This window comes from Polynucleobacter sp. MWH-UH25E (genome assembly GCF_018687095.1).
Lineage (GTDB): Bacteria > Pseudomonadota > Gammaproteobacteria > Burkholderiales > Burkholderiaceae > Polynucleobacter.
The window spans coordinates 1,545,450-1,660,792 of sequence record NZ_CP061286.1 but is presented as its reverse complement, the minus strand read 5'-3'; the positions used below and the strand labels follow the sequence as shown (position 1 = coordinate 1,660,792).

At 45.3% G+C, this 115,343-nt stretch carries 106 protein-coding genes and 5 tRNA genes (2 of these 111 cut by a window edge); 86 read left to right on the top strand and 25 right to left on the bottom strand.

Features of this window, described 5'->3' with window-relative positions; translation table 11 throughout:
- Positions 1 to 551: the 5' portion of a response regulator transcription factor gene (locus ICV39_RS08640; RefSeq protein ID WP_215389685.1), read on the bottom strand. 151 nt of this gene lie to the left of the window's left edge; the window shows 551 of its 702 coding nt (coding positions 1-551); the start codon lies at positions 549 to 551; its stop codon lies off the left edge, out of view.
- A gap of 229 nt (positions 552 to 780) precedes the next feature.
- On the opposite strand from ICV39_RS08640, the gene ICV39_RS08635 reads away from it, so the two are divergent.
- The 18 genes from ICV39_RS08635 (at position 781) to ICV39_RS08550 (ending at position 20,053) form a co-directional block, all read left to right on the top strand.
- Entirely contained in the window at positions 781 to 1,086 is a 306-nt protein-coding gene (locus tag ICV39_RS08635) for a PilZ domain-containing protein (RefSeq protein ID WP_215389684.1), read from the top strand.
- A 4-nt stretch (positions 1,087 to 1,090) separates the two neighbouring features.
- Positions 1,091 to 1,585, top strand: a complete 495-nt coding sequence (locus tag ICV39_RS08630) for a hypothetical protein (RefSeq protein WP_215389683.1) — start codon at positions 1,091 to 1,093, stop codon at positions 1,583 to 1,585.
- A 165-nt stretch (positions 1,586 to 1,750) separates the two neighbouring features.
- The gene (locus ICV39_RS10105; protein ID WP_215389682.1) at positions 1,751 to 2,260 is read left to right on the top strand and encodes a prepilin-type N-terminal cleavage/methylation domain-containing protein; all 510 of its coding nucleotides are present in this window, start codon (positions 1,751 to 1,753) and stop codon (positions 2,258 to 2,260) included.
- A gap of 93 nt (positions 2,261 to 2,353) precedes the next feature.
- Positions 2,354 to 2,818 carry a type II secretion system protein gene (locus tag ICV39_RS08620; RefSeq protein ID WP_215389681.1) on the top strand — a complete coding sequence of 155 codons (465 nt, stop codon included), beginning with the start codon at positions 2,354 to 2,356 and terminating at the stop codon, positions 2,816 to 2,818.
- A gap of 12 nt (positions 2,819 to 2,830) precedes the next feature.
- On the top strand, positions 2,831 to 3,682 hold the full coding sequence (locus ICV39_RS08615; protein WP_215389680.1) for an A24 family peptidase: 852 nt from the start codon (positions 2,831 to 2,833) through the stop codon (positions 3,680 to 3,682).
- A gap of 14 nt (positions 3,683 to 3,696) precedes the next feature.
- Positions 3,697 to 4,698: a type IV pilus twitching motility protein PilT gene (locus ICV39_RS08610; protein WP_251372669.1), complete on the top strand. Its 1,002-nt coding sequence runs from the start codon at positions 3,697 to 3,699 to the stop codon at positions 4,696 to 4,698.
- On the top strand, positions 4,695 to 5,252 hold the full coding sequence (locus ICV39_RS08605) for a Tfp pilus assembly protein FimT/FimU (protein ID WP_215389679.1): 558 nt from the start codon (positions 4,695 to 4,697) through the stop codon (positions 5,250 to 5,252). Before ICV39_RS08610 ends, ICV39_RS08605 begins: the two co-directional genes overlap by 4 nt.
- Positions 5,252 to 5,728 (top strand): type II secretion system protein, encoded by a 477-nt coding sequence (locus ICV39_RS08600; protein ID WP_215389678.1) that lies wholly within the window; start codon positions 5,252 to 5,254, stop codon positions 5,726 to 5,728. The genes ICV39_RS08605 and ICV39_RS08600 overlap by 1 nt, the downstream gene beginning before the upstream one ends.
- Complete coding sequence (locus ICV39_RS08595) at positions 5,725 to 6,414, top strand: PilW family protein (RefSeq protein ID WP_215389677.1); 690 nt, start codon at positions 5,725 to 5,727, stop codon at positions 6,412 to 6,414. Before ICV39_RS08600 ends, ICV39_RS08595 begins: the two co-directional genes overlap by 4 nt.
- Positions 6,395 to 7,027: a hypothetical protein gene (locus ICV39_RS08590; RefSeq protein ID WP_215389676.1), complete on the top strand. Its 633-nt coding sequence runs from the start codon at positions 6,395 to 6,397 to the stop codon at positions 7,025 to 7,027. The genes ICV39_RS08595 and ICV39_RS08590 overlap by 20 nt, the downstream gene beginning before the upstream one ends.
- A gap of 4 nt (positions 7,028 to 7,031) precedes the next feature.
- Positions 7,032 to 10,346: a pilus assembly protein gene (locus ICV39_RS08585; RefSeq protein ID WP_215389675.1), complete on the top strand. Its 3,315-nt coding sequence runs from the start codon at positions 7,032 to 7,034 to the stop codon at positions 10,344 to 10,346.
- A gap of 79 nt (positions 10,347 to 10,425) precedes the next feature.
- The gene (pilM, locus tag ICV39_RS08580; protein ID WP_215389674.1) at positions 10,426 to 12,087 is read left to right on the top strand and encodes a pilus assembly protein PilM; all 1,662 of its coding nucleotides are present in this window, start codon (positions 10,426 to 10,428) and stop codon (positions 12,085 to 12,087) included.
- Positions 12,088 to 12,094: 7 nt separating this feature from the next.
- A complete protein-coding gene (locus tag ICV39_RS08575) occupies positions 12,095 to 13,378 on the top strand; it encodes a type II secretion system protein M (protein WP_215389673.1) in 1,284 nt (427 codons plus the stop codon).
- Positions 13,375 to 14,934 carry a type IV pilus secretin PilQ gene (gene pilQ, locus ICV39_RS08570; protein ID WP_215389672.1) on the top strand — a complete coding sequence of 520 codons (1,560 nt, stop codon included), beginning with the start codon at positions 13,375 to 13,377 and terminating at the stop codon, positions 14,932 to 14,934. The genes ICV39_RS08575 and pilQ overlap by 4 nt, the downstream gene beginning before the upstream one ends.
- A gap of 2 nt (positions 14,935 to 14,936) precedes the next feature.
- Positions 14,937 to 16,757, top strand: coding sequence for a GspE/PulE family protein (locus ICV39_RS08565; RefSeq protein ID WP_215389671.1), 1,821 nt, complete (start codon positions 14,937 to 14,939; stop codon positions 16,755 to 16,757).
- Between the two features lie 10 nt (positions 16,758 to 16,767).
- Positions 16,768 to 18,012: a type II secretion system F family protein gene (locus ICV39_RS08560; protein WP_215389670.1), complete on the top strand. Its 1,245-nt coding sequence runs from the start codon at positions 16,768 to 16,770 to the stop codon at positions 18,010 to 18,012.
- Positions 18,012 to 18,611, top strand: a complete 600-nt coding sequence (locus ICV39_RS08555; RefSeq protein ID WP_215389669.1) for a lytic transglycosylase domain-containing protein — start codon at positions 18,012 to 18,014, stop codon at positions 18,609 to 18,611. Before ICV39_RS08560 ends, ICV39_RS08555 begins: the two co-directional genes overlap by 1 nt.
- Entirely contained in the window at positions 18,608 to 20,053 is a 1,446-nt protein-coding gene (locus ICV39_RS08550; protein WP_215389668.1) for a cyclic nucleotide-binding domain-containing protein, read from the top strand. Before ICV39_RS08555 ends, ICV39_RS08550 begins: the two co-directional genes overlap by 4 nt.
- Here ICV39_RS08550 and ICV39_RS08545 read toward each other — a convergent pair.
- From ICV39_RS08545 to pgi, 3 genes are read right to left on the bottom strand one after another with little or no spacing between them, the layout of a single operon-like run.
- The gene (locus ICV39_RS08545) at positions 20,050 to 21,783 is read right to left on the bottom strand and encodes a TRIC cation channel family protein (RefSeq protein WP_215389667.1); all 1,734 of its coding nucleotides are present in this window, start codon (positions 21,781 to 21,783) and stop codon (positions 20,050 to 20,052) included. The genes ICV39_RS08550 and ICV39_RS08545 overlap by 4 nt on opposite strands.
- 6 nt (positions 21,784 to 21,789) lie before the next feature.
- Positions 21,790 to 23,175: a phosphomannomutase/phosphoglucomutase gene (locus tag ICV39_RS08540; RefSeq protein WP_215389666.1), complete on the bottom strand. Its 1,386-nt coding sequence runs from the start codon at positions 23,173 to 23,175 to the stop codon at positions 21,790 to 21,792.
- A gap of 45 nt (positions 23,176 to 23,220) precedes the next feature.
- Positions 23,221 to 24,714: a glucose-6-phosphate isomerase gene (gene pgi / locus ICV39_RS08535; RefSeq protein WP_215389665.1), complete on the bottom strand. Its 1,494-nt coding sequence runs from the start codon at positions 24,712 to 24,714 to the stop codon at positions 23,221 to 23,223.
- A 95-nt stretch (positions 24,715 to 24,809) separates the two neighbouring features.
- On the opposite strand from pgi, the gene ICV39_RS08530 reads away from it, so the two are divergent.
- Complete coding sequence (locus ICV39_RS08530; protein WP_215389664.1) at positions 24,810 to 25,946, top strand: NAD(P)/FAD-dependent oxidoreductase; 1,137 nt, start codon at positions 24,810 to 24,812, stop codon at positions 25,944 to 25,946.
- A gap of 18 nt (positions 25,947 to 25,964) precedes the next feature.
- Positions 25,965 to 26,052 (top strand) — tRNA-Ser (locus ICV39_RS08525).
- 395 nt (positions 26,053 to 26,447) lie between these two features.
- Here the strand turns inward: ICV39_RS08525 and ICV39_RS08520 are convergent.
- Complete coding sequence (locus ICV39_RS08520) at positions 26,448 to 27,947, bottom strand: Fic family protein (protein ID WP_215389663.1); 1,500 nt, start codon at positions 27,945 to 27,947, stop codon at positions 26,448 to 26,450.
- Between the two features lie 491 nt (positions 27,948 to 28,438).
- Between ICV39_RS08520 and ICV39_RS08515 the strand changes: the two genes are divergently transcribed.
- A complete protein-coding gene (locus tag ICV39_RS08515; RefSeq protein WP_215389662.1) occupies positions 28,439 to 29,227 on the top strand; it encodes a GAF domain-containing protein in 789 nt (262 codons plus the stop codon).
- A 20-nt stretch (positions 29,228 to 29,247) separates the two neighbouring features.
- On the opposite strand, the gene ICV39_RS08510 is transcribed toward ICV39_RS08515, so the two are convergent.
- Positions 29,248 to 30,201 (bottom strand): hypothetical protein, encoded by a 954-nt coding sequence (locus tag ICV39_RS08510; RefSeq protein WP_251372668.1) that lies wholly within the window; start codon positions 30,199 to 30,201, stop codon positions 29,248 to 29,250.
- A 179-nt stretch (positions 30,202 to 30,380) separates the two neighbouring features.
- Between ICV39_RS08510 and ICV39_RS10065 the strand changes: the two genes are divergently transcribed.
- The 3 genes from ICV39_RS10065 to ICV39_RS10055 are packed head-to-tail and all read left to right on the top strand — an operon-like array spanning position 30,381 to position 32,422.
- Entirely contained in the window at positions 30,381 to 30,788 is a 408-nt protein-coding gene (locus tag ICV39_RS10065) for a hypothetical protein (RefSeq protein WP_251372667.1), read from the top strand.
- 51 nt (positions 30,789 to 30,839) lie between these two features.
- A complete protein-coding gene (locus ICV39_RS10060; protein ID WP_251372666.1) occupies positions 30,840 to 31,805 on the top strand; it encodes an alkyl/aryl-sulfatase in 966 nt (321 codons plus the stop codon).
- Entirely contained in the window at positions 31,793 to 32,422 is a 630-nt protein-coding gene (locus tag ICV39_RS10055) for an alkyl sulfatase C-terminal domain-containing protein (RefSeq protein WP_371816535.1), read from the top strand. Before ICV39_RS10060 ends, ICV39_RS10055 begins: the two co-directional genes overlap by 13 nt.
- Positions 32,423 to 32,490: 68 nt before the next feature.
- On the opposite strand, the gene ICV39_RS08500 is transcribed toward ICV39_RS10055, so the two are convergent.
- A complete protein-coding gene (locus ICV39_RS08500; RefSeq protein ID WP_215389661.1) occupies positions 32,491 to 33,741 on the bottom strand; it encodes a CaiB/BaiF CoA-transferase family protein in 1,251 nt (416 codons plus the stop codon).
- A gap of 76 nt (positions 33,742 to 33,817) precedes the next feature.
- On the opposite strand from ICV39_RS08500, the gene ICV39_RS08495 reads away from it, so the two are divergent.
- Both ICV39_RS08495 and ICV39_RS08490 read left to right on the top strand, forming a co-directional pair.
- Complete coding sequence (locus tag ICV39_RS08495; RefSeq protein WP_215389660.1) at positions 33,818 to 34,807, top strand: tripartite tricarboxylate transporter substrate binding protein; 990 nt, start codon at positions 33,818 to 33,820, stop codon at positions 34,805 to 34,807.
- 5 nt (positions 34,808 to 34,812) lie between these two features.
- Entirely contained in the window at positions 34,813 to 35,610 is a 798-nt protein-coding gene (locus tag ICV39_RS08490) for an enoyl-CoA hydratase/isomerase family protein (RefSeq protein WP_215389659.1), read from the top strand.
- 18 nt (positions 35,611 to 35,628) lie between these two features.
- On the opposite strand, the gene hemW is transcribed toward ICV39_RS08490, so the two are convergent.
- The 3 genes from hemW to rph are packed head-to-tail and all read right to left on the bottom strand — an operon-like array spanning position 35,629 to position 38,167.
- Positions 35,629 to 36,810: a radical SAM family heme chaperone HemW gene (gene hemW / locus ICV39_RS08485; RefSeq protein ID WP_215389658.1), complete on the bottom strand. Its 1,182-nt coding sequence runs from the start codon at positions 36,808 to 36,810 to the stop codon at positions 35,629 to 35,631.
- 6 nt (positions 36,811 to 36,816) lie between these two features.
- The gene (rdgB, locus tag ICV39_RS08480; RefSeq protein ID WP_215389657.1) at positions 36,817 to 37,407 is read right to left on the bottom strand and encodes an RdgB/HAM1 family non-canonical purine NTP pyrophosphatase; all 591 of its coding nucleotides are present in this window, start codon (positions 37,405 to 37,407) and stop codon (positions 36,817 to 36,819) included.
- A gap of 19 nt (positions 37,408 to 37,426) precedes the next feature.
- Positions 37,427 to 38,167, bottom strand: coding sequence for a ribonuclease PH (gene rph / locus ICV39_RS08475; protein WP_215389656.1), 741 nt, complete (start codon positions 38,165 to 38,167; stop codon positions 37,427 to 37,429).
- A gap of 35 nt (positions 38,168 to 38,202) precedes the next feature.
- On the opposite strand from rph, the gene ICV39_RS08470 reads away from it, so the two are divergent.
- The 4 genes from ICV39_RS08470 to ICV39_RS08455 are packed head-to-tail and all read left to right on the top strand — an operon-like array spanning position 38,203 to position 42,442.
- The gene (locus ICV39_RS08470; RefSeq protein WP_215389655.1) at positions 38,203 to 39,147 is read left to right on the top strand and encodes a YicC/YloC family endoribonuclease; all 945 of its coding nucleotides are present in this window, start codon (positions 38,203 to 38,205) and stop codon (positions 39,145 to 39,147) included.
- An 11-nt stretch (positions 39,148 to 39,158) separates the two neighbouring features.
- Positions 39,159 to 39,797 (top strand): guanylate kinase, encoded by a 639-nt coding sequence (gene gmk, locus ICV39_RS08465; protein WP_215389654.1) that lies wholly within the window; start codon positions 39,159 to 39,161, stop codon positions 39,795 to 39,797.
- A 44-nt stretch (positions 39,798 to 39,841) separates the two neighbouring features.
- On the top strand, positions 39,842 to 40,045 hold the full coding sequence (rpoZ, locus tag ICV39_RS08460) for a DNA-directed RNA polymerase subunit omega (protein WP_173955625.1): 204 nt from the start codon (positions 39,842 to 39,844) through the stop codon (positions 40,043 to 40,045).
- Positions 40,046 to 40,060: 15 nt separating this feature from the next.
- Positions 40,061 to 42,442 (top strand): bifunctional (p)ppGpp synthetase/guanosine-3',5'-bis(diphosphate) 3'-pyrophosphohydrolase, encoded by a 2,382-nt coding sequence (locus ICV39_RS08455; protein ID WP_371816534.1) that lies wholly within the window; start codon positions 40,061 to 40,063, stop codon positions 42,440 to 42,442.
- 18 nt (positions 42,443 to 42,460) lie between these two features.
- Here ICV39_RS08455 and greB read toward each other — a convergent pair whose 3' ends face one another.
- Entirely contained in the window at positions 42,461 to 42,961 is a 501-nt protein-coding gene (gene greB / locus ICV39_RS08450; protein ID WP_215389653.1) for a transcription elongation factor GreB, read from the bottom strand.
- A gap of 18 nt (positions 42,962 to 42,979) precedes the next feature.
- Between greB and ICV39_RS08445 the strand changes: the two genes are divergently transcribed.
- The 8 genes from ICV39_RS08445 (at position 42,980) to ICV39_RS08410 (ending at position 51,040) form a co-directional block, all read left to right on the top strand.
- Positions 42,980 to 43,056: transfer RNA gene (locus tag ICV39_RS08445), tRNA-Arg, on the top strand.
- An 89-nt stretch (positions 43,057 to 43,145) separates the two neighbouring features.
- Positions 43,146 to 44,336, top strand: a complete 1,191-nt coding sequence (locus ICV39_RS08440) for an ABC transporter permease (RefSeq protein ID WP_215389652.1) — start codon at positions 43,146 to 43,148, stop codon at positions 44,334 to 44,336.
- Positions 44,336 to 45,130, top strand: coding sequence for an ABC transporter ATP-binding protein (locus ICV39_RS08435; protein WP_215389651.1), 795 nt, complete (start codon positions 44,336 to 44,338; stop codon positions 45,128 to 45,130). The genes ICV39_RS08440 and ICV39_RS08435 overlap by 1 nt, the downstream gene beginning before the upstream one ends.
- Entirely contained in the window at positions 45,127 to 46,062 is a 936-nt protein-coding gene (locus ICV39_RS08430) for an MlaD family protein (RefSeq protein WP_215389650.1), read from the top strand. The genes ICV39_RS08435 and ICV39_RS08430 overlap by 4 nt, the downstream gene beginning before the upstream one ends.
- A complete protein-coding gene (locus ICV39_RS08425) occupies positions 46,059 to 46,685 on the top strand; it encodes a membrane integrity-associated transporter subunit PqiC (protein WP_215389649.1) in 627 nt (208 codons plus the stop codon). The genes ICV39_RS08430 and ICV39_RS08425 overlap by 4 nt, the downstream gene beginning before the upstream one ends.
- A 12-nt stretch (positions 46,686 to 46,697) precedes the next feature.
- Positions 46,698 to 47,693 (top strand): tripartite tricarboxylate transporter substrate binding protein BugE, encoded by a 996-nt coding sequence (locus ICV39_RS08420; RefSeq protein WP_215390964.1) that lies wholly within the window; start codon positions 46,698 to 46,700, stop codon positions 47,691 to 47,693.
- 66 nt (positions 47,694 to 47,759) lie between these two features.
- On the top strand, positions 47,760 to 48,545 hold the full coding sequence (locus tag ICV39_RS08415) for an SDR family oxidoreductase (RefSeq protein WP_215389648.1): 786 nt from the start codon (positions 47,760 to 47,762) through the stop codon (positions 48,543 to 48,545).
- Positions 48,542 to 51,040: an ABC transporter permease gene (locus ICV39_RS08410; protein ID WP_215389647.1), complete on the top strand. Its 2,499-nt coding sequence runs from the start codon at positions 48,542 to 48,544 to the stop codon at positions 51,038 to 51,040. The genes ICV39_RS08415 and ICV39_RS08410 overlap by 4 nt, the downstream gene beginning before the upstream one ends.
- 8 nt (positions 51,041 to 51,048) lie before the next feature.
- Here ICV39_RS08410 and ICV39_RS08405 read toward each other — a convergent pair whose 3' ends face one another.
- From ICV39_RS08405 to ICV39_RS08390, 4 genes are read right to left on the bottom strand one after another with little or no spacing between them, the layout of a single operon-like run.
- Positions 51,049 to 51,585, bottom strand: a complete 537-nt coding sequence (locus ICV39_RS08405; protein WP_215389646.1) for an RDD family protein — start codon at positions 51,583 to 51,585, stop codon at positions 51,049 to 51,051.
- Positions 51,586 to 51,596: 11 nt separating this feature from the next.
- Positions 51,597 to 52,217 carry a DUF3106 domain-containing protein gene (locus ICV39_RS08400; protein WP_215389645.1) on the bottom strand — a complete coding sequence of 207 codons (621 nt, stop codon included), beginning with the start codon at positions 52,215 to 52,217 and terminating at the stop codon, positions 51,597 to 51,599.
- Between the two features lie 32 nt (positions 52,218 to 52,249).
- Positions 52,250 to 52,720 carry a DUF3619 family protein gene (locus ICV39_RS08395; RefSeq protein ID WP_215389644.1) on the bottom strand — a complete coding sequence of 157 codons (471 nt, stop codon included), beginning with the start codon at positions 52,718 to 52,720 and terminating at the stop codon, positions 52,250 to 52,252.
- On the bottom strand, positions 52,717 to 53,286 hold the full coding sequence (locus ICV39_RS08390) for an RNA polymerase sigma factor (RefSeq protein ID WP_215389643.1): 570 nt from the start codon (positions 53,284 to 53,286) through the stop codon (positions 52,717 to 52,719). The genes ICV39_RS08395 and ICV39_RS08390 overlap by 4 nt, the downstream gene beginning before the upstream one ends.
- A gap of 192 nt (positions 53,287 to 53,478) precedes the next feature.
- Between ICV39_RS08390 and ICV39_RS08385 the strand changes: the two genes are divergently transcribed.
- From ICV39_RS08385 to ICV39_RS08250, 28 genes are all read left to right on the top strand, one after another.
- Positions 53,479 to 55,266 (top strand): acetolactate synthase 3 catalytic subunit, encoded by a 1,788-nt coding sequence (locus tag ICV39_RS08385; RefSeq protein WP_215389642.1) that lies wholly within the window; start codon positions 53,479 to 53,481, stop codon positions 55,264 to 55,266.
- The gene (ilvN, locus tag ICV39_RS08380; RefSeq protein ID WP_011902903.1) at positions 55,266 to 55,757 is read left to right on the top strand and encodes an acetolactate synthase small subunit; all 492 of its coding nucleotides are present in this window, start codon (positions 55,266 to 55,268) and stop codon (positions 55,755 to 55,757) included. The genes ICV39_RS08385 and ilvN overlap by 1 nt, the downstream gene beginning before the upstream one ends.
- A gap of 55 nt (positions 55,758 to 55,812) precedes the next feature.
- Complete coding sequence (gene ilvC, locus ICV39_RS08375) at positions 55,813 to 56,829, top strand: ketol-acid reductoisomerase (protein WP_215389641.1); 1,017 nt, start codon at positions 55,813 to 55,815, stop codon at positions 56,827 to 56,829.
- A 41-nt stretch (positions 56,830 to 56,870) separates the two neighbouring features.
- Positions 56,871 to 57,518 (top strand): phosphatidylserine decarboxylase, encoded by a 648-nt coding sequence (locus tag ICV39_RS08370; protein WP_215389640.1) that lies wholly within the window; start codon positions 56,871 to 56,873, stop codon positions 57,516 to 57,518.
- 25 nt (positions 57,519 to 57,543) lie between these two features.
- Positions 57,544 to 58,407 (top strand): CDP-diacylglycerol--serine O-phosphatidyltransferase, encoded by an 864-nt coding sequence (gene pssA, locus ICV39_RS08365; RefSeq protein WP_215389639.1) that lies wholly within the window; start codon positions 57,544 to 57,546, stop codon positions 58,405 to 58,407.
- A gap of 219 nt (positions 58,408 to 58,626) precedes the next feature.
- Positions 58,627 to 60,174 (top strand): 2-isopropylmalate synthase, encoded by a 1,548-nt coding sequence (locus tag ICV39_RS08360; protein ID WP_215389638.1) that lies wholly within the window; start codon positions 58,627 to 58,629, stop codon positions 60,172 to 60,174.
- Between the two features lie 200 nt (positions 60,175 to 60,374).
- A complete protein-coding gene (gene rpsO / locus ICV39_RS08355; RefSeq protein ID WP_068323724.1) occupies positions 60,375 to 60,644 on the top strand; it encodes a 30S ribosomal protein S15 in 270 nt (89 codons plus the stop codon).
- A 272-nt stretch (positions 60,645 to 60,916) separates the two neighbouring features.
- Positions 60,917 to 63,076, top strand: coding sequence for a polyribonucleotide nucleotidyltransferase (gene pnp, locus ICV39_RS08350; RefSeq protein ID WP_215389637.1), 2,160 nt, complete (start codon positions 60,917 to 60,919; stop codon positions 63,074 to 63,076).
- Positions 63,077 to 63,106: 30 nt separating this feature from the next.
- Positions 63,107 to 64,105, top strand: coding sequence for an NAD(P)H-quinone oxidoreductase (locus ICV39_RS08345; RefSeq protein WP_215389636.1), 999 nt, complete (start codon positions 63,107 to 63,109; stop codon positions 64,103 to 64,105).
- A 17-nt stretch (positions 64,106 to 64,122) separates the two neighbouring features.
- Complete coding sequence (gene tpiA, locus ICV39_RS08340; protein ID WP_215389635.1) at positions 64,123 to 64,881, top strand: triose-phosphate isomerase; 759 nt, start codon at positions 64,123 to 64,125, stop codon at positions 64,879 to 64,881.
- A 20-nt stretch (positions 64,882 to 64,901) separates the two neighbouring features.
- On the top strand, positions 64,902 to 65,246 hold the full coding sequence (secG, locus tag ICV39_RS08335) for a preprotein translocase subunit SecG (RefSeq protein ID WP_215389634.1): 345 nt from the start codon (positions 64,902 to 64,904) through the stop codon (positions 65,244 to 65,246).
- An 84-nt stretch (positions 65,247 to 65,330) separates the two neighbouring features.
- Positions 65,331 to 65,415: transfer RNA gene (locus ICV39_RS08330), tRNA-Leu, on the top strand.
- Between the two features lie 107 nt (positions 65,416 to 65,522).
- Positions 65,523 to 65,882, top strand: a complete 360-nt coding sequence (locus ICV39_RS08325; RefSeq protein WP_215389633.1) for an NADH-quinone oxidoreductase subunit A — start codon at positions 65,523 to 65,525, stop codon at positions 65,880 to 65,882.
- 5 nt (positions 65,883 to 65,887) lie between these two features.
- Complete coding sequence (locus tag ICV39_RS08320) at positions 65,888 to 66,370, top strand: NADH-quinone oxidoreductase subunit B family protein (RefSeq protein WP_114638664.1); 483 nt, start codon at positions 65,888 to 65,890, stop codon at positions 66,368 to 66,370.
- Between the two features lie 3 nt (positions 66,371 to 66,373).
- Positions 66,374 to 66,973 carry an NADH-quinone oxidoreductase subunit C gene (locus ICV39_RS08315; protein ID WP_215389632.1) on the top strand — a complete coding sequence of 200 codons (600 nt, stop codon included), beginning with the start codon at positions 66,374 to 66,376 and terminating at the stop codon, positions 66,971 to 66,973.
- A gap of 3 nt (positions 66,974 to 66,976) precedes the next feature.
- Positions 66,977 to 68,230: an NADH-quinone oxidoreductase subunit D gene (locus tag ICV39_RS08310; RefSeq protein WP_215389631.1), complete on the top strand. Its 1,254-nt coding sequence runs from the start codon at positions 66,977 to 66,979 to the stop codon at positions 68,228 to 68,230.
- A gap of 22 nt (positions 68,231 to 68,252) precedes the next feature.
- Positions 68,253 to 68,759, top strand: a complete 507-nt coding sequence (nuoE, locus tag ICV39_RS08305; protein ID WP_173955649.1) for an NADH-quinone oxidoreductase subunit NuoE — start codon at positions 68,253 to 68,255, stop codon at positions 68,757 to 68,759.
- A complete protein-coding gene (gene nuoF / locus ICV39_RS08300; protein ID WP_215389630.1) occupies positions 68,756 to 70,054 on the top strand; it encodes an NADH-quinone oxidoreductase subunit NuoF in 1,299 nt (432 codons plus the stop codon). The genes nuoE and nuoF overlap by 4 nt, the downstream gene beginning before the upstream one ends.
- 31 nt (positions 70,055 to 70,085) lie before the next feature.
- Positions 70,086 to 72,395 (top strand): NADH-quinone oxidoreductase subunit NuoG, encoded by a 2,310-nt coding sequence (gene nuoG / locus ICV39_RS08295; protein WP_215389629.1) that lies wholly within the window; start codon positions 70,086 to 70,088, stop codon positions 72,393 to 72,395.
- A gap of 8 nt (positions 72,396 to 72,403) precedes the next feature.
- Positions 72,404 to 73,477, top strand: a complete 1,074-nt coding sequence (nuoH, locus tag ICV39_RS08290; protein ID WP_215389628.1) for an NADH-quinone oxidoreductase subunit NuoH — start codon at positions 72,404 to 72,406, stop codon at positions 73,475 to 73,477.
- Positions 73,478 to 73,488: 11 nt separating this feature from the next.
- Positions 73,489 to 73,980, top strand: a complete 492-nt coding sequence (gene nuoI / locus ICV39_RS08285; protein ID WP_215317688.1) for an NADH-quinone oxidoreductase subunit NuoI — start codon at positions 73,489 to 73,491, stop codon at positions 73,978 to 73,980.
- 21 nt (positions 73,981 to 74,001) lie between these two features.
- Complete coding sequence (locus ICV39_RS08280; protein WP_215389627.1) at positions 74,002 to 74,649, top strand: NADH-quinone oxidoreductase subunit J; 648 nt, start codon at positions 74,002 to 74,004, stop codon at positions 74,647 to 74,649.
- Entirely contained in the window at positions 74,646 to 74,954 is a 309-nt protein-coding gene (nuoK, locus tag ICV39_RS08275) for an NADH-quinone oxidoreductase subunit NuoK (protein ID WP_215389626.1), read from the top strand. The genes ICV39_RS08280 and nuoK overlap by 4 nt, the downstream gene beginning before the upstream one ends.
- A gap of 2 nt (positions 74,955 to 74,956) precedes the next feature.
- Complete coding sequence (nuoL, locus tag ICV39_RS08270) at positions 74,957 to 77,011, top strand: NADH-quinone oxidoreductase subunit L (protein WP_215389625.1); 2,055 nt, start codon at positions 74,957 to 74,959, stop codon at positions 77,009 to 77,011.
- 24 nt (positions 77,012 to 77,035) lie between these two features.
- Positions 77,036 to 78,502 (top strand): NADH-quinone oxidoreductase subunit M, encoded by a 1,467-nt coding sequence (locus ICV39_RS08265; protein WP_215389624.1) that lies wholly within the window; start codon positions 77,036 to 77,038, stop codon positions 78,500 to 78,502.
- Between the two features lie 10 nt (positions 78,503 to 78,512).
- On the top strand, positions 78,513 to 80,012 hold the full coding sequence (nuoN, locus tag ICV39_RS08260) for an NADH-quinone oxidoreductase subunit NuoN (protein ID WP_215389623.1): 1,500 nt from the start codon (positions 78,513 to 78,515) through the stop codon (positions 80,010 to 80,012).
- 147 nt (positions 80,013 to 80,159) lie between these two features.
- On the top strand, positions 80,160 to 80,759 hold the full coding sequence (locus ICV39_RS08255) for an NUDIX domain-containing protein (RefSeq protein WP_215389622.1): 600 nt from the start codon (positions 80,160 to 80,162) through the stop codon (positions 80,757 to 80,759).
- Positions 80,760 to 80,835: 76 nt separating this feature from the next.
- Positions 80,836 to 81,324 (top strand): DUF1178 family protein, encoded by a 489-nt coding sequence (locus ICV39_RS08250; protein WP_215389621.1) that lies wholly within the window; start codon positions 80,836 to 80,838, stop codon positions 81,322 to 81,324.
- Between the two features lie 86 nt (positions 81,325 to 81,410).
- On the opposite strand, the gene ICV39_RS08245 is transcribed toward ICV39_RS08250, so the two are convergent.
- Positions 81,411 to 82,931 (bottom strand): CoA-acylating methylmalonate-semialdehyde dehydrogenase, encoded by a 1,521-nt coding sequence (locus ICV39_RS08245; protein WP_215389620.1) that lies wholly within the window; start codon positions 82,929 to 82,931, stop codon positions 81,411 to 81,413.
- A 155-nt stretch (positions 82,932 to 83,086) separates the two neighbouring features.
- Here ICV39_RS08245 and ICV39_RS08240 point away from each other — a divergent pair, with 155 nt between their 5' ends.
- A complete protein-coding gene (locus ICV39_RS08240; RefSeq protein WP_215389619.1) occupies positions 83,087 to 84,208 on the top strand; it encodes an NADH:flavin oxidoreductase/NADH oxidase in 1,122 nt (373 codons plus the stop codon).
- Positions 84,209 to 84,294: 86 nt separating this feature from the next.
- The gene (locus ICV39_RS08235) at positions 84,295 to 85,224 is read left to right on the top strand and encodes a tripartite tricarboxylate transporter substrate binding protein (RefSeq protein WP_251372773.1); all 930 of its coding nucleotides are present in this window, start codon (positions 84,295 to 84,297) and stop codon (positions 85,222 to 85,224) included.
- An 8-nt stretch (positions 85,225 to 85,232) separates the two neighbouring features.
- Here ICV39_RS08235 and ICV39_RS08230 read toward each other — a convergent pair whose 3' ends face one another.
- Positions 85,233 to 86,543: an amidase gene (locus ICV39_RS08230; RefSeq protein WP_215389617.1), complete on the bottom strand. Its 1,311-nt coding sequence runs from the start codon at positions 86,541 to 86,543 to the stop codon at positions 85,233 to 85,235.
- Between the two features lie 83 nt (positions 86,544 to 86,626).
- On the opposite strand from ICV39_RS08230, the gene ICV39_RS08225 reads away from it, so the two are divergent.
- Together ICV39_RS08225 and ICV39_RS08220 are read left to right on the top strand one after the other, a co-directional pair.
- The gene (locus tag ICV39_RS08225; RefSeq protein ID WP_215389616.1) at positions 86,627 to 87,289 is read left to right on the top strand and encodes a SprT family zinc-dependent metalloprotease; all 663 of its coding nucleotides are present in this window, start codon (positions 86,627 to 86,629) and stop codon (positions 87,287 to 87,289) included.
- A 61-nt stretch (positions 87,290 to 87,350) separates the two neighbouring features.
- Complete coding sequence (locus tag ICV39_RS08220) at positions 87,351 to 88,442, top strand: tartrate dehydrogenase (protein WP_305848926.1); 1,092 nt, start codon at positions 87,351 to 87,353, stop codon at positions 88,440 to 88,442.
- A 6-nt stretch (positions 88,443 to 88,448) separates the two neighbouring features.
- Here ICV39_RS08220 and dnaQ read toward each other — a convergent pair whose 3' ends face one another.
- From dnaQ to ICV39_RS08195, 5 genes are all read right to left on the bottom strand, one after another.
- Positions 88,449 to 89,165 (bottom strand): DNA polymerase III subunit epsilon, encoded by a 717-nt coding sequence (dnaQ, locus tag ICV39_RS08215; RefSeq protein ID WP_215389615.1) that lies wholly within the window; start codon positions 89,163 to 89,165, stop codon positions 88,449 to 88,451.
- Positions 89,165 to 92,263 carry an efflux RND transporter permease subunit gene (locus ICV39_RS08210; RefSeq protein WP_215389614.1) on the bottom strand — a complete coding sequence of 1,033 codons (3,099 nt, stop codon included), beginning with the start codon at positions 92,261 to 92,263 and terminating at the stop codon, positions 89,165 to 89,167. Before ICV39_RS08210 ends, dnaQ begins: the two co-directional genes overlap by 1 nt.
- Positions 92,260 to 93,567: an efflux RND transporter periplasmic adaptor subunit gene (locus ICV39_RS08205; RefSeq protein WP_215389613.1), complete on the bottom strand. Its 1,308-nt coding sequence runs from the start codon at positions 93,565 to 93,567 to the stop codon at positions 92,260 to 92,262. The genes ICV39_RS08210 and ICV39_RS08205 overlap by 4 nt, the downstream gene beginning before the upstream one ends.
- Before the next feature lie 110 nt (positions 93,568 to 93,677).
- Positions 93,678 to 94,124, bottom strand: coding sequence for a ribonuclease HI (gene rnhA, locus ICV39_RS08200; protein ID WP_215389612.1), 447 nt, complete (start codon positions 94,122 to 94,124; stop codon positions 93,678 to 93,680).
- Positions 94,114 to 94,944 (bottom strand): class I SAM-dependent methyltransferase, encoded by an 831-nt coding sequence (locus ICV39_RS08195; protein ID WP_215389611.1) that lies wholly within the window; start codon positions 94,942 to 94,944, stop codon positions 94,114 to 94,116. The genes rnhA and ICV39_RS08195 overlap by 11 nt, the downstream gene beginning before the upstream one ends.
- Positions 94,945 to 94,951: 7 nt before the next feature.
- On the opposite strand from ICV39_RS08195, the gene gloB reads away from it, so the two are divergent.
- The 7 genes from gloB to ICV39_RS08160 all read left to right on the top strand — a co-directional run bounded on the left by gloB (position 94,952) and on the right by ICV39_RS08160 (position 104,761).
- A complete protein-coding gene (gloB, locus tag ICV39_RS08190; RefSeq protein ID WP_215389610.1) occupies positions 94,952 to 95,755 on the top strand; it encodes a hydroxyacylglutathione hydrolase in 804 nt (267 codons plus the stop codon).
- The gene (locus ICV39_RS08185) at positions 95,755 to 97,161 is read left to right on the top strand and encodes a transglycosylase SLT domain-containing protein (protein ID WP_215389609.1); all 1,407 of its coding nucleotides are present in this window, start codon (positions 95,755 to 95,757) and stop codon (positions 97,159 to 97,161) included. The genes gloB and ICV39_RS08185 overlap by 1 nt, the downstream gene beginning before the upstream one ends.
- A gap of 28 nt (positions 97,162 to 97,189) precedes the next feature.
- On the top strand, positions 97,190 to 99,073 hold the full coding sequence (locus ICV39_RS08180) for a propionate--CoA ligase (RefSeq protein ID WP_215389608.1): 1,884 nt from the start codon (positions 97,190 to 97,192) through the stop codon (positions 99,071 to 99,073).
- Positions 99,074 to 99,305: 232 nt separating this feature from the next.
- Complete coding sequence (gene carA, locus ICV39_RS08175) at positions 99,306 to 100,493, top strand: glutamine-hydrolyzing carbamoyl-phosphate synthase small subunit (RefSeq protein WP_215390962.1); 1,188 nt, start codon at positions 99,306 to 99,308, stop codon at positions 100,491 to 100,493.
- Positions 100,493 to 103,756 (top strand): carbamoyl-phosphate synthase large subunit, encoded by a 3,264-nt coding sequence (carB, locus tag ICV39_RS08170; protein ID WP_215389607.1) that lies wholly within the window; start codon positions 100,493 to 100,495, stop codon positions 103,754 to 103,756. Before carA ends, carB begins: the two co-directional genes overlap by 1 nt.
- Positions 103,757 to 103,811: 55 nt before the next feature.
- Entirely contained in the window at positions 103,812 to 104,288 is a 477-nt protein-coding gene (gene greA, locus ICV39_RS08165) for a transcription elongation factor GreA (protein ID WP_215389606.1), read from the top strand.
- Complete coding sequence (locus ICV39_RS08160; RefSeq protein ID WP_215389605.1) at positions 104,288 to 104,761, top strand: DUF4149 domain-containing protein; 474 nt, start codon at positions 104,288 to 104,290, stop codon at positions 104,759 to 104,761. Before greA ends, ICV39_RS08160 begins: the two co-directional genes overlap by 1 nt.
- Before the next feature lie 26 nt (positions 104,762 to 104,787).
- On the opposite strand, the gene ICV39_RS08155 is transcribed toward ICV39_RS08160, so the two are convergent.
- On the bottom strand, positions 104,788 to 105,414 hold the full coding sequence (locus tag ICV39_RS08155; RefSeq protein WP_215389604.1) for a YhbY family RNA-binding protein: 627 nt from the start codon (positions 105,412 to 105,414) through the stop codon (positions 104,788 to 104,790).
- 127 nt (positions 105,415 to 105,541) lie between these two features.
- On the opposite strand from ICV39_RS08155, the gene ICV39_RS08150 reads away from it, so the two are divergent.
- The 4 genes from ICV39_RS08150 to glmM all read left to right on the top strand — a co-directional run bounded on the left by ICV39_RS08150 (position 105,542) and on the right by glmM (position 110,514).
- A complete protein-coding gene (locus ICV39_RS08150; RefSeq protein WP_215389603.1) occupies positions 105,542 to 106,216 on the top strand; it encodes an RlmE family RNA methyltransferase in 675 nt (224 codons plus the stop codon).
- A gap of 147 nt (positions 106,217 to 106,363) precedes the next feature.
- Positions 106,364 to 108,241, top strand: a complete 1,878-nt coding sequence (gene ftsH / locus ICV39_RS08145) for an ATP-dependent zinc metalloprotease FtsH (protein ID WP_215389602.1) — start codon at positions 106,364 to 106,366, stop codon at positions 108,239 to 108,241.
- Between the two features lie 42 nt (positions 108,242 to 108,283).
- On the top strand, positions 108,284 to 109,123 hold the full coding sequence (gene folP, locus ICV39_RS08140; RefSeq protein WP_215390961.1) for a dihydropteroate synthase: 840 nt from the start codon (positions 108,284 to 108,286) through the stop codon (positions 109,121 to 109,123).
- Between the two features lie 47 nt (positions 109,124 to 109,170).
- The gene (glmM, locus tag ICV39_RS08135; protein WP_215389601.1) at positions 109,171 to 110,514 is read left to right on the top strand and encodes a phosphoglucosamine mutase; all 1,344 of its coding nucleotides are present in this window, start codon (positions 109,171 to 109,173) and stop codon (positions 110,512 to 110,514) included.
- A gap of 18 nt (positions 110,515 to 110,532) precedes the next feature.
- On the opposite strand, the gene ICV39_RS08130 is transcribed toward glmM, so the two are convergent.
- Both ICV39_RS08130 and ICV39_RS08125 read right to left on the bottom strand, forming a co-directional pair.
- On the bottom strand, positions 110,533 to 112,563 hold the full coding sequence (locus tag ICV39_RS08130; protein WP_251372662.1) for a TonB-dependent receptor: 2,031 nt from the start codon (positions 112,561 to 112,563) through the stop codon (positions 110,533 to 110,535).
- A gap of 140 nt (positions 112,564 to 112,703) precedes the next feature.
- On the bottom strand, positions 112,704 to 113,072 hold the full coding sequence (locus ICV39_RS08125) for a hypothetical protein (RefSeq protein WP_215389599.1): 369 nt from the start codon (positions 113,070 to 113,072) through the stop codon (positions 112,704 to 112,706).
- A gap of 60 nt (positions 113,073 to 113,132) precedes the next feature.
- Between ICV39_RS08125 and ICV39_RS08120 the strand changes: the two genes are divergently transcribed.
- From ICV39_RS08120 to ICV39_RS08100, 5 genes are all read left to right on the top strand, one after another.
- Positions 113,133 to 113,209 (top strand) — tRNA-Pro (locus ICV39_RS08120).
- Between the two features lie 38 nt (positions 113,210 to 113,247).
- Positions 113,248 to 113,324 (top strand) — tRNA-Arg (locus ICV39_RS08115).
- Between the two features lie 149 nt (positions 113,325 to 113,473).
- Positions 113,474 to 114,388 (top strand): amino acid ABC transporter substrate-binding protein, encoded by a 915-nt coding sequence (locus ICV39_RS08110; protein WP_215389598.1) that lies wholly within the window; start codon positions 113,474 to 113,476, stop codon positions 114,386 to 114,388.
- A 49-nt stretch (positions 114,389 to 114,437) separates the two neighbouring features.
- Entirely contained in the window at positions 114,438 to 115,220 is a 783-nt protein-coding gene (locus tag ICV39_RS08105; RefSeq protein WP_215389597.1) for an amino acid ABC transporter permease, read from the top strand.
- Between the two features lie 31 nt (positions 115,221 to 115,251).
- On the top strand, positions 115,252 to 115,343 hold the beginning of the coding sequence (locus tag ICV39_RS08100; protein ID WP_215389596.1) for an amino acid ABC transporter permease. It continues 577 nt past the right edge of the window; only the first 92 of its 669 coding nucleotides appear in the window; the start codon lies at positions 115,252 to 115,254; its stop codon lies off the right edge, out of view.

Here is a 115,343-nt window from a genome sequence, read left to right as displayed (position 1 = left end):
AGCAAGGTGCGGGCAATTTTTTCTTCTTTGGGAGTTAAGACAGCTAATTTTTTCTCTTCTGGAGTTTTCTCTTTAGGGGCATTTGCTTGCGCAATTTGCATCAAGATGCGCGATGTGGCATCGCGATTAACCCATAACTCACCTTGATGAATCTTTTCAATGGCTTTCAAAAGATTCTCATGTGAATCAGATTTTTTGAGAACGCCACGCGCGCCTTTAACAATGGCAAGGTCATGCGAATCTGAATCTCTTAGTCCCGTCAGAACAATCACTCTGGCATGGCTTTTTTGTAATAGGGTGGGGATGAGCTCAATGCCATTTTCACCATCAAGATCTGGTTCTAGGATGACGATATCGGGCTTGCACTGATCAATGTATTGAAGCGCTTCTTTTTGATTAGTAGCTAAAGCGCAAACAGAAAAGTTGCCAGAGCTTTCAATCAGATGCTTTAGACCCCACAAGGTGATTCGGTGACTATCAATCAATAAAACATTCACAGTATTTTGAGCGGTCCTACCCAAACGATTTCCCTTGTGTGTTGGCATTAACATGCGTGGATTCTACTAGATCTCTAGTACATATGTAGCAATAATTGTGAAATCTAATAGTATATTTTCACCAAATTGGTGCAATTTTGATTAATTTCATACGCTTCTTTTAAGAAATCTGCTGAGGTGTCTGGAGCCATTTGTGAAAAATGAAGCGATCTTTTCAAGTCAATTCATAATAAGCATTGAAAATGCAATTTTTTAAAATCTAGCAACACTGCATGACTAAATAATGACGAAAAAAACCCATCAAACTCGGACGTCCGATCGTGTTAAAACAGAATTGCCTGTCAGTATTAATGGTGTGCAGGGTATCACTAGAGATGTGAGTGCTAGCGGTATTTTTCTGGAGGTCAACAGTCCTCAAGAACCCGGTAGCACAATTGAATTTTTAGTGAAGCTTGATTCCCCAACGGGGCAGCTTACCTTTTCTTGTGAGGGCGAAGTAGTTCGCACAGAAGAGTTAGAGGAAAAGTATGGGATTGCTACCAAAATTTTATCGATGTATTTGGTTCCCCTGTTAGATGAGCAGAAGTAAGGCTATGAATGTAGTTCTGCAAATGCTTGTAGGGCCTGCAACCCTATTCAGGCTGGGTGTTGTGATCATGTCGAGTGTAGTGGTGTCTAACGCTTATGCCGATATTTATCGCTGCGACGATACGCCAGGCGTGATTACGCTCTCCAATATACAAAAAGAAAAGAATTGCAAAAAAATGGTCTTGCCGCCGATCGAAAAGCGCACAAAAGCCGATGCCTCATCTACGGTTGCCGCAAAGCCCGGTGATGCGAAAGCAAGCAAAGCAAATAAAAATAAATCAAATTATGAAAACGCCCAAGGTGAGCGCAAGCGCATTATTGAGGAAGAGTTGGATATGGAGCGGGACCGTCTCGATGCAATCAATACAAAGATTGCTAATCTCAATACCCCATCCAACAAGTCCCAGAATAAGGCTAAAGAGCTAGCTTCTTTACAAAAGAAACAAACTTTGCATCAGGCAAATATTGAACTTTTGCAGAAGGAATTGAAGAAACAGTAATATCTCTTTGAAATATGTATAAAATCCATTCAAAGCGTTGTTAAATAAACAATTTATGTTAAAAATGGTACTTAAGTACCATACTAAATCTAAATTGTTGATTTATAAATACTATAAATGTTAATTTAATGCAGCATCATTACCAAACACCCATGGAGGCTTTAAGTGAATACTCAAACTAAACAAAAAGGTTTTACGCTGGTAGAACTATTGGTGGTGATTGCCATCATCGGTATTTTGACTGCCATTGGCGTACCAATGTACAACGGCTACCAAGCTTCTGCGAAGGTCAGCGCTACCAAGCAAAACTTCGATGGTATGAAAACATTCATTGCAGGTGAGGTGACGAAGTGTTCCGCTGGCTTAACACCATCTTTGGCAGATCCTAAGGCAGGCGGCACAACTATTACATGTCCTAGCGGTTTAACTGCAACTACGGCTGCTACGTATTTCACAGCCTATGGTTTAGCAACCATGAAGAACCCGTACGACAGCACTTCTACGACTGCTGTGAATGGCACTATTCCTCCCGCAAACAATGGTGAGATTGGTATCAGCGGAGCAGCTACTACGTCATGCCCATCTGGTGTTTCTATTCAGGCGAAGATTATTGATCCAGCCACCAACACCTCTACTGCATATCCAGCTGCTGCGGAGTGCATTAGCGTCCAGTAATTTTTTACTAAAGCAACTTTGAGTTTGCTCTGAGTTTGTTTTGAGTGTGATAAATGACCCGTTAATACGGGTCATTTTTTTGGGAGCGTAGCGGTGCAAACCAGTTCGGCAAAAAGAAGAGGGCAGTTAGGCATCACCCTGATGGAATTGTTGGTCACTATCGCCATCATTGCGATATTGGCTGCCATTGGTGTGCCCATCTACACCAACAATATTCGTATTGCCAAGAATGCTGAAGCGCAAAATACCCTTAAGACAATTTACTTGATGCAGAAAAATTATTTTGCTGAAAACTATTGCTACTACATTACGCCTGGATCTGGCGACCAATCTACGAGTGTGAATCAATATTTATTGGGCTCCACTACACCAACAACTGGACCCATTGTGGTTGGAACAAGCAATGACTTTTATTTCTATATTTCGCCTGGAACAGTCGGCTCCTCAGGCAATTGCACGGGCGTGAATTCCAATGACTATGTGGCCTACGCCCAATCGAGAAGTGATTCGAGTTTGACGTATTCGATTAATCAACAAAATGTCAAAACAGGATTCTAGTGATCCATTTTCATGATTGAACACTTCAACCTTTTCTTTGGCACCAATACAGTAGGTTCGCTGTATTTTCTGTTGCTCGGTTTGATTGTGGGTAGTTTTTTAAATGTGGTGATTTGGCGCATGCCAAAGGCGCTCTTCAGTAATGCTGAATCTGCTGTAGATACCGGAGTGAGTGTTTCGCCATGGAGTTGCCTATTTAATCCACCATCTACCACGCCATGCTGTGGTCAAAAGATTGCTTGGCGCGACAATATCCCAGTATTTTCTTGGTTGCGTTTGCGCGGCAAGTGTCGCAGTTGCGGTAAGCACATCTCTTCTCGCTACTTGTTAGTGGAATTTGCTACCGGGCTAGCCTTTATGTGGAGTTATGTACAGTTTGGGCTTAGCTTTCAGATGCTTCTGCATTGTGCTTTGTTCGCCCTGTTGATCATCCTGTTTTGGATTGATATAGAAACTTACTATCTGCCAGATTGCTTCACTTATAGTGTTCTCTGGCTTGGTCTTTTAGGCAGTGCTTTTAATTTTTTGCCACTTGCACCTGTTGCTGCCATTCTAGGGGCCGCAGTAGGGTACTTATTGCCATGGTCTATTAATTTTCTCTATTGGCTCTGGCGGGGTCGTGATGGCTTTGGTGGTGGAGACTTCAAGCTTCTAGGTGCACTTGGTGCATGGCTGGGCGTGACTACCATCATGCCGATTTTGGGTCTAGCAACAATATTGGCCTTATTGGGCGTTGGCTTGCAAATGCTCTTGAACAAAGAGCAATGGAACCCTGAGCGCATGCTGCCCTTTGGCCCATTCTTAATATTGGCGGGAGCAATTTTTCTATTTGCTCCCAACTTCATTCGATACATCATTATTTAAAAGGTGAATGCACTATGGGTTTGATGGATAAAGCATTGCGCTATGTAGGTTCACATAAATTATCCGATCTGCATTTTCATGCGAATGAGCCCGTATCCATTCGGGTCGATGGTGTGATTCAAACCTTTCCTGAGGATATTCTGACTCAAGCTGAGATGGAAGAATTCATTACTCAGCAACTCACCAAAGAACAACAAGCTATTTTTAACGAACAGTTTGATGCGGATTTGGCGGTAGAAGCGGGGGATATTCGTTTCCGGGTCAATCTATTTAGAACCTCACGTGGCTTAGCGGCCGTAATGAGAAAAATCGAGACGCAAATACCGGCATTTGATGTGTTAGGGTTGCCGCCAGTTGCTCGAGATGTGATTGAGCTGGAGAACGGTTTGATTTTGGTGACTGGTCCAACAGGCTCAGGTAAGTCGACCACCTTGGCAGCCATGATTGATCGCATCAACCGGACACGTCATGAACACATCATCACCATTGAAGATCCGATCGAATTTATTCATCAGAACCAAAATAGCGTGGTTTCACAACGAGAAGTTAAACGCGATACGGTGTCATTTTCATCGGCCTTACGCGCTTCATTACGTGAAGACCCAGATGTCATTTTGGTGGGCGAGTTGCGCGACCTAGAGACTATCCAACTGGCACTGACTGCAGCTGAAACTGGCCACTTGGTGTTTGGTACCTTGCATACCAGTGGCGCGCCCAATACGATTAACCGTATCATCGACGTATTCCCATCTCAGCAGCAAGACCAAGTGCGCGCACAGCTCTCACAGTCATTACGTCTAGTGATGACCCAGCGCTTATTTAAGAAAAAGGATGCTCCTGGTCGAGTAGGTGCATTTGAAGTCATGACGTGCAATCCAGCAGTGCGCAACTTGATTCGAGAAAATAAAGTCTTCCAAATACCGAGTGTGATGCAAATGGCGCGAGGCGAGGGCATGATGACCATGGAAGCCTCTATTCAGCAATTAGTACAAGCGGGGCAAATCGAGGCGACATGAAGCAAAAAGGAGTGAGCTTTCTGGAGGTCATTGTCGTAGTCGGCATTTTGCTGATTGTGAGCTCCTTTATCACCCCCAGCATTATGAATTGGCGTGCAAAACGCGCTCTAGAATCTGATTATATGGCTCTACTGTCAACGGTTGATTTTATTAAGACGCGCGTGCGCACCATCAATGGCACAGGTGTATTGATCTGTAGTTCTCCTACAAAATTAACATATCAAATCTCATCAAATCCGCAATCGCTTGCCTCGAGCGTAGCCAGTGGCTTTTCAAATAACCTCTTAGAGGACCCAAGCGCTACTGATATCAATTTCAATGTGTTGTCAGGTGAGTCCACTATCGTGAGCACTCTATGTAGCACTGGTCGAGGTGTATTTGCATCGAGTGGTCTAACCTCCACGGAAGGTGGTGGCGCTATTGATATTGAGCTCAATCGTGGTGGCGATCGAACCAAGGTGGGTGCATTTCGGGTCCTGGTTAATCAAACCACCGGATTTGTGCAGAAATATCGCTGGAAAGAAAACGGTAGCGCTTGGGTGGAGCAAGATTAATGGGGTCAGCCACGCTGCTCGATCGTGAAAGGGGCTTTACATTAGTTGAAGCTCTGGTGGCTATGGCCATTTTTACGATTGGGTTTAGTGGCCTGTATTTTTTCTTTGGCATTTCTCAGCAAGTGATCGCCGATTCGGAAAAAAGAATGTATATCAACTTAATGGGGGATCGCATTGTGGAGACGATCAGTGCACAAGCGATGCGTGCCAGCACTGACCCACTCAACCCCTTTGTTAATGCCAGTCAATATGCTGGATCTCTAGCGAATTGCGCTAGTTATAACGCAGGTGATGAGAGACGTGCATGGTGCGATGATCTTAATGCCAATATCGGCGCATTTAATGCTGCATCAGGCCAAGAGATTCGTCAGGTTGATCTAGTGAATGATGGTACGGGTTTAATCGTAAATGTTAGCTTAGTGACTGGTGATGGTGGTGTTAGTGCGTATTTCACAAGGAAGTTGAGAAAACCATGAAGCACCTTCACGTTTCTCCCATTAAACTTTTATCTGAGCATGGCTATACATTGGTTGAGTTGCTAGTAGCTCTGGCCGTCTCATCGATTGTGATCGCTGGAACGTATGCTGGCTATACCTTCTTTGCCCAACAACATCAAGTCTTGACGGCGCAAACGGAAGTCAATCGCAATGCACTGCGCGCGATTGATTTATTAAAGGCGGATATTCGGATGGCGGGCTATCTGGATTACAGCGATGTGAATCCGATGCCAAGCAATCAACCTATCACTATCAGTAATGCAAATGATTTAACGCTCGTGTACGACGACTATGATGATTCAGGCGTTCTTTACAGGGCATTAATTCGCTACTACCTCAATAGCTATACGCCAACTTCAGGCAATCAGCGCCAACGTTTGATGCGCGAATGGCGTAAATGCAATAACCCGAGCGCTTTGTGTACCTTAGCAAGTTCAACCCCAATGTATGGGCAGAGCAGTGGTGAACCAATTCTGGATTGGGTTACTGCCTTTTCAGTAGAGGCAGCTAATCTCAAATCCTCTGGCACATTTTCTGGTCAACCCCAAACAGTAAAAGCTATTTTGACGATTCAATCCCCACAAAAGATTGATGGATCAGCAAGAGTAGTAAGTAAAACCTTTAATGTGATTACGAGGGCCAAGAATGTCTCACTGGTTCCCTAGTCATACTCGTATCGTTCAGGCTCGATTGAGTGGGGTCAACTCGGCTCAATCAGGGTTGGCATTGGTGGTGACACTGATCCTCTTGTTGGTGCTGATGGTAATGGGAGCAGGCATTGCTTATATTGCTTCAACTCAATCGGATTTGGTAGCGGCAGTGGCCAATAAACCGGTTTCTATTGAAGCGGGTGAAACCTGTTTTGATAATGCCATTGAGTGGTTGGATACGAGCGCTGGAAAATCTTGGGTAAACGGGGTAGGTGCTGCCTATGATTTAGCTAGTACTGGCAATCCGTTGAGTGGCAAGACGGTATTAGCTGACACTGTGCCCATTGGGCAAACAGATAGTCGTAGTGCGAAGTTTAAAGACCGGGCGGGGCGGGCAAGTTATTCATCGTGCATCGTTGAAAAGCTAGCCAGTACGGCATCACTGGGTATTGGTAATGAAGTCGGAACGACTAACGGCTATGGGCTATCTACCTTCACATACACTATTCGTATTACCGCTGTAGGTAACTTTAATGTGCCGCTTACTGGTAACAAGATCAATAAAACCTTTTGGCAATCTAACTCTAGTCGCTCAATCTTGGAGGTAGTGGTGTCTTACACCCCATAAAACCATGAAACACGCAGACAAAATTCACCCTTCAATGTATTTAGAAAAATCACTGTTTATTCGCACTCTGATGCTGCTGTGCTTTTGCTTTTCTGGAGTGGCGTTTGCGCAGAATTTTCCATTGTGGGGAATCATTCATAACAGCACGACTGTAGCAAATCAAACTATTGCTTTGGGTGTCAATCCCGCGGGAAACTTGAACACACCTGGTGGTTCGGGAACTGTAGCAAATAATGCGAATACCCTGAATACAACACCCGTAGGGTCTGTTGGGACTGCTTATAAATGGGGTGGGGGTAGACCAATTTCAGGTAATGGCACCAATTATCCCGCTGGTTGGTACGATGGTACCGCCCCTGGTCGCAAATGGGAGGGGTGGGGTGCTAGTGGGGTGTTGCCAGTATCTGGAACGCCTATTGCTGGTTATGCCTCGGTGGATGCCGGCGGTGTATCGGCCAACATCACTGTTAAAAGTTTTGTGGTTGACTCCACCAGTATTAAATCGACCGTGTGGATTAGTGATCCAGCAGACACCTCAAAAGCACCCTTGCTGGAGGTCACGCATGTGTATGGACCCACCAGCGGGACCACCAACCCCAATCTATTTCAGGCCTTAGTCACTATCACCAATATCTCGGGCGGCACTCTGACGGATGTGCGCTATCGCCGCATCATGGACTGGGATATGTTGAATAATTTGACTACTGTATTGACTGATCAGGTTGGGGTAGCTGCTTCATATGCGAGTGCTTATACCCCGAAGATTTATGACTCTTGCGATAACGGCGGATCTTGGTACTCCATTACGCCCAACCCTACCATCAACTGCCAACCAGCACCATTGCCAGTAACGACATCAACCCATGTGGATTTCACGGGCATAGGGGGTCGCATTAATAATCAAGACACTAATTTGGGTGCGTCATTTACCTTTCAGTTCGGTGACTTACTTTGTAATGAGTCTGCCATTTTCTACATTTATTACGGAGCAGGCGCCTCTCGAACAGAGGTGATTAATGCTTTAACTACTGTAGGTGCCGGTATTTACTCTTTAGGATATGACCCACTTTATCCAACGATTGCTTTCGGTTTTGGTTTTAAAGGCGTGAGTGGTTCAGCGGTGGCCCCATCCTTGCCAACCAAAACCGCATCTTTGCCAGCAGGTAGCAGCACTCGATCCGATGTTTGGCAAACGTATGCTCCGCCTGTGATCGGCGATGGCACGATTTATCAAGCACTCTTTGAATACCAAAAGGATAAACAGTGGATTGGAGAAATCAAGCGCTATCAATTGGATGCCAGTGGTGCCATTACTGCAGACCCGCCTGTTACGGCTCAAAGTAAATTATTTGCTCGTGCAAGTGGCACTGGTTCCTATTCATCTGGTGGCAGATCTATTTGGACTGTAGGTTACGACCCTTTATGTATGTCTAGCGCACTGCCTTTGGACAGCAACTACAACAATATGACTACAGGCAATACTGCCAAACTAGAGAGTCTGCTTTACAACTGCCCAGCCACTAGCAGTACAGCTACCACTCAAAACCTGATCAACTTTGTACGTGGTTTTAATTCTTCATGGGAGGAGAGTTCGGCACAAACAGCAGTGCGTACCTCTGTCTTGGGTGACACCTATCATTCGGAGATGGTGTTAGTAGGCATTCCGAATGCACCCTGGAGTTCGGACGTGGCTACCTTTGGTAAGTCGGAAGCTTACTTTAGATATCAATACAACTACAGCTCTTTCATAGATAGTAATGCCAGTCGCCGCTCCCAACTCTACGTTGGCGCAAATGATGGCATGCTACATGCCTTTGATTTGGATTTGAATGAGCGTTGGGCGTTTATTCCGCCATCAGTAACGCCTATGCTTAGAAATATGACAGGTACTACAGGACTGAATGCGGGCTCGGGAACCAGTAATAGTATTTTTAGTGTTGACGGACCGATTACCGTGAAGGATGTGTACTTTTACGGTGAGGCTAAATGGAAGACGGTCTTGATGGGTGGTCTAGGGTGGGGTGGGAATAGTTATTACGCTCTAGACATTACCAACCCAGACGCACCGGCACATTTATTTACCGTCAACAATGACACAGCCAATAAAGTGATTAACTATTGGGATGCCAGTGGTAAAAAGTCGACCTTTGCCTACAGCACGAGCTGCAGCAATTTTGATTATTCCAAGCTTGGCGGCGCTTGGTCTCGCCCGGTGATTATGTTGTTGCCATACACAAAGGGCTCAACGAGCCAACGCTGGGTTGCTGTCTTTGGCGGTGGCTTTGCTGGCGGCGCTTCATCATCTGGCACTACTGCTGCTAGTTCATACGGTTCTTATGCTTACGTGCTAGAACTTGAGCCGGATGCCTCCTTAACCACTGCATCTTGTGGTGCAACAGGTTCGAGTGTGGTGGCCTCTACAGGCGGTCACGTATTGGCGGCAACGCCGGTGGCGAACGACACGACATCAAACATTCCGAATGGTGTCACTGCAGACTTGACCGTCATCACCGGAGATGGCACATCATTGGCAAATTATTACGGGGGAATTGCTTATTTCACAGACTTGCAGGGTAAGCTTTGGAAATACAACCTCAGTAAAGCCAGTCTGTCGGATGCGAACGCTGGCCTCTTTACCCTCTACGAGTCATTCTTAGATCAGGCCACTTTAGCCAATGATCGAATGGCTTATAACCAATTGGGATCGACCATTGTGTCCGGAACCGCCACTGGCGGTGGATCGGTTAATCGCCTTTTTAATTTCTTTGGCTCTGGTGACCAGACTCGTCTACAAAGAAGGGTCTCAACCATTAATAATCGAGTTTTTGGTGTTATGGACACGGATTTTCCAGCAACCATCCTAAGCAAGACTAATCAAACCGTTAGTACTTTCACTAATGTCAATACCCAGCAATGCGATGTGAATAACTCTTGGTATGCCGATGTGTATGCAAAAACGGGTGTTAGTGCAGCAGCTGATTTTCAGAAAGTCGTCGGTAGGGCGGCCGTCTATAACAAGTATGTCTATTTCTCGGCCTATCAGCCTGAGGCGGCGTCATGCCCTTTGTATGGCACCAGTCGCCTTATTGAGATGACTGATAGTTGTGCTACGGGTAGCGGTGGTTCGGTGATAGGCCAAGGCTTGGCAACCCAGCCCGTGGTCGACTCTAAAGGCAATATTTATGTTGGTATGAGTAATCTGGCGCCTGGTAGTTCTCTACCATCTGGCCGGGATAATTTAGCCAAGCTCAGTTCAAGTAATGCATCGTCTACAGGGCGCGTGAAATACAAGTCTTGGCGTGAAAAAAGGGTATATTGAGCATTGCTTACTATATAGTTATCGATAAATATGTTTTTGTTTTTGACTGCTTTAGATGAATAACCCTTTTCAGCCGCTAATGCGGTTCTTTATCGATTTATTAAGCAAATACTCCGTCAAGCAAGAAGACGTAGTGGGGGTAGATATCACCCCTAATTTCATACGAGTAGCGCAGCTTACAGAAAATCGTGGCCATTGGCTACTCGAAAAGGTTGGCTCTAAATACGTCAGCGACAAAGCTAGTCTTGCTGATGTTCATGCGAATCATGATTTGTATGTCAATAAGTTACGGGAGCTGATTGATGGTGCCAAGTTAGAAACTCCTAATGTAGCAATCTCCATACCGATTACGAGTGCGATTGTGCGCACCGTCACGCTACCTTTGATGAGTGATGAAGAAATTCAGAGTGCGATTGAATACGACAGTTTGTGGAGCAACATCATTCAACTGGCGGAGAAATTAGAAGAGTACTCTATCTTTTGGCAAGTGATTCGTCGCAATGCTTCAGACAATACGATGGAATTGTTGTTTGTAGCATCTAAGTTGACTGAAATTAATCAGTATGTGCAAATTGCTACTAAGGCAGGCCTTAACCCAGTAGTGGTTGATGTTCGCTGCTTTGCGATCCGTAACGCCCTTAAAACTCAAAAGCAACGCTCTATCAACACAACGGCTCTGATTGAATTTGGGCCGAATGAAAACTACGTATTGATTGTGACGGAGGATGCGCCCTTTATCTACGATATATATGTATCGGAAGCAGACCGCTTGCTGATTGAGAATGGCGTGCCAGTGGGTGAGGCTGGTGATCGTTTGTATGACCGCTTATCTGGTCAAATTCGTCAGGCATTTAGGGCCTACGAGACTAAGGTTGGATCGAATCTCATCGAGAAAGTATTGCTAGTTTCGCCAATTTCCGATGTTGGCGAGTTATTAGTGCAAATGAAAAAATGTCTAGATGGGTATCGAGTGGAATTATTCGATCCTTTAGACGATTTAATGGTTCCCGAAAATCTGCAAAAGACCATTCATGCGGAAAAGAATCTTTCCGTGTTTAGCTCGGCCATTGGCTTAGCAACACGAAAAGTTGATATCTTTGGCTACTACAAATATGTTACTGGCGTTAATAACGTCAACTTGTTGCCCAACCGCGATACCGTTCGCAATGCCGAAAAGCGAAAGGTTTTGTCCAAATTAGGTATGAGGGCTGTTGGTGCGCTGATCGCCATATTTGTATTGCTAACCTTGGTGAATCAATTTTTCTCCTCTGGCACCTCTGATCCGCAATACCAAAAAGCGGTGCGCCTAGAGGAGGATGTCAAGATTAAAGAAAATATCTTGACCAAACTGACGGCGCAACGGGCGCGCTATACCCAAATGCTGCAAGCAAGCAATGAATTTAAATCGAATCAGGCCAGCACCTACAAAATGCTAAACGCTATAAATGGGGTTGTGCCTGGTGGTGTTTGGTTTACTGAGCTCAATTTTGACGATCCTTCAACTTTGGTGATTAAGGGTGATGCCGTCAATGATCAGTCGATTGTCAATTTAGTAGATCGCTTACAGGGATTGCCCGTAATAGCGCATGCCTCACTAAGCACGATGAGTATGGCCGCTACCACACAGTCGCCTGCACGTAGGGCTAGTGCGAGTTCATATAAGCGTTTTGAAGTGCGATGTGTGCTGAAATTAGATCAGCCCGCTGCTAACCAATCACCAGTATTACCAAAACGCAATTGAGATCCATATGAATCTTTCTGAATTAAAAAATCTCGATGTGGGGCTATTCTTCAAGAAATTATTGAACAATAATGCGTCTCTCAAGGGACCGCAGGCAAAAATTATTTTGTGGTCAGCGCTCGGCATTCTGATCTTCATTGCCTACATTGTTTTCGTATTTATGCCTTACCTAGCAGAGCGTGACGCGATTGAACATAAAATCGCCGCTATTCCAGAAATGGAAGCCAAAATTAAATATCTTGAGATTGCCAATCGAAAGGCTCACGAAGATTTGGTGCAAACCGAAATGAATTACATTGAGCTCAATCGCTTATTTAGTGTTGAGTCTGAACTGGAAGAGCTCTATCAGCGCTTGAGCCAAATGGCGACTTCGCAAGGTTTGACTATTACCTCTTTAGCAACTGATGGCGAAGAGGCTATTTATCCGGGTGGCAAGCCATTACCGGCTGGACAGGCTCCTAAAGCGCCTGGGGCACCTCCTGCACCAAGCAATGCTAATACAGCAAATAATTCTCAGGCTGCGCCTACAGCGCCACCCCTCTTTTATAGAATTAAATTAAAAGTAGAGATGTCAGGGAACTACAGCCGGTATATGCGCTATCGCAAGCTTTTGGCGGGCTTTGAAAAGAGTGTCAACATTGATAAAGAGCAAATTACCTTAGTTAGTGGTGATACTCATGGCTTAGTGCAAATTAAGGCACAGCTATCAACCTATCGTTTGCCTGAAAAACTACAAACTAAAGTGGCTATTGCTCCTCAGTCAGAAGTGTTTGCTAAAAGTGCGTTAGCCCTGGCACAAGAATTGATGATTCGTTTCAGTGATTACGTAATTCCCAATGTGAGAGCTGCTTCACCTAAGGCCAAAAACACTAAGAGTGACGCAGATGGAATTACTCAAAACGAAGAGGTAATTATTAATGGAAGTCCGGCGGATGCCGGTGGACGCGCTAATGAGCGTGACCCCTTTTCTAAGGCCTCCAGTGGCATGATCGAAGGTGGCCGCGACCCCAGATATTCACCCTTGGTTATGGCTGATCCACAGTCTTACATCATTATGGGTGTGGTGGTTTCCAATAGCGTGAAGGCGGCAATGATTCGGACGGATTTTCGGGAGAGTTTTGTGGTGAAGGTGGGCGATCGATTGGGTAACCAAGGCGGCATCATCTCCGATATTGATTTGGATGGTGTTATTTTGCGTCAACCTAACGGTAAGGTGAGATTGTTTTTGCAATCGCAGCCAGGACAATTTCCTGTCGCAGATCCAAATAAAGCTATTGGAGGTGCACGATGAATTTAGCGCGTCACTTTCTATGGGTTTTAATGACACTTTCGCTAGGGCTCTTGGTCGCATGTCAATCTGCTCCCCCTGAATCCAATTCGCAAATGCGTGAAAAGATGGGTTTAGATCCAGAGCAAATCATGGCTGATTTAGCTCCTAAAACACAAAAGACCTTGGAAATTGGTCCAAAAATCGATCGCAAACCAAATGAACAGTTAGATTCACAAAGACGTAATTTTATTAATGAGTCACAGCGGACTGAAGATGGTAAGTGGAAGTCATTTAATGTGACCTTGAATTTCGTTGATGTGGATATTCGAGAGCTGGCTCAAGCAATGACACAGGTATCGGGTGTCAATATATTGGTTGGCGATGAAGTTGAAGGCACTGTTACTGTAAAAATTACGAATGTGCCATGGGATAAGGCATTAGACAATATTTTACGTGTCAAAGGTTTATCCAAGAGTGTCGATAGCGAAGCGGGTATCATTCGCATCCAAAAACCAGAGACATTATTGGCGCGCGATGAATTTGAGCGCAAACGTTTAGAAGAAGTCAGCAAACAGCTGGCGGCCAAGCGAATTATCAGCACCCAGTACACAGAGATATTTCGCCTTTACTACACCAGACCAGCTAGAGTAAAACAGCAACTAGAAGCAATCTTTGGTGGAACTACACCTGCGGGTGCTGCTGCAGTACGTCCACCTGGTGGAATTATTGAAATTACCACTGATGAGCGAATTAATTCAGTCATCATCAAGGGCACTAAGAGTGAGATGGAGTTGGCGGCAAAGCTGATCTCCAAGTTAGATATTCGTACGCAGGAAGTACTCATCGAGGCTTTTGTTGTAGAGGCAACGGATGACTGGCAGCGCGAGCTTGGGGTTCGTCTGGGAGCTTATACCAATAGCTCAACAGGGAATTCTGGTCGTAGTTCTGTTGGTGGTGTAAATGGCTTGAATGTTGCACCAGGAGCAATTCAGTTGGGTACTGATACTGGTTCTGTTTTTAACCAGCCTGTTACGGGTTTGGCTAATCCCTTTGGTTTGGGCTATTTATATGAAACAACATCTAATGCGCTCAAGGTTGAATTAACGGCTTTGGAGCAACTCGATCTGTTAAAGATTATTTCTAACCCACACGTCTTTACGATGGATAACGAAGAGGCCGTGGTGATTGATGGTGTACAGATTCCGTACCCCGTTCCTGGTGTTGGTACTAATCAGATCACTTATGAGTTTAAAGATGCTGCTCTAAAATTGACGGTTACCCCAAGCGTAGTGGGTGATGGTAACCTTTACCTAAATATGGTGGTGAATAAAGATTCTCCAAACTACTCAACTTCTCCGCCTTCAATTAATAAGCGTGAAGTGCGCAGTAAATTATTAATTAAAGATGGCACAATTGCGGTAATTGGCGGTATCTATGACAATACGCAAGAAAATAAAACGATTAAAGTGCCATTATTAGGTGATATTCCGTATTTGGGAGCTTTGTTCCGTTACAACAAAAAAGTTGATAACAAAACGCAATTACTGGTCTTTATTGCCCCTAAGGTTCTTAATTAGTAATGGCTTCATTGTCAGACGTTTCTCAAGAAATGGCTCGATTCACTTTGGATCGCGGCTTAGTAAATTCTGCAAATTACAATATCGCTGAGCAACAAAGCCGCCAAAGCGGCAAGTTTCTGTATGACGTTCTAGTGCACTCTGGCTATGTGAGTGACGAGAAGGTAAAGGAGAGCCTTTCGCATTACTTGGATTTACCGCCTGCGCCAATGGCAATCTTGGAGGATTTCTCAAGCCATTATGCCGATGTGATTCCCAGAAACTATGTGATTGATAATCGGATTGTCCCTTTTGCTGCAAATGACAAAGAAATTTCTGTAGCAATTTCTGAGCCAAGTGCACTGCGCGGTATTAGTAGCGCCAAATTAATTACCGGCAAAAAAATTGTGGCAAATGTCATCTCTCCTATTGAGATGCAGCGTCTACTTGATCTAATCGCTTCGCAGAAATCCACAGACAGTAAGAGTGAAGCACATGGTTCTCCTTTGAGTGGGAGTGCCAATTCCACCGCAATTCAAATCAAAGATGCTTTGAAGACTAAAAAGAAGAGTAGCAATCTTTTTGGAGAAAAGGCTGCTAAGGAAGGCGCATTAGCTAGTGCCAAGACCACTTCAGGTCTAGCTGGTGCAAATCAAGACGACCAAGGTGGGCAAATTATTCTGTTTGTGAATGCCTTAATTTTTGATGCAGTTCAAAAAGGTGCCAGTGATATTCATATTGAGTTATATAAAGATGTGGCAACTCTGCGTTATAGAATCGATGGCGTTTTACAAGAAAGAAAAGAGCTAAAAGAATTCTTATTCAGCAATTATTCTGCCGTGACAACTCGCATCAAGATTATGGCAGCGCTTGATATCTCTGAAAAGCGATTGCCGCAAGATGGCGCCATTGTGACAGCACTCCCCAATAACCGCGACATTGACTTACGTGTCTCCGTATTGCCGACTGTTTATGGCGAGCGGATCGTGATGCGTATTCTAGATCGTGAAGGTGTCTCTTTTGACTTGGACCACCTTGGCTTTCCTGAGAAAGAATATAAGCAGCTGACCGATGCGATTGATGCCTCTCAGGGCATGGTTTTGGTGACGGGTCCAACAGGTTCCGGAAAATCTACCACTCTTTATGGTGCTTTGCGCAGGCTAAACAAGCCGGACATCAATATCTTGACTGCTGAAGATCCTGTGGAATTCACTGTGGATGGTATTGGGCAGGTGCAAATTCGGGATGATATTGGCCTGACTTTCTCACAAGCATTACGTTCATTTTTGCGTCAAGATCCTGAAGTAATTTTGGTGGGTGAGATTCGCGACAAAGATACGGCGGATATTTCGATTAAAGCTGCGCTCACAGGCCACTTGGTTTTATCCACCTTGCACGCGAATGATGCGATTAGTACCATTGTGCGTCTAGTCAATATGGGCATTCCTGGTTATTTGATTGGAGCGGCCCTGACATTAGTCGTTGCGCAGCGCTTAGCCAGAAAAATTTGCCCCCATTGCAAACAAGAACATACTGGTAATCATGAGGCCATATTGCTTGATTTAGGCTTTAGCCCTGAAGAGGCAAAGACAACTAAACCGTTTATTGGGGCGGGGTGTGACAAGTGCAACAACACGGGTTACAAAGGCCGCATGGGTATATATGAAGTTTTGCATATTAATGACAAGTTGCGTGCGGCCATTATTAATAATGAGCCAGCTACTACTTTACGTGAGATAGCGCTTCACGATGGATTTAGGCCAATTCAAGAAATTGGCAGAACAATGATTAAAGATGGCGTGTTAACTATCCATGAATTCCAACGCAATCTCATTTTTAATTAATTAAAAGCCTATGCCAGATTTCAATTGGAAAGGCATTAAAAATACCCAATACATCAGCGGGACGATCAGTGCCTTAACGCGTGATGAGGCTGCTTATAAGTTAAAAGAGGACGGGGTGATTATTACCCATCTCGTTAAGGGGGTGCGCGTAGAAGAGGAGGCTGAAAAAAAGGCCTTTAAGCTCAATTTTAAATTGAGCCTGCAGCGCAAAGTAAAGCTAGTCAGCATCATGATTGCCACCAAGAAAATGGCGACAATGTTGCGTTCAGGTTTGGCAATTTTGCCATCACTGGAAATGGTGCGAGATCAGGTAGAAGATCCTTTGCTGAAAAAAACGTTCGGGGAGATTTATCAAGATGTTGAGGCTGGCTCAAGCCTTTCAAAAGCGTTTGGAAAACACCCTGATATTTTTGATTCCATTTATATCAACTTAGTACGCGCTGGCGAATCAAGCGGTAGCTTAGATATCTTTTTGGATAAGTTGGTATTGAGTATTCGCAAGACAATTAAGATTCGTAAAAGTATTCAGTCCGCATTGCTTTATCCCACAATCTTGCTCATCGTAGCAACGATTGTGCTGGCCATCATGATGATCTTTGTTGTGCCAGTGTTTGCCCAAATGTTCGGTAGTATTGGCTCGCAGTTGCCAGCACCAACCTTAATGATTGTTAATTTAAGTAACTTTATTCGCGACCCCATGGGTGGTGGTGTATTAGCGGTACTTTTGATCGGTGGCATTGTTGCATTTCGGATGATCATTAAGAGAAATATCACCATTAGAAGAAAGTGGCATCAGTTGATATTGCGCATGCCCTTGATTGGCAATATGGCATTGCACTCCAATGTGGCTCAGGTGGCAATGGTATATGGAAACCTCACCAATGCTGGTGTGCCCGTGATTGAGGCCTTGGATATCACTGCTGAATCGAGTAAAAATGAAGTGATACGGGACGGTGTTCAGGAGGCTAAGCGGGGAGTTTTTTCTGGCGAACCACTTTCGGCTTTGTTGGGAAAAATTAAAGTGTTTCCCAGTGCGTTTTCTCAGTTAGTTTCTGTTGGTGAGCAAACAGGCAATATGGGTGAAATGTTAGAAACCATCAGCACTTATTATGAGGAAGAATTTGATTCCTCTGTAGAGAAGATGTCGCAAATGATGGAGCCCATCATGATTTGCTTTTTAGGTGGTGTGATTGGTTTTATTCTGGTGGCAATGTATTTACCTATTTTCAAAATGGGCCAGGTCGTTACGGGATAATGAGCCGTTTTATTATTTACCCAATAATCTTATTGCTCTTCGTGGGCAATATTGCTTTTGCTAGCCCGAATTATCAAGAAATCTCTTTGGCCAATCGTTACGAGTTAAGGCAGTCTTTAACATCAGAACCATTGCCATTCAGCTCTTTTGAGTCGGCCACTAAGGCTGTTGAGTGGATATCCTATCAGTCTCGTAATCTGCGCAACAAAATTCCAAATGAGTCTTTGCGACGTGAATGGTTACGGATGGTTCATTATGAATCGACCCGATTTAACTTAGACCCAGATTTGGTCCTGGCTCTAATTGAGGTGGAGAGTGGTTTTAATCGCTTTGCGATTTCTGGGGTCGGTGCGAGTGGCTTAATGCAAGTGATGCCATTTTGGAAGGACCTGATTGGTGATGCACGAGACTCTCTCTTTGATGTCCGTACTAATTTACGCTATGGCTGCATCATCTTGAAACACTATTTAGAAGTAGAGGGTCAAGATGTTGCTCGAGGTCTTGCGCGTTATAACGGTAGCCTTGGTCAAGATACCTATCCCAATATGGTGCTGGCAGTTTGGCGGTCTAAATATCGTTTTCCAGGGGGCTCATTGTGAAATTCTTCTTGAAAAGACCGAGACTATTTCTTTGTATATTAGCCCTACTTAATTTTGGAGTAGCCCACTTCATCAACAAGCTTTTAGGCACTCCCTGGGGCTGGCAAGAAACTCATTTAAATCTGGATAAGATGCCGGTGCTCAGTGATATTCTTGCGGCGCTTCAGTTTGCTTTATTTGCATTTACTTTGGATTGTGTATTCCGAATTTTAGTGATCCGTATTAATGCCAGAAAGCAGAAGAGACAAATCCCGGCAGTCTTAGTACAAGCGGGCACTATTCTAATTTATGCTTTGATGGGTCTATTGGGATTCATCCTTCTGTACGACCAATCCATCAGCACTCTTTTAGCTACCTCGGGAGCCATGGGTTTGGCTATTGGTTACGCGTTCCGTGACCTCATCGCTGATGTGGCCGCGAGCATTACGTTGCAGGCCGATCATTTGATTGCCATTGGTGATTGGGTCGAATATAACGAAAACGGTAACCTTGTTTCTGCGCGGATCAAAGAAATGGATCGACGCTACGTCACCTTGGAAACGAATGGTGATTTGAGGATGTATCGGATACCGAACAATCGTTTTTTAGCCCTGCAATTTACAAATATTAGTCAGCAAACTCAGCAAACCATACGTGAGGCAATTCTGCAGTTAGACATTCAATACAATGAAGACCGTATTCTAGAGGTTCTGGATGCTGCCCTAGAATACGTTTGTCGCAATACCCCGGAATTTACTGGCTGGTTTCGCAACTATGTTACGCAAGTGCAAACCGGCAGTGTGACCTATAAGATTCGTTATGAATGCGCTTCCGATTATTCCAATAATCAATCACGGCATTTAGTGCTGAAAAGTGTTTTGCGCTTTCTAAAATCCTCTGGCATTAATCTGGAATCCTCTATTCTGGTGCAATCGGTCCCATCATTGCATTCAAGTCATTTTCCTCCGCTTCAAAATGTTTATCCATTTGGCATTCTGAAGGTATTGAGCGAGGAAGAGGTAGCGCAACTTTCTGAAAATGCCACTTCTTTGCACTTTAACTCCGGACAGCAAATTATTCGTCGAGGAGAAATGGCTGACAGCATGTATATCATTGCTGAGGGCATCCTTGAGGTCGTCACTTACAAAGAGAATGGCGATAAAGTCATCTTAGCCACTTTATGGCCTGGCGACTGCGTGGGGGAGATGTCCTTATTAACTGGAGAGCCGCGTTCTGCGGATGTATTTGCTCGAGATAATGCGCACTTGATTGAAATTCATAAGCAAGACTTGGCACCAATTTTGCAAGCCAATTCTATTTTGGTTGAGCGTATTTCCAATCTATTGGCAATGCGTTTGGCTCAAAATGAAAAAACATTGAGCCTTGCAAATCAACAGGAAGTTGTGAATGAAAGACGCGAATCCCTCGCCAAGAAAATTATGAGCTTCTTTAGCAAGCTTTAATGAGCATCCTTACCTGAGCCGCCTAGGAATTTAGGGTAGTGCCAGTGGTATTTGTAGATTGCCAGACGCAGACAGATGATCAAGATAATGCTAAAGATAATGCTGAGGTAAACAGGTATGGCGCTGTACTCAAAATGGTTGGCGATCATTAATCCGCCAACTAAAAATAAGGCTCCAACTACTGCCACCTCTTCATAGATGACCCCCTTAAATGTGCTGGGCTCTTGATTAATCACAATATCTCTGAGCATACCGCCGCCAGCACAAGTAAGCGCTGCACAAATTGGCGCCCAGAACCATTGCAGATTTGAGGAAATCGATATCGCCGCACCTGTAATGGCTAATGCGGTGAATCCCAAGATGTCAGCATACTTTTTTGTTTTCTTAAATAGATCGCTTTTGTGCGCATCTTGATATACCGCAACAATCGACGATGTGAAGAGTACGACCAATAAAATTCCAAGCGGGTATGTTAGGTCTTTGACGTAATAAAAGGGCAAACGATCGCCGCCAATTAACAGATCTCTGAGGGTGCCACCTCCCACTCCCGACAAGAATGCGAGGATTAGGCGACCCCAGAGGTCGTAGCCCCGGTTGATCGCCTCTAGAACCCCAGATAGGGCATAAGTAAAGACACCGAAATACACCAAAATCTTAAATGCCAGCAGGCTGGTAGTGTTTGAAACATAAAACTTCGTAGCTTGGGTTAAAGGAGTGATATTTTTATCCTCTTTTTTAAGCGCATTCCAGATTTCATAAGTCCAAATACGCTCTGGTGTCGGGTTAATTCTCCCTGGGGATAGCAGGCGATTTACTTCAGCTTGATAACGCCCCAAATCGAAGAGGCCGAACTCATCGGGGTTTGCTGGTATCACGCCTAATACCGTTTCCAGCATGTGCTTTTGATGCTCTTTATTTAGTGTTGGCGCTTTGCGTTGGACAATTTCAACGGCAAGAGTAGGCGCTATGCGAGCCTCTTTCCAACCAGTACGAAGTGCTTTGGTTAACTTTACCAACTGCTCTCGAAAAACTGGAGAGTTCAGGCGATCAGTCATGACATATAGGCCATCCTCTATATGCGGAATGCCAAAAACTTCCGGATTAATGACAATCAGATCGGTTGAGGGAATTCCTTTTTCTAAAACTTGCCAATACTCGTTATACGTCATAGCTGTTGCACAAGCCACTTTTCCATCTATTAAATCTTGTCCATTGGGGGCTTGCTTCACAAGCTCTACTGAGCTTTTGGGGATGTCTAAGAGGTGTAGCATCTCGTTTACAACAGTTTCATCACCTAAATTCCAAACACCAATCTTTTTCCCGGTAATATCTTTAGGGGTAAACACTCCAGCGCTAATTCGGCATACTACCGATAGAGATGAGCCAGAAAATATCTGCGCGATATTGGTAACATGCTTGCCATCGGATGATAGGTTCCAGGCATTACCAAGCCAGGATACGGCGACATCGGCTCTACCTTCTTGTAGTTCGATAATGGGGTTGATATTGGGGCCACCCTCAATTAGGGTGACATGCAATCCCTGGTTTTCAAAATGCTTGCGCACTTGGGCAACATAAAATCCAGCAAACTGACTTTGATGCATCCATGCTAATTGCACCCGAATTGGATCGGAGATAGATTCTTTAGCATGACTAATTGAGAGTGGGGCAAGCAGCACAAGCCATAGCACTAAACACCGCAAGTAACGACTGAAAAATGTTGAGCGCATTAGTAATTAAAAAGGGAGTTTAGCGTCTGGTTTCGCATTTAAGAGGGCGATTTTAAATTCTGCCTGAATGCGTTTAATGGCTGCTTCATTGTCCGCTTCAAAACGCATCACCACCACAGGTGTAGTATTGGACGGCCTTGCCAAGCCAAAGCCATCGGCGTATTCGACACGCACGCCATCGATTGTGTTGATGGCTTCCGAAGTGGGAAACTTGGCATTTGCTTTGATGGTTTCTAATAAAGCAAAAGGCTCGCCTTCAGAGCAGGCTAGTTGCAGTTCTGGAGTGCAAATCGCATTGGGTAGGTCATTGAGTGTTTGCTTGGGGTCTTTTTCATTGGAGAGGATCTCTAGTAGACGAGCTCCGGTGTAAAGGCCATCATCAAATCCAAACCAGCGGTCTTTAAAGAAAATATGACCACTCATTTCACCGGCTAAAGGTGCGCCTGTTTCTTTGAGCTTGGCTTTAACGAGAGAGTGACCTGTTTTCCACATCACAGGCTCTCCGCCATGTTGCTTCACCCAAGTGGCTAGATTGCGAGTACATTTCACATCGTAAATAATTTGACTTCCAGGATTGCGTGAGAGCACGTCCTTCGCGAACAACATCATTTGACGGTCAGGGAAAATAACTTGACCATCCTTGGTAACGACGCCCAAGCGATCGGCATCACCATCAAATGCTAGACCTAATTCATTATCAGTGGTTTGTAGGTTTTTGATCAGATCTTGTAAGTTCTCAAGATGGGCTGGGTCAGGATGATGGTTTGGAAAATGACCATCCACCTCGCAAAAAAGTTCTTGCACTTCACAACCAAGCGCTCTGAAGAGTTTGCCTGCAAAGGCGCCACCAACGCCATTGCCACAATCCACCGCGATTTTAATTGGACGGGCCAGTTTGATATCGCCAACAATGTATTGGAGGTACATTGGGAAAATGTCAAAGGTGGAGCGAGTGCCTTGGCCGGTAATAAATTTCTGCGCTTCTATACGTTTACGTAAAGCTTGGATTTGGTCGCCATAGATCGCAGCACCACCCAATACCATCTTAAAGCCGTTGTAGTTTGGTGGGTTGTGGCTACCGGTAATCATGATTCCTGACTTGGGTTTCTTGCCGTCAATCACTTGATTGGCGGCAAAGTACACCATTGGAGTAGCTACCATGCCAAGATCAATCACATTAATGCCGGTAGATAGCAATCCTTCAGTTAATGCTTCAATCAGGCTCGGGCCCGATAAACGTCCATCGCGACCAATCACAATCTCAGTTTCGCCCAGCTCGCGCATCTCTGTGCCAAAAGCTTGACCTATCAATTTTGCAATCGAGGGATCAAGGGTCTCATCAATAATGCCGCGGATATCGTAAGCTTTAAAAATCGTTGGCGATAATTGCATTGAATTTCCTTTGGATAACTTACGCAACAGTGTTGGTTTAATTATTTAAGATTGATTAAAAAGATTGATACGGGCAGCCGTAATAGCATCGATGTTGTCACCCGCTTGCACGGTGCCGCCATCTTTTAATGCAGCCTCAATCGGCTTGGCCAATATCTTGCCAAGTTCAACGCCGGGCTGATCGAAGCTGTTGATATTCCATAGTGCACCCAATGCAGCGGTGCGATTTTCATATAGTGCTAGAAGGGCGCCCAGATAAAATGCATTGAGTTTGGGAAGAATCAACAAATTGCTTGGTCGTTTGCCAGGATAGGTGTTGTTCGGGTTTTCTGTTTTTTTGCCGTTGGCTAGTGCCTGCGCTTGAGCTAAACAGTTAGATAACAGAATGCGGTGATGTGCTTTTGCTTCCGCAAGGTGGCTCATCGGTTCGCATATTGCGATGAAGTCAATCGGAATCACATCTAAACCCTGATGCAACAGCTGGAAGTATGAATGTTGCGCATTGCTGCCAGAGCTACCAAATACTACAGGGCAGGAAAACTTCACTGGCATACCGTTTTTATCAACGCTTTTGCCATTGCTCTCCATATCCAATTGTTGTAACCACTTTGGAAACCAATCTAACGCATCAGCGTAGGGAATTACTGCATAGGATTTGATGTGGTGTTTCTTTTGTTGGTAGATCAAGGCTAGCGCCATGATCACGGGAAGATTTTCTTCAAGAGGTGCTGACTTAAAGTGCTGATCCATGAGTTGCGCACCGGCTAGAAACTCTTTAAAAGTATCAAAGCCATATTGCAGTGCGATGGGTAAACCAACTGCAGACCATACGGAGTAACGTCCTCCCACCCAATCCCAAAATGGATAGACATTATCTTTGGCAACCCCAAATTCTAGGGCTGCCGGAACGTTTGCCGTGACCGCAAACAAGGCTTGGGCAATCTGAACATCATTACGGCCGCTGTCCTTGAGCCATTTGACTACTGCTCTGGCGTTCATGGTGGTCTCTAAGGTTGTGAATGACTTAGAGACAATAATGATGCGGGTGCTGTTAGGGTGCGCACGTTGCAGAATACGATTTAATTCAGCGGTATCAATGTTTGCCAGAAAATGCATGCGCATGCCGCGACTATTGATATCGGGAACGTGAGCTAATGCTTCAATTGCGAGTCGAGGGCCAAAGTCAGATCCTCCAATGCCAATATGAATGACGTCGGTCACGCCTATCCATTTATTGCACAAGCCCTCAATGCGACGCCAAACTTCTGCAACCTCAGGCATGACATCCTGCCCATTTACCAATACAGGCTTTTTATCGAGATTTCTGAGGGCAGAATGAAGAGCAGGACGATTTTCTGAGGTATTAACCGCCTTGCCAGCAAATAAGTCCTCGATATATTGCTCTAGTTTGGCCTCCCGCGCTTGCCGAAAGAGAGATTTCCAACCCTTGCTATCGATACCCTGATAAGCGGTATCCAATACGATATCCTGAGCGCAAAATAAAGGGCTGGGATTGATTGTGGTTGGTTTTGAAGGCATTGCTAAATTTTATCAAGATTCACCTTGAATCCCTCTAAAACGTTGAAAATGTTACGATTTCAGGATATTCAAAGATCAAGCCCTAGGACGGATAAATGGAGCGGGTGGACTGTGTAGTCATTGGTGCAGGGGTAATTGGCCTGGCTATCGCTAGAGAAATGGCGTTGCAGGGTCGTGAAACCATTTTGCTAGAGCGAGAGAATGCCTTCGGCACAGTCAGCAGTGCACGTAATAGCGAAGTGATTCATGCTGGGATTTACTATCCAAAGGACTCGCTGAAAGCCAAACTTTGTGTTGCAGGCAATCATCTCTTGTATGAATACTGTCGTACTCATCAGGTTGCTACTAGGCCCTATGGCAAGCTAATTGTTGCTAATGATGAAACTCAGATACACGATTTGCAGGCGATTCTGTTTAAGGCGCAAAATAATGAGGTGCCTGGGATTAAAATGATTTCGGGAGAAGAGGCAAACATTCTGGAGCCCAATCTCCAATGCGTAGCCGCAATCTTATCCACCACCACGGGCATCGTCGATAGTCACGGCTACATGCTTTCACTATTGGGTGGCTTTGAGGATGCCGGTGGCATGATTGCTTACCAATCCCCTTTGTTGAAAGCAATCCCAATAGGCGTCAATGCAGAAGGTGGCTTTGAGCTGGAGATTGGAGGTGTGGATGGTATGAGCTTGCAGACTAAACTCCTCATCAATTGTGCCGGTATGAGTGCGCCTGCAGTGGCTCGCAAAATAGAGGGGTTGAATACAGAGAATGTTCCTAAAGCATATTTTGCTAAAGGCAATTATTTTTCTCTTTCAGGCAAATCACCCTTTACCCATTTGATTTACCCAATACCCGAGCCTGGTGGTCTGGGCGTTCACTTTACTTTAGATATGGGTGGACAGGCTAAGTTTGGTCCCGATGTGGAATGGCTAGATATCCAAGCAGAAGAGGAAGTGGACTACACAGTTGATCCTAGAAGAGGTGAGGGTTTCTATGAGGCCGTGCGTCATTATTGGCCACAACTTAAAGATGGTGCCTTACAGCCCGACTACTCTGGTATTAGAGCAAAAATCGTGCCTCCAAATGCTCCCGCAGGAGACTTTTGTTTTAACGGCCCACACGACCATGGATTGCAAGGACTCTATAATTTATATGGCTTTGAGTCACCTGGGCTGACGGCAAGCCTAGCAATTGCCATGCATTTAGAGGGGCAAATCAAAAGTTCTTTATAATCATTGTTTAGTTCAAAAGGAAGAGTGGGTGAGCGGTTTAAACCAGCAGTCTTGAAAACTGCCGACTGTCAAAGGTCCGTGAGTTCGAATCTCACCTCTTCCGCCATATACAACAGCAGAGTCCCTATTCATAAGACTCTTTGTTTTTGTGGCCCATCTACCCACCTTTCTACCCACTACGAAAACATTGCTCAAATTTATTGAGTCGGTTGAGATCGTACTAAATCCCATTTTCTAGATCAAAAACAATAGGTTAAGCACTACCAAAAAGGTACGAATTTCAAAAGTTACCCCCAAATTTCATTTGTGCAATCTCATTGAATGGTCTGCTGATTCTCGAGAGGTTTATGTGGGGCTCGTGCGCTCTATGCATTAGAAGTTAATTGCCGTCCACCGTGGCACGGGCTGATGAGAATTCGCGTCAATAAAATGGTCTATTTCCCGGTTAAATATCCAATTATGTCAATAAAAATGCATATTTAAAGTATTTAGGTCAATAAATTAGCTTATATCGTGCGGATCAAGCAATTGGTATTGGGAGGGGTTGTCCGTAAAGGCATTACAAGCCTTCATTTTTTCCCAGAGTTTGGCAAAGTCAGAATAGTCAAATCCAGCAGTCCAGTTCCATGCTCGAGTCATCGAGCGTACGAATGGGGTTGGATCATTGTTTTGCGACAGCGCCTTGAGCGGCAAAAGGTAATCTTCACGATACCCGGTAGGAATGATGATGCGACAAGCGGAGGCTTGGGTTAAGTAGGCATTCATAGTTAAGCGCGCAGTTCTGCCATTGCCATCCATAAATGGATGAACCTCGGTAACAACAAACATAGCCATTAATGCGCGCGCAAAAGGATCCTCAAGTAAGGTGACTCGTTTAAAGCCTTCGCGCAATGTTCCCTTTACCAGCTCAGGGTGCACGAAGATGGTATTGCCTGCTTGATTAGATTGTTCTTTCCACTGGCCTGGATTTTTATCTGGTCGGCTAGAAAGTATTTGGTGGTTGCATTGTTGTAGCCATGCTAAGAAATCATCTTCATTCTTAGGGAGCTTAGAGCGGAAGGGTTGCTCTATGATGGCTTTAAAGGTACCTAGCACATCATGTGAATCTTCATTGCGCTTAGGAATAATCTTGCCGTCAAAAATAATTTCTGTGGCTTCTTCAACGGTAAATGTAGTGCCCTCAATGTAGTTTGAGAAATAGGATTCAAAGAAGGCAAAGTTAAATGTGCTTATCCCAGCCTTGGTTGGGTCTGCAAAGAGGGGAAGCGGTTGTCTTAAGGCGGTAAATAGAGTTTCAAAAATCTCAATGCGATCTGGATCGTACGGCTTGCCAGTGGCTCGGGCGAGGGCATCCGCAGCGCGCAATGAGCGAGTCTTGCCAGTTTGCATTAAGGCGGAAACAATGTTCGTCAGGGCTTTAAATTGAGCATCTAAACCAAGTTCGCTAGCAATGGATTTGGCATCATCACGTAAGGCATTGAGTTTGTATTCCCCATGAATTGTGCAAAGCTTGCTTAGGTGTGACTCTACCCATGGGCGTCCCATCGTGCGAATCTCGGAACCTTTGCCGGTGTAGAGATTTTCTAAAAGTCTTCTTGCTTCTGATGAAAAAAAGAGTTTTCCATAAGGTATATCATTTACCGAAGGGCTGTGATTCTGAATGGCAGGCGCACCCGGCAAAATATGTAACTTAAGACCGGGAAGCTCAATCGTGCGTACCCGCTTGCCATGAACTAGAAAGATATTGCCTTGATCATCAGGCTTTCCTAGTTGCGCGGAGCGGTAGGCTACAACTGAATTTGGATAGAGATGTTCGGCAATTTTTTGCCAATGAGGCCTGATGATTTGCTCGAGAGGGCTTTCAAGATCGCTCGTATAAACACCGCTATGAATCTTACGCAAACGCCCAGCCCTTGCTAAGCGAGAGACTCGCTGAGCATTAGCTTTGTCCTCTGCTGAGCTAAAGAGAAGGAGGGGGAGGTTGTCAATAGAAGTGCTCATAAGGCCTTTATTTACCGAGAAATGTCAATAATAACGCTAATATTATAAATTATTGTCAATAAAAATGCATATTTATGTTAAATAACCACATTTTCTGTATGCTGATTGTTCTATTGGGGGAATATTTTTTACCCACACTTACACCCAATTACACCCAATTACTATTCCGTCAAGGGCGCCCCAAAAGGGTGGCTTACGAACCCTTGATGGCTACAGATAAAGAAATGCTTCTCTTCATTTCAAAGGCTCATGCTCAATAAAGCGCTTGCACCTTGGAATTATTTTTGTCATAAAATAGTAGATATCAACTACTAAATATTATTCTTTTCATTAAGAAAATCAGGGGGCGAAAGCGAATAATGTCAGCATCAAATTCAGTGCTGCGATATGCTAAGTTAAGGCAATTTTTTGATCTATTTGTTGGTCGAAAGCGTTTGGATTGCGTGGCAGAACGTTTACTTGAAAAAATCATGCTCAATTGGGATGAGGGTTTGATTGTTTCTATGGATGACTTGATTTTCTCTAGCAGTGAAATTGGTTCGCGTGCCATCTTAAGTAAGCATTTAAAAGACCTAGTAACACTAGGCTTTATAGAACTTCATCAGAGTGAAGATGACTCAAGTATTGAGATTCCGTCCCCAACGGCTGAGACAATTAAGTACTACCAAGATTTAGCTCAATATTTAGAGAAATGTTTTGAGACAAATCCCTCATCAAATGACCCCGCCGCTCTTTTGGTGGGTTCAGACATTCTTAGCCATGATTATCTTAAAGCTCAATCTCATGCTTTATCTGCTTATACGCTGGCGGTAGAGCAAATTGATAGCAAAAAAAGTATTCCTATTCTGGCAAGAGATATTTGTAGTGCAATAACAAACCAAGAGCGATATGTTTGTGCATGTGTAGGTTTTGCAAAAATCGACTCTCATGCCATGATAGAAATTGTGGCTAGCGAGGGTAAGGCTAAGGAGTATGGCAAAAACTTGCTTTTGAGTTGGGATCCTAAGAGCGATTATGGCACTGGACCTACTGGGGTTGCAATTCGGAGTGGGAAAACAGTTGCTATCTCAGATATTGATATGGCTATTAATTTTGGGCCTTGGATAGAGAAGGCTAAAGAATTTGGTATTCGCAGCACGGTTTCTGTGCCTCTATTTATAGATAAGAAGCCGATTGGTATATTAATTCTTTATTCAGATCAGCCCAACTCTTTTGGCCCAGTTAAGATTCATTTATTTGAAAAACTAGGTGCTCAGTTGGTTGCTGCTATTCATCGCTAAAGAGATTTGATAGTAACTATTTAGAAACTAGCGGCCAATCCTATTGAAGTGCCGTGGACATTTTGACCAAACTGATAGCGAAAGACCAGCCTTATTCTGCTAAAGATAGGATCGGACGCGCTTCTATCAAGCTCAATCCCGGTGCCAATCGAAGAGAGCGAATCAAACCCTAGGGCGCCGCGCAAATCACCCAGAAACTCGGTATGAGCTAATTCAAAGACGGCACGTAAAGGCCTATCTAAAAGTGTAATGGGGGTGGGAACTCTACTGCGAGCCCAGATTGCGACACTTTGTGAGTCTGCGGAACCTTGTACTGCGGTGGAGGAATCAAAAGCTCTTACTGGGATATTGGTATATCGCAGTTCAACATCAATTTCTTGGTCAGGCTGATAGGTTTCATAATCGAGCATGACAGAACCACCAAGTCCATAAGAGTTCATGCGGCCACCATTTAAAAATTGCATATCAACGCCAGTTCGATTTTGTAAAACGCGAGATGCAATGGATATGTCACTCTCTAAGTGCCCCAACATCACATTTGCAATCGGCCTAATGCGGAGTTCATTCGTGATTGGAAAGTCCCAGCCAATACCGCCAGTGCCTGTCACGCTATTCCAATGAACGGGAACCGTTACCGAACTATTGCCGATGCCATCTGTAAATGTTGGGTTATAACGATTTACCGCCATTGTTCCCTCTAGATAGAGCGGAAAGCTTGCGCTTATACGATCACCCCCACCCAATGAAATCATCTGTAAGTCCGAGTAGTCGCTGCCATTGTTGCGGATGGATAAAGATCCCGTGGTGACATCAGGTGTCAGTGAGTACCCAGTAATTGTCATAAAGGCATCTGCCCGCTTCTTGAGATAATTATTCGCGGCATTGTAAAAAGCGGATTGTGCTTGAGCGTCACCCCAATTGGCGAGCATCAACACAAGTAACAAGAATAGGGTGGAGATCCGATATGAAAACATGCAAGTTAATTTTAATGAATGAAACTAATTTATCAGTTTTAGGTTCGTTGCCCTTTATTCATAGATGCCATATGATGGGTTGCATTCAATTAATGTTGCCTTCATAGGGTCTCGAAGATGAGTCGAAATTTCAGTCTGCTGAGCGCGGTTATCTCTCTTTAATAGGAGGTGGCTGTGTTATGGCTGCAGGAGGTGGTGGGGTTGTTACTGATTCTGGCGCCATGCAAGGTAAGCACTTTGACTCCAAAGGCAAAATGCCATCGAGTTACACGGTTGAACTACAAAATGGTTTACGTAAAACACTGCCATTTGAAGATCAACGTGACTTTGAAGAGTCCAAAAGAGGTTTTATAGCGGCGCCTACCTATAAAACTATCAAGGCTGATGCAGGCAACGTTGCCTGGGATGTGGGTAGCTACGATTTTCTTTTGCAGGGTAAAGATTTCGATAGCGTGCATCCATCCTTGCAACGCCAAGCCATTCTCAATATGGGTTATGGCCTATATGAGGTAGTACCAGACAAGATTTATCAAGTACGCGGCTTTGACTTATCCAATATCAGTTTCGTGAAAACGAATACTGGTTGAATTGTTTTTGACCCACTGACCTCAAAAGAAACTGCTAGAGCAGCTTTAGAGTTGGTAAATGAAAAACTAGGAAAGCGACCTGTAGTAGCGGTGGTCTATTCTCATTCACATGCAGACCACTTTGGGGGTGTTCGTGGTGTGGTGGAAGAGGCGGATGTGAAAAGTGGTAAGGTAAAAATCATTGCCCCAGCCGGTTTCATGGACCATGCCGTAGCAGAAAATGTTTATGCTGGTAATGCCATGACGCGCCGTTTGTATTTTCAATATGGCGTCTTATTACCTCGCAGTCCATTTGGTCACGTTGACCAATCAATTGGTAAAAATACTGCCGCCGGTAACCTAGGTTTAATTGAACCAACTATTCTGATTAATGAGCCATTTGAAAAAATGACAGTAGACGGTGTCGAAATGGAGTTCCAAAATACACCAGGTACCGAGGCTCCAGCTGAGATGAACACCTATTTCCCGCAGTTCAAAGCATTCTGGGCTGCTGAAAATATTACCGGTACCATCCACAATATCTACACCTTGCGTGGTGCACTAGTACGCGATGCTTTGGCATGGTCTAAAAACATTAACAATGCTTTATATCGTTATGGCAATGATGCGCAGGTAATGTTTGCTTCGCATTCTTGGCCGCGTTGGGGTAATAAACGTGTTCAAGAAGTAATGCGTACACAGCGTGATAGCTATGCGCACCTGAACAATGAAGTGCTTCACTTGGCGAATAATGGCGTGACGATTAACGAAGTGCATAACGTTTATAAACAGCCTGAGAGTTTAAAAAAGCAATGGGCAGCCCATAGTTACCATGGCTCAGAAGAGCACAACAGCCGTGCAGTGATTAATCGTTACTTGGGTTACTGGGATGCCAATCCTGCGACTTTATTACCATTGTCTCCAAAAGATTCTGCGCCACTGTATGTTGAGATGATGGGGGGGGTTCCAGCAAAATCATGGCAAAGGGTAAGCAGCTCTATCAGCAGGGTAAATATCGCGAATCCATGGAAATCATAAATAAGTTGGTTTATGCGGAGCCTAACAATACTGCTGCTAAAGACTTGCTAGCAGACATTTTTGAGCAAATTGGTTATCAAAAAGAAAGTCCTAGCGTACGTAATAGTTTTCTTGGTGCGGCATACGAGTTGCGTCACGGCATGCCTGCTGGCGCATCACCTAAGACCAATGGACCCGATATGATCAGGGCGATGACTACAGAGCTTTGGCTTAACGCATTAGCAATCAGTATGGATAGTAAAAAAGCTGCTGGCATGAAGTTCACTATCAACCTGAACACTCCAGATAATGGTGAGAAGTTTGTTGTTGAGATGAATAATTCTGCGCTGACTAATATCAAGGGTTATCAGGATAAAAATCCAAATCTGACCATCACCGTGAATCGTGTTGACTTAGAAAAAGTCATGGGCGGTCAAACGACTTTTGAAAAACTTCAAGCCGAAGGAAAAGCCAAGTTTGAGGGTGATCGCAAAGCATTTGATCAATTGCGTAGCACTATGACCACTTTTGCTCCAGACTTTGAATTGCTGCCTGGCACCAAGGCTAAGTCGCCACCAGTCAAACCAAGCAAGGATCCTTTTGAGGTTCCTCCCATTGCCAACTCTGATGGTGCTTAAGCCAAGAAGTGAATAGTTGAAAATGGGCTCCTAGGAGTCCATTTCTCTGGTCTGAAACGATTTATTTCTCAGGCCGTAAAAGCACCACCAGCTTTCAGTGATTTAAGTTCTTCACCAGCAATGCCTAGTTCTGCAAGTAGTTCACTGGTATGTTCGCCCAACAAAGGAGGGTGGCGATAAACCTGCTGAGGGGTGCCGTTCATCTTGACGGCAAAGCCAATATTGGGAACCTTGCCTTCAATCGGGTGATCGATTTCCATGCGCATCTTGCGATGGCGGCCATGTTCGCTATCAAAAGCTTCGGGATAGGTATTGATGGGGCCAACTGGTATTCCAGCTGCGAGTAGTGTGTCTACCCATTCATGGCTAGTTTTCCTGGCAAACGACTTTTCTAATTCAGTAGCAAGCTCAAGACGGTTTGCTAATCGTAAAGGATTGGTTTTAAAGCGGGCGTCTTCAAATAATTCGGGCCTCTCAATTTTGTCGCAAAGTAACTTCCAGAGTTTTTGATTGGTAGCGCCCATCACAAAATATCCATCAGAAGCCTTCATGGCTTGATAGGGGGCGCTCATATGATTGGCTGTGCCTAGCTTGTAGGGCTCGACTCCTGTTCCCCAATACTGCGCGGTATCCCAGATAGAAAAAGCCAAAGCAGAATCAAAAAGTGAGGCATCAATAAATTGGCCTTCACCTGTTTTGGTTTTGCCAATATACGCAGACAAAATTCCGTAAACCGCAAATAGTGCGCAGCCAATATCAGCGACAGGAACGCCAGCTTTGACTGGTGGTCCATCTGGATAGCCGGTGACACTCATCACACCAGACATAGCTTGCGCCATTAAATCAAAGCCAGGACGATCTGCCCACGGTCCAGTTTGACCAAAACCAGAGATGCTGGCATAAATCAAACCTGGATTCATCGCTTGTAAAGAGAGATAGTCAATGCCAAGTTTTTTCATTACACCTGGACGGTAATTTTCAACCAAGATATCGGCTGTCTTGACCAACTCGAAGAACACTTTTTTACCAGATTCAGATTTGAGATTGAGGGTGAGACTGCGCTTATTGCGATTCATATTCAGAAAGCCCATGCTGTCTGAGCCCTTCATCTTGAATCCCATGGCGCCACGAGTTTGATCTCCTGTGCCTGGCGGCTCAACTTTGATGACATCGGCGCCAAGGTCGGCTAAGAGCATGCAGCAGTAAGGACCAGCCATTACTTGACTTACGTCAAGAACGCGCACTCCCAATAGGGGTAATGGCTTATAAGATCCTTGATGTGTGCCATCTGAGGCGTCATTTTTAGGTGTTTTCGTCATTGTCTCAATTGTTTTTATATGTATAGAATGAACTTGCAATCTTAACAAAGACAATTAAAACAATTTTGGAGACTTTATGTTGGTTAAAACGCCTAAATGGGCTATGCGTAGCTTGCTTGCAATCACGCTGGCCACAAGTTCATTTTTTGCGGTAGGACAGCAGGCCTACCCAACAAAACCGATTCGCCTCATCGTTGGTTTCGCGCCTGGTGGCGGCACTGATATTGTTGCTCGTGCAATTGCGCCGAAGATGAGTGAAGTTCTTGGGCAGAGCGTCATTATAGAAAATAGATCGGGGGCGGCTGGTACCATTGGTGCCGACTTGGTTGCAAAGTCTAGTCCTGATGGCTATACCTTGCTAATGGGGCACTCGAATTCGAATGCGATTTCTCCGTTTGTATTGCCCAATGTGCCATACAATCCGGTGACGGATTTCACGCCGATTACCTATTTGGGTTACGTGCCAAATGTGTTGGTTGTGAAGTCTTCATTGCCAGTAAATTCAGTGGCGCAACTAATTTCCCTTGCCAAGCAAAATCCAGGTCAGATGACTTATGGATCATCAGGCATTGGCAGTACTCAGCATTTGGCTGGAGCTTTGTTCTCTAAGATTGCCGGCATCCAGATGAACCATGTTCCTTATAAAGGCAGTGGTCAGGCAATTGTTGACTTGCTTGGCGGTCAAATCACGATGAACTTTGATACGTTGCCGCCAAACTTGCAACAAATTCGTCAGGGTAACCTTAAGGCATTAGCCATCTCAACACCAAAACGTTTATCACTGTTACCCAATGTGCCAACATTTACGGAAGTCGGGATTGTTGGTTTTGATGTCACTAATTGGTATTCAGTGATGGGGCCTAAAGCGATGGATCCAGCGGTGGTAAATAAGATTGATCAGGCCGTTAAAGCCGCTATGAATGATCCTGAAATTAAAAAGACACTAGATGCTCAAGGATTGCAACCAGAAGGCCCTGCAACACCGGCAGCCTTTAGTTTGTTCTTGGCTGGAGAGCTTGCTAAATATCAGCGTCTTGTGAAGAGCTTAAACATCAAAGCTGAATAAATTGTATGAGTGAGTCTGGTAAAGAGGGTAATGTTGCGCAGGTCGTATTAGAGATACGCGACAACATTGCCCATATTACTTTTGATCATGTGGCGGCACGCAATGCGATGACCGTTAGCATGTATGAATCCTTAAAGTCTATCTGCGAAGATCTAGCTAAAAATCCAAAGGTTCGTGTGGCTATCTTTCGGGGTGCCGGAGGTAAGTCCTTTGTCTCTGGCAGTGATATTGCGCAGTTTGCTAACTTCAATAGCGGCGATGATGGTGTGCGCTACGAAGAGGGTATTGATAGCTATCTCGCTCCACTGGTCACCTTGCCATTTCCAACCATCGCTGTGATTGACGGTATGGCGGTAGGGGGTGGCTTGGCCATTGCGAGCTGCTGCGATTTCCGGATAACCACTCCAGGTGCAAAGTTTGGGGTGCCCATTGCCAAAACGCTCGGTAACTGTTTATCGGCAGGCAATATCGCTTGGCTCCTGGCGCATCTAAATGTCAATATAGTGAAACGGATGCTGCTATTAGCAGAAATGATTCCTGCTGAAGAGTTGCTAAAACAAGGCTATGTCTTTGCCATCCATAATCAAGATCAACTTAGTCAAGAGGCTTATGATTTAGCAGTGCGCCTCAGTAAATTGGCTCCGATTACGCAAAAATCAAGCAAGTTTGTTCTTGCAAGGCTTATTAAAAATAATCTGCCCGATTGCAACGATCTCATTAGTGAAACATATGGTAGTGCCGACTTTAAGAATGGTGTTGCTGCATTTTTAAAAGGTGAGTCACCCATTTGGATTGGAAAGTAGCAATCTAACTGTGTAGGCTTAATTCAAAAACAGCTCTTGCAGATTATTGAGGTAGCGAATTCCTAATGCGGTGGCTTTTAGTCTGCTGGGATTTTCATCTAAAAGACCTTTTTTGCTTGCCTCACCAAGGCTTTTGCTCATAACGCTCAAAGGCAAGCCAGTGCGCTCGCTAAAGGTATTGGTATCTACGCCTTCCGTCAGCCTCAAGGTGTTGAGCATAAATTCAAAGGGAAGGTCTTTAGCTTCAATTTCGCGATTTTCAATAAGTGCATTACCTTTGAATTCCATCGCAGTCATATAGGCCTCAGGTTGGCGCTCTCGGACTTGTCGGGTGATTCTATCCGGATAGGAAATTTTGCCGTGTGCTCCTGCGCCAATGCCAATGTAATCGCCAAAACGCCAGTAGTTCAAATTGTGTTTGCACTCTTGATTTTTCTGGGCATATGCAGATACTTCATAACGGTGATAGCCCGCTTTAGTTAGTAGATCTAAATTTTGCTCATAGATCGCATCAATTACATCTTCGCTAGGAAGGTTGGGTGGAAAGCTAGCAAAGTAGGTATTGGGCTCAAGTGTCAGGTTGTAAAAAGACAGATGAGGCGTCTTAAATGAAAGAGCGGTTTCGATATCCGCCTTAGCTAGTTCTAGAGTTTGATTGGGTAAACCGTACATCAAATCAAGATTTACTGATTTGAAGTGCTTCATTGCAATCTGAATTGCGCGCTTAGCTTCTATGCTACTGTGAATGCGACCCAAAGCTTTAAGCTGCTCATCTTGAAAGCTTTGAACCCCGATTGACACTCGATTAATGCCTGCTTTGGCAAACCCAGCGAATTTATCCGCCTCGATAGACCCAGGATTAGCCTCCATGGTGATTTCAGCATCGGGCTCTAAGTTCACGCGAGCACGTATAGCACACAGCAAATGATCCATACCTTGTGCAGATAGTAGGCTAGGGGTGCCGCCGCCAATAAAAATGCTATGAACTTGGCGTCCCCAAGTATTGGGTAATTCAGTTTCAAGATCTGCAATGAGGGCGTTGATATAACGCTCTTCATCAAAACCAGTCTTGCCCTCTTTAATTTGATGGGAGTTGAAATCACAGTAAGGACATTTCTTCTCACACCATGGAAAGTGAACATACAAAGCCAATGGTGGCAATACAGTAAGGCTCACTTTGTTAGGATTTGAGTTAAGCACGGGATTTCAGTTGCGTAATTTCAACTGCTCTATTAGTTCACGTAACGCTTGACCACGGTGACTGATTACATTCTTCTGGGCAGGCTCTAGTTCAGCTGCAGTACAGTTTTGCTCGGGTAGAAAAAAGTGGGAGTCATAGCCAAAGCCATTAGAGCCCGCGGGCTGTTCAATAATTTGCCCATACCAACGGGTTTGCACAATGATTGGCTCTGGATCATTGGCGCTATTAACAAAAACTAAAGCGCAAACATAATGAGCGCCTCGATCCGGCTGATCTTTTAATTCTTGAATCAGTTTTTGATTATTGGCCGCATCGTCACCTTGTTCGCCTGTGTAACGAGCCGAAAGAACGCCGGGACTACCATTTAAAGCATGCGCACAAATGCCTGAATCATCAGCCAGCGCTGGTAGGCCGGATGCTGCGCTAGCATGCCGCGCCTTAGCAAGCGCATTTTCTACAAAGGTGCAGTGAGGCTCTTCTGCGGAAGGAATGCCTAATTCGCCTTGTGGAATCACTTGAAAGTTTAGCGGGGCTAAAAGCGCCTGAAACTCTTTTACCTTGCCAGCATTATTGGAGGCGAGAACCAGTTTTTGCATTGCTTAATTCAATATCAGTTTATTTAAGTGAGTCAATTTGCAATTGTGTGAGCTCTTTGATGCCTTGATCAGCCAAGTCTAATAATGCATTGAGCTCGGCTCTAGAAAAAGCCGCACCTTCAGCAGTACCTTGTACTTCAATCATGCCACCTTTGCCTGTCATGACGACATTCATATCGGTATCGCAAGCAGAGTCCTCGAGGTAATCCAAATCTAAAACCGGCACACCTTGATAAATTCCTACCGAGATAGCGGCAACACTATCGATGATGGGATCTTGTGTTAGGGTGCCATCTTTGAGTAATTGATTGACGGCATCGCGCGCAGCAACATAAGCGCCTGTAATGGATGCAGTGCGTGTACCACCGTCAGCTTGCAATACGTCGCAATCTAGATGAATAGTGCGTTCACCCAAAATTTTGAGATCAAAGACGCTACGCATTGCACGGCCAATGAGGCGTTGGATTTCTTGAGTACGTCCGGATTGTTTGCCACGGGCTGCTTCGCGATCGCTACGAGTATGCGTTGAGCGTGGGAGCATGCCGTACTCAGCGGTAACCCAACCCTCGCCAGAACCGCGTTTATGTGGAGGCACCTTATCTAGGATGCTGGCTGTACACAGAACCTTGGTATCGCCAAAGGCAATTAGGACGGAGCCTTCTGCGTGCTTGGTAAAACTGCGTGAGATTGTTACGGGGCGTAAGTCTTTGGGCTGGCGACCGCTTGGACGGGCAATATTGGCTACGGTGGTGCTACTCATGGCGGGGTCCTAAATAAAGAATCTACAATGTCCATATGATATCGAGCATGACTGGTTATGGCAGCGCTTCTCGCCAAGTCTCCTTAGGGGCTGGGGTGGTCGCAGATCTGCAGGTGGAATGCCGGGCTGTAAATAGCCGGTTTCTGGACTTGGGCTTTCGTCTTCCGGATGAGTGCCGTGCCGCGGAGCCTACCCTCCGAGAAATGACGACCCAAAGCCTTTCCCGAGGCAAAGTGGAGTTTCGGGCTGCTTGGCGCATTAATAATTCGAGCAAACCCAGCGGCTCTGGAGTTGCCCATTCTGAATCCCATGCCTTGGGAGCGATCAGCAAAGAGCGTCTTGATGCACTCTATACCTTGCAAGAGCGTGCTCAAGATATTTTTCCCAAAGCCAGAGAATTGAGCATTGGCGAAATCTTGCGTTGGCCTGGCATTGTTGCTGAGCCTCGTGGCGAAGAAGAGGGTTGGCTTGCTGCGACTATAGAAGCAGGGCGCGCTGCATTAGATGCGCTCATGAAGAGTCGTCAAGCTGAAGGTAAGGCTTTGGTCACCGTGCTTACCAATATCACTACGAAGATGAATCAAATTATTGCCAACATTGAACCCAAGGTTCCTGAGTATGTTGCGCAATATCAAGAAAAACTCACCGAGCGTTTGTCTGAATCTTTGGCTGGTCAAGAATTGGGCAAAGGCATTAGTTCTGAGTTGATGGAGCGCATTCGTCAGGAAGTTGTTCTGTATGCGGTGCGTATTGATGTTGCCGAAGAATTCGCGCGCCTCAAGACGCACTTAAATACGGTCCAGACTGCCTTGGCTGGAAAGGGCCCTGTAGGTAAGAGGCTGGATTTCTTGATGCAAGAGCTAAACCGCGAGGCCAATACCCTCAGCTCTAAGTCAGTTTCCGAAGAATGTACTCAAGCAGCTCTAGAGCTCAAACTTCTGATTGAGCAAATGCGTGAACAGGTTCAGAATCTAGAGTAACCGATCGATATATGACCACTTCAAATTCGACACCATCTTATCAAGGCAGTATGTTGATGATTGTTGCGCCATCTGGTGCGGGTAAGTCTTCTTTGGTAAATGCATTATTGCAAGATGACTCTGCTCTTAAGTTGTCTCTATCAACAACTACTCGCTCACCAAGACCAGGTGAAGTAGATGGTAAAGATTACCGTTTTGCTTCTCAGGAAGAATTCATTGCCGAACGTGACCAAGGTCACTTCTTAGAGTGGGCACAAGTGCATGGTCATTTTTACGGCACATCTAAACCATGGATCGAATCTCAGATGCAGGCGGGTAATGATGTGATGCTGGAGATCGATTGGCAGGGCGCACAACAGATTCGCAAACTGATTCCCTCAGTGCAGTGGATCTTTATTTTTCCTCCATCAATTGAGGCCTTAGAAGAGCGTCTACGTAAGCGCGGACAGGATAACGAGGAAACCATTCAGCGCCGCTTAGCAGCTGCCCATGTGGAGCTGATGCATGCCCATGAAGCGGACTACATCGTGGTCAATGATTCCTTTGAGCAGGCCCTAGTGGATTTAAAGCATATTTTGGCCTCCAGTCGCCTGCGTTCTGGACCTGCCATGGCCCGTAATCCAGCGCTTTTGAGGCGTCTAGGGGTCTAATCGGGTATCCTATCGGTATTGAAGCTAATTTAAGTGAGTTCAGCATGGCCCGTATTACTGTAGAAGATTGCCTTAAAACTATCCCAAACCGTTTTGAACTGGTATTGGCTGCGACTTATCGCGCACGTCAATTAGTTCAAGGTCACTCTCCACGTGTTGAGTCCAGAGATAAAGCTACGGTAGTTGCATTGCGCGAAGTAGCTGCAGGTGCGACTGACCGTGACATGCTGACCAAAGTACCTTTGTAATTTAGGAGTTCCGGTGTGGAGCTCCCTCTAGGAACTGGACCATCAGGGTCTAAAAACACATCGGAATTCGTAGGCGGTTCTACGTCTAAAGAGCAGGCTAGTTTGCTCGATCCAGAATCAAATTTAAAAGCAAACAAGAAGTCCATCATTGCGAGTCTGCTCGCACAATCGAGTCGCCATCTCTTTGGTCCGACTTCAGCTCCTGACCGTCCTTTAAAGCATCAAGTCGTCTCGATTGATGGTTTGCTCTCTAAGTTGAGTTATCTCAAGCCTGAGGAAGTAGCGCAGATAAAAAAAGCGTTTCAGTTTGCCGATGCGGCACATCTAGGTCAATACCGTCACAGTGGTGAGCCCTACATCACGCACCCCGTTGCAGTAGCAGAGCTCTGCGCCACTTGGCGCCTAGATGCCCCGTCTATCATGGCAGCGCTCCTGCATGATGTGATCGAAGATACGGGCAGCACTAAAGCCGATCTTGTTGAAAAGTTTGGCGCCAAAGTTGCTGAGCTTGTGGAAGGCCTTACTAAGCTCGATAAATTGGAGTTCCAAAGCCACGCTGAAGCGCAAGCAGAGAGTTTTCGCAAGATGTTCATGGCAATGGCACGCGATGTGCGTGTGATCTTGGTCAAACTTGCTGATCGCACTCACAATATGCGCACTTTGGATGCCGTACCGATGGCTAAGCGTCGTAGGGTAGCAACTGAAACCATCGAAATCTATGCGCCTGTAGCCCACCGTCTTGGTCTAAACGTCATTTATCGAGATCTTCAAGATCTCAGTTTCCGTTATTCAATGCCAATGCGTTTTAGGGTCATTGAAGGAGCAGTTAAGCGGGCGCGTGGTAATCGTAAGGAGATGGTCGAGAAGATTTTGCAGGCCTCGCGCATGGCCTTTGCAAAAGCCAATCTGAATGTGGATTTACGTGGCCGTGAAAAAACCCTCTACAGCATCTATAACAAGATGCGCACCAAACATGTAAGCTTCTCACAGGTTTTAGATGTGTACGCCTTTAGGGTAACGGTCAGCACCATCGATGAGTGTTACCGAGCATTAGGAATCTTGCATTCTCTATATAAGCCAATGCCAGGCAAGTTTAAGGACTACATTGCCATTCCAAAGCTAAATGGTTACCAGTCCTTGCATACGACCTTGTTGGGCCCCTCTGGCGTGCCAGTGGAGTTTCAGATTCGTACTTCGGATATGCACGCAGTGGCCGAAGCTGGCGTTGCGGCTCACTGGGCTTATAAGGAAGGCTCGCCCGATATGAGCGAAGTGCAAAATCGCGCTCATCAATGGCTGCAGTCGCTGATTGATATTCAGGATAGTAGCGGTGACTCGCAAGAGTTCTTAGAGCACGTCAAAATTGATTTGTTTCCTGACGCAGTTTATGTGTTTACACCTGCTGGGCAAATTCGTGCCTTACCAAGAGGTGCAACGGCTCTAGATTTTGCGTATTCCATTCATAGCGACTTGGGTAACACCTGTGTGGCTGTGAAGATTAATGGCCTGCAATTGCCATTACGCAGTGAACTCAAGAATGGCGACATCATTGAAGTAATTACTTCTGCAAACTCACAACCCAATCCCGGTTGGTTGGCATTTGTTCGTACTGGTAAGGCCAGAGCCTCCATTCGCCACTCACTCAAGACCAAACACTATTCTGAGTCACTTCAGTTGGGTGAGCGCCTCTTAGCTAATAGCCTACGCCAACAAGGTGTTGATGCGGCACTCATTACTCCAGAGATTTGGGAGAAGTTGATGCACTGGACGGGTGATAAAACTCGTGAAGAGGCTTGCGTCAATATTGCTCTAGGTCGTCGTTCGCCTCAAGAGCTGGCCATTCGCCTAAAGATTTTGATTGATGATGAAGGTGGTTCAGAACAAATGCGTCTGGGCGCGGCTGACTGGGTTAATCCGAGTCAAGAGATTGCCCAGCACCAGCGCCAAGCAATCTTGGTAGATGGTCGCGAAGGTAATTCCATTCACTTCCAGTCTTGCTGCCATCCAATTCCAGGCGATAACATCATTGGTTACTTGGGTAAGGGCGAGGGCTTACAAGTTCACACCAATGATTGCCCAGTCGCTTTGCGCATGCTTTCAAAAGATAGCGATAAGTGGGTCGAGGTAGAGTGGGGTAAAGACCTCAATCGCGAATTTGAAGTCGATCTAGCTATTGATACTAAGCAAGGTAAGGGTGTCTTGGCACGTGTTGCAAGCAGTGTGACTGCTGCGGATTCCAACATCATGAATGTATCGATGGAAGATCGTTTTAAAGAAGACTCGGTGACTATTCGCTTTACGATCCAAGTATTTGATCGATTACATCTCTCGAAGGTAATGCGTAGCTTAAGAGCCAATCCTGATGTGATGCGCGTTACTCGTACCCGCGCGCTGTAAGTCTAGCGGCGCAATTATTTACAAATACTGCACGTCCAGAATTTCGATTTCAGTAGGGCCAGTTGGTGTTTGAATGGTGACACAATCACCGAGCCTGGATTTAATTAGGGCCTTAGCAATTGGTGAAACCCAGCTCACATGGTTTTTTTCAAGATCAACCTCATCAACCCCGACAATCGTAATTTCAGTTTCTTTGCCTGCATCTTTACCTTCTAAGGGGGAATAGGTCACGGTTGCCCCAAAAAAGATCTGCTCGGCATCAGCTTCGCCTGATTTTCGGGCAGAATTATCGACCACCACAGCGACTTCAAGGCGTTTATTTAGAAACCGAATCCGCCGATCGATCTCTCGAAGGCGCTTTTTTCCGTAGATATAGTCCCCATTTTCTGACCGGTCGCCATTGCTGGCCGCCCAGTGCACTACCTTTACAACCTCGGGTCTATCAAGGTTTAAGAGCTGTAAGAGCTCGGCTTTGATGCGCTCGTGACCAGCGGGTGTGATGTAGTTCTTCTCTTCCATGGCATAATTATGGCTGTTGCGGCTGTAGCTCAGCTGGATAGAGTACTTGGCTACGAACCAAGGGGTCGTGGGTTCAATTCCTGCCAGCCGCACCACCTCATGCAGGGCCTAGTTGAAAAACTGGGCCCTTTTTCATTTTTGAGCATTTCACGAGGGTTTCTTGCAGATACCTTATAGTTCGTTTATGAGCGTTTCTGACACAATTTCTGCGGATTCTCAACCTTCTGCAAGCCCTATTGCGATTTGGTCGCAGATTGACGCTAACCATGCCAAAGTTGCGCTGAGCGGCGCCATTAATGTATATACCTTGGGTGGTGTCTGGACCCGGATCCGAGATTCGCAAAACGCATGGCTTGCTGGCATTTCAAAAGCGAATCTTGCTCAGGCTGCTCTTACAGTTGACGCTAGCGCTGTCACATCCTTAGATGGTGCGGGCATCGCCTTTTTAATCGGAGTAGAAGAAGCTCAGAGTAAAGCTGGGGCGCAATTTGAGTTGCAAGGTTTAAATAGTCGCTATCAACCTTTGCTACAAGAGTTTGATCCCATCAATAATTTATTTCCTGTTCCAGCTGTAAAAATAAAGCGCAGTTTTTTTGTTAGCACCGGAATGGCTACACAAAATCTGATCGATGATCTGATTGGGCTGGTTACTTTTGCTGGACATATGAGTTCAGATTTGTTTTGGTCATTGCGAAATATCACAAAAGTGCGTTGGGGTGATTTTGTGAATGCTGCGGTTGAAGCGGGGATTGCAGCTCTGCCAATTGTGGGCTTAGTAGCTTTCCTGATTGGTGTAATTCTGTCTTTCCAAGCTGCCATCGGCATGAAACAGTTTGGTGCTGTGTCCTTTGTGGGACCTTTGGCAGCCCTTGGGATTGTCCGCGAGATGGGCCCATTAATTACTGCTATTTTGCTGGCAGGACGATCTTCTGCGGCATTTGCTGCAGAGATTGGCACGATGACAGTCAATAGCGAAGTCGATGCGCTCGTTTCGGGCGGTTTGAGTCCGATGCGTTTTTTAGTTGTACCTAGAGTGCTTGCTGGAATATTGGTAGCACCCATACTGACCTTATACGCTGATATTGTGAGCATCATTGCCTCGATGTGCACAATGCAAATTTATGGTATTCCTTTTGTTAATTTCTATAACGGCATGTTGAGCGCCGTAGATGTAGAGGATATTCTTTCAGGTTTAGTGAAAGCAACCATGTTTGGTGTGGTTGTCTCTGCGATGGGCTGTTTGCGCGGCATGCAAACTGGTACCGGTGCTGCAGCAGTAGGTATCTCAGCAACTCGTGCAGTGGTGAGCAGTATTGTGATGATTGTGTTGGTTGACGGCATTTTTGCTGTCATTTCTTATAAGACAGGTTTCTGATGGATACACCAGCAACCAATCTCAATACTGTCTCCACTCCATATGCCATTGATGTGCAAAACCTTACTGTGGGTTATGGCTCGAATGTGTTGATGAAGGATCTCAATTTCACGGTAAATAACGGTGAGATCTTTGTCATTCTTGGGGGGTCAGGTTGCGGTAAATCCAGTCTTCTCAAAAATCTCTTTGGTTTGTACCAGCCCTTAGCGGGTGATGTTTTGATTGAAGGGCAAAATATCACTAAGGCTCAAGGAGCAGAGCGCCAAAAGATCATGACAAGTTTTGGGGTGATGTATCAACAGGGGGCATTATTCGGCTCCATGAATCTGTTAGACAACGTCACCTTATTTATGCAGGAGTACACCCAGCTAACGCAAGATCAGATGAATTTGCTGGCACGTTGCAAACTCGATCTTGTTGGATTGCTTCCTTACGAATCCTATATGCCTAGTGAGATTAGCGGCGGTATGCAAAAGCGAGCCGCTATTGCCAGAGCAATGGCTCTAGACCCCAAAATCTTATTTTTGGATGAGCCTTCTGCCGGCCTAGACCCGATTACATCGGCAGATCTAGATCAAACCATCATGGACTTATCCAAAAATTTAGGTATTACATTTGTGATTGTGTCGCATGAGCTTGCCAGTATTTATGCGATTGCCGATAAGGTCATCATGTTAGATAAGGGCGCCAAAGGCATTATTGCCGAAGGTGATCCCAAGGTATTGCGCGATACCAGCACCGATCCTCGCGTACATCAATTCTTTAATCGCATTACGACTAAGGACGCAGCATGAGTAATAACTCAAACCCTAACTATTTTCGTCTCGGCGTATTCGTTATTGCCGCGATTGCCGTATTGATTTCGGTAATCTTGATTTTTGGTTCTGGGCAATTATTTAAGAAATCCTTTTATGTTGAGACCTATATCAAGCAATCCGTTACTGGCCTAGATGTTGGCGCTGCCGTCCGCTTTCGGGGTGTCAAGATCGGGCAAGTCAGTTTTATTGGACTCACAGGCGATATCTATGAAAAAGACATACCCTACAACGAACGTCGTCAATACGTTGTAGTCAGAATGCAGATTTTTGGAGAAAACGTCGACGTTAATCAGATTCAGGATTTTGTCAAAAAAGGATTACGTGCTCGTGTTAAATCTATGGGTATCACTGGTGTGAACTACGTTGAGTTCGATTTTTTGCCTAAGACTGCTAGCGAAAACCCAGAATTGCCTTATAGCTGGAAGCCGGAGTATCCCGTAATCCCTGCGCTTCCTAATCAAGCTGATGAAATCATCTCTGGAATTCAAAAGCTGATTGATGGCATGAATCAACTTAATATTGACGGCACTCAGCAAAAGTTTGATCAACTATTAGGCAATCTGAATATCTTGATGGCCGGTGATGGAAAGAATAATCAAGGCCTGATTAATTCTGTTAAAGACTTGAATGTTATTTTGGAGCGTATTGCTAAAGTGACAGATAAAGATGAGCTCAATGTCTTAATGCGCGAATTGGTTGGCACGGTGGTTGCCTTACGTCAAACCGTTACAACAATGCAGGGTGACACGCAGTTAACTATTGAAAACCTGAAGCAAACCAGTGAACAACTCAATGAGTTCTCAAGAATAGCTAGCCAGTCACCATCGAGCATTATTTGGGGTGAGCCCCCAGCCAAAATTACCTTACCTATGAACGGAAATCAAACTCAATCAGGAGTGGCAAAATGATTAACTATCTATTTGCTGGCATCTTAGCTGTTCTTTTGTCTGCATGTTCTTTGCCGACACGTGCCCCTGTAACGCCGGCTAGTTGGTTGGTTGCGCCACAGCGGACTGCTGCACCTCTAAAGCAGCAGAGCGCATACTGGTTGAAAATCGGCTCCGTCAATGTTGCGCCACCATTTGACGGTAAGTCTTTGGTGTATCGCATCAATGATCAACGCTATGAGAAAGACTTTTATAACGTGTATTCGACTATTCCATCAGAGATGATTGGTAATGCTGAGCGTGAATGGATAAATAAATCCAATATTTTTGCAGTAGCTGTTGGTCAAAATAATAGTTTTTTCCCCTATTACACATTACAAGCTACGGTCAATGAGTTTTACGGCGACTATCGTGTCAAGCCAGAGGCGGTTGTCAGCGTAGAGTTTTTCTTAACTACAACTAATGATGGAAAAACGAATCCCTTGCTTGGCTCCAATCGTTATACCAAACGGATTGCGCTGAAAGATAACACCCCAGAAGCGCTGGTATTAGGCCAGCAGCAAGCGCTTGCAGAAATTTTTAAGCAGTACGAAGAGCAGTTATATAAATATGCAGGCAACTTGCCTAAACCTTTAGGAATGTAGGAATATAGAATGATGAAGCAAGGCAACATACGCGCATTAAGCAATTTGCGTACATTTTTAAGTACAACTATCTTGGCCTTAGGCTTGGTTGGGTATGCTCAGGCGCAAAACTTTCCAACTAAACCTATTCGCTTGATTGTCCCTTTTGCGCCTGGTGGCAGTACGGACATCATTGCCCGTGCAGTCGGCGATGCATTAGGTCGCCAGCTTGGTCAACCAGTCATTGTCGAAAACAAAGCGGGTGGGGGCGGCTCTATCGGAGCGCTGGAAGTGATGCGCGCACCTAAGGATGGCTACACCATCGGTATGGCTACTGTGTCCACTACTGCTGCAAATCCTGCGATTAATCCGAAGATTGGTTATGACCCTATTACGGATTTCACAGCGATCAGCAATATCGCCGCAACTCCAAATATCATCGCAGTCAATCCTTCCTTTCCTGCTAAAGATTTCAAAACCTTTATGGCTGTTTTAAAAGCCAATCCTGGAAAGTACTCCTATTCAAGTTCAGGTACTGGTGGAATCGGTCACTTGCAAACCGAATTGTTCAAGAGTCTAGCTGGCGTATACATCGTGCACATCCCATATCGCGGCGCAGGACCAGCACTAGCTGATACCGTTGGCGGCCAGGTCTCAATGATTTTTGATAACTTACCCTCTACATTGCCATTTGTTAAGGATGGAAAATTAGTTCCGATTGTAGTTGCAGCTCCTAAACGCTTAGCGCAATTGCCAAATGTTCCGACATTCTCGGAAGTGGGTTTAGCGCCAGTGAACCGCATGGCGTATTACGGCCTATTAGGGCCGGCAGGCGTACCGAAGGATATCGTTGATAAATACTATGCTGCCCTGAAAGTCGTTGTAGCTGACCCAGCAGTTAAGAAGCGCATTGAAGAGACGGGTTCCATCATCAACGTGAATGGACCAGAAGCCTTCTCAAAAGAGATCAAGGCGGAGTATGTGGTCTATAAAGAAGTGGTAGCAAAACAAAAATTGGCTTTGGATTAAGATCAAAACTAAAGATAAAAATAGCAAAACAAAAGTTGCAACATCAATAGAAATACTGGAGATAGTATGGATTTAGGCATCAAAGGTAAGGTGGCGTTAGTAATGGCTTCTAGCCGTGGTTTGGGTCAGGCTATGGCGGTCTCATTAGCGCGAGAAGGCGTCAAAGTGGCTGTTACCGGACGTAATCAAGAGGGTTTGCAAAAGTCAGTAGAGTTAATTGAGGCTGCTGGCGGTGTTGCCTTAGCCTTAAACTGGGATTTATCCGATTCATCAGTGATTGATGGCTTGGTATCTAAGGTTGAAAAAGAACTTGGTCCTATTGATATCTTGATCAATAACACTGGCGGGCCACCTCCAACACCTGCTGCAGGACAAGATCCAGCCCTGTGGCAAAAAAGTTTTAATGACATGGTCCTCTCACTCATCGCCATTACCGATCGTGTGCTTCCTGGAATGCGTCAGCGTAAGTGGGGCCGCATTATTACGAGCACAACATCTGGCGCGATCGCGCCGATTAAGAACCTAGCAATTTCCAATACCTTGCGTGCTGCATTATTAGGCTGGTCAAAAACTCTGGCTGCCGAGGTTGCTGCTGAAGGAGTTACCGTTAACGTCATCATGCCAGGTCGCGTTGCTACAGATCGTTTGCGTCAATTAGATGAGGCACGCGCTAAGCGAGAAGGCACAAGCTATGAAGATGTCGTTAAAGCTAGCTTGCGTCAAATACCGATGGGGCGTTATGGAGATCCCAAGGAGTATGGCGATGCCGCAGCCTTCTTGGCCAGTCAGAATGCATCTTTTATCACTGGCACCATTATGAGAATTGATGGCGGCCAGATTCAGGCAATTTGATTACTCAGATTCAGAATCTATTGGGCGTTTTGCGGCAAGACCTGCGCTCGAAAGAGCTCAGGTGGTTGCTTGCTGCTTTAGTGATTTCTGTAAGCGCTTTAACGAGCGTTAGTTTTCTAGCGGATCGCATGCATCGGGCGTTTGAGTTTGATGCCCGCCAACTTTTGGCATCTGATTTATTGATCGTAGCGGATCAACCCATTCCCCAGGCTCTGATTGAACATGCTCGGCAATTGGGCTTAGAGACTGCACAGACAACCGTCTTTCCAAGCATGGCCAGCAGTAACAAACAAAGTAAGTTGGCCTCCATTAAAGCAGTTAGCCCGACTTATCCCTTACGAGGATCTTTAGGCATCTATCCGATGGGTACCGAATCTTCCAAGGAAGCACTTCAAAAGCATGGGCCATCAGCTGGTACTGTTTGGGTTGAACCAGCCATACTCCGAAACTTACAAGTACAACTGGGAGATGAACTTCGTTTAGGGGATCGCCAATTTCAGATTACGGGTGTATTGGTTAAAGAGCTCGATCGAGGTGCTGGGTTTATGAATTTTGCGCCACGCGTCATGATGTCTTTAGATGATTTGCCATCAACTGGCTTGGTGGGAGCAGGAAGTCGAGTGACTTACCGCTTATTACTAGCGGGTTCTGACAATGCCATCGCCAACTATCGCGAATGGGCGGATCAATCGATACAGGCTCAAAATTTACGTGGCATTCGTATTGAGACACTCGAGAATGCGCAACCGATGATGCGTAAAACCCTTGAAAGGGCAGAGCAGTTCTTATCCTTGGTTGCCTTACTCACTGCCATGATTTCTGCGGTAGCAATCGCTTTATCCGCAAGACGCTATGCAGTTGGTCAAGCAGACGTATGCGCAACCTTGAAATGCTTTGGTGCCACCAAAAGAACCATTTTGAAAAAACAGTGGATTACGATGTTGTCCTTAGGTTCGTTGTCTGCAATCTTGGGATCCATCATCGGCTTTCTCGCACAAGAAATGCTGATACAAGTATTGAGCAATCTATTAGTCGCTTCATTACCAAGCCCATCTGCGCTTCCTGTTCTTTGGAGTACGGCATTCACCTGGGTCTTGCTCTTTGCTTTCGCGGGGTCACCATTGTTAAGTCTTTCCTCTGTATCGCCAATGCGTTTGATACGAAAAGAGTTTGAGTTTGCTGGTATCTCTACACTTTGGGTATTTGTGCTGGCTCTAGCCAGCTGCGCCACATTGATTGTGTTGGTAGCGCGTGATTGGAGGCTAGCGCTTTGGGTAGGGCTAAGCTTTATTGGAGCATTGTTAATTTTTTCTTTGTGCGCTCGTATTTCTCTGTGGCTTATTTCGAAAATCTCAATGCGTCAATTTGCTACGCGCTTCGCCTATACAGCGATGGAGCGACGTTCTGGCTTTGCTGTAATGCAGATAAGTGCACTAGGTATTGCCATCATGGCCATTCTGCTGATCTTCTTATTAAGACAAGACTTGCTAAATGCCTGGCGTGGCAATATTCCCCAAAATGCACCCAATCGTTTCATGATTAATGTGCAAGAGGATCAGAAGGTCAATCTAGCTAAGCTCATTGAATCCTCGGGTGCCCCTAAGCCTGACTTTTACCCCATGGTCAGGGGTCGCTTGGTTCAGGTCAATGGTGTTGATATTTCACCTGGCAGCTATTCGGATGAGAATGCAAAGCGTTTAGTTGATCGCGAATTTAATTTGTCCTATACAGATCAATTACCAGCAGGCAATCGCATCTTGTCGGGAGAATGGATTTCAGGTGATCAGCCACAAATTTCAATTGAATCAGGCATTGCTAAGACCTTAAAGCTAAAGCTTGGTGATCAATTGACTTATGAAGTTGCCGGTGAGACGGTGATTGCACCCATAACTTCCATTCGTAAATTGGATTGGAGTTCAATGCGTGTGAACTTCTTTGTCATCATGCCCCCAGCGTTGTTGCGATCGATGCCGCAATCATGGATCACTTCTTACTATCAGGCACCCAATTTGGATGGTTTAGATTTTCAGATTAACCAAGCCTATCCCAATGTCACTACGGTGGATGTCTCGGCATCTTTACAGCAGATTCAAGATGTGCTGAATAAGCTGTCCACGGCATTAGGTTTGTTGTTCATTTTTACGCTAATGGCAGCGATTCTGGTGTTAATGACCGCCATGGCTGCTACGCAAGATGAACGCTATCGCAATGCTGCTTTATTGAAGGCTATTGGGGCATCCCAAAAGATGCTCAAGCAGATTGCAATAACAGAGTTATTCATCATTGGAGCGGTTGCAGGCTTACTGGCTGGCATTTCTGCAGGAGCGGCTGCGTGGTGCTTAGGTCGTTATGTAATGGATATTGAATTTAACGCTTTTGCCCAATCTATTACTTTAGGTCTTGCCCTCGGTGTAGGCGCCACCATGTTGGCAGGATTTCGCTTTCAGCAGCGCATTCAAGGGGCTACAGCAGTGCAATGTCTGCGTGAGTGCTAAGGATGTCGTTAAGAGAGTTTGACTAGATTCTTTGGTAATTCAACCAATCTAGAGTTTGCCAATCTGTCTGGAAAGCTTTGACGCAAAGAAGCGCTCCGTCTATCCAAAAATATGCTCAGCGGCCAGATGAATAAAGCAACGGTAAATAGCATCTCAATGATTTGCCATTTCTCCAGATGAAAGATCCATTGCAAGAATACGCAGGGGACAATCCACAGGGAGCCATAGACATATCGCCAAATTGCTTGACGTCTAGAGAGATTAAAGCCATTTGCGCCAATCATACGAACACGCCAAGTCTGCATTGCTAGTGTTTGACCAGATTTTGTCCAATACCAAACAAAATAAATCCCCAGGACAGAGTACAAATACAAAAAGGTCAACCAGCTAGGTAAGGAGACGCCAAAAAGAATGCCAAGTCCTAAATTCGGAACTAGAAAAGTAAAGGCAATAACGCCCAGCAATACAAGTTGTTCGTAAAGACAGCAAGAGACACGACGCCAAAACTGAGGTGCGGGTAATGCATTTAATTCAGCAGGCGTCATTGATAGGGCGCTTATTGATTGTCAGTGGTACTTGGTGCTGCTGGAGTTGTTGACGGGCCGCTCTCAGGTGTGCTTGCTTGAACAGCTCGCGGACTTGGTGCTGCAGGAGGTGGAGTAGTTTCGCGTTGAATAGCGTGTTGTTGTAAGGTGGGCGCGCTAATCGCGTTTGGCTTTTTCTTAGTTTCCATCTCCGCTAATTTCTTTTTCTGCTCATCGCTGAGTTTTTGATAGGCGCTCCATGCCTCTGCTTTTTTCTCAGCAGGAAATTTCAAGCTAGTAAGATAGTTTTCGCGCGCAATGCGACGATCGCGTTGAGAGAGATTGGACCAGCTGGCCATACGGGATTGCAGACGATCTTGATCGGCAGGCGCCATCTTCGGATAGAGATTTGCTACATATATCCACTTTTTACGACTATCGGGCAGCATGTAGTCCCAGTCGCTCTCTAGCGGAGCTAGCGTCTTTTGTTGGGTAGGGCTCAAGCTATCCCAAGTTCCATCTGGAGCCTTGGTAGGAATTGCTGCAGTTTTCCCATGCGAAGGATTTGCGCTTTGCGCATAAACATTTGTTGCGTTAAAGACGAACAATGTCAGCGCAGTTGCCATCATGGCTTTGCTAGCAATGTTCTTCATATTTGTATCTAACTAAGCGATCATGACCAAGCTTATTTGCTTGGTGATAGTTCGCTAGATGAGTCTTCGGAATCGGAGAGTGGGCCGTTTTTAAGGAAGGCCATAAATCCGCTATCAGCATAGGCATCTGGTGGTACATCATCTGTGAGCAATGCCGCATCTACTTCAGCGATATCGTTGATGCGAGACTCGTTTTGCCATTGAGCAATGCCGATTAGTCCGAATACCAGCACCACTATTGGTGCTACCCAACTGAGAGTGTCCCAAAGATTGTTGGAGGATTTGAAGCTACCGGTCCAATTTCCGGATGTGCCAGCTAGGGTTGAGGCCTTGACTTGCACCTTCTCTGGCTTGCGGACGGCTAAAGCCTTTTTACGTGCTTCATACAGGCGATCTTTAATATTGGCAGGCAGGCTTTGAGCTCCCTCGCTCAAAAGGGCTGCGCTAGCGCGACCAAATTCATCGACTTGTACTGGGCTGAGGGTTTCATCAAGGTGCTTCACAGGGTAATTCCTTTTAATTTCAATGCTTTAGCTAAAGTTTGCGTTGCTCTAGAGCAATGCGTTTTGACGCTGCCTTCACTGCAATTCATGGCTTTGGCGGTGTCGGTAATGCTTAGCTCATCCCAATAACGCATCAGGAAGGCTTCTCGTTGACGTACAGGTAATTTAGCGATTTCTGACTCCAAAGCCTGTAAAAGCTGACTCTTTTCAAGCTGTTTTGCCCCGTCTTGGTGAATTTCACTGTCATCAGGGGCTGAAAGTGACTCTAGGGGGTCAAAATCGTCGTTTTCTTCTGCTTTTCTGCCCATGCTGGAGAAGAGGGTTACCCAGGCATTTCGGACCTTTTGACGACGAAACCAGTCATGAATTCGGTTTTGCAGGATGCGGGTGAACAGCAAGGGTAGTTCAGCCGCAGGTTTGTCCCCATACTTTTCTGCCACCTTAATCATGGCATCTTGAACGATATCCATTGCAGCGTCGTCGTCACGCACGGCATATACCGCTTGCTTAAAAGCACGCTGCTCGACGCTGCTGAGAAAGTCGGATAGTTCTTGGGCGGATGCCATGCAGTCGATTACACCTGAATCATTCAGAATTGGGTCATTTTAGGGGATTGCTATAGAATATAGGGCTTACTACCTAGATTCTCATTTACGAAGTGGTTTTTCCGGTAGCAGCGCCGTTCGAACTCAGGCCATAAGCAGGGGATAGAACAGACCAAACAATTTTTTGCCGAAAATTGCAAAGGACGAAAGAAAATGAATACAAGCAGCGCCGAATTTTTAGCTACTAAAGCTAACAAAGACTCAGCCAATACAAATGCCGTAGCAGCGCCTCCAGAAATGATTGGTGCTGAAATGCTCGTGCATGCACTGCACAAAGAGGGTGTTGAATACGTTTGGGGTTACCCAGGCGGATCCGTTCTCTTTATCTACGACGAAATTTTTAAACAAGATAAGTTTGAACACATTTTGGTTCGCCATGAACAAGCAGCAGTTCATGCAGCTGATGGCTATGCTCGCGCAACCGGTAAGGTTGGCGTTGCATTAGTGACATCGGGCCCTGGTGTCACGAATGCGGTTACTGGTATCGCTACTGCATATACTGATTCGATCCCATTGGTGATCATCAGCGGTAACGTGCCGACGTATGCAATTGGTGAAGACGCATTCCAAGAGGCCGATACTGTTGGTATCACTCGCCCAGTGGTAAAGCACAACTTCCTAGTGAAGGATGTCAAAGATTTGCCAATGGTGCTGAAGAAGGCCTTTCACATTGCACAGACTGGTCGTCCCGGTCCAGTGTTAATTGATATTCCAAAGGATGTATCTGCTGCGAAGGGTCCTTTCGTATATCCAGAGACTCTGGAGATGCGCTCTTATAACCCTGTAGTTAAGGGCCATAGCGGTCAAATTCGTAAAGCCATCGCTTTATTGCAAGAAGCGGAGCGTCCATACATCTACACTGGTGGCGGCATCATTCTTGCTGACGCAGCACCAGAGCTCAAAGAGTTTGCGGATTTATTGGGTTACCCAGTAACCAATACCCTGATGGGTCTTGGTGGCTTCCCAGGCACCAGCCCGCAGTTTCTTGGCATGTTGGGTATGCATGGAACATACGAAGCCAATATGGCAATGCAACATAGTGATGTGTTGATTGCAATTGGTGCACGCTTTGATGATCGCGTGATCGGTAACACTGCGCACTTTGCAAGCCATCCACGCAAAATCATTCATATTGATATTGATCCATCCGTTATTAGCAAACGGGTGAAAGTCGATGTGCCTATTGTTGGTAATCTCAAGGAAGTGTTGATTGAGATGACTGCTCAGCTCAAAGCTGCTGGTCCACGCAAGAACGGCGATAAAGTTGCTGCCTGGTGGGATCAGATCAATGAGTGGCGCAAGAAAGATTGCTTGAAGTATGACGAGGCTTCACAAATTGTTAAGCCCCAGTATGTAGTTCAAAAGCTTTGGGAGCTCACAGGTGGCGATGCATTCATTTGCTCTGACGTTGGTCAGCATCAAATGTGGGCTGCTCAGTTCTATAAATTTGATAAGCCACGTCGTTGGATTAACTCTGGTGGTCTAGGCACCATGGGTGTTGGTTTGCCATACGCCATGGGCATCAAGAAAGCATTTCCTGAAAAGGATGTTTTCACGATTACGGGTGAAGGCTCGATTCAGATGTGTATTCAGGAGCTTTCAACTTGTAAGCAGTACGACACTCCAGTGAAGATCGTGTCATTGAATAACCGTTACCTCGGTATGGTTCGTCAGTGGCAAGAATTGACCTATAACAAGCGCTATTCCAGTTCCTACATGGACTCTTTGCCTGATTTTGTGAAGTTGGCGGAAGCCTATGGACACGTTGGCATGCGCATTGAGAAAAAATCTGATGTTGAGGGCGCGCTCAAAGAAGCTATTCGCTTAAAAGATCGCACCGTATTCATGGATTTCCAGACCGACCCAGAAGAAAACGTTTGGCCTATGGTTCAAGCGGGCAAGGGTATTACTGAAATGCTTTTGGGTAGTGAGGATCTGTAATGCGACACATTATTTCTGTACTTATTGAGAACGAACCAGGTGCTTTATCTCGTGTGGTTGGCTTGTTCTCAGCTCGCGGATACAACATTGATACCTTAAGTGTTGCGCCAACTGAAGATCCATCACTTTCTCGCATGACGATCGTGACCTTTGGTTCTGACGATGTCATTGAACAAATCACCAAACACTTAAACCGCTTAGTGGAAGTGGTGAAGGTGTTTGATTTGAGTGAAGGCCCTCATATCGAGCGCGAACTTATGATGATCAAAGTTCGTGCGGTAGGCAAAGAGCGTGAAGAGCTCAAGCGTACAACCGATATCTTCCGCGGCCGAATTATTGATGTGACTGACAAGAGCTACACCATTGAATTAACTGGTGATGGCGCTAAGTTGGATGCATTTATTGATTCGATTGATCGTGCATCTATTCTAGAAACCGTGCGTTCAGGCGGATCTGGTATTGGGCGCGGCGAGCGTATTTTGAAAGTCTAATTTTTAAACCGATTTATTACTCTAATAACGATATTTTTCAACAGAAGGAAACAGCATGAAAGTTTTTTACGATAAAGACGCAGATTTGTCCCTCATTAAGGGCAAGAAAGTCACGATCATTGGTTACGGTTCACAAGGCCATGCACACGCATTGAACCTTAAGGATTCTGGTGTAAATGTGACTGTTGGTTTGCGTAAGAACGGCGCTTCCTGGAGTAAAGCTGCAAATGCAGGTTTGACTGTTAAAGAAGTTGCTGAAGCTGTTAAAGACGCTGATGTAGTCATGATGTTGCTGCCAGATGAGCAAATCGCTGACGTGTACAACAAAGAAGTGCATAGCAATATCAAACAGGGTGCTGCACTCGCATTTGCTCATGGCTTTAACGTTCACTACGGTCAAGTTCAGCCACGCGCTGATTTAGACGTGATCATGATTGCTCCAAAAGCTCCTGGACATACTGTTCGTGGCACATACTCACAAGGTGGTGGTGTTCCCCATTTGATCGCTGTATACCAAGATAAATCTGGATCTGCACGTGACGTAGCCTTGTCATACGCAACCGCTAACGGTGGCGGCCGTGCCGGCATCATTGAAACCAATTTCCGTGAAGAAACAGAAACTGACTTGTTCGGTGAACAGGCCGTTCTCTGCGGTGGCGCAGTGGAATTGATCAAAGCAGGCTTTGAAACTTTAGTTGAGGCTGGTTACGCTCCTGAGATGGCTTACTTCGAGTGCTTGCATGAGCTCAAGTTGATTGTGGATTTGATCTATGAAGGCGGTATCGCTAACATGAACTACTCAATCTCTAATAACGCCGAATATGGTGAGTATGTAACTGGCCCACGCGTAGTTACTGAAGATACTAAGAACGCAATGCGTCAGTGTTTGAAAGATATTCAGACTGGTGAATATGCAAAGAGCTTCATCTTGGAAAACAAGGCTGGCGCTCCAACATTAATCTCACGTCGTCGTTTGAACGCAGAGCATGACATCGAGGTAGTTGGTGCGAAATTGCGCGCCATGATGCCTTGGATTGCGAAGAACAAGTTGGTTGACCAGACCAAGAACTAAGCATTCATTAATAGAAGTAATTTAAAAGGCTCAGAACAAAGATGATGTATCCCCATCCCATTATTGCGAAAGAAGGTTGGCCTTATTTGGCTTTAGTGGGAGTGGTGACTCTTCTGGTTCACCACTTTGGCGGCATTGCATGGTCTTGGCCTCTCTGGATCATCTTTGTCTTTGTTCTGCAGTTCTTCCGCGACCCCCAGCGCATTCCAGCGCTAGGTCGTGATTTAGTTCTATCTCCTGCAGATGGTCGTATCGTAGTTGTTGAGACTGCAAATGACCCGTATGCTGGTCGTGAAGCGCTGAAGATCAGCGTGTTTATGAACGTATTTAATGTGCATTCCAATCGCAGTTCTGTAAACGGCTTGGTAAAAGAAATTCAATATTTCCCTGGCAAATTTGTGAATGCTGATTTGGACAAAGCCTCTACCGAGAATGAGCGCAATGCTGTCGTGATTGATGCTAACGGTCAAACCATCACTCTCGTGCAAGTAGCCGGTTTAATTGCACGCCGTATTCTTTGTTACATCCATGTTGGTGATCGCCTAAAAGCGGGTGAGCGTTATGGCTTTATCCGCTTTGGCTCACGTGTGGATGTATATTTGCCTTTGACTGCAGAGCCATTGGTAGCTGTAGGTGATAAAGTATTCGCAACGAATACTGCTCTGGCACGTGTGCCAGGCTTAGATTGATTTATTTCATTCAACGGAAAATACTTTGACTACATTTCGCCGTCGTGGTCGCATCAATCGCAGTCGCATTAATTCACGTCGACATGGCTCGAATGAAGGGCAATGGGCTGAGGCATTGGGTGATGATCTCGATTACGAAGTAGAGGAACTTCTACCCGAAAAGCCACGTTTGCGCAGCAAAGGTATTTATTTATTGCCGAACGCATTTACGACGGCAGCTTTGTTTAGTGGATTCTTCGCCATTGTTAATGCGATGAATGATCAATTCCAAGTGGCTGCTATCGCGATCTTCGCATCGCTCGTGCTCGACGGAATGGATGGCCGTGTTGCTCGCATGACCAATACGCAAAGTGCGTTTGGCGAGCAATATGATTCTCTCGCAGATATGGTTTCTTTTGGTGTTGCTCCCGCATTGGTTGCTTATGAGTGGGCGCTGAAGGATTTGGGTAAGTGGGGCTGGTTGGCTGCATTTACGTATTGCGCTGGCGCTGCTTTGCGTCTGGCTCGGTTTAACGTTAATACTGGCGTAGTAGATAAAAAGTTCTTCCAAGGGCTTCCTAGTCCAGCGGCGGGCGCACTCATCGCTGGATTTATTTGGCTGGCGGATGACAATAAGATCCCGGTGCGGGATTCCGCAATTCCATGGATTACTTTCTTTATCGCCGTTTATGCTGGCTTGACCATGGTGTCCAATGCACGCTTTTATAGCGGTAAAGCCTTGGATGTTCGCTACCGAGTGCCATTTGGGGTGATGGTCTTGTTAATCCTGACCTTTGTATTAATTTCCTCGAATCCGCCGCTGACCTTATTTGGTTTATTCGTTGTCTACTCCATATCAGGCTATGTCATTTGGGCATGGGAACGCCTCAGCGGTAAACGTTTTAGCTAAAACCCTATTTTTGGGGTATAGTAATTCCATGTTGATGAATTTCTCACTTTTAAATGGTCTTCTTCTGCTAGCACTAAGCCTTAAGCTTGGGGCGGGTAAGGCCTGAGTTGATGAGATAGAGAGCATCCATTAACCACCAATACCAGCCCCAGCAAATTGCTGGGGTTTTTGTTTTTTGAATGCAGTACACGAGATATTAAGTAAAACCGGAGAGTAGTGATGAGCGACAAAGTAATCATTTTTGACACCACCTTGCGTGATGGTGAGCAATCCCCTGGCGCGTCGATGACCAAGGACGAGAAGGTACGTATTGCTCGTCAACTTGAGCGTTTAAAGGTGGATGTGATTGAAGCTGGATTTGCTGCAAGCTCTGAGGGTGACTTTCAGGCAATTTCTGCCGTAGCTGCCGCAGTCAAGGATTCAATCGTGTGCTCATTAGCTAGAGCGAATGACAAGGACATCACCCGCGCCGCCGACGCATTACAAGCTGCGAATGCCAAGCGTATTCATGCCTTCTTGGCTACCAGCCCATTACATATGGCTGTCAAATTGCGCATGTCTCCAGAAGAGGTATTGGAGCAAGCTAAACGCTCGATTCGTTTTGCTAGAAACTTAGCATCTGATATTGAATTTTCTGCAGAAGATGGATATCGCTCAGAGATGGATTTCTTGTGCCGAGTTGTAGAGGCGGTCATTAATGAAGGTGCTTCAACCATCAATATTCCCGATACAGTTGGTTATGCAACACCAGAGTTATATGGTGAGTTCATTAAGACATTGCGTACACGTGTGCCGAATTCAGATAAAGCTGTTTGGTCAGTGCATTGTCATAACGACTTAGGTATGGCAGTGGCTAATTCATTGGCGGGTGTGAAGATTGGCGGCGCTCGTCAAATCGAGTGCACCATTAATGGCTTAGGCGAGCGCGCGGGCAATACTGCATTGGAAGAGATTGTGATGTCATTGCGTACTCGCAAAGATTACTTCGATGTGGTTTGTGGTATCGATGCAAGTCAAATTGTTCCCGCTTCCAAATTGGTTTCTCAAATCACGGGTTTTGTGGTTCAGCCAAACAAGGCTGTTGTTGGTGCGAACGCCTTTGCGCATGCCTCTGGAATCCACCAGGACGGTATTTTGAAGAATCGAGAAACCTACGAAATCATGCGTGCTGAAGATGTGGGTTGGACAACCAACAAGATCGTCTTGGGCAAATTATCAGGGCGCAATGCATTTAAACAACGCTTGCAAGAATTGGGTATCACCGTAGAAGCTGAAGCGGATTTAAATGAAGCATTTACCCGCTTTAAAGCTTTAGCTGATCAAAAGGCAGAGATTTTTGATGAGGACATTATCGCCATCATGTCCGATGCAGCCGCTGCTGAAGAGGGCGAGTTTTTCCAATTCATTTCGTTGAATCAGCATTCTGAAACAGGTGAGCGTCCTAAGTCTCGCATCACCTTCCGCATGGGCGATAAAGAGGTGAGTTCTGAGGCCGAAGGCAATGGACCGGTTGATGCCAGCTTGAATGCCATTGAAGAAATTGCTAAGAGCGGGGCAGAGCAGTTGCTGTACTCTGTTAACGCGATTACTTCAGGCACTCAGTCACAAGGCGAAGTAACGGTGCGCTTGTCAAAAGGCGGACGCATTGTGAATGGCGTGGGCACAGACCCTGACATCATTGCTGCTTCTGCAAAGGCGTATTTGTCAGCCTTAAACAAGCTACATGATCCAAGTCAGGCAAAGCTAAATGCTCAAATGACCCCCTAAATAACCATAAGTTATTGATTTATATAGTATTTATGTGAAAAGGCTGCCAATAGGGAGCTTTTTCGCTTTATGGGGTCTTAAGGCTCTATCTGCTACAATTCGAGGGCTTTGATTTATAAAGCTTTTTTAATTTTTTGTTTAATTAGGCACGACACAAATTGGGTGAAAGCTCAGGTGTTCGCAAGTAAGGAGTATTAAAAATGGCAGTTGCTGATATCAAAACGGCGGAAATCGTCAAAGAAAACGCGCGTAGCGCAAACGATACGGGTAGCCCTGAAGTTCAAGTTTCATTGCTAACAGCCCGCATCAATGAATTAACCCCCCATTTCAAGGCTAACGCTAAAGACCATCACAGCCGTCGTGGTTTGTTGAAGATGGTTTCACGTCGCCGTCGCCTCTTGGATTACCTCAAAGGCAAAGATCTGGATCGCTATCGCGCATTGATCGAGAAATTAGGTCTCCGTAAGTAATTCTTATCGGTATTGCAATGCCATCTTGCTTAGGGTTGTTTCTTCATTGAATCAGTCTTAAGAAGGTGGCATGTTTTTTTGAGCGCTTTTAGATTATTTGTGTAGGGGATCGTGTCATTCCAATGAGTTTCTGAGTAGTTCAAACAGAGTCTCCCTGGAATGGCATCCCTTGAAATCTTCAATCGCTCCAGTGTTGTCGTGACGCTGCTTTATCTCACGGCAAACGTAGTGCTCATGTGAGCATTGCGTGGATAATTTGGAGAGAATCAAAAATGAGTATGTTTAAAAAAGCAGTAAAGAGTTTTCAATGGGGCAACCATCAAGTAACCATGGAAACAGGCGAGATCGCTCGTCAAGCCGGTGGTGCCGTAATCGTTAACGTAGATGACACCGTAGTAATGGGTACAGTAGTTGCCTCAAAGACTGCTAAGCCAGGCCAAGACTTTTTCCCATTGACAGTCGATTATCTTGAAAAGACCTACGCTGCAGGTAAGATTCCTGGCGGCTTCTTCCGTCGTGAAGGTCGCCCATCTGAAGGTGAGACATTAATTTCTCGCTTGATCGACCGTCCTATTCGTCCATTGTTCCCAGAGGGTTTCTACAACGAAGTTCAGGTTGTAGTTCACGTGTTGTCTATCAATCCAGATGTTCCATCTGATATTCCTGCATTGATCGCAGCATCTGCAGCGTTGGCTGTTTCTGGTATCCCATTTAGTGGCCCAGTTGGTGCAGCTCGTGTGGGCTACGCAAATGGCCAGTATTTATTGAACCCAACTCGCTCAGAGCAAACTACTAGTGAACTCGATTTGATCGTTGCTGGTACACAAGCTGCTGTATTGATGGTTGAGTCTGAAGCAAACCAGCTTTCTGAAGAAGTGATGTTAGGCGCAGTTGTATTTGGCCATGAGCAAATGCAAACTGCGATTAATGCTATTAACGATTTGGTTCGCGAAGCAGGTAAGCCAGAGTGGGATTGGCAAGCAGCTCCTAAAGATGAGCCATTGATTGCTAAAGTCAGCGCATTGGCTGAAGGGCCATTGCGCGAGGCGTATCAAATTCGTCAAAAGGGCGCACGCTCTGACAAACTCAAGGCAATTACTAAAGAAGTTTTGGCGAAGTTGGCTGAAGAAGGTGAAGTCGATGATGTTGCTGTTGGCAATATCTTGTTTGAAATCGAGGCCAAGATTGTTCGTAGCCAGATTTTGAATGGCGAGCCACGTATTGATGGTCGCGATACACGTACCGTTCGCCCAATCGAAATTCGTAATGGCGTATTGCCACGCACCCACGGTTCAGCATTGTTTACTCGTGGCGAAACTCAGGCTCTCGTTGTGGCTACTTTGGGTACAGCACGTGACGAGCAAATTATTGATGCGCTTGAAGGTGAATACCGCGATCGCTTTATGTTCCACTACAACATGCCTCCATTTGCTACTGGCGAAACTGGTCGCGTAGGTAGCCCTAAGCGTCGTGAAATCGGTCACGGCCGTTTGGCAAAGCGTGCATTAATTCCTGTATTACCAAGTCCAGAAGATTTTGCATACAGCATTCGTGTAGTTTCTGAGATTACTGAATCTAACGGTTCTTCATCCATGGCTTCTGTTTGTGGTGGTTGCTTGGCAATGATGGATGCTGGTGTTCCAGTGAAGGCACACGTTGCTGGTGTGGCAATGGGCTTGATTTTGGATGGTAATCGTTTTGCAGTATTAACTGACATCTTGGGTGACGAAGATCACTTGGGCGATATGGACTTCAAAGTCGCTGGTACAGCGAACGGTATCACTGCATTGCAGATGGATATCAAAGTACAAGGTATTACTAAAGAGATCATGCAGGTTGCATTAGCTCAAGCTAAAGAAGGTCGCCTGCATATCTTGAGCAAGATGCAAGAAGCAATGGGTTCTGTGCGTACAGAGTTGTCAGCACATGCTCCACGCATGGTGTCATTCAAGATTCATCCAGACAAGATTCGTGAAGTGATCGGTAAGGGTGGCGCAACTATCCAGGCCTTGACCAAGGAGACTGGTTGCAGCATCGATATTCAAGATGATGGCACTGTAACTATTGCCTCTACCAATGCGGATGGATTGGCTGAAGCCAAATCTCGCATCGAAGGCATTACTGCAGAAGCTGAAGTGGGCAAGATCTATGAAGGCCCTGTAGTGAAGCTGCTAGAGTTCGGCGCATTGGTCAATATTCTTCCTGGTAAAGATGGTCTCTTACACATCTCTGAAATTTCAAATGAGCGTGTAAAAGAAGTGAAAGACTATTTGCAAGAAGGTCAGATTGTTCGCGTGAAGTTACTCGCTGCTGATGAGCGTGGTCGTTTGCGTTTATCTCTCAAAGCTGCAATGGCTGACGAGGGTGGCACGATTGCTCCTTTAGCTGGCGCGGCTGATGCAGCTCCTGCTCCATCTGGCGAGACTGCTTAATTCTGATCCGGATCACTAGCAAGGATATTCATGCGCGTTATTGAGATCAAAGAATTTGGTGCACCAGAAATGTTGGTGCCAACCACTCGTCCTGATCCTGTAGTTCCCTCTGCAGGATCTGGTGAAGTCTTAATTAAGGTTCTGGCAGCGGGGATTAATCGCCCTGACGTTTTGCAACGTAAGGGGCATTACCCAGTTCCTGCTGGCGCATCTGATATTCCTGGTCTTGAAGTTGCCGGTGAAATTATTGGCGGTGATTTATCGCATGCTGATAATGCTTTTGGCCTCAAGCTTGGCGATAAAGTTTGCGCCTTGGTGCAGGGTGGTGGATATGCAGACCTTTGTACTGCGCCAGTTGCGCAGTGCTTGCCTTATCCAACTGGCTTTACTGACCAAGAAGCGGCAGCATTGCCGGAGACTTTCTACACCGTATGGAGCAATGTCTTCATGCGTGGTGAGTTATCAGAAGGTGAGACTTTATTAGTGCAGGGCGGTTCAAGTGGAATTGGTGTAACAGCCATCTTGCTAGCAAAAGCTTTAGGCCATAAGGTTTTTGTCACTGCTGGTACTGATGAGAAGTGCGCTGCTTGTTTGAAGCTAGGCGCTGATTTAGCTATCAATTACAAAACTCAAGACTTTGTAGAAGAAGTTAAAAAGGCAACAGATGGCAAAGGTGTGAATGTCATTCTAGATATGGTGACAGGTGCTTACGTTCAGCGCGAAATTGATTGCTTGGCTGATGATGGTCGTATTGTGATTATTGCCATCCAAGGCGGTTCTAAAGCCGAAGTTAGTACAAATCAGATCTTGCGTCGTCGCCTCACTATTACAGGCTCGACTTTACGTCCACGTCCCGTTTCATTCAAGAGGCAAATAACTAAGCAGTTGCATGACAATGTCTGGCCTTTGCTCAATGCAGGTAAGCTAAAACCAGCTATTTACAAGACATTTACATTGGATCAAGCTGCAGAGGCACATCGTTTGATGGAGTCTTCCGAGCACGTTGGCAAGATTGTTTTAACGGCATAAGCGACTAATTCAATCCTATGCGTCCGCTCATCATCGTTGGCAACTGGAAAATGAATGGCAGTCTTGCTGGCAATCAAGATTGGATGAAATCAGTTGCTCAAGGCATGGAAAGTGGTATGCCTGCTGGTCGCAAATTTGTAGTTTGTCCGCCGTTTCCGTATTTGCAACAATGTGGCAAATTAATTCAGGAGCAATCCATCGCCTTTTTAAGCTTGGGGGCTCAAGATGTTTCTGCTCAATCCTCTGGTGCTTATACCGGGGAAGCAAGTGCAAGTATGCTGAAAGAGGTAGGTTGTCAGTATGTCATCGTTGGACACTCTGAGCGTCGCCAAATGCACCAAGAGGCCGATGAAACGGTTGCAGCAAAGGCATTGCAGGCTCTGGATAACGATATGACCCCCATCATTTGTGTGGGCGAAACCCTTGATGAGCGTAACTCCGGCAGAGCTGAGGAGGTTGTTTGTGCGCAGGTAGCCAAGCAAGTCAATGTATTGCAAGATCGTTTGGCTGATTGCTTAATTGCTTATGAACCTGTTTGGGCGATTGGAACTGGAAAAGTAGCAAGCGCGCAAATTGCGCAAGATATGCATCGACATATTCGCCTTCGTTTGGCGGAGTTTGATGAAGATGTCGCATCACATGTTGGAATTTTGTATGGCGGTAGTGTCAAACCCGATAATGCCGTTGAATTGTTTGCCATGCCCGATATCGATGGTGGATTAGTTGGCGGCGCATCCCTAGATGCCCGAGATTTTCTGGCTATTTGTAGAGCATAGTTTTTTATTGGAGAAATGTTGTGGAATGGTTTAAGACTTTATTAATCGTGCTGCAGGTAATCTCAGCATTGGCTGTGATTTTGTTGGTTCTCTTGCAACAGGGTAAGGGCGCAGACATGGGGGCTGCTTTTGGCTCAGGCGCTTCTGGTAGCTTGTTTGGCGCCAGTGGCTCAGCCAACTTTCTGTCTCATACAACCGCTATTTTTGCTGCTGTATTTTTTATCAGCACTATTGGTATTACTTGGCTTGGAAATAGGAAGGAAGTCAGTCCTGGCGTTCTCTCTGGAACGGTAGCCCCATCTGCCGCTCCTGCAGCGCCAACTGCTCCTGCTCAAGATCCTAGCAAGCCAGCTGTTCCGAAGTAAAAAGTAGTCTTTTACCGCTTTTCATGCCTCTTTTTGAGGTTATTGAGTAGTGCAATGCAGTAGAATTGTTGGGTTTTGCAAGATGCCGACGTGGTGAAATTGGTAGACACGCTATCTTGAGGGGGTAGTGGCTTAGGCTGTGCGAGTTCGAGTCTCGCCGTCGGCACCATAAATGCAGAATCTGTAAGGGTTTTTGCTCTAAATCAATAGAGCTTGTAGTGGAATAATGAATAATTTGCTGTTTTTAAAGGTTTTTTAGACGAACACAGGGCTATTTTGAATCTCGCTAATTACTTTCCTGTTCTGCTTTTCATCCTCGTAGGAATTGGGGTTGGATTAGTGCCCATGTTCCTTGGAAAAATGCTGGCTCCTTCGAAGCCTGATGCTGAAAAATTATCGCCATATGAGTGCGGTTTTGAAGCTTTCGAAGATGCACGTATGAAGTTTGACGTGCGCTACTACCTCATTGCCATTCTCTTTATTTTGTTTGACCTAGAAACTGCATTCCTCTTTCCTTGGGGAGTTGCGTTACGTGATCTAGGTTGGTTTGGCTACGCCTCTATGGTGATCTTCCTCTTGGAATTCATTGTGGGATTTGTATATATCTGGAAAAAGGGCGCTCTCGACTGGGAGTGATCGATATGGCATTAGAAGGCGTTCTTAAAGAAGGTTTTGTAACAACTACAGCTGATCAGCTGATTAACTGGACCCGTAACGGTTCTCTATGGCCAATGACCTTTGGCCTTGCTTGTTGTGCAGTAGAGATGATGCATGCAGGCGCTTCCCGTTATGACTTGGATCGTTTTGGTGTAGTTTTCCGCCCATCACCGCGTCAGTCAGACCTCATGATTGTTGCTGGAACCTTGTGTAACAAGATGGCACCAGCTCTACGTAAGGTATACGACCAAATGCCTGAGCCACGCTGGGTAATTTCCATGGGTTCATGTGCAAACGGTGGTGGTTACTACCATAACTCTTATTCAGTGGTGCGCGGTTGTGACCGTATTGTTCCAGTCGACATTTATGTTCCTGGTTGCCCTCCAACAGCAGAAGCGTTGATCTATGGAATTATTCAGCTGCAATCCAAGATCACTCGCACTAGCACTATCGCGCGGAAGGCTTAAATCATGTCAGATCGTTTGGTTCAATTAGCCGCTAACCTAGAAAAAGTTTTAGGTCAACGTATTCAGTCTGTTGAGATCGCTCTTGGCGAAGTAACGGTTACTGTAAAAGCAGATACTTATTTTGAGTCCGCTTTAATGCTCCGCGATGACCCTTCTTTAGCGTTTGAGCAATTGATTGATTTATGTGGTGTTGATTACCAAGACTATCGTGATGGCGCTTGGAGTGGTCAACGCTTTGGCGTTGTTAGTCACTTATTGTCCTTAGAGCATAACTGGCGTTTGCGCTTACGCGTATTTGCCCCAGACGATAGCTACCCATTGGTTGCTTCAATTACTCCCGTATGGAACTCTGCAAATTGGTTCGAGCGCGAAGCATTTGACCTTTATGGAATTATTTTTGAAGGCCATGATGACTTGCGTCGTATCTTGACTGACTATGGTTTTATCGGTCACCCATTTAGAAAAGACTTCCCAATCAGCGGTAATGTGGAAATGCGCTATGACCCTGAGTTGAAGCGCGTTGTTTATCAGCCAGTAACTATCGAAGCACGCGAGATTACTCCACGCATCGTTCGTGAAGAGCAGTATGGAGGTCAAGCTTAAGCCATGGCACAGATTAAGAATTACACCCTCAATTTTGGTCCTCAGCATCCTGCAGCTCACGGCGTTTTACGCCTTGTTCTTGAACTTGATGGTGAGGTCATTCAGCGTGCTGACCCACACATTGGCTTGTTACATCGCGCTACTGAAAAATTAGCGGAGACTCGTACTTGGATTCAGAACGTTCCTTACATGGATCGTTTGGACTATGTATCCATGATGTCCAATGAGCATGCTTATGTCATGGCAATCGAAAAATTGCTTCAAGTGGATGTTCCATTGCGCGCACAATATATTCGCGTAATGTATGACGAGCTCACACGCTTGTTGAATCACTTGCTTTGGATTGGTTGCCACGGATTAGACGTGGGTGCAATGGCGGTATTCTTATACGCATTCCGTGACCGTGAAGATATCTTTGATATGTACGAGGCAGTATCAGGCGCTCGTATGCATGCTGCTTACTATCGTCCAGGTGGCGTATATCGTGATTTGCCAGATCAAATGGCGCAGTACAGCAAGTCCAAAATTCGTAGCGCATCTGCATTAAAGCGTTTGAATGAAAACCGCAGCGGTACATTGCTTGATTTCATCGAGCAGTTCTCTAATGGCTTTGATGCAAACGTCGACGAGTATTGCAATTTGCTTACTGACAACCGCATTTGGAAGCAACGTCTCGTGAATATTGGCGTTGTTACGCCCGAGCGTGCTTTACAGTTGGGCTTTACGGGACCGATGTTGCGCGGCTCTGGTATTGAATGGGATTTGCGTAAGAAGCAACCTTACGAGGTGTATGACCGCCTCGATTTTGATATTCCAGTGGGTGTAAACGGCGACTCTTATGATCGTTATTTGGTTCGCATGGAAGAAATGCGCCAGTCTAATCGCATCATTAAGCAGTGCGTTGCTTGGTTAAAAGCAAACCCCGGCCCTGTGATGAGCGATAACCATAAGGTTTCTCCGCCTAAGCGCGTAGATATGAAAACCAATATGGAAGAGTTGATTCATCACTTCAAGCTTTTTACAGAAGGTATCCACGTTCCTGATGGTGAGGCTTATTCTGCTGTTGAGCATCCTAAAGGCGAGTTTGGTATCTATTTGATTTCTGATGGCGCTAATAAGCCCTACCGTATGAAGATTCGTGCTCCAGGTTTTGTGCACTTGTCAGCTATGGATGAGATGTCTCGTGGTCATATGTTGGCTGACGCTGTAACCATTATTGGTACGCAAGATATTGTGTTCGGGGAGATTGACCGCTAATTAGCGCGCCAAGGATTATTTAATGACAACAACTCTTCAACTATCTGACAAAACGCTGGCAGACATTGCCCGTAATGTCGCGAAATATCCGCCAGAGCAAAAACAATCTGCAGTGATGGCTTCATTGATCGCCGCCCAAACTGAAGTAGGTTGGGTGTCGCCAGAGGTGATTGCTACCGTTGCTCAAATTTTAGAAATGCCAACGATTGCTGTAGAAGAGGTAGCAACTTTCTACAACATGTACAACACCAAACCGATTGGTAAGTACAAATTGGTAATCTGCACAAACTTGCCATGCCAGTTAACACATGGTGAAACTGCTGCTACATATTTAAAAGAAACTTTGGGTATTGGCTTTAATGAAACTACTCCATGCGGCACATTCACCCTTAAAGAGGGTGAATGCATGGGTGCATGTGGTGATTCTCCTGTGATGTTGGTGAATGACAAGCGTATGTGCAGCTTTATGAGTAAAGAGAAGATTGATGCTCTTTTGAATGAACTCCGTGCAGAAGGGAAAGCAGCATGACCAGCTTGCACGATCGTCACATTAAGCCTTTGATCCTTGCTGGATTGAATGGCAATAACTGGCGTTTAAAAGATTACGAAAGCCGTGGTGGCTATCAACAGTTACGTCGTTTAATTAACGACAAGGTTGCGCCGGATGCCATCATTGCTGAGTTAAAGGCTTCCTCATTACGTGGTCGTGGAGGTGCTGGCTTCCCAACAGGATTGAAGTGGAGTTTTATGCCGCGTCAGTTCCCTGGCCAAAAGTATTTGGTTTGCAATAGCGACGAAGGTGAACCAGGTACGTTTAAAGACCGCGACATCATTCGTTACAACCCACATGCTTTGATCGAAGGCATGATCATTGGTGCATACACCATGGGCATTAGCGCTGGTTATAACTATATCCACGGCGAAATCTGGGAAGTGTATTCACGCTTTGAAGAGGCTTTAGAAGAGGCTCGTGCTGCTGGCTATTTGGGCGACAAAATTTTAGGTAGTGATTTCTCATTCCAATTGCATGCAGCTCCAGGTTGGGGTGCATATATTTGTGGTGAAGAGACTGCGCTGCTTGAGTCTTTAGAAGGCAAAAAAGGTCAGCCACGCTTTAAGCCACCATTCCCGGCAAGCTTCGGTTTGTATGGCAAGCCAACAACGATTAACAATACTGAGACCTTTGCTGCTGTGCCATTCATTTTGGCAATTGGTGGTCAGGCTTATTTGGAGCTTGGCAAACCTAACAATGGCGGTACAAAGATTTTCTCCGTATCCGGTGACGTAGCTCATCCTGGTAATTATGAAATTCCATTAGGCACGCCATTTGCTGAACTCTTGAAGTTAGCAGGCGGTATGCGTGATGGCAAAGCCATTAAAGCCGTTATTCCAGGTGGTTCATCTGCTCCAGTAATTCCTGGTGCGCAAATGATGGATCTAACAATGGATTACGACAGCATCGCTAAGGCGGGTTCGATGTTGGGATCGGGCGCTGTGATCGTGATGAATGAGACGCGTTGTATGGTGCGCGCATTAGAGCGTTTGTCTTATTTCTATCACGAAGAATCTTGTGGCCAGTGCACACCATGCCGTGAAGGTACGGGTTGGTTGTGGCGCATTGTTCATCGCATTGAACATGGTCAAGGCCGACCAGAGGATCTAGATTTGTTAAATGACGTTGCTGCCAACATTCAGGGCCGCACGATTTGTGCATTGGGTGATGCTGCCGCTATGCCAGTACGTGGCATGTTGAAGCATTACATGGATGAATTTGCGTATCACGTAGAACACAAGCGTTGCTTAGATTCTGCGAAACCTTTATAAGTTATAGAGTACGGGACACCTAAAAGTGAGCATGGTTGAAATCGAATTAGATGGCAAGACGGTAGAAGTTCCGCAAGGTTCGATGGTGATGCACGCCGCGAATAAGTTAGGAACTTACGTACCGCATTTCTGCTATCACAAGAAGTTATCAATTGCCGCTAACTGCCGTATGTGTTTAGTGGAAGTTGAGAAGGCACCAAAGCCATTGCCTGCTTGCGCAACACCAGTGACTCAAGGCATGAAGGTATTCACACACTCTGCCAAGGCGGTTGAAGCTCAGCGCTCAGTGATGGAATTCTTGCTAATCAACCATCCATTAGATTGCCCAATTTGCGACCAGGGTGGCGAGTGCCAGTTACAAGACTTAGCAGTTGGCTACGGAAAGTCAAATTCACGCTATGAAGAAGAAAAGCGTGTGGTGTTCCATAAGAATGTAGGCCCATTAATCTCCATGCAGGAGATGAGTCGTTGCATTCACTGTACTCGTTGCGTTCGCTTTGGCCAAGAAGTAGCTGGCGTGATGGAACTTGGCATGATTAATCGTGGTGAGCATTCAGAGATCACCACATTTGTGGGTCAAACAGTAGATTCAGAGCTTTCTGGAAATATGATTGATTTATGCCCAGTTGGTGCATTAACAAGCAAGCCATTCCGCTATGAAGCTCGTACTTGGGAATTGGGGCGTAAGCGTTCTGTAAGTCCGCACGATAGCCTTGGCACAAACATTACAGTACAGACCAAAAATAACAAAGTAATGCGTGTGGTTGCCTTAGAAAACGAAGCTATCAATGAATGCTGGATTAGTGACCGTGACCGTTTTGCTTATGAAGGTCTCAATAGCGCCGATCGCGTAACAACGCCAATGGTCAAGCAGGGCGGTCAGTGGTTAGAAACTGATTGGCAATCAGCATTGGACTATGTCGCACATTCATTAAAGACGATCTCTTCCGAAAATGGAGCGCAATCAATTGGCGCTTTGGCCCATCCGATTTCAAGTACTGAAGAATTGCATCTTCTGCAAAAGATAGTGCGTGGATTGGGTTCAAACCAAGTTGAAACTCGCCTACGTCAAACTAGTATTACTGGCGCGGCTTCTGCTCCTTGGTTGGGTATGCCAGTAGCCAAATTAAGTGAGTTGGATCGTGCGCTAATCATCGGCAGTTTCTTGCGTAAGGATCAGCCAATTATTGCTGCCCGTCTACGTACTGCCGCCAAGCGTGGATTGCAGGTTTCACGCATTGATGCAGGTGGTGATGACTGGTTAATTCCAGCAAATGGTGTTGTTGCTGCCCCTGGCTCTTGGTTAAATGCCTTGGCTGAAATAGCTCAAGCTGTGGCAAAAGCGAAGTCTGCTTCCGTTCCTGCTGGAACGCCCTCAGTAACGATTTCACCAGCGGCGCAAAAGATTGCCGATAGCTTGTTGTCCGGAACAAATACTGCAGTATTGCTTGGTTCTGCTGCAACAGCCCATCCACAATCACCCGATCTGCATGTACTTGCACAATTTATTGCTACGCAGACCGGCGCTACTTTAGGTTTCTTGCCTGAGGGTGGTAATGCGGTTGGCGCTTCATTGGTAAATGCAACAGGGGCTGGAGTTGATTCTGTATTATCAGGTGAGCGCCGTGCAGTGTTGTTGATGAATATCGAACCGGATGCTGATTTGCCAAATCCACAACAGGCTCGTACTGCATTAGCGAAGGCAAATACAGTCATTGCATTAACTCCATTTAAGTCAGCAGACTTAATGGAAGTGGCTGATGTCATTTTGCCAATTACGCCATTTACTGAGACGGTTTCTACGTTTGTAAATGCTGAAGGTAAAGCACAAACAATCCAGCCTTCAGTAAAACCACTAGGTGATTCACGTCCGGCATGGAAAGTATTGCGAGTACTTGGCGGCCTGTTAGATCTTGACGGTTTCCTATACAACTTACCTGAAGAAGTTTTGGGTGAAGCATTGGGCGATAACTATTGCACACGTTTGAATAATCAAAGTTCTAACACTTCTATTTCTGCAGGAGTGCAAAGCTCTGGATTAGAGCGTTTGGCTGACGTCAATATCTATGCTGGCGACTTAATTGTTCGTCGTGCATCTGCACTGCAGTTAACTAAAGATGCTAAACGCGGCAATCAAGTTGGCTTGGGTCAGAAGCTATTTGCTGAATTGGGTTTAAAAGAGGGTGATGCTGTACGCGTGACCCAGGGAGGCGCTTCTGTTGATATGCCGGCAACGCTAGAGGCAAATTTAGCTGCAAATACTGTTCGAGTTTCAGCAGGCACTGCTGCCAGCTCCAAATTGGGGTCTATGTTTGGTCCCGTAACCGTAACTAAGGCATAAGGAACAAGATGGAAAATTTCTTAGACCTCGTTACAACCCAAGGTGAAGCTATTTTTGGGTCATTATGGCCATTAGTTTGGGCTTTGGTCCGCATCGTCATCATCGTTCTTCCAATGTTTGGATGTGTAGCGTATCTAACCTTGTGGGAGCGTAAATTAATTGGCTGGATGCATATTCGTCTTGGACCAAATCGCGTTGGGCCTTTGGGTTTATTGCAACCAATCGCAGATGCATTAAAGCTATTAATGAAGGAGATTATTTCTCCTACTCAAGCGAGCAAAGTTTTATATTTCATCGCGCCTGTGATGGTGATCGCACCAGCTTTTGCAGCTTGGGCGGTAATTCCATTTCAGGCGAAGATGATGTTGGCAGACGTTAATGCCGGACTTCTTTACATCATGGCCATTTCCTCCATCGGTGTTTATGGCGTCATTCTGGCTGGCTGGTCTTCTAACTCTAAGTACCCATTCCTTGGTGCGATGCGTGCATCAGCGCAAATGATTTCTTATGAAATTGCTATGGGCTTTGCCTTAGTAACCGTATTGCTGACATCTGGCTCTTTGAATTTAAGCGCTATTGTTGAATCACAGGAGCATGGTTACTTTGCTCATATGGGTCTCAATTTCTTGTCATGGAATTGGTTGCCATTGCTGCCAATGTTCCTGATCTACTTCATTTCTGGTGTAGCTGAAACCAATCGTCACCCATTTGACGTGGTTGAAGGTGAGTCAGAGATTGTTGCCGGACACATGGTTGAGTACTCTGGTATGTCATTTGCCATGTTCTTCTTGGCTGAATATGCCAACATGATTTTGATTGCTGCTGTTGCATCAATCATGTTCTTGGGCGGCTGGTTGCCAATCGTTGATTTGCCAATTCTGCGTGATATTCCAGGCTTTTTCTGGCTGTTTGGCAAAACTTTCTTCTTGTTGTCTTGTGTTATTTGGCTGCGTGCCACTTTGCCACGCTATCGCTATGACCAAATTATGCGTTTAGGCTGGAAGATCTTCATTCCTATCTCAGTATTCTGGGTAGTGGTTATCGGTGCATGGGTTGTATCCCCATGGAATATTTGGAAATAAGTTGATCAATCATGTTTAAGAAAATTTCCCAATTCCTCGATAGCTTGATGTTGAAAGACATCCTGACCGGCATGTCAATTACCGGTCGTTATCTCTTTAAACCAAAAATTACTGTTCAATACCCAGACGAAAAGACTCCATTGTCAAATCGTTTCCGCGGGCTGCATGCATTGCGTCGCTACGAAAATGGTGAGGAGCGTTGCATTGGTTGCAAATTATGTGAAGCAGTCTGCCCAGCCTATGCAATTACGATCGAAACTGCGGAACGTGATGACGGTACCCGTCGTACAACACGCTATGACATCGATTTAACTAAGTGCATTTTCTGTGGATTCTGTGAAGAAGCTTGTCCAGTAGACGCTATCGTTGAGACCAATATTTTTGAATATTTTGGCGATAAGCGTGGAGACCTGTACTTCACAAAAGAGATGCTTTTGGCTGTAGGCGATAAGTATGAAAAAGATATTGCCGCTAACCGCGCTATTGATGCGCCTTATCGTTAATCGAATCGAGCAAAAGAAACTATGACATTCGATCCATCCACTTTATTTGCCGCGTTTTTTTTCGGCTTCGCAGGTTTGCTGGTGATTTCTGCCTTGCGCGTGATTACCGCACGCAATCCGGTTCATGCTGCATTATTTTTGGTTCTTGCATTCTTTTGCGCATCCGGAATCTGGATGTTGCTCAAAGCTGAATTCCTGAGCTTGGCCTTGATTTTGGTTTATGTTGGCGCCGTGATGGTTTTGTTCCTCTTCGTTGTCATGATGTTGGATTTAGATCTAGAGCATCTGCGCCGTGACTTTAAAAAGTTCCTTCCCATCGCATTCTTGATGGGTGCTGTGATTGTTCTTGAGCTATCTATAGTGATTATCAGAAGCTTTATTGGAACTGATGCGCCAGTTCAGTTAATGCCTGAGGAGGCAATGGCAAGCAATACACAAGCATTAGGTATGCTGATATTTGGTGACTATGTATATGCGTTCGAGGTTGCCGGCGTAATTTTGTTAGTAGCCATCATCGCAGCTGTAGCGCTTACATTACGTAATCGAAAAGATTCTAAGTCGCAAAACATTCATGATCAGGTAAATGTGGTTGCCGCGGACCGCATGAAAATCGTCAAGATGGATGCCGATATGAATGCCAAACAGGATGCTAGAGGAGAAAAGAAATGACGATTACTCTAGCCCATTACTTGGTGCTTAGCGCCATCCTGTTTGCCACCAGCGTGATCGGTATTTTCTTGAATCGCAAGAATGTCATCATATTGTTAATGGCAATAGAGCTGATGTTGTTATCAGTCAATATGAATTTTGTAGCCTTCTCTCATTACCTAGGGGATATGGCTGGCCAGGTATTTGTATTCTTTATTTTGACTGTGGCTGCTGCTGAAGCGGCGATCGGCTTAGCAATCTTAGTTGTGCTCTTCCGTAAGGTTGACACGATTAATGCTGAAGATCTAGACCACCTAAAAGGCTAGTCATGCAATTAACCTTAACTATTCCTGTTCTCTGTGCAATTCCATTGGCGCCATTGTTTGGCTCCATGATTGCCGGTTTCTTTGGCACTAAATTGGGCGGTAACCGAATTGGCCATGGAGCTTGCCAATTCGTGACTATTTTGGGCGTAGCGATTGCATTTGCTTTGTCATGCAATGTATTGGCTCAGGTGATGGATGGCTTCTATTTCAATGGCACTGTATATCACTGGATGCAGTTAGGTGAACTCAATTTAGACATTGGCTTCTTGATTGATCCATTGACTGCAACCATGATGTGTGTAGTGACATTTGTGTCGCTCATGGTCCATATCTATACGATTGGTTATATGCATGGCGAAGAAGGGTACAACCGCTTCTTCTCATATATTTCCTTATTCACTTTTGCAATGTTGATGCTGGTGATGAGTAATAACCTATTGCAACTCTTCTTCGGCTGGGAAGCTGTGGGTGTAGTTTCTTATTTATTGATTGGCTTTTACTTTGAGCGTCAGTCAGCAGTATTTGCAAACATGAAGGCTTTCTTAGTTAATCGTGTTGGTGACTTTGGATTCATCTTGGGCATTGGTTTATTGCTAGCGAGCACAGGCTCTATGCAATATGACGTAATCTTTTCACAAAATACCGCATTGGCAGCACAAACATTGCCAGGCACTGGTTGGAATCTGTTAACTGTTGCCTGCATTTGTTTGTTCATTGGCGCAATGGGTAAATCTGCACAGTTTCCATTGCATGTGTGGCTTCCAGACTCCATGGAAGGTCCAACTCCAATTTCTGCATTAATTCACGCGGCAACCATGGTTACTGCTGGCATCTTTATGGTGTCCCGTATGTCACCATTGTTTGAGCTTTCAGATGTTGCTCTTAGCTTCATCTTAGTAATTGGCTCTATCACTGCCTTATTTATGGGGTTCTTAGGGATCGTACAAAACGATATCAAGCGTGTTGTAGCGTATTCCACACTTTCACAGTTGGGCTATATGACAGTTGCACTCGGCGTATCTGCTTACCCGGTTGCCATATTTCATTTGATGACTCATGCATTCTTTAAGGCGTTGTTATTCCTTGCAGCGGGTAGCGTGATTTTGGGTATGCGCCACGAGCAAGATATGCGCAAGATGGGCGGTCTCTGGAAATACATGCCAATAACTTGTCTCATGATGTTGCTTGGCAATCTTGCTTTAATTGGTACGCCATTCTTCTCGGGCTACTACTCAAAAGACTCAATTATTGAAGCTGTAGCAGCAAGCCATATCCCTGGATCGGGCTTTGCATACTTTGCTGTGATGGCTAGCGTATTTGTTACAGCCTTGTATTCATTCCGCCTGTATTTCTGGGTATTCCATGGCAAAGCACGTTGGGGTCATGCAGACTCTCACGACCATCACCATGATCATGCGGAACAGGGCGATGACCACGCTCACCACGGTTTAGCCCCTGGTGAGAAACCACATGAGTCACCATTGGTGGTCACATTACCCCTGATTTTGTTGGCTATCCCATCAGTGATTATTGGTTTCTACACTATTACGCCTCTCCTGTTTGGAACATACCTTGGCGATTCGATCTTTATTGATCTCGCTCGTCATCCAGTCATGAAAGAGCTTTCAGAAGAATTCCATGGCCCAGTTGCAATGGCTATTCATGCATTTACTTCCCCTGTATTGGGGTTGGTTGTATTGGGTGTACTGACTGCAGCCATCGGCTATTTATGGGCGCCTGGTTTGCCTACTAAGGTAGCTCAAACATTTGCACCAATCAAGAAACTATTTGATAACAAATACTACTTAGATGACTTGAATCAAGCAGTGTTTGCTAAGGGCCTCATATGGATTGGCGGAATTCTTTGGCATCGCGGCGACCAGAAAGTGATTGACGGCTTCTTGGTAAATGGAAGTGCTCATTCAGTAGGGCGCTTTGCTGGAGTCATTCGCCATTTGCAATCCGGTTATGTTTATCACTATGCCTTTGCAATGATTGCAGGCTTAGCGGTATTGCTAGCTTGGGTTTTATACGCTTACCTGCCTTTTGTTCGCTAGGCCTTTGTTACTTAAGTAGCCACTATGATTCTTACTTACGCCATCTGGACCCCAATCATTTTTGGACTCATTATTTTGTTTTATGGGTCTGAGAAGCCATCTGCTGGAGTGCGTTGGTTAGCACTCGTTGGCTCAATTATTGGGTTTATTGCAACCCTGCCATTGATTATCAATTTCGATATTGCTAATCCTGGTATGCAGTTTGTAGAAAAGATTAGCTGGATTCCTCGTTACGACATTAACTATTACTTAGGTATCGATGGTATCTCGGTATGGTTCATCGTATTAACTGCATTCATCAATATTTTTGTTGTGATTGCTGCTTGGGAAGTCATTGATACTAAGGTATCGCAGTACATGGCATCCTTCATGATCCTTTCTGGGTTGATGATTGGTGTATTTGCTGCACTAGATGCTTTGCTGTTCTATGTTTTCTTCGAAGCAACACTCATTCCGATGTACATCATCATCGGTGTATGGGGTGGTCATAACCGTATCTACGCAGCCTTTAAGTTCTTCTTGTACACCTTGCTGGGTTCTTTGCTGACCTTGGTTGCAATGTTGTATCTCTATAACGTTACCAATACATTCGATATTTTGGCTTGGCAAAATGCTCGCCTTGATATTGTTGAGCAGATTTTGTTATTTGCCGCCTTCTTTATGGCATTTGCGGTCAAGGTTCCAATGTGGCCTTTGCATACATGGTTGCCTGACGTTCACGTTGAGGCGCCAACTGGCGGTTCCGTAGTTTTGGCGGCAATTATGTTGAAGCTTGGCGCTTACGGGTTCTTGCGATTCTCACTACCTATCGCGCCAGATGCAAGTCAATACCTGGGACCATTCGTTATTTTCTTGTCACTTGTTGCGGTTATTTACGTTGGCGCAGTTGCCTTAGTGCAAAAGGACATGAAAAAGCTGGTTGCTTATTCGTCAGTAGCGCATATGGGCTTTGTTACGCTCGGCTTCTTCCTCTTTAGCCCTTTGGGTATTGAGGGCGGCATTGTGCAAATGATTTCACACGGTTTTGTGGCGGGCGCAATGTTCCTATCTATTGGCGTTCTATATGACCGTATGCATACCCGTCAAATTGCTGATTACGGTGGTGTAGTACATCGCATGCCAGCATTTACAGCTTTCGCTGTTCTCATGGCTATGGCGAATTGCGGATTGCCAGCCACCTCTGGTTTCGTTGGTGAATTTATGGTGATTTTGGCTGCGGTGGATTATGACTTTGTGATCGGTATTCTCGCGGCAACAGCATTGATCTTAGGTGCCGCTTATTCCTTGTGGATGGTGAAGCGCGTATTCTTTGGCGCCATTCATAATGCGCACGTTGAAGAGTTGAAAGATCTCAATGCTCGCGAATATTTCATGATGACTGTATTAACGGTCTGCGTTATTGGCATGGGTGTTTATCCAAAGCCGTTTACAGACATCATTCATCCAGCCGTAATTAATCTGCTGCAGCACGTTGCTGTTAGCAAACTCTGAGTAAAAGTAAATGCAAGCATTCGACCTATATGCCGTCCTGCCTGAACTGGTTCTACTACTTGCTACTTGCGTATTGCTGGTAGCTAGCGTTTTTGTACGTGAAAAAGTGAAGTCTGTACCAGGCGTTGAGCAAGATATATTTCATACGCCACGTGGCGTAGGCTTTGTCTACTTTTTCTCATTAATCCTTTTGGCTTATCTCTTTTTGGCTTTCATCGGCCGCTTGAGTGATATTTCCTTGGTGGCAATGAATGGCTTATTCCAATCTGACTCACTATCTAACTTGCTCAAGGCTTGTTCATGCGGAGCGGTGTTTGTAAGCTTGATTTACTCGAAACAGTATCTATCAGATCGCGCTTTATTCCGTCCTGACTTTATTGTTCTGGTCTTATTGGCTTTGTTAGGTCAGTTCGTTTTAATTTCCGGCGCAAATTTACTAACTCTCTATCTCGGTTTAGAGTTGATGGCTTTGCCAATGTATGCATTGGTGGCAATGCGTCATAGCAGTGAGAAGAGTGTAGAAGCGGGCATCAAGTATTTCATCTTGGGCGCTCTTGCTTCTGGTTTCTTGTTATACGGCATGTCTATGCTCTATGGTGTAACTGGCTCTTTGGATCTTATTGAGATCTTTAAAACAGTTGCAGACCCACGTATTAATCACTTAGTTATGGCATTCGGTTTAGTTTTTATTGTTGCTGGTCTGGCATTTAAATTGGGTGTAGTGCCATTTCATATGTGGGTTCCTGATGTATATCAAGGTGCACCAACAGCAGTAACGCTAATGATTGCCGCGGCACCTAAGTTGGCCGCTTTTGCATTGCTATTTAGACTATTGGTAAATACCTTGTTGCCATTAATGGGCGACTGGCAGCCTATGTTGGTTCTCTTGGCGATTCTTTCATTAGTTGTGGGTAACGTGACGGCCATCGCGCAAACCAATGTGAAGCGCATGTTAGCTTATTCAGCAATTGCGCAAATGGGCTTTGTCTTGCTTGGTATGTTGTCTGTATTTGACGATCATGCATTTAGCGCATCTATGTTTTATGCGATTACCTATGTTTTAACTACATTGGGTACCTTCGGTCTCCTGATGGTGTTATCTCGTAAAGGGTATGACTGCGAAACATTGGAAGGCCTTAAGGGATTAAATAAGAAGCATCCATGGTTTGCCTTTATTGGCTTGGTCATGATGTTCTCATTAGCAGGTATTCCACCAACTGTTGGCTTTGCGGCTAAATTAGGTGTACTAGAGGCATTAGTAGATGCAGAACATACTTTCTTAGCGATTATTGCTGTAATCGCTTCCTTGATTGGCGCTTTCTACTATCTCAGAGTCGTTAAGGTAATGTACTTTGATGAGCCAGCTCATGAGCACAGCGTTTCTGGTTCTGGCGTTGCTAAAGGGATATTGAGTCTGAACACTATTCTCGTGCTTGCTATTGGTATTGTTCCAGCCAGTCTGATGAGCATTTGTTTGGATGCAATGCGTCGTACATTGTTGGGCTCATAAGCACACTAAATAATGAATTTAAAGGCTCCGTATGGAGCCTTTATTTTTTTGATGATCGACATAGACTTGTCATCGATAGTTGTTATGCTTTGATAATTCCATAAATCATCATTAGTAAATCTGTATTAACTACGTAGATTATTAGATATGACTGAAAAATCATTTGAAGATTTACCTGTCGGCGATACGCATTTGCGAGAAGATCGCATCAATGGAGAAGATGTCTATGGCGGCATCTTTTTAAATATGAAACGCGACCAAGTGAGATTGCCTGATGGTAAGACAGCATTGCGTGAGTATTTAATCCATCCAGGGGCTGTGGCGGTTGTTGCGATATTGAATGACGGCAGAATATTGCTAGAGCGCCAATATCGTTATCCGATCGCCAAAGCGTGTATAGAGATTCCGGCGGGAAAGTTAGAGGCTGGTGAAGATCATTTGCTGTGCGCGCAACGTGAGCTAGAAGAGGAGACGGGCTATACGGCTAAAAAGTGGAGTTATATCCGTCGTATACATCCAGTAATTTCATATTCCACGGAATTCATTGATATTTATTTGGCGGAGAATTTGGTTCCTGGCAAAAGTCGATTGGATGCGGAAGAGTTTTTAGATGTTTTTGCTGCCCCCTTGGATCAATTGCTTGGGTGGATCGAGTCAGGCGAGATTACCGATGTTAAAACTACTATTTCTGCATACTGGTTAGACCGTTATCGCAGAGGTCTAACTCAGGCTAGGGCGCTTTCCTGAGGCGTTTCATGGATAAATTCAATTCCTATTAAAATAATGGTATTGAATTTGGCATTTTTGCCCCCATTTAGCCTCTATGAAAGTCTACAACCTCGCCTGTCCCTTAGATCATCGTTTTGAAGGATGGTTTGCCTCTGAAGAGGATTGTCTCGCTCAGCAAGAGAAGGGCATGCTCGCCTGTCCTGTATGTGACAGCACGGAAATTACCCGCATGCCATCTGCCCCGCATATTGCAAAATCTTCCAACTCAGTCATAAGCCCAGCTGAAGATATAAATGCAAATACGGGATCTGGTGAAGTGGTTGCGCTAACTGGTAACGATCATTCTCAACTAGAGGCTCAGGTTCAGGCAGCTTTCCTAAAGGGAATGCGCGAACTCATGGGTAAGTCAGAGGATGTTGGTACTGCGTTTGCTGAAGAGGCTAGAAAAATTCACTATAAAGAAGCACCGGAGCGTAGCATTCGTGGGCAAACTACATTGGATGAAGCGGAATCTTTGCGAGAAGAGGGGATTGAAGTATTGGCGGTGCCAATTATTCCCGCGTTTAAAAATACTTTGCAGTAAATTCTTTAACACCTAGTGAAAATGGCGATCAAAGGATCGCCATTTTTGTTATTGCCAGATGGTTTAAATGCTGAAAACCTTGCCCCTTATTTGGAGGTAGGCATCACAAACTCAGCACCTTTGGCAATGCTTTCAGGCCAACGTTGCATCACGCTCTTCTGCTTGGTGTAGAAGCGAACACCTTCTTTGCCATATGCGTGCATGTCGCCAAAGAGAGACTTCTTCCAGCCTCCAAAGCCATGCCAAGCCATTGGAACAGGAATTGGAACATTAATGCCAACCATGCCAACTTGGACGCGACGAGCAAATTCACGAGCGATATTGCCATCGCTAGTAAAGCAGGCAACGCCGTTACCAAACTCGCAAGAATTAACTAGATTCAATGCCTCTGTAAAGTTAGCTACGCGTAAGCAGGAGAGTACTGGCCCAAAGATTTCTTCGAGATAGATCTTCATGTCTGGAGTGACATTGTCAAACAAGGTTCCACCCAAGAAGAAGCCATTTTCATTTCCAGGAACTTTAAAGCCGCGACCATCCACTAATAGTTTCGCACCTGAGGCAACGCCACTTTCAATATAGCCGGTAATACGCTCTAAGGCGGCCTTAGTAACAATCGGGCCCATCTCTGCATCAAGCTCCATGCCATTTTTAACCTTGAGCGTTTTAGTGCGCTCAATTAATTTCGGCATGATCTTCTCGGCTACATCTCCAACGAGCACAGCTACTGAAATCGCCATGCAGCGCTCGCCTGCAGAGCCGTAAGCTGCGCCAACCAATGCATCAATTACTTTATCAATATCCGCATCTGGCATGATGACCATGTGGTTCTTGGCACCACCAAGTGCCTGGGAGCGTTTGCCAAAGTGAGCGCAGCGCTCATAGATATAGTTGGCAATTGGAGTGGATCCAACAAAGCTGATTGCTTTCACATCTGGATTCTCGATCAAAGCATCCACTGCCTCTTTATCACCCTGAACTACGTTGAATACGCCATCAGGTAAGCCTGCTTCTTTTAGTAGCTTAGCCATAAATAGAGATGCGGATGGATCTGTTGGGCTGGGCTTGAGGATGAAGGTATTACCGCAAGCAATGGCCATTGGGAACATCCACATTGGAACCATGACAGGGAAATTAAATGGGGTGATACCAGCAACAACACCTAAAGGTTGGCGCATTACCCAGTTATCGATATCAGTAGATACTTGCTCAGTGTAGTCACCTTTAAGGAGTTCAGGGATGCCTGTTGCGAACTCGAGAATTTCAATGCCGCGAGTGACTTCTCCTTGAGCATCGGTAAACACCTTGCCATGCTCGGCGGTAATGATGGCAGCTAATTCATCACGGTTGGCATTCAGTAATTCGAGGTACTTGAAAAGAATGCGCGCTCGTCTGAGTGGGCTCGTTTGGCTCCAGCTTTCAAATGCCTTTTGGGCAACCGCCACTGCGGCATCGACTTCCTTACGGCTGGCCAATGCAACTCTGCGAGCAACGGCCCCTTTTGCAGGGTTATAGACATCCGAAAAACGACCGTCTTTTGGATTAACAACGGAGCCGCCTACGTAGTGGCCAATATCTTCTTTTGATTCAAAGGCTTGCGGTGCATTCATAGTCATTTTTAGTATTTAATTAGGTTTTTTGGGTAAAAAGCCATTCAGACCAAGGGTCTGCAGGACTTCTCTGTCTCGTTTATTCTTCTTTTGTTATTTTAACGCTTAACGATAAATTTCGTATTTTCACCCCATATTTAGACTATTTCCTAGCCATGAGCCTTCTTTTCTCCAATTACACCCTTGGTTCACCACGTGGCCCACTTACCCTTGCTAATCGCATTGTGGTGGCGCCGATGTGCCAATACTCAGCATTAAATGGCGAAGCCACTGACTGGCACCTGATGCATTGGGGAAGTTTGCTCAATAGCGGAGCAGGGCTGTTCATTATTGAGGCTACTGGAGTAACTCCAGAGGGGCGCATTACACCCGCATGTTTGGGCTTATGGGATGACAGAACTGAGGCCGCATTAAAGGATAAGTTAAACCGGGCCAGAAACCTTGCACCGGCTACACCAGTATTTATTCAATTGGCTCATGCCGGACGCAAAGCATCCAGCGCAACTCCATGGGATGGCGGACAACTTCTGGCGGTTGATCAAGGTGGTTGGGAAACTTTGGCGCCATCAGCTATTCCCCAATTAGATGGCGAGCGCGTGCCGCACGAACTATCAACTGAGGAACTTAGCGCACTGATTGATGCTTTTGTTAAGGCAGCCCAACGCGCTGAACGAATTGGTATAGATGGAATTGAATTGCATGGTGCACATGGATATTTGTTACATCAATTTTTATCGCCGATTGCCAATCAACGTACCGATGCTTATGGCGGTTCTTTTGAAAACCGTATTCGCTTTCCATTGGAGTTATTTAGTGCGGTGCGTAAGGCGTATGACGGCGTACTAGGTATCCGTATTTCGGCAAGTGATTGGATCGAAGGAGGTTGGACTCCTGAAGAAACCGCTGAGTTTGCTAAACGTCTCAAACCATTGGGATGCGATTTTGTGCATATTTCCTCCGGCGGTATTTCACCCAAACAAAAAATTGTAATAGGCCCAAATTACCAAGTGCCGTTTGCTAAGATTGTCAAAGACCATTCTGGTTTGCCAACCATGACAGTCGGTCTAATTACTGAGCCACAACAAGCCGAAGCTATTTTGCAAGCTGGTGATGCCGATTTAATCGCTCTAGCTCGCGCATTTTTATATAAGCCACGTTGGGGTTGGGAGGCTGCTGCTGCTCTCGGTGCTACAGTAAAAGCGAATGAACGTTACTGGCGTTGCTTGCCTCGTGAGGCGCAAGCTATTTTTGGTGATGTGAAAGTAGGACAACGCTAAGTAACTCAATAAGCAATTAAATGAATTTCTGTGGAGATTAAATGAGAACATTTTCTGTAACTGCAAAGTCCTTAATCTTAGGTCTGATGGCAATCATGAATATTGCTTTTGCCCAGTCTTATCCTGATCGACCAATTGTTCTAGTTGTTCCAAATCCTCCTGGCGGACTTGTTGACACTTCAGCGCGTTTATTGAGTGAGCCGCTAACTCGAGTAATTGGTCAGCCAGTCGTGGTTGACAACAAGCCTGGGGCTAGCGGTAACACGGCCTATCAATATGTAGCTAAAGCAAAACCCGATGGATACACATTATTGATTTCTTATTCTGGTTATCACGTTGGTAATCCTGCATTAATGGATAAATTGCCATGGGATCCAATTAAGGATTACTCCCCAATCGCATTGCTGACTGTATCGACGAATGTGATTGCGGTCCATCCATCTGTTCCGGTGAACAATCTCAAAGAATTTATTGCCTATGCAAAAGCCAACCCAGGTAAATTAAATTATGCTTCTCAGGGAAATGGCTCGGTATCGCACATCGGTACAGAAATGTTTAAGCAGATTACAGGTGTGGATATGATCCACGTTCCATACAAGGGGTCTGGTCCTGCTATTCAGGATGTATTGGCTGGGCAAGTGCAGGTCTTTATCTCAACCCCGCCCTCATTAATGCAACATATTCAAAGCGGTAAGTTAAAAGGCTTAGCTGTGACTGGTAAAAATCGTCATCCTGGTATGCCCAATGTTCCTACCACTGCTGAAGCGGGTCTCCCATCTTTTCAGCTGGAATCGTGGGTTGGGCTATTCGCACCCGCAGGCACTCCAGCACCTGTTGTTGCTAAGTTGACAGACTCAGTTAAAAAGAGTCTTGCTTTGCCAGAGGTAAAGGAGCGTGCGGATGCGGCAGGTGTTGAGTTGCGCTATCAAAGTCCTACCGCTACCGAAGCGCTTGTCAAAAAAGAATTACCTTACTGGAATAAGGTAATTAAATCTGCAAACATTACTTTAGATTAAAGAACCTGTTATGCCTGATCTCGCAAAACGGGATCAGGTAATGCAAGCGCAAACGTTTTTGCAGCACTCAATAGAAATTGATCTTGGCCGTAAGCGGCAATGAGTTGTACTCCAATTGGAAGTCCATTGGGTCCAGTTGAGATATTGAGATTAATGCAGGGCAGGCCCAATAATGTCCAGGTTCGGCAGAACAGAGGGTCGCCAGTGCCCTCTTTAATTAATGGCGCTTCTCCAATGGCGCTGGGCGCAATGATTAAATCAATGTCTTCATTAAACAGATTCTGCATGGCTTTTCTGGCCATCTGAGTTTGATCTAAGTCGCGCTTATATTGGCTAAATTCAATGGAGGCGCCCTGATCAATTTGCGATGTAATCATCGTGCTGAGTTTTTTAGGGAACTGCATGCGCTCAAAAGCAAGGCTGCGCGACATCTCACTTAGCATGATGCGTATTTGTGTTTGAGTCAGTTGTTTAAGTTCGTTAGGTAGCTCAATATCATTTACATTTCCTTTGGCAAATGACTCAGCACTAAAGCGAGCAAGGGCAAGTGCGCCACGTGTTTCTGGGCTTGTATATAGCCACTCAGGAGTTTTGCAAATTGCGATACGAGCTTTATTGTGAAGATCAGCCACCTTTGCCAGTTCATGATCGCCGCTCATTGCAGCGACACCTAGTGCTACATCTTCTACAGTGCGACCAAAACAACCTAGTGTGTCTAATGATGGGGCAAGACTCTTAACGCCAGCTGTGCTGATTTTTCCAAAGCTAGGCTTATATCCAACAACCCCGCAAAATGAAGCTGGTCGAATAATAGAGCCCGCAGTTTGACTGCCGGTGGCAAGTGGAATCATAAAATCCGCCACTGCAGCTGCAGATCCGCTTGAAGAACCGCCAGGCGTATGGTGAGAATGGTGAGGATTTGATGTTGGACCGCTTTTGAAGGAGGCAAACTCGGTAGTAACCGTTTTTCCGAGAATGATGCCACCGGATTGGCGCATCAGCGCTACGGAAACGGCATCGGTGCTGGGGTAATTATTGGCATAGATGGATGATCCATAACTGGTGGGTAAATCATGGGTATCAAAGAGGTCTTTTACGCCAATTGGAAGGCCATGCAATAGTCCCTTAATAGCGCCTTTATCCAGGGTTTTGGCTTTGGCTAGGGCGTTTTCCTTTCCTAGGCTGACCCATGCCTTTAGAACGCTTTCACGCTGCCCAATGCGATCTAAGCAGGCCAGTAGCAAGTCAGTTGCTCTAATCTCCCGTTTAGCTAGTTTTTTAGCGGCCTGGGATGCGCTCAGGCTTTCAAGATCTTTCATTCAGGTATTCTACTTTTGGTAGCGTATGATCGCAATTTCCGGCTGTTTTCTCTCTAATATTTACCAATTTATTCTCTATATAAATGAAGCAACATTCTGTACGCGAAGCTTGGCTAGAAGATGCCGTTAAGCACCTAGAACCCATATTTTCAAAAGCGGGCTATGCCATTCCTCCCGTAAGAGTCTCATGTGGGTTCCCAGCGTCAAGCAGTCCAAGGACAACCTTGGGTCAGTGTTGGCCTCGTGAGCGATCTGGTGGCGGTGTGAATGAGATATTTATCTCACCAAAGCTCGATGACCCGATTCAGTTGCTAGACACTTTGGTGCATGAGTTATGCCATGCAGTAGATGATTGCTTTAGTGGTCATGGAGAGGATTTCAAGGGAATAGCTCAAACTGTTGGCTTGGAAGGGCCAGCTCGGATGGCGCATGCTACAGAAGAGCTCACTGTAAAGTTAATGATGATTAGTCAGGAACTCGGACCCTATCCCCATCATGCAATTGTGTTTCCACCGCCTAGACCTAGCAATGCGAGTAGAAGTAAGGCTAAGTGTGGGCAATGTGGTTATGAAGTGACTCTACTAAAAAAGTGGGCCAGTTATGGCGCCCCAATTTGCCCAAAGGACAATATCCGCATGCAAGAAGATATTCCTGAAACCATTGAAAACACCACAGAATATGATTCAGAGAGCCTTGGTAAGGGCGCAAAAGCACCCCCTGACGAGATCCGCCGCGCAATTAGCTAGTTTTAAAAAGTTAAAATAAAGCCTTCAATCTACAAAAACCACTATTTGAGACTACATACCTATGAATACAAAAAAAATATTCAAAAATCCTAAGATTGCCGTTATTCCAGGTGACGGCATTGGTAAAGAAGTGATGCCAGAGGGCGTTCGCGCTTTAGAGGCGGCTAACCGCAAGTTTGGCATTGGTATGCAGTTCGATCATTTTGATTTTGCGAGCTGTGATTACTATCTCAAGCACGGCAAAATGATGCCAGATGATTGGTTTGATACTTTAATGAAGTACGATGCGATTTTCTTTGGCGCTGTTGGTATGCCAAATATCTTGCCCGATCACGTTTCATTGTGGGGTAGCTTAATTCAATTCCGACGCGGATTTGATCAATACGTCAATTTGCGTCCAGTACGCTTATTACCAGGTGTTCCTTGCCCATTAGCAAATCGCAAGCCAGGTGACATTGATTTCTTCGTTGTGCGCGAAAACACTGAAGGTGAATATTCCAGTGTTGGTGGAAAAATGTTCCCGGACACTGATCGTGAATTCGTAATTCAAGAATCGATATTTACAAGACAAGGCGTAGATCGCATTTTGCAGTTTGCTTTTGATCTTGCCCAGAGCCGCCCAAAGAAACATCTAACATCGGCCACAAAGTCTAACGGTATTGCAATTACGATGCCTTATTGGGATGAGCGTGTGGAAGCCATGTCCAAGAAATTTGGTGATGTCAGAACGGATAAATACCACATTGATATCTTGGCAGCTCATTTCGTTATGAATCCAGATCGTTTTGATGTGGTTGTTGCAAGCAATCTATTTGGCGACATCCTTTCAGACTTGGGACCTGCATGTACAGGTACTATCGCTGTGGCTCCATCGGGAAGTATTAATCCTGAAGGTAAATTCCCATCACTCTTTGAGCCAGTTCATGGATCAGCGCCGGATATTTTCGGCAAAATGATTGCTAATCCGATTGGTCAAATTTGGAGTGGGGCGATGATGCTGGATCACTTGGGTTACCCTGAAGCTGGTAACGCGATTTTTTCCGCAATTGAAAAAGTCTTAGCTGCTGGACCTGCGCATACTCCTTTGACGCCTGATCTTGGTGGTGCAGCTAAAACAGATGATCTTGGTAAGGCTATCGCTGCTGCAGTCTAAGGCTTATTAGTTTTGCGCTGCTTTTAAGGGACTCCATACGGGGTCCTTTTTGCTTGATTTAGCAATTTCACCCAGAATCTTTTCGTGCTGTTCAATCTCATCTACACTTGCTGCGATGATTTTGAGTTGAGTTGGCAAGGTCTTGGATGTAGATTCTGTTTCTTCATCGTTAACGGTGTAGTCAATCAGATCAATAGAGAGATCTTCTTGACCTCTTGTCATGGCGATATACACTTCCGCCAATAGCTGAGCATCTAATAGCGCTCCGTGAAGGGTGCGATGCTCATTGCTGATAGAGAAGCGATCGCAAAGGGCATCCAAAGAGTTTCTTTTGCCTGGGAACATCTGACGAGCATCGAGCAAGGTGTCAGTTATCTTTGAGGCAAGTCCGCGAAATGGCGGGCGTTTCAAGAGAGCGAATTCATTGTCGAGGAAGCCCAAGTCAAAGGCTGCATTATGAATAACAATCTCAGCGCCATCCACAAACTCGATTAGCTCCTCGACGATATTGGCAAATAAAGGCTTGTCAGATAAGAATTCCCTTGAAAGTCCGTGAACAGCAAAAGCCCCGGCATCAATATCGCGCTCTGGATTGATGTAGTAATGGAAGGTTCTATCGGTAAGCCTGCGATCAATGACCTCAACGCAACCGATTTCAATGATGCGATCACCAGTTGCGTGACTCAGCCCTGTTGTTTCAGTATCTAAAATAACTTGGCGCATTAAGTTCCTTCAAGCACGGAGGCGGGGATATCCATTGGACCATTACCAGCATATTTATCAAGATAAAGATAAATAACAGGAGTGATGATCAAGGTGACGAACTGAGAAAAAATCAAACCGCCAGCAACGCTAATGCCTAATGGCTGTCGTAATTCAGCTCCTGCGCCAATCCCTAATGCAATAGGTAGGGCGCCCATTAATGCCGCAAAAGTCGTCATCATGATTGGTCTGAAACGCAAAATACAGGCCTCTCTAATAGCCTTCTCGGGGGTCATATTTTGATTTCGCTGTGCATCTAGCGCAAAGTCAATCATCAAGATCGCATTCTTTTTGACGATACCAATCAAGAGCAAGATACCAATTGAGGCGACGATGGTTAATTCAAATCCAAAAAGCCTTAGCGAAACAATTGCACCGATTGCTGCTGATGGCAAGCCGGCCAAAATGGTTAATGGATGGATATAACTCTCATACAGCACGCCAAGCAAGATATAGATCACACCTAAAGCGGCAAAGATCAAAATTAACTGACCTGATTGATTGCTCTTAAATACTGCGGCATCACCGCCATAGCTCGTGATAATAGAGGGTGGCAGATCAATTTGCTTTGTATATTCTTCAATTTTTTTAGTGGCATCACCCAAAAAGACATCTGGTGCCAAGTTGAATGAAAGTGTTACCGCAGGGATTTGGCCTTGATGGTTAACTGCTGTTGGTCCAATCGTCCGATTAAAAGTGGCTAGGCTTGATAGGGGGATTAGCTTATCAGTAGCACGGCCGCGTACAAAGATCTTATTCAGATCCGTTTCAAATTGACGATCATCCTCTGATGCTTCAAGAATTACGTAGTAGGTATTAACGGGTGTATAGATGGTTGAGACCTGCTTCTCGCCATAGGCTGTATACAAGGCAGTACGAATATCTGCAATTGACACACCAGCGCTAGCAGCTTTTTCACGATTGATATCAATCTTGACGTTCAAGCCTTTGAGCTGGGAGTCGCTGGTAACGTCCCTGAACATCGGATCAGCACGCATTTTTTGCATGAGCTTGTCTGCCCATTCATTAACACCTTCAAAACCCACGCTTTGCAAAATAAATTGATAGCGAGATTTACTATTCTTTCCGCCCAGCTGTAAATTTTGGACGGGGCGCATATACACTTGCAATCCTGGAATCTCTTTAAATTTGGCTCTTAATCCTTCCATCACCTTAGACATCTTTTGGCGATCAGCCTTGTCCTTCAGAATGATGAAGATGCGTCCAGTATTCGTTCCAGAGCTAGCGCCGCCACCAACCACGGAAATAGAGCTGGCAACGTTTGGATCGGTATTAACCAGCTCTGCTGCACGATCTTGTAATGCAAGCATAGCCTTAAAAGAAATATCTTCTGAAGCTTCAGTAGTTGCCTGGATTTGTCCAATATCTTCTTCGGGGAAGAAGCCTTTGGGACTATTAATAAACAGAACCACTGTAATAACAAAAGTTGATGCTGCGCCCCACAGAACTTTTTTGCGGTTCGCTAATGCAAGATCTAAATAATGAATATAAGTCTTTAGCATCCAATCAAACAGACGATCAAATTTCTTATTGACTTCGTATTCCTTGGGATGCTCGCCTGGCTTTGGTAGGAATCGGCTGCAAAGCATCGGTACAACAGTTAATGAAACAATTGCTGATACCAAAATCGATAGCGACACTACAACTGCGAACTCTCTAAATAAAAGGCCGATAGGACCAGCCATGAAAAAGAGGGGAATAAATACCGCAACTAGAGAAATTGAGATAGAAATAATCGTGAACCCAACCTCTTTGCTGCCCTTGAGGGAGGCCTTTAAGGGCTCCATTCCTTCTTCGACGTAGCGCATGATGTTCTCGAGGACCACAATCGCGTCATCTACTACCAAGCCAACTGCTAACGTAATACCCAGTAGAGAAATGTTATCTAGGCTATAGCCCAAGAAATACAGCAAGAAGAATGCGCCAATCAAAGAGATTGGCAAGCTAATCGACGGGATTACCGTTGCAGAAATGTGTTTTAGGAACAGGAATATAACTAGAACCACCAGCAAGACCGTTAAAGCTAGCGTGTAGTTAACGTCATGAATCGCCTCGATAATCGATAACGATCGGTCATTGAGAAGCTGTAGCTTGATGGACTCAGGCATTTGCTTTTGCAACTGCGGAAGTAATTCCTTGACAGACTTAACAACCTCAACAGTATTCGCGCTTGGTTGGCGCAAAATGGCAATAGCAATAGAGCGCTCGCCATTTGCAGTTGCTAGCGTTTTGACATCCTCATAACTCTCCGTAACATCGGCTACGTCTTTAAGATAGATGGGCAAACCATTTTTTTGGCTGACAATAAGGTTGGCAAATTCCTCTGGTTTAACTAGCTGGGGATTTGCGTAAATAGTGATGGCTTGACGAGGGCCATCTAAAACGCCTACTGGACTATTGGAGTTGGCCTTATTGATGGCAACAGCCACATCGTCCATCGTGAGATTGCGATTCGCCAATGCGTCCGGATGAATGCGAACGCGTACCGCGTAGCGTTTTGCACCATAGACTAGAACTTGTGCAACGCCACTGATAGTAGATATGTTTGGAGAAAGCAGATTTTCTGCATAGGCATTTAAGTCTGATAAGTTGACTGAGGGAGAGCTCATGCGCACTACCAAAACTGGTGTGTCAGCTGGATTGACTTTGCGGTATGACGGTGGAATCGTCATTTCAATTGGCAGGCGCTTCTGAGCGCGCAACAGCGCAGCCTGAACATCTACAGCAGCTTTATCAATATCGCGATCATTATTAAATTCCAGCGTAATGCTGGTGCTACCCAGGAAGTTTGTAGAGCTGATGACGGTGATGCCATCAATAGTAGAAAACTCTTTTTCCAGTGGAAGCGCAACTGATGCCGCCATATTCTCTGGCGATGCTCCAGGAAGAGAGGCGCTAACTGAAATGATGGGTGAGTTAAAGCTTGGGAGTGCTGCTACCGGAATTTTGAGGTAGGCGACAGTTCCGGCGATGACGGTTGCAATGGAGAGCAACACCGTCATCACGGGGCGGCGTATACATAACTCAGATAAGGTCATTTTTTATCTACTGGAGATGAGGGGGCTGGCTGAGCTGTTGGTGCAGGCGCACTCTTTGATTCGCGGGTTTTGCCGCCAGGTCGCAAGTTTTGTTTACCTTCAACAACTACCTTATCACCAGCCTGAATACCAGAAATAACAGAGGATCCTTGGTATTCATAGATAACTTTGATGGGAATCATGCTGGCTTTGCCGTCTTTGTCTAAAGTAAATACAAATTTGCCACGAGGATTAATCACTACAGCCTGAGAGGGTACAGATAGCGCATCTTTCAGGTCGCTAGCTACAAGTGAAACGCGAGCAAACTGACCTGGTAGCAATGTCATACCTTCATTGGGGATTTGCGCTTTTACTCGAACTGCAGCAATAGAGGGGTCAACTTGATTGTCGACCACAAGCACAGTGCCTTCATACGTTTTCTTGCTGTTATCCCCCACAGTCACTGTTACTTTCAGTGGTTCACCGTCTAACTGATTTTCCAAAATCGTTGGAATATCTTTTTCAGGAATAACAAATTGAACATTGATTGGATTTAGCTGGGTGATGGTAACCATTGCGCCAACACTCGATGTTGCGGTTGAGCTGGTTGCTGTAGTGACTACGTTGCTTGCCTGAACCAAAGAGCCAGGAAAAACATTAACTATGCCAGCACGTCCATCAATAGGGGATTTGATGTAATCAAAAGACAACTGGACTTCGGCTGCCTTGGCCGCCGCCTCTGCTGATTTAGCATTGGCATATGAGGTCTCAAGACCCGCTTTGGAAATAAAGTTCTTTGCAACTAACTCTTTAGCGCGCAGATACTGCTTCTGAGCATCGTCGGCTAGCGCTTTAAGTTTTTCGTAATTTGCCTTGTCGTTACGGTCATCTAGGGTAAATAGTAAGTCCCCAGCCTTCACTTCTTGACCGTCTTTGACATTCACTTTGGCTACCGTATTGGTAACCATCGGACGTATATCTACGATGCTGTTGGATACGATGGTTCCAGTGGCTTCGATGATAAGAGGAATATCTTTTTTCTCGACAACAATCGTTGTGACAGTAACCGGGCCACCTGCTTTGTCTGCAGCAGGGAAAAAATAGTCAAATGCTTTGGAGCCAGCGTATAAAACAATCAGCACCAATAAGATGCGCCATTTGTACTGAATTGCAAAAGTCTTAATCGTCGGCAAATCCAGTTTTTTTAGTTTGCTTGTATGTGGACTTGCTTTCGCCCAAAGATTACATAAGCGAGCTTTGGCGGAGCCTTTTAGTCCGACTAATTTGGTAAGCAAACGATCCAGGGTAGATTCAATTTTTGACACAGTCTCGTATTTCTTTGTTTTATATGGATTAAACACCCATTTTGGGTACTTTAAAGCTTGCCCATTCTCTCATAAGAGTGCAAAAAACGCCCCTAAAAGTGGGTTATCTTCTAAGGCAGGTATTCCTCGACCCCTTTATTTGCTAGCTGGTCCGCCAGCTCGTTCCCAGGGTGGCCATTGTGACCCCTTACCCAGTGCCAGGAAATTTCATGATCCGGAAGTAGGGCGTCTAACTCTTGCCATAAATCGGCATTTTTAACGGGGTCCTTGCTTGCCGTTTTCCAGCCTCGTTTTTTCCAATTCTCTAGCCATTCAGTAACCCCTTTTTGCACATATTGGGAGTCAGTCCAAAGCTCAACCAAACTTCTTTGCTTCAGGGCGCGCAGGGCAAAAATCACTGCGCTGATTTCCATTCGATTATTCGTGGTGAGCTTTTCACCTCCGTGCAAATGCTTCTCGTGTTCTCCTGACTTCAGTACAGCACCCCAGCCTCCGGGCCCTGGATTGCCTTTGCAGGCTCCATCGGTATAGATAATGATATGTGGTTTAGCGCTCATTAATATGTTCAGTCCTGGACTCGTGGATTGACATTAGTTTATTTCGTTCTGCCGCTGGGCTTAATTGTGTCAAGCTCGGAATGCGAGCCTTCTGAACTTGTCCAATTAGCCTTATGCCCTGATGCCGTTTGATGGCGGAGACTATGAATACAGCACCAAATATAGGCCACCAGCGGTTTCCCATGGGTTCTAGAAAATCCATGCGCCCCATGGCTGATTCGCTGTGTAATGGAAGTTTGTAGCAACCAAAGTGACCGCGATCTAGCGAGTAATTAAGGAGTTGTAACCAGTCTTTGATTCTGATTAGGCTAATAAATTGACCGTCTCTTGGCAGGTAGGGGTTGCCAATAAGGCGACTGAGATATTGTTTCGCACCCCATAAGCTTGCAGGATTGAATCCAGAAATCACAATTCGACCTTCAGGACGTAACACACGATCTACTTCACGCAAAATCTGGTGAGGGTCAGCAGCAAATTCCAAAACATGCGGCATCACAATTAGATCAATGCTCTCATTAGCAAATGGCATCTCTGAGGTACTGCCTTCAATGGGGTGCCAATTAAATCGCGCGATTAATTCACGATTGTCATTGGCGTGAGTGAGTAGGGCATGCATGGGCATGCGGTTTTCACGTAAACCATTTAATTGCGGGAGTCCAATTTGGACTGCATGAAACCCAAAAACGTCAGCCACTATCTGGTCTAAACATTGTTGCTCCCAGCCTAATACATAGCGACCCGGTGGGGATTGGAGCCATTTTTCCCAGGAACTCCAAGGGGGTGCACTACTCTGCAGAGGAATGGGTGGGGTTGGTATCATCGACTTTATGAATACTTTATTGCAAGTTTGGCCGATTCCGGCGTTTGATGATAACTATATCTGGTGTATCCATGATGGAAAGTCTGCCTTGGTGGTCGATCCAGGCGACGCTAACCCTGTTTTACAGTTTTTGGATGACTCAAAGCTCCATCTAAAAGGAATCCTCATTACCCACCATCATGCTGATCATGTAGGAGGTATTTTGAAGCTACTTGATCAATTGGGCACTGATATTCCTGTTTATGGTCCTCGTGGTGACAATATCCCTGGCCGAACCCAGCTTGTTAAAGAAGGTGACGTACTTGAAATCTCCGCACCAAGAATTACCCTAAAAACTCTTGAGGTTCCAGGTCACACACTAAGCCACATAGCCTATTTTGCAAATATGCAAGCGAATGTTGTCGAACCAATGCTGTTTTGTGGTGACACCTTGTTTGCCTCGGGCTGTGGTCGATTGTTTGAGGGCACTCCAACTCAGATGTCTCATTCTCTGGATAAATTTAAGAGTCTGCCAAAAAATACTTTGGTGTATTGCACCCACGAATACACCTTATCCAATATTCGATTTGCACTCGCGGTAGAGCCGAACAATGTGAACCTCATCTCATGGTCAGAACGAGCAAAAGAGCTGAGAGATAAAAATCTACCCACATTACCAACAAGCATTGGTCAAGAGCTTCAAGTTAATCCATTTATGAGATGTGATCAAGCTGAGGTGATTCAATCTGCAAAAGCCAAGTCAGGGCAAGCGATGCTTCCTGATTCGGCGCATGTTCTTGCAGTGATTCGTGCTTGGAAAGATCAGTTTTAATGCGTTTGTTTTATGTTGCTATTGCAACAATAGCATTGCTATCGGGGTGCGCCAGTACGGGTGACTGGTCTTCAGATACACCTACCAAAGGCGGATCTAAAAAAGCTACTCGTGTAAATCTAAAGACCCAATCGGTTAGTAAGGTCTATGCGCCATCCGATAATTTATGGCTGAGGATACGCGATGGCTTTCAGATGGAGCCAATGAATAGTCCGCTAGAAATAGAGCAGGTTCGTTGGCTGAGCGCCAGACCTGATTATGTGCATCGTTCAATGGCTCGCTCTTCACGCTACCTTTTTTATATAGTGCAGGAAGTCAATGCGCGTAATATGCCTACTGAAATCGCCTTATTGCCATTCGTAGAGAGTGCATTTGTTACGAATGCAAAGTCTAGTGCCAAAGCGGTGGGACTTTGGCAATTCATGCCGGCTACCGGGAAAGATTTTCAGTTAACGCAAAACGTATTTCGCGATGAACGTCGAGATATATTGCAATCTACTGATGCGGCATTAGATTACCTCCAGCGCTTAAATAATCAATTTGGTAGCTGGGAACTGGCGTTAGCCGCATATAACTGGGGCGCCGGTAATGTGCTCAAAGCGCAAAAGCGCAATCAGGCGGCTGGTTTACCTACGGATTACGAAAGTCTGACGATGCCGCGTGAAACGCGCATGTATGTGCCCAAACTCATGGCCTATCGACAGATCGTATTGGATCCCGAGGCCTATGGGATTGTTTTGCCACAACTAGAAAATCACCCGTACTTTGTAGCAATTGATGTAGATAACGATATTGATGTGGCACTTGCAATTAAATTAGCTGAGATTCCTGAGGATGAATTTCATAGCCTAAATCCATCTTTTAATAAGCCGGTGATATTAAGCAATGCAAACCAGCAAATTCTTTTACCGTTTGGTCATGCGGAAATATTTCAAGCTAATCTAAAAAAATTCAACAAACCCTTATCAACCTGGACTGCTGTAAAGGTCTCTAAGACCGAGAGCGTAGATCAAGTTGCCAAAGGTTTGGGAGTTGATGCGGATTCTTTAAGACAAGTGAATGGCATACCTCGTGGAATGCGCATCAAAGCGGGCTCCACCATCATCATTCCAAAAACCAATGGAAGAACTGGTGATGTCTCATCGGCAATGGCGGATAACGCAAGCTTGAGTCTGGAAAAACCACCCCCACCAGCGCCTAAGTGTCCGAAACCAGTCAAAGGAGCTAAGGGCTCAAAGGTGGCAAAGTGTGCGCCAGGAACCCCAAGTAAGGGTAATTCTTCAGGGAAAAGCACTGCTTCTCAGCATAAATCCGCATCGACAGGGCTTGCAAAATCTGCGAAAAATGGTAGTTCACCGACTTTAAAAGCGAATTCAGCTACAAAAGGGGTGAGCAAAAACCAGTAATTTTTGAAACTTTTTGATTAGGTTGACCATGTCCTATAAAGCACACCATGAACGCTCAATTAAAGACCCAGATGGATTTTGGGGTGAGCAGGCTAAATTAATACATTGGGAAAAGCCATTTGATAAAGTTTTAAATTACAACAACCCGCCATTTGCAAAATGGTTTGAGGGTGGCCTCACCAATCTTTGCTACAACGCAGTTGATCGCCACTACAAATCGAATCCTGATCAATTAGCCCTTGTTGCAGTCTCTACTGAGACTAATCAAGAAAAGGCTTATACATTTAAAGAGCTATACGAAGAAGTAAATCGTATGGCAGCAATTTACAAAGCCAACGGCATTCAAAAGGGCGATCGTGTTTTGATTTACATGCCAATGATTGCTGAGGCATGTTTTGCCATGCTCGCTTGCGCACGTATTGGCGCGATTCATTCAGTAGTATTTGGTGGTTTCGCTTCTCATAGCTTGGCTACCCGTATTGATGATGCTAAACCGAAGATGGTAGTGACCGCTGAAGCAGGTATGCGCGGTGGTAAAGCGGTACCTTACAAGCCTCTTTTGGATGAAGCGATCACATTGGCAACTTATAAGCCAGAGAAGGTATTGATTGTGAATCGTGGTCTCTCTGAGTTCACGACTGTTTCAGGAAGAGATCTCGATTACGCAACCGAAAGACAAAAACACTTGAACGATATTGTTCCGGTTGAGTGGGTTGATGCAACACATCCTTCTTATATTTTGTACACGTCTGGTACGACAGGTAAACCAAAGGGCGTTCAGCGTGATACCGGTGGTTATGCCGTGGCTTTGATGTCAACTATGAACCACATCTTCTGTGGCAAAGCTGGCGAAACGATGTTCACTACATCCGACATTGGCTGGGTTGTTGGTCATAGCTACATTATTTATGGTCCATTACTCAATGGCATGGCAACCATCATGTATGAAGGCACGCCATTACGTCCAGATGCGGGTATTTGGTGGGAACTCGTTGCTAAATACAATGTTTCTGTGATGTTCTCAGCGCCTACTGCCGTTCGCGTATTGAAGAAGCAAGATCCCGCATTCTTAACTAAGCATGATCTTTCTAGCTTGCGCGCATTGTTCTTGGCGGGAGAGCCTTTAGACGAACCAACAGCTAGTTGGATTCATGATGCGATTAAGAAGCCGATTGTGGATAACTATTGGCAGACCGAAACTGGCTGGCCAATGTTGGCAATTCAGCGCGGCGTTGAAGTGATGCCACACAAATTTGGTTCACCAGGCGTTCCGTCCTTTGGCTACAACATGAAGTTGTTGGATGATGCTACTTCGGAAGAGCTTGGCGCAGATCAGAAGGGTGTGATCGCCATTGAAGGTCCATTGCCTCCAGGATGTATGCAAACCGTCTGGGGCGATGACAAGCGTTTCATTAGTACTTATTGGGAGACGATTCCTGGTAAGTTGATCTATTCAACATTTGACTGGGGCATTAAAGATAAAGATGGATACTTCTTTATTCTGGGTCGTACCGATGATGTGATTAACGTTGCAGGTCACCGTCTTGGAACTCGTGAAATTGAGGAAAGCATTTCTAGTCATCCTAATATTTCCGAAGTTGCGGTTGTTGGTGTGGAAGATAAATTGAAGGGTCAGGCAGCTATTGCGTTCGTGATTCCAAAAGATGCATCAAAGGCAGAGAATTTGGAAAAAGAGTGCATGAAAACGGTTGACGGGCAATTGGGCGCCATCGCTAGACCTAGCCATGTTTATGTTGTGACTGCTTTGCCAAAAACGCGATCTGGCAAGATTGTTCGTCGTGCATTACAGGCTGTGGCTGAAGGGCGTGATCCTGGTGACATTAGCACCATGGAGGACCAAAATGTCTTGTCTCAAATTAAGACCATCATCGACCAAAAGGCAGCTTCATAATTCGGCTTTTTACGACTCCCTAGATCTACGGTCTAGGGAGAATGGCTTGCAAAGCCTAATTGGCTGGGGATTCAAGGGCTTAGAACGCAAAACTGGTATGATTACAGGGTTCGAAACTAATTAAATACCCTAGCGCTTAAAGACACTCACCTCCCGCATATACAGCCCCGGGTTGGTCTTTTTGGGGTGTTGAGCGTCGGATGGAGCAGGGACTGGAGATAGTTTGTCACCCTTGCTTCCTTCTTTTCCTCCTGCCGTGTTGGCCTTAGCTGACGGCACTATCTTCCCCGGTTTTAGTATTGGCGCCCCAGGCGAGACTGCTGGCGAAGTTGTTTTCAATACCGCACTAACTGGCTATCAAGAGATCATTACCGATCCTAGTTATTCACGACAAATCGTGACTCTGACTTACCCCCATATTGGTAACGTAGGTGTCAATGCCCAGGATGCAGAATCCGATCAAATCCATGCTGCTGGCTTAGTAATAAAAGATTTACCAAAAAGGGTATCGAACTTCCGCTCTGAAGCCAGTCTCGATAGTTACCTTGCAAATGCAGGTGTTGTCGGCATCTCCGGAATTGATACTCGTAAGCTCACCCGCATCCTGCGAGATAAGGGCGCCCAATCTGGCGCGGTTGTTGCTGGCAAATTGGGCGATTGCTATGAATCTTTATCTGCAAAAGCCTTGGAATTAGCAAAAGCCTTCCCTGGAATGGCTGGTCTTGATTTGGCGAAGGTGGTTACAACCAAGAAGCCTTATGAATGGCGTGAAGCAGAATGGTTACTCTGTGGCCCTAATGGAAAACCTGCCTATAAGTCATTGGATGTATCCAAGCCCGTCAAAAAAGTAGTTGCCTACGACTTTGGTGTTAAGCGTAACATTTTGCGTATGCTCACAGAGCGTGGATGTGAACTTACTGTGGTTCCGGCCCAGACTCCTGCGGCTGAAGTGCTGGCCATGAACCCAGATGGCGTATTTTTCTCAAATGGTCCTGGCGATCCTGGCCCATGTGATTACGCCATTGCCGCCGCTAAGGAAATTATTGAAAAGGGTGTACCAACCTTCGGCATCTGCTTAGGTCACCAAATTATGGGATTAGCAGCTGGTGCCAAAACTTTAAAAATGAAATTTGGTCATCACGGCGCTAACCATCCTGTGAAAGATTTGGATACTGGTCGCGTAGCCATTACTTCACAGAATCACGGTTTCGCAGTAGATGCAAATACCTTGCCAAGTAATGTGCGAGTAACTCACGTTTCTTTATTTGATGGCTCATTACAGGGTCTGGCATGGAAAGACAAGCCAGCCCTGTGTTTCCAGGGTCACCCTGAGGCCTCACCCGGTCCTCACGATATCGCCTATTTATTTGATCGTTTTGTGGAGCTCATGAATGCTGCCAGCAAGAAGGAGGGCAAATAATGCCTAAGCGTAGCGACATTAAGAGCATTTTGATTATTGGTGCTGGACCGATTGTGATTGGTCAAGCATGTGAGTTTGACTATTCAGGCGCGCAAGCTTGTAAGGCATTACGTGATGAAGGTTACAAAGTCATTTTGGTTAACAGCAATCCTGCAACCATCATGACTGATCCAGAGATGGCTGATGTAACTTACATCGAGCCAATCACTTGGGAAGTAGTTGAACGCATTATTGCAGCCGAAAAGCCGGATGCGATTTTGCCAACAATGGGTGGACAAACCGCCTTGAATTGCGCACTTGATTTGCATCGCAATGGCGTATTGGAAAAGTACGGTTGTGAATTAATTGGCGCCTCTCCAGAAGCGATTGATAAGGCAGAGGATCGTCAAAAGTTTAAGGATGCCATGACCAAGATTGGTCTCGGATCTGCAAAGTCAGGTATTGCGCATTCTATGGATGAAGCGCATGAAGTACAGCAGCGCATTCAGAAAGAAACAGGTAGCTCTGGATTTCCAGTAGTTATTCGCCCTTCATTCACCATGGGTGGATCAGGCGGTGGTATTGCCTACAACCGTGAAGAATTCGAAGAGATTTGCAAACGTGGTCTTGATCTCTCTCCAACACGTGAACTCTTGATTGAAGAGTCTCTCTTGGGCTGGAAAGAGTTCGAAATGGAAGTGGTGCGCGATCGCAACGACAACTGCATTATTGTTTGCTCCATTGAAAACTTAGATCCGATGGGCGTGCATACAGGTGACTCGATTACCGTTGCGCCAGCGCAGACTCTGACAGACAAAGAATATCAATTGATGCGAAATGCATCGATCGCTGTTCTTCGTGAGATTGGTGTAGATACAGGCGGTTCTAACGTTCAGTTCTCAATCAATCCAGTGGATGGACGCATGATTGTGATTGAAATGAACCCTCGCGTTTCTCGCTCATCCGCACTAGCTTCTAAAGCGACTGGATTTCCGATCGCCAAGATTGCAGCCAAACTTGCCGTTGGTTACACATTAGATGAACTAAAGAACGATATTACTGGCGGTGCTACACCAGCTTCGTTTGAGCCATCTATTGACTATGTTGTGACCAAGATTCCACGCTTCGCTTTTGAGAAATTCCCTCAAGCTGATTCTCGTTTAACTACGCAGATGAAGTCTGTTGGTGAGGTGATGGCGATTGGCCGTACATTCCAAGAGTCCTTCCAGAAGGCTTTGCGTGGTCTCGAAGTCGGCGTTGATGGTTTAGATGAGGTTTCCTCAGATCTTGATGACATTATTAATGAAATCAATGAACCTGGTCCTGATCGCATATGGTATCTCGCAGACGCCTTCCGCATGGGCATGGGTCTAGATGAGGTCTATAGCGAAACCAAAATCGATCCTTGGTTCTTGGAGCAGATCGAAGAACTCATCACGATTGAAGCTGAACTCAAACAGCGTAAGGTAGATAGCCTGTCAGCTGCAGAGCTCCGCTTTGTGAAGCAAAAAGGATTCTCTGATAGACGCCTAGCAAAATTACTTGGCGTTGATGCATCCTCTGTGCGTGCAGCGCGCCATCGTTTAAAGGTGGTTCCTGTCTATAAGCGTGTGGATACTTGCGCAGCTGAATTCTCAACCAATACGGCCTATATGTATTCAACATATGAAGCTGAGCATGGCGAATGTGAATCACGTCCAACTGATAAGCAAAAGATTATGGTTTTGGGTGGTGGCCCTAACCGAATTGGTCAGGGTATTGAGTTTGATTATTGCTGTGTACATGCGGCATTAGCAATGCGCGATGATGGCTATGAAACTATCATGGTCAACTGCAATCCAGAGACCGTTTCTACTGACTATGACACTTCCGATCGTTTGTACTTTGAGCCATTAACGCTTGAAGATGTTCTGGAAATTGTTGCCAAAGAAAAGCCAAAAGGCGTAATCGTTCAGTACGGCGGACAAACACCATTGAAACTCGCTTTGGACTTAGAGCGTAACGGTGTACCAATTATTGGAACTTCGCCGGACATGATTGATGCCGCAGAGGATCGTGAGCGCTTCCAGAAGCTCTTGCATGATTTGGGCTTGCGTCAACCACCAAATCGTACTGCACGTACTGAGGATGAGGCCTTAAAGCTTGCAGAAGAGATAGGCTATCCATTAGTTGTTCGTCCGTCATATGTTCTTGGTGGGCGAGCAATGGAAATCGTTCATGATGGCCGCGACTTAGAGCGTTATATGCGTGAGGCGGTTAAAGTCTCTCATGATTCTCCTGTCTTGCTAGATCGCTTCTTGAATGATGCGATTGAGTGCGATGTTGACTGTATTAGCGATGGCGGTAAAGTCTTTATCGGCGGTGTGATGGAGCATATTGAACAGGCTGGTGTTCACTCAGGTGACTCTGCATGTTCATTACCACCATACTCTCTATCAGATGCCACCGTTGATGAGATTAAGCGTCAAACAGCCGCAATGGCAAAGGGTCTCAATGTTGTTGGATTAATGAACGTGCAGTTTGCGATTCAGAATGTTTATGGCAAAGATGTTATTTATGTTCTCGAAGTAAATCCACGAGCATCACGTACTGTTCCGTTTGTGTCTAAAGCAACTGGTTTGCAATTAGCCAAAATTGCGGCACGTTGCATGGTGGGTCAGACTTTAGATAAGCAGAATATCAAGTCTGAAGTGAAGCCTCCATACTTTTCAGTCAAAGAAGCGGTATTTCCATTCAATAAGTTCCCTGGTATTGATCCAATACTAGGACCAGAGATGCGTTCTACTGGTGAAGTCATGGGTGTGGGTAAAACTTTTGGCGAAGCATTATTTAAGTCTCAGTTGGGTGCATTCATTAAGTTGCCTAAGAGCGGCACTGTGCTCTTAACTGTAAAAGATAGCGATAAACCTAAGGCGGTAGAGGTTGCCAAGCTCTTGCACCAACTCGGTTTCCCAATGGTGGCCACAAAAGGTACTGCTGCTGCTATTGAGGCTGCTGGATTGCCAGTTAAGTTGGTAAATAAGGTAAAGGACGGTCGTCCGCACATTGTCGATTTCATTAAGAATGGTGAGATTTCATTGGTATTTACTACCGTTGATGAGACCCGTACTGCGATCGCAGACTCTCGTTCAATTCGTACTAGCGCACAAGCAAACGGCGTGACTTATTACACAACCATTAGTGCGGCTAGGGCGGTGATGGATGGATTGTTAGCTTCGCAGAATGGCAACAAGGACTCTTTAGAGGTTTATTCTCTGCAGAATTTACATGGAACGCTTATTTAATCTAAAATCAATTATCTAGGCGCGTTTTGCGCCTTTTTTAAGTTAGGTTAGCAGCATGGGTACAATTCCAATTACTAAACGTGGTGCAGAACTCCTAAAAGAGGAGTTACACCATCTTAAGCATGTAGAGCGTCCCGCAGTCATTAATGCGATTGCAGAAGCTCGCGCTCAGGGAGATCTCTCAGAGAACGCCGAGTATGACGCCGCCAAAGAAAAGCAAGGCTTTATTGAGGGTCGAATTCAAGAGTTAGAAGGCAAGTTATCTGCCGCTCAAATTATTGACCCTGCTGCATTGGATGTCTCTGGACGCGTTGTCTTTGGAGCCACTGTAGATCTTGAGGATCTTGAGGACGGCACTAAATTTACCTATCAAATAGTTGGCGATGACGAAGCAGATATCGCCGCGAATAAGATCTCGATTAGCTCGCCAATTGCCCGCGCGTTAATTAGTAAGGAAGAGGGTGACGTTGTTGCAGTTCAAGCCCCCGGCGGTAATCGCGAGGTTGAAATCTTAGCGGTTAAATACATCTAATGTCTCACACCAAAATCCAGCGATTATTTACCGTAATTTCTGGACTTTGGGTTGGCGGTTTCATTACGATTGGTTTTTTAGTTGTCCCCATTTTGTTTGCCACGATTGGGGATCGGCAGATTGCGGGAGTCATTGCCGCTCATCTATTCAAGATAAGTTCATACATTGGCGTTGGGGTTTGTAGTCTCTTAATGCTTATCGCCAATCGTTTAGTCAAACTTGGTAACCGATCTTATCGGCTAATCCGCTGGACACTATTATTGATGCTGATTTGCACTGTAGTGGCAGCATTCATTATTATTCCCTGGATGAATGCATTACGAGATCAAGCCCTGCAATTGGGGATATCCGTTCGCGATACAAGTAGTGCCAGTCTGTTTGGACTGCTGCACAGGGTATCTAGCGTGATTTTCATCATTCAATCAATCTTGGGGATTGCATTGGTTTGGTGGTCAACAAAAAACGTCGACTAGCGACGTTTGTTTGTGTATTTGAATTACTAGGATCCCAGTGATTTTTTCTTGTTGCTACTCATACGCACCTTACGTTTTTTAATAGGCGCTGGTGCAGGCGTTGCTTTGCGGTAGCCTGGAGATGACCAACCAATCTTTGACTCAGCCGCCTCCGAACGCAACACTCGTTTTTTTGGTGTTGTTGATTTAGCAGCAGCTGCTCGTTCAAATGGAGATTTAGATGAGACTGAGCGTCGATCTGATCTCTCCGAAGTGCTAGTGCGCCTTTCAACTTTAGAGCTTGTGCGATTTGGTTGGCGTTTAGTGCGTGGAGCCTGCAAGGTCTTCTTGGTCTGCTTGCTAGAGCGACCAAGATTGGCGTAAGCTTCGTCAACTACATCTTTAGGTTTCCAGAGAACAAGTAATTTGCCGATATGTTGTACAGGGGCGGCATCAAGCTTGTCGCACAGCTCTTCATAGATTGCAATACGCTCTTCACGATCATCGCCAAACACGCGGATCTTAATCAGTCCGTGGTGATTGATAGCGGATTTTGCTTCTTTGATCACGGCTGGTGTTAAGCCATCACCTCCAACCATTACTACAGGGTTTAGGCCATGGGCATCTGCTTTTAGGGATTTGCGTTGCGCTGGGGTAATCGTAAGTGCTGTCATGGGCTTGATGATAGAGCATTGAGTCCAAATAAGCCCTGTTAGATCCAAAATTCAAGGCTTTTAGTGCAATTCTTTTTGCTTTAGGGTAAAGAAACAAGGAAAATATGCCCTTGAAAGTGATTACGTTGTGGCAAAGAATAAATTTAATAAAAGCTGGTTACAAGACCATTTAACAGACCCTTATGTGAAGATGGCCCAAAAAGAGGGTTATCGCGCCAGAGCGGTTTACAAGCTAAGCGAGATTGATGAGGAAGATCATCTCATTAAAGCTGGCATGACAATTGTGGATCTGGGCAGTGCTCCTGGTAGCTGGTCGCAATATGTACGCAATCGCTTAACCGAATTTGCCAAAAGCAATCCCGCTATTGAGTCTGGCAAGCCTGATGGTCAGATTATTGCGATTGATATTTTGCCCATGGAAGAGATTGCTGATGTGAATTTCATTCAGGCGGATTTCCGTGAAGATGAGGGTCTGGCTGCGCTTGAAGCATTGCTACCCAAATCAGCTGGTGGCAAGGTCGATTTAGTTCTGTCTGATATGGCGCCAAACTTGTCTGGTGTTGGGGTGGCGGATGCAGCAAGAATGGCTTTTTTGGCTGAAATCGCCTTGGACTTTGCTGTCGCACATCTAAAACCGGAGGGGGCATTGTTGATTAAATGCTTTAACGGTAGTGGTTACAGTCAAATTGTGGAGTCCTTCAAAAAGGTCTTCAAATCAGTGTCTTCCAGAAAGCCAAAGGCTTCAAGAGCTCGATCTTCGGAAATCTTTCTTTTGGGTCGAAACCTAAAACCACCTAAATAAGCCAATAAATTCAGCAAATAACCCCCTGATTTACATGGGTTTACTAAATAAATCTCGCTAAGGCCCTTGAAAAAGGCTGGTAGTAGAATCAAATACTTAGGTAGCGATTCGCTTTAACTCCTGGATCAATCCAGAAAAGGACTTATTTTGAACAGCAATATGTTTCAAAAAATCGGTGTGTGGCTCATTGTGGGCTTGGTCTTATTTACTGTTTTTAAACAGTTTGATAAACCCAAGGACCAAAACCAAGTTACGTATTCCCAATTTATGGATGACGCCAAGGCGGGCAAGATAAAGCGCGTTGATGTTCAGGGTCGCACATTGCAAGTGACCCCGGCTGATGGCAATAAGTATTCAATCATCTCTCCGGGCGATATCTGGATGGTTGGCGATTTGATGAAGTACGGTGTGCAGGTTACTGGCAAAGCAGAAGACGAACCTAATATGCTGGTTTCTGCTTTGTATTACCTCGGACCAACATTACTGATTATTGGTTTCTGGTTTTTCATGATGCGTCAGATGCAGGGTGGCGGCAAGGGCGGGGCATTTTCTTTTGGTAAATCAAAAGCACGCTTGATTGACGAGAACAGTAATACCGTGACCTTTGCTGATGTTGCAGGTTGCGATGAAGCAAAAGAAGAAGTTTTTGAGTTGGTCGACTTCTTAAAGGATCCACAAAAGTTTCAGAAGCTTGGCGGACGTATTCCGCATGGTGTACTCCTTGTAGGGCCTCCGGGAACTGGTAAAACCCTTTTGGCTCGTGCGATTGCGGGCGAAGCAAAGGTTCCATTCTTTTCGATTTCTGGCTCGGACTTCGTAGAAATGTTCGTTGGTGTCGGTGCATCTCGCGTTCGCGATATGTTTGAAAATGCCAAGAAGAATTCACCCTGCATCATCTTTATTGATGAGATTGACGCAGTTGGCCGTCATCGTGGCGCAGGTATGGGCGGTGGCAACGATGAACGAGAGCAGACCTTAAACCAAATGTTGGTTGAGATGGATGGTTTTGAGAGTAATAGCGGCGTTATCGTTGTTGCTGCAACTAACCGTTCGGATGTTTTGGATAGAGCTTTATTGCGCCCAGGTCGTTTTGATAGACAGGTTCATGTTGGCTTACCAGATATCCGAGGTCGTGAACAAATTCTTCAAGTACATATGCGCAAGGTTCCAATCGATCCTGATGTAAATGCAGCGGTTCTAGCACGCGGTACACCAGGGTTTTCAGGTGCTGACTTGGCTAATCTTGTAAACGAAGCCGCATTGTTTGCTGCGCGTCGCAATAAGCGCTCAGTTGACATGAAAGATTTCGAGGATGCCAAAGACAAGATTTATATGGGTCCTGAGCGTAAGTCAGCAGTGATGCGTGAAGAAGAGCGTCGCAATACGGCTTATCACGAGTCTGGTCATGCTGTTGTTGCTAAGGTTCTGCCCAAAGCTGATCCTGTTCATAAAGTGACCATCATGCCTCGTGGCATGGCACTTGGTGTGACTTGGCAATTGCCAGAGCATGATCGTGTAAATCTTTACAAAGATCGCATGTTGGAAGAATTAGCGATTCTTTTTGGTGGTCGTGCCGCAGAAGAAGTTTTCCTTAATTCAATGAGCACTGGTGCTTCAAATGATTTTGAACGCGCCACCAAAATGGCGCGCGATATGGTTACTCGCTATGGCATGAGTGATAGCCTTGGCACCATGGTTTATGTTGATACTGAATCAGAAAGTATTTTTGGTCGCAATAGCACCAAGACAGTTTCTGAGCTGACTCAACAGAAGGTTGATGCGGAAATTCGCACCTTAATTGATAGTCAGTATGCTTTGGCTAAATCCATCTTAGAACAGAATCGCGATAAGGTTGAGGCAATGGTTGCGGCTCTGCTTGAGTGGGAAACGATTGATGCTGAGCAGATCACGGACATCATGGAAGGTCGCCCACCCAGAGCTCCTAAACCTCCTCCAGCTACTCAATTTGGTAATTCTGCTGGAACAACTGGCCCAGTAGCTGGAAGCGCTCCCGCCACGGCCTAGATCTTCCAATAGTCTGTGACTGACAATATTGGTAAAAAAGAGATGCCCACAACTTGGCGTTGTGGGCGTTTCCTTTTTGACTTCTCAAAACGCAAGCGTCCCATTGTCATGGGCATATTAAATGCCACACCAGATTCATTTTCTGATGGCGGTAAGTTCCGATCAGCAAAAGATGCTATTGCCATGGCAGAAATCATGATTGCTACTGGCGTGGATTTAATTGATATTGGTGGCGAATCTACAAGACCGGGCGCTGAACCAGTTTCATTGCAAGAAGAGCTCGACCGTGTGCTTCCGGTAATAGAAGGTTTAAAAGGTTGCGGAGTCCCCTTATCAATCGATACTTACAAAGCAGAAACAATGCGTCAAGCCCTTCGGGCTGGAGTGGATTGCGTAAATGATATTTGGGCATTACGCCAGGAGGGCGCTATCGATGTCGTTCTTGAGAGTCCACACTGCGGAATAGTCCTAATGCACATGCAACGCGATCCGCTCACAATGCAATTTAATCCTGAATATCAAAATGTTCTAGCTGAAGTGATGCAGTTTTTGGAAGAACGTGCCAATCTTTTGATCAGCAAAGGTGTTGATTTCAACCGAATTGCTTTTGATCCAGGTTTTGGTTTTGGTAAGAGTCTTGAGCACAATATAGAGATGCTCGCCAAATTTTATTTCTTTTCAGAGGCGGGGTTTCCAGTGCTGGCTGGAATCTCCCGAAAATCAATGCTAGGTAAGATCACCGGCAAGGAAGCGGATCAGCGTCTTGCACCTAGTATTTCAGCAGCAATAATGGCTGCTGATCGTGGAGCTAGAATCATTCGGGTACACGATGTACCTGAAACTATCGATGCCTTAAAGCTATGGGAAGCAGTAAATACCTAAGATTTAGCTCTCTTTCCAAATTCCTCAAAGTTTTATAATCAATACTTATGAAAAAACAATACTTTGGAACTGACGGCATTCGCGGTGAAGTGGGCAAATTTCCGATTGTTCCGGATTTTATGACCCGTCTCGGCTATGCTGCTGGCAGAGTATTAAGTAGGGATGCAAATTCTAGAGAGCGTTGCAAGGTACTTATTGGTAAAGATACGCGCGTTTCCGGCTATCTCTTAGAGGCAGCTCTTGAAGCTGGGTTTGCTGCAGCAGGCGTTGATGTAATGCTGTGTGGTCCAATTCCAACCCCAGGCGTTGCATACTTGACAAAAGCGTTGCGTTTATCAGCCGGTATTGTGATTTCTGCCTCTCACAATCCCTATCAAGATAACGGTATCAAATTTTTCTCGGCTAATGGCGATAAGTTATCAGATGATTTTGAATTAGCAATTGAAGCTGAACTTGAAAAACCGATGGGTTGCGTTAGCTCAAAAGAGTTGGGTAAAGCATTTAGATTGGATGATGCCGCTGGACGCTATATTGAATTTTGCAAGTCCACCTTTCCTGGCGATCTCAATTTAAAGGGATTAAAACTGGTTGTAGACTGTGCTAACGGCGCTGCATATCACACTGCACCCCATGTTTTCCATGAACTTGGAGCGGAAGTAATTTCGATTGGCGTCAATCCAGATGGTCGCAACATTAATGATGGCTGTGGTGCCACTGCGCCAGAAGCGTTGATAGCGAAGGTTAAGGACGCCAAGGCAGATCTTGGCATTGCGCTGGATGGCGATGCGGATCGTTTGCAGATGGTTGATGCTTCCGGTCGGTTGTTCAATGGCGATGAGCTTTTGTATGTGTTGGCTAAGGACCGATTAGACCGGGGGCAAAAACTAGGCGGTGTAGTCGGTACTCTGATGACCAATCTAGCGGTAGAAAACGCCATTAGAAGTTTGGGCATGGGATTTGAGCGGGCAAATGTTGGCGATCGATATGTAATTGAGTTGCTTAAACAAAAGGGCTGGATTATCGGTGGCGAAGGTTCTGGACACTTACTTTGCCTGGATCAGCACTCTACTGGTGATGGCACGATAGCTGCGCTGCAAGTATTGGCAGCCATGAGTCACAATAAAAAGAGTCTGTCCCAACTATTGGATGATGTAAAGATTTTCCCCCAAGTGCTTTTAAATGTGAAATTCAAGACCGGCTATAACTGGAAAACGGATGAAACATTAAGTAAGCAGATTCAGTTAGTTGAAAAAGAGCTGCTGGATATTGGCAGGGTGCTGATAAGGGCATCTGGCACAGAACCACTGCTTCGCATTATGGTTGAGACTAAAGATGTCAATGTTGCCATGAGAACAGCTAAAAGTATTGTTGACCTAGTTCCAACTAGTTAATTTTCTTTGCCTTATTTACTAGAAAGCAGCGCGTACACCCACCATTAAGCTTCTACCTGGTTGTGGAGCATAGAGTCGTACAGCCATAGGTGACGTTGCATATCGTATATCTTGATTCAGTAAATTCTTCAGCGCTAAATAGCTAGTCCAATTGATTTTCCCAATTCGCTCAGTGTAGGAAAGGTTTGCATTTACCAGGTTATAGCTTGGTGTTGGCCCGATTTCCCAGTTGGCTAAACGGTTTTGTTGATAGCTGTAAATATAGGTTGCGCTGCTTTGCCATCCATTACGTTGATAGGCCATTTCCGCGCCTAAGCGTGGTGCCGGTTGTAGAGGTAAATTTCCTCCAGCATTAAAGCTGCCTTGTGACACATCACCAAAAATGCGACTACCAATTCCTGTTTGATTCCAGTTATAGGATAGCTCGCCCTCTGCGCCCCTGATGTTGGCATTCGCTTGCGAAGCCTGAACAACGGAAAAGTTCTCGTTTGTTGTGCTGTATGAGCCAGTGTAGTAGCCATAAATGTAATTCGTAAATTGGTTGCGATAAAGGCTGACTTTGCTACGAATATCACCCAAAGTTTTCTGGAAACTAAGTTCAACATTGTGGGATGTTTCAGTGCCTAAATTGGAGTTTCCAATATCAAACGTGGCCGTCGAGTCGTGAGGCCCGTAGGAATATAGTTCTTGTGGTGTCGGTGCTCTTTGCGAAACGGTATATGCTAGGCCAAGACCGTAGCCTTTCGCAAGGTCATACATTCCACCAGCTGAATATGAAAACAAATTGAATTGTCGATTCTGAATACTTGGTGGCCCATATATATTTGGCACAAAACCCTGTGAACTAGGGTTGGGAAACTGAGTTGCCGAGTTTGGGTTTTGCGCTGCATAACCGTAGCGAGCGCCTAAGCTGGTTTTCAAGTCACCGTAGCGTCCTTCTTCAACCAAAAATAGGGCGCTTGCATTGGATTTTGTTTGCGGGACGATGGCATAGTTATATGTAGTCAAATCAATCACATTCAGCGTTGCGCCAGTCACTTGGGCACCAATCACGCCCTTTGATCCAAGCCACTGTTTATGGGCCAATTCCAATCGCGCTTCTGTGGCGGCGTTATTCCATTGGGTAGAGGCAATGCCGTTATTGGTAAATTCAGTATGTTGATAGTTAGTGTTTGCTGCGCTGAACTTTAGGGAGGTAAACCCATCAAATGGATCATTTGTCTGATGGGCCAGGTCGTAGCGATTTTGGGATTGCTGTATGAACCCACCTTCGGCTGTAGGTATGCCGTAGTTGTGATTCATTCTCTCTAATGAAACCCCGGTGTAGCCATCATTTCGAATATACGAGGCACCAAGACCTAAACTGTTCTGATTACTAAATGAAAAAGGGAGTTTTCCACTGTAGGGAACGTTTACAGGCTTGCCTGGATTGATCTCCCAGTTCGCATTTGGTCCACCTTGCTCTGCATAACCAGGAATTTGATAGTTATTCGAGTTGCTGATAGTTGAATCAAGATGTAAAGCTAGGGGGCCGGCTGGTGCATCTAGCTCAATATTGCCTGTTTTGCCTTGATTTACGGTTTCATAACTCGCATTCATTGCGCCAGACAATGCGTCGGGCAACGTGGTTACGATCCGATCATTTAATACATTCACTAAGCCGCCACTAGAGCCAGAGCCGTACATTAAAGCAGCTGCGCCACGTAATATTTCGATCTGATGAGTATTTTGCATCGGGTTAGCTACAGCGTGGTCTGGAGAAATGCTTGATACATCGCCAACAGAGAGACCATTTTGTAAGATTTGCACACGAGCACCTTCAAGCCCCCTAATTACAGGTCTCGAAGCCCCAGATCCATAACCTGTAGCCGATACTCCTAGTTCATTTGCAAGCGTAGAACCCAGAGTTTTGCCAAGCTTATTTTGCAGCTCATCTCCAGCTAGCACTTTATTTGGTGATAAGAACCCCTGACCATCATCGCGAGAGCCGCTGACATTGATCTGCAATGCCGTATCAAGGTCATTTTGCGACCAAACATTCGCACTCATTAAGCATGATGTGATTAGCGAGATTGCAACAAGATAAGTTCGGAAATGCTGAAAATACATACTTCATCCATATTCGCCAAATTATTGGCGATTAGTAAACAATTAAAACCAGAATTAACGATCTGGTTTGAGCTTAGTGTTTAGGGGATGAAGGAAGGAGGTGCTTGCGATTGATACGCAATCAGAGTGGGCGCATCTACTTGTACAGCATTTCCCTGATGGCTTATGGCTTGTATATGTTTTGCTAAAGGCGCAGCAAAATAGCTTGGCGGAATGCAGCCAGCTAACGTTAATGCATCAAATAGATGGCAGACATCTGAGTTATGAGCAGTGGTAGCTATGCTTGCCGCAGTGGTGCTTTCGCAAACAGTTTGCTTTGAGAGACCAACGTGAGAAACGCTGTGATTAAGGCCCACCCAATGTGTTCCCAATATGCAAAATGCCAGCAATAAGACCGCAACTACGGCCTGTATCTGCTTATTCAATTTGCTTGAAAAATGGGCACTCATGTGCGGAATATTACAGGATTTGCCTGAAATAGCCCTGTCGGTGTAGAATGTTGATTCCGTCGGAGTGTAGCGCAGCCTGGTAGCGCACCTGCTTTGGGAGCAGGGGGTCCAAGGTTCGAATCCTTGTACTCCGACCATTTTCTCTATTTAGTTCTGATATAGACCCAGCCAATATCTGCCCATAGCTCAGCTGGATAGAGCAACGGCCTTCTAAGCCGTAGGTCGCAGGTTCGACTCCTGCTGGGCAGGCCAAAGTTTCTTTATTTCAGCTTTTTCTCTCAGCTCTGGTTGAAACCCCGTAAATTCATGCAAAAATCCTACGTTAACCTATAAATTTGCTATAAATGCAGGTGTATCCATATCACCATATAAAAAAGTGCGGTAATTAAAGGAGAATTTCTATGAAACGTATTTCAATGGTTAAGGCAGGTTTGATTGCTGCTGGTTTATTGCTCGCTAGCATCAATGCTCAGGCGGCAAGCCAAACATTAGACAAAATGAAATCCACTGGTGCCGTAACAATGGGTGTGCGTGAATCATCTATCCCCATGTCATACACCACTGGCGACAGCCGTTTTGATGGTTACCACGTTGAAATTTGCCGCATGATTTTAGGTGACATTAAAGATAAGTTGGGCATGAATACTCTACGCATCAACTATCAGCCTGTTACTTCACAAAATCGTGTTCCTTTGGTTCAGAACGGTACGGTTGATATCGAGTGCGGCACCACAACTAACAACACAGCTCGCGCAAAGGATGTTGGGTTTGCAAATACGCTCTATGTTGAAGAGGTTCGTATTGCTGTAAAGGCAAACTCTGGAATTAAATCGATTGCAGACTTAAATGGTAAGAAAGTAGCTACCACTACTGGAACCACCTCTGTTCAATTACTCCGCAAACACGAAAGAGCTACTGGCGTTAACTTTGATGAAGTGTTTGGTAAGGATCACGCAGATAGCTTTCTCTTATTAGAATCAGGCCGTGCTGATGCATTCGTAATGGATGGGTCTATTTTGGCAGGCAATATTGCTAATTCCAAGAATCCTAAAGATTACAAAATTGTTGGTGAGGTATTGAGCACTGAGCCTATTGCCATTATGGTTCGCAAAGATGATCCTGAATTTAGAGCTGCAGTGAACGCTGCTATTGCTAAGATCGTTGCAAACGGTAACATGCCAAAGCTTTGGAATAAATGGTTCTTGTCACCAATTCCTCCAAAAAATATTGTTGTTGGCCTTGAGTTATCACCAGCAACTAAAAATGCTTGGGCAAATTTGAATGACAAGCCAGCCGAGGATTACAACAAGAAGTAATTTCAATCGCTTTTATTGAAAATCATTTCATCTTGATACGATTGGGACTATGGATCTAGGAATATTTTGTAAGGGCACGTTAGACCAAGAGCCTGTTGAACATTGTTTTTCGGCCTTGTTTACCCTTGGAAAAAATCCAGATCCAAGCTACTTGGATTGGTTAACGAAGGCTTGGGGCTGGACCTTAGCGGTTGCAGCCCTTGGTCTTTTTCTTGCTTTAATTCTAGGGGCAGTCATGGGTACCTTACGTACCTTGCCGCCTGATAATAAGTTAAATAGATTCTTGGTACGTTTTTCAACAACGTGGGTTGAGCTATTTAGGAATATTCCAATCTTGGTGCAGGTATTTCTTTGGTACCACGTTGTTCCAGCATTCATTCCTGTATTGAAATCTTTCCCATCATATTTGTTGGTCAGTATTGCTTTAGGTTTTTTTACCTCGGCTCGTATCGCGGAGCAGGTTAGGGCGGGTATTCAGTCTTTACCTTCTGGGCAAAAGTCTGCCGCCACCGCCTTGGGTCTCACCACTTTTCAATCCTATCGCTACGTTATTTTGCCAATGGCATTACGTATTGTGATTCCGCCGCTGACATCTGAGAGCATGAATCTCATTAAAAATTCCTCTGTTGCTTTTGCAGTCTCGGTGCCTGAGTTAACGCTCTTTGCGATGCAGGCGCAAGAGGAGACATCGCATGGGGTGGAAATTTATTTAGCGGTAACCTTGCTTTATGCCTTATCAGCCTTTGCGGTGAATCGTGTCATGGCATATATCGAGAAGCGTTCACGTATTCCAGGCTTCATTGTTGCTAATTCAGAAGCAGCGGCACATTAATGATCACAGCCTTTATTCAAATGGTGTCAGCATGTTGAGCTTAGATTTAAGTTTCTATAACTGGGAGCTCTTCACGAACTATATCTTGAAGGGTCTTCTCTTCAGTGTGCAGTTAACTGTTAT

Excerpts from the sequence above, each read along its gene's own strand:
- ICV39_RS08440 (WP_215389652.1), top strand. The coding sequence starts at position 43,146 with ATGAGCGTTTCTGACACAATTTCTGCGGATTCTCAACCTTCTGCAAGC.
- ICV39_RS08510 (WP_251372668.1), bottom strand. The coding sequence starts at position 30,201 with ATGTTTTCATATCGGATCTCCACCCTATTCTTGTTACTTGTGTTGATG.
- ICV39_RS08250 (WP_215389621.1), top strand. The coding sequence starts at position 80,836 with ATGAAAGTCTACAACCTCGCCTGTCCCTTAGATCATCGTTTTGAAGGA.
- ICV39_RS08415 (WP_215389648.1), top strand. The coding sequence starts at position 47,760 with ATGGATTTAGGCATCAAAGGTAAGGTGGCGTTAGTAATGGCTTCTAGC.
- ICV39_RS08540 (WP_215389666.1), bottom strand. The coding sequence starts at position 23,175 with ATGCAATTATCGCCAACGATTTTTAAAGCTTACGATATCCGCGGCATT.
- rpoZ (WP_173955625.1), top strand. The coding sequence starts at position 39,842 with ATGGCCCGTATTACTGTAGAAGATTGCCTTAAAACTATCCCAAACCGT.
- ICV39_RS08130 (WP_251372662.1), bottom strand. The coding sequence starts at position 112,563 with ATGAGTGCGAATGTTTGGTCGCAAAATGACCTTGATACGGCATTGCAG.
- pgi (WP_215389665.1), bottom strand. The coding sequence starts at position 24,714 with ATGCCTTCAAAACCAACCACAATCAATCCCAGCCCTTTATTTTGCGCT.
- ICV39_RS10055 (WP_371816535.1), top strand. The coding sequence starts at position 31,793 with ATGGAAATCATAAATAAGTTGGTTTATGCGGAGCCTAACAATACTGCT.
- ICV39_RS08210 (WP_215389614.1), bottom strand. The coding sequence starts at position 92,263 with ATGACCTTATCTGAGTTATGTATACGCCGCCCCGTGATGACGGTGTTG.
- ICV39_RS08405 (WP_215389646.1), bottom strand. The coding sequence starts at position 51,585 with ATGACGCCTGCTGAATTAAATGCATTACCCGCACCTCAGTTTTGGCGT.
- ICV39_RS08235 (WP_251372773.1), top strand. The coding sequence starts at position 84,295 with ATGGCAATCATGAATATTGCTTTTGCCCAGTCTTATCCTGATCGACCA.
- ICV39_RS08600 (WP_215389678.1), top strand. The coding sequence starts at position 5,252 with ATGGGGTCAGCCACGCTGCTCGATCGTGAAAGGGGCTTTACATTAGTT.
- ICV39_RS08230 (WP_215389617.1), bottom strand. The coding sequence starts at position 86,543 with ATGAAAGATCTTGAAAGCCTGAGCGCATCCCAGGCCGCTAAAAAACTA.
- pilQ (WP_215389672.1), top strand. The coding sequence starts at position 13,375 with ATGAATTTAGCGCGTCACTTTCTATGGGTTTTAATGACACTTTCGCTA.
- carB (WP_215389607.1), top strand. The coding sequence starts at position 100,493 with ATGCCTAAGCGTAGCGACATTAAGAGCATTTTGATTATTGGTGCTGGA.
- nuoL (WP_215389625.1), top strand. The coding sequence starts at position 74,957 with ATGCAATTAACCTTAACTATTCCTGTTCTCTGTGCAATTCCATTGGCG.
- ICV39_RS08615 (WP_215389680.1), top strand. The coding sequence starts at position 2,831 with ATGATTGAACACTTCAACCTTTTCTTTGGCACCAATACAGTAGGTTCG.
- ICV39_RS08265 (WP_215389624.1), top strand. The coding sequence starts at position 77,036 with ATGATTCTTACTTACGCCATCTGGACCCCAATCATTTTTGGACTCATT.
- ICV39_RS08430 (WP_215389650.1), top strand. The coding sequence starts at position 45,127 with ATGAGTAATAACTCAAACCCTAACTATTTTCGTCTCGGCGTATTCGTT.
- ICV39_RS08490 (WP_215389659.1), top strand. The coding sequence starts at position 34,813 with ATGAGTGAGTCTGGTAAAGAGGGTAATGTTGCGCAGGTCGTATTAGAG.
- rdgB (WP_215389657.1), bottom strand. The coding sequence starts at position 37,407 with ATGCAAAAACTGGTTCTCGCCTCCAATAATGCTGGCAAGGTAAAAGAG.
- ICV39_RS08110 (WP_215389598.1), top strand. The coding sequence starts at position 113,474 with ATGAAACGTATTTCAATGGTTAAGGCAGGTTTGATTGCTGCTGGTTTA.
- gloB (WP_215389610.1), top strand. The coding sequence starts at position 94,952 with ATGAATACTTTATTGCAAGTTTGGCCGATTCCGGCGTTTGATGATAAC.
- ICV39_RS08610 (WP_251372669.1), top strand. The coding sequence starts at position 3,697 with ATGGGTTTGATGGATAAAGCATTGCGCTATGTAGGTTCACATAAATTA.
- ICV39_RS08255 (WP_215389622.1), top strand. The coding sequence starts at position 80,160 with ATGACTGAAAAATCATTTGAAGATTTACCTGTCGGCGATACGCATTTG.
- ICV39_RS08605 (WP_215389679.1), top strand. The coding sequence starts at position 4,695 with ATGAAGCAAAAAGGAGTGAGCTTTCTGGAGGTCATTGTCGTAGTCGGC.
- ICV39_RS08470 (WP_215389655.1), top strand. The coding sequence starts at position 38,203 with ATGATATCGAGCATGACTGGTTATGGCAGCGCTTCTCGCCAAGTCTCC.
- ICV39_RS08345 (WP_215389636.1), top strand. The coding sequence starts at position 63,107 with ATGCGCGTTATTGAGATCAAAGAATTTGGTGCACCAGAAATGTTGGTG.
- ICV39_RS08220 (WP_305848926.1), top strand. The coding sequence starts at position 87,351 with ATGAATACAAAAAAAATATTCAAAAATCCTAAGATTGCCGTTATTCCA.
- ICV39_RS08385 (WP_215389642.1), top strand. The coding sequence starts at position 53,479 with ATGAATACAAGCAGCGCCGAATTTTTAGCTACTAAAGCTAACAAAGAC.
- ICV39_RS08590 (WP_215389676.1), top strand. The coding sequence starts at position 6,395 with ATGTCTCACTGGTTCCCTAGTCATACTCGTATCGTTCAGGCTCGATTG.
- ICV39_RS08315 (WP_215389632.1), top strand. The coding sequence starts at position 66,374 with ATGTCAGATCGTTTGGTTCAATTAGCCGCTAACCTAGAAAAAGTTTTA.
- ilvC (WP_215389641.1), top strand. The coding sequence starts at position 55,813 with ATGAAAGTTTTTTACGATAAAGACGCAGATTTGTCCCTCATTAAGGGC.
- ICV39_RS08530 (WP_215389664.1), top strand. The coding sequence starts at position 24,810 with ATGGAGCGGGTGGACTGTGTAGTCATTGGTGCAGGGGTAATTGGCCTG.
- ICV39_RS08360 (WP_215389638.1), top strand. The coding sequence starts at position 58,627 with ATGAGCGACAAAGTAATCATTTTTGACACCACCTTGCGTGATGGTGAG.
- nuoH (WP_215389628.1), top strand. The coding sequence starts at position 72,404 with ATGGAAAATTTCTTAGACCTCGTTACAACCCAAGGTGAAGCTATTTTT.
- ICV39_RS08565 (WP_215389671.1), top strand. The coding sequence starts at position 14,937 with ATGGCTTCATTGTCAGACGTTTCTCAAGAAATGGCTCGATTCACTTTG.
- ICV39_RS08595 (WP_215389677.1), top strand. The coding sequence starts at position 5,725 with ATGAAGCACCTTCACGTTTCTCCCATTAAACTTTTATCTGAGCATGGC.
- ICV39_RS08310 (WP_215389631.1), top strand. The coding sequence starts at position 66,977 with ATGGCACAGATTAAGAATTACACCCTCAATTTTGGTCCTCAGCATCCT.
- ICV39_RS08425 (WP_215389649.1), top strand. The coding sequence starts at position 46,059 with ATGATTAACTATCTATTTGCTGGCATCTTAGCTGTTCTTTTGTCTGCA.
- ICV39_RS08575 (WP_215389673.1), top strand. The coding sequence starts at position 12,095 with ATGAATCTTTCTGAATTAAAAAATCTCGATGTGGGGCTATTCTTCAAG.
- ICV39_RS08520 (WP_215389663.1), bottom strand. The coding sequence starts at position 27,947 with ATGAGCACTTCTATTGACAACCTCCCCCTCCTTCTCTTTAGCTCAGCA.
- nuoF (WP_215389630.1), top strand. The coding sequence starts at position 68,756 with ATGACCAGCTTGCACGATCGTCACATTAAGCCTTTGATCCTTGCTGGA.
- ICV39_RS08280 (WP_215389627.1), top strand. The coding sequence starts at position 74,002 with ATGACATTCGATCCATCCACTTTATTTGCCGCGTTTTTTTTCGGCTTC.
- ICV39_RS08630 (WP_215389683.1), top strand. The coding sequence starts at position 1,091 with ATGAATGTAGTTCTGCAAATGCTTGTAGGGCCTGCAACCCTATTCAGG.
- rnhA (WP_215389612.1), bottom strand. The coding sequence starts at position 94,124 with ATGAGCGCTAAACCACATATCATTATCTATACCGATGGAGCCTGCAAA.
- tpiA (WP_215389635.1), top strand. The coding sequence starts at position 64,123 with ATGCGTCCGCTCATCATCGTTGGCAACTGGAAAATGAATGGCAGTCTT.
- rpsO (WP_068323724.1), top strand. The coding sequence starts at position 60,375 with ATGGCAGTTGCTGATATCAAAACGGCGGAAATCGTCAAAGAAAACGCG.
- ICV39_RS08545 (WP_215389667.1), bottom strand. The coding sequence starts at position 21,783 with ATGCGCTCAACATTTTTCAGTCGTTACTTGCGGTGTTTAGTGCTATGG.
- nuoK (WP_215389626.1), top strand. The coding sequence starts at position 74,646 with ATGACGATTACTCTAGCCCATTACTTGGTGCTTAGCGCCATCCTGTTT.
- dnaQ (WP_215389615.1), bottom strand. The coding sequence starts at position 89,165 with ATGCGCCAAGTTATTTTAGATACTGAAACAACAGGGCTGAGTCACGCA.
- nuoE (WP_173955649.1), top strand. The coding sequence starts at position 68,253 with ATGACAACAACTCTTCAACTATCTGACAAAACGCTGGCAGACATTGCC.
- glmM (WP_215389601.1), top strand. The coding sequence starts at position 109,171 with ATGAAAAAACAATACTTTGGAACTGACGGCATTCGCGGTGAAGTGGGC.
- ICV39_RS08560 (WP_215389670.1), top strand. The coding sequence starts at position 16,768 with ATGCCAGATTTCAATTGGAAAGGCATTAAAAATACCCAATACATCAGC.
- ICV39_RS08390 (WP_215389643.1), bottom strand. The coding sequence starts at position 53,286 with ATGGCATCCGCCCAAGAACTATCCGACTTTCTCAGCAGCGTCGAGCAG.
- rph (WP_215389656.1), bottom strand. The coding sequence starts at position 38,167 with ATGAGTAGCACCACCGTAGCCAATATTGCCCGTCCAAGCGGTCGCCAG.
- ICV39_RS08240 (WP_215389619.1), top strand. The coding sequence starts at position 83,087 with ATGAGCCTTCTTTTCTCCAATTACACCCTTGGTTCACCACGTGGCCCA.
- nuoN (WP_215389623.1), top strand. The coding sequence starts at position 78,513 with ATGCAAGCATTCGACCTATATGCCGTCCTGCCTGAACTGGTTCTACTA.
- nuoI (WP_215317688.1), top strand. The coding sequence starts at position 73,489 with ATGTTTAAGAAAATTTCCCAATTCCTCGATAGCTTGATGTTGAAAGAC.
- pilM (WP_215389674.1), top strand. The coding sequence starts at position 10,426 with ATGCGGTTCTTTATCGATTTATTAAGCAAATACTCCGTCAAGCAAGAA.
- ICV39_RS08195 (WP_215389611.1), bottom strand. The coding sequence starts at position 94,944 with ATGATACCAACCCCACCCATTCCTCTGCAGAGTAGTGCACCCCCTTGG.
- ICV39_RS08635 (WP_215389684.1), top strand. The coding sequence starts at position 781 with ATGACGAAAAAAACCCATCAAACTCGGACGTCCGATCGTGTTAAAACA.
- ICV39_RS08245 (WP_215389620.1), bottom strand. The coding sequence starts at position 82,931 with ATGAATGCACCGCAAGCCTTTGAATCAAAAGAAGATATTGGCCACTAC.
- ICV39_RS08370 (WP_215389640.1), top strand. The coding sequence starts at position 56,871 with ATGATGTATCCCCATCCCATTATTGCGAAAGAAGGTTGGCCTTATTTG.
- nuoG (WP_215389629.1), top strand. The coding sequence starts at position 70,086 with ATGGTTGAAATCGAATTAGATGGCAAGACGGTAGAAGTTCCGCAAGGT.
- ICV39_RS08180 (WP_215389608.1), top strand. The coding sequence starts at position 97,190 with ATGTCCTATAAAGCACACCATGAACGCTCAATTAAAGACCCAGATGGA.
- ICV39_RS08320 (WP_114638664.1), top strand. The coding sequence starts at position 65,888 with ATGGCATTAGAAGGCGTTCTTAAAGAAGGTTTTGTAACAACTACAGCT.
- ICV39_RS08185 (WP_215389609.1), top strand. The coding sequence starts at position 95,755 with ATGCGTTTGTTTTATGTTGCTATTGCAACAATAGCATTGCTATCGGGG.
- ICV39_RS08495 (WP_215389660.1), top strand. The coding sequence starts at position 33,818 with ATGTTGGTTAAAACGCCTAAATGGGCTATGCGTAGCTTGCTTGCAATC.
- ICV39_RS08585 (WP_215389675.1), top strand. The coding sequence starts at position 7,032 with ATGAAACACGCAGACAAAATTCACCCTTCAATGTATTTAGAAAAATCA.
- ICV39_RS08125 (WP_215389599.1), bottom strand. The coding sequence starts at position 113,072 with ATGAGTGCCCATTTTTCAAGCAAATTGAATAAGCAGATACAGGCCGTA.
- pnp (WP_215389637.1), top strand. The coding sequence starts at position 60,917 with ATGAGTATGTTTAAAAAAGCAGTAAAGAGTTTTCAATGGGGCAACCAT.
- gmk (WP_215389654.1), top strand. The coding sequence starts at position 39,159 with ATGACCACTTCAAATTCGACACCATCTTATCAAGGCAGTATGTTGATG.
- ICV39_RS08400 (WP_215389645.1), bottom strand. The coding sequence starts at position 52,217 with ATGAAGAACATTGCTAGCAAAGCCATGATGGCAACTGCGCTGACATTG.
- ICV39_RS08420 (WP_215390964.1), top strand. The coding sequence starts at position 46,698 with ATGAAGCAAGGCAACATACGCGCATTAAGCAATTTGCGTACATTTTTA.
- folP (WP_215390961.1), top strand. The coding sequence starts at position 108,284 with ATGCCCACAACTTGGCGTTGTGGGCGTTTCCTTTTTGACTTCTCAAAA.
- greA (WP_215389606.1), top strand. The coding sequence starts at position 103,812 with ATGGGTACAATTCCAATTACTAAACGTGGTGCAGAACTCCTAAAAGAG.
- ICV39_RS08160 (WP_215389605.1), top strand. The coding sequence starts at position 104,288 with ATGTCTCACACCAAAATCCAGCGATTATTTACCGTAATTTCTGGACTT.
- greB (WP_215389653.1), bottom strand. The coding sequence starts at position 42,961 with ATGGAAGAGAAGAACTACATCACACCCGCTGGTCACGAGCGCATCAAA.
- ICV39_RS08555 (WP_215389669.1), top strand. The coding sequence starts at position 18,012 with ATGAGCCGTTTTATTATTTACCCAATAATCTTATTGCTCTTCGTGGGC.
- ICV39_RS10065 (WP_251372667.1), top strand. The coding sequence starts at position 30,381 with ATGGCTGCAGGAGGTGGTGGGGTTGTTACTGATTCTGGCGCCATGCAA.
- ICV39_RS08500 (WP_215389661.1), bottom strand. The coding sequence starts at position 33,741 with ATGACGAAAACACCTAAAAATGACGCCTCAGATGGCACACATCAAGGA.
- ICV39_RS08225 (WP_215389616.1), top strand. The coding sequence starts at position 86,627 with ATGAAGCAACATTCTGTACGCGAAGCTTGGCTAGAAGATGCCGTTAAG.
- ICV39_RS08105 (WP_215389597.1), top strand. The coding sequence starts at position 114,438 with ATGGATCTAGGAATATTTTGTAAGGGCACGTTAGACCAAGAGCCTGTT.
- ICV39_RS08435 (WP_215389651.1), top strand. The coding sequence starts at position 44,336 with ATGGATACACCAGCAACCAATCTCAATACTGTCTCCACTCCATATGCC.
- ilvN (WP_011902903.1), top strand. The coding sequence starts at position 55,266 with ATGCGACACATTATTTCTGTACTTATTGAGAACGAACCAGGTGCTTTA.
- ICV39_RS08155 (WP_215389604.1), bottom strand. The coding sequence starts at position 105,414 with ATGACAGCACTTACGATTACCCCAGCGCAACGCAAATCCCTAAAAGCA.